Raw genomic sequence first — 114,992 nt, forward strand, 5'->3', positions numbered from 1 at the left:
TGCTTACCGCTCATATTGCGGTTTGTCTGCAACTTATGACCACGTAGCTATTAAGCACAAAGACGGCAATTACATCACTTTAGGTGACGACCATACAAATACTATAGAGGGGTTTTGGTCATTGCTTAAACGCGGTATAATAGGCATCTATCACCAAGTAAGTCCAACCCATCTACACAGGTATTGCCATGAGTTCGGCTATCGCTACAATACCCGTATGATAACAGACCCTAACCGTTTTGTAAATACTTTCAAAAAAGCTGATAATATTCGTTTAACTTACAAACAATTAATAGCAAAATAATGGCAAAGGAAAAAGAGGAACAAATACCCAAACCTCGTGCTGAAAAGTACGAGGAAAAAGTAAAATTCGAGGGTAGCTTAGAGGATATGATTAAGATTGCCGTTAAACCTATTCATAAGAAAACTACTGCCAAGTAGATTATAGCAATTATACGGTGTTCCACCACTGTATAATAACCCTTATTGATTGAGTTTACCTACTCAAAGGTAAATAATTATGCTCAAAAAAACAATGCTTTATTTCGTGAAAAACCAGTATATGCCAATTAAACTGGCTATGAACCCTATGATAACAAAAACCCATTCTAAAACGGATTTTTTGGTTTTAGTGGTTTCGGTTTTGTTGTTTATTATTTGCTTGTCACGGCTCATATCCATGCTTAAATCAGATCCGTGAACATCGCCGCTTATATCATGCCCTATCCTTATGGAAATAGGTCTATTATCGCTATTTAAAAAGTTCTTCAATGACAGTCCGCTGTCATTAAATCGCCGCCCATTTGACGTTAGAACTCTATAATATGGTGTGCTTCCAATCTCTATTATTCCATCTTGGGTCAACTCTGATTTAGCCATATTCATTGTATCGCCAGAGCCATCTAATTGCTTCTCACCATTTTTAAGTTGATTTATAATGTTGATTTTCCAATCATATACGTTTAATGGTACCGGATTGAAAAAATATGCATTATGTATAAAATCCTTTCCGTTGCTGTTGGTTATTGCAGTTCCTATTGGGCCAGAGATAGACATCAAATCCTTTTTTAAAAGGTAATCTTTCATGTACAGTTCTTCTTCTGTACTTGATTTTGATATGGCAATAAAATCTTGTTTTAAGTATTTTACAATCAGGTCTTGAGTAACTTCCATTACATACGGTTTAGGATTAAAGATATACTATTTTTTTCTTTGTCCCATCTAATATATAGTTACCAAAAAAATAATTCCTGCGTCCGTTGCTGTTAAGCTGCCTGTCGTTCATATTGCCCCGCAGGTTATTAATATCCGTCAGCGCACTTTGACGGTCTTCGGCCGATAGTGATTTAATATTCTTACCATTGATTGTGGTGTCACCGTTTTCAATTCGTATCTCCATATCTTTCTGCGTTTTGTTTTGCGCAATCAATACAGGCGGCAGGGCAAGTATTGCCACTAAAGCCATCGAAAAAACAAATTCGAAGCCGGGTTTTTTTAAAAGATTTTTCATTGTTGGGGTATGTTTATTTAAGTTAATTAACTTTAATGAGGATTTAAATATTATTTAACCTGCATTAATGTTACAGAGGCAAGGGTAATTACCTATCAAAGGTAACAAACAACTATATTTCAAGGCGTTAAAAGAGGGTTATTATTTGTTAAATTTTGTTAAAAGCAAAATTGGTGAGTTTATTTAAAATATTTTTGTTTTTACAATGAAGAAAAGGAGTATCGCATTTATTATTGGCTTAATGAGCTTCGCGCTTTTGGGCGTAATAGTTATGCAACTTTATTTTCTGCGGCAATCGTACCAGTTACAGTCCGAATTGTTCGACCGTAACGTAAACGAGGCCCTCAATAATGTTGTAGCCAAAGTTACCCGGCACGATGCATTAAATTTCCTGAACGCCAGGGCCCGGCTTCGTCAAAAAGAACAAAATGCGCTGAAAAATAAGTATTTTAACGACAATGGCAATCTCGCCGACCTGGGCAAGGTAAACACAAAAAAGAAACTAACCAGCCGCGAAAAAAAACTTGCCATTTTACGCGATAGCCTTGGCAAACTGATACTCAGTAAAAAAATGGACGAGGAGTTCACCCGCCTTACCCAGGGAGGAAAGTTCGACCTTCAGTTCCGCTTTGAAGAGTTTACCGATGAGTTGGGCGTTACCCACCAGCGAATAACACCCGAATTTGTAAAGGTACCGTCAACCGGCCTTGTAAAAAGGAAACTGCATAAATATGATACCGTACGATACATCTACAGCGATCCGCAATTTGGCAAGCAGGTAATATCTGTACCCCATATTAATGCAGACTGGGCACGCGAGCAGGACAGGAAATTGAAGGAAAAGCAGCTGACTGAGGTAAGAAAACTCCTGGAGAATGACTCGTTGGAAAACACACCCCAGAATAATACAAAAACAACCGTAATTGCAAACCTGGCAGAAGAGTATGGCAAATATGGCGAACCTCTGAAATTTCGTCTCGACCCTTTTTGGATTGATACCTTACTTCGGTTCGAATTACACAACAAAGGGATTAACCTGCCGTTCAGCTACGAAGTTAGCCTCGCAAATAAAGATTCGCTTATTTTTTCGAAGGCCAACGATATATCCGGTGCCAAGCCATCGTTTGATGACGCGAATACTTACCAGACCCCCATATTCAGCAAGGACGTAATAAACGACCCTGGCTTGATAAAACTGGTGTTTCCGCAGCGGAATGTGCTTTTGGTAAACAAGATGACGGCTTCGCTGGCAACTACCGGTGGCCTTTTATTGGTGTTGGTGCTATGTTTCGGCTATACCATTTTCAGCATACTTAAACAAAAAAAGGTATCTGAAATGAAAACCGATTTTATCAACAACATGACCCACGAATTTAAAACCCCGGTATCAACTATAATGATTGCCAGCGAGGCTTTAAAGGACAATGAAATTGCGCAGGACAGAAGCCGGGTAGCACGCCTTGCAAATATTATTTACGAGGAAAATGAACGCCTGGGAAGCCATATTGAACGCGTTTTAAATATTGCCCGGATTGAGAAAAACGACTTTAAGTTGGAGAAAAAACCAATTGATGTTAATGAGATGATTGCTGTGGTGGTTGATAGCATGGAACTTAAGCTGCAAAAAGCCAACGCTGTTACACACCTGCAATTGGATGCCGAAAGTGCCGTTATAAGCGCTGATGAACTGCATTTTTCGAACGTGATATATAATCTGATAGACAACGCTATAAAGTACAGCGTGGACAGCCCCGACATTACCATAAGCACCCTCAATAAAAATGGGCAGGTAGTTATTAAAGTGGCCGATAAGGGCGTTGGCATGAGCCGCGACCAGCAAACAAAAATATTTGAGCAGTTTTATCGCATACCAACAGGCAACCTGCACGATGTTAAAGGTTTTGGCCTTGGCTTAAGCTACGTTAATACGGTGGTAAAACGTTTGAATGGCATTATCAGCGTTAAATCGGAAAAAGAAAAAGGTTCGGAATTTGAATTGAAATTCCACGCGGCGTAGGGTAATGTCCGAAAAGTCGGTAACGACCAGAAAAAAGTCCGGAAGAAGCTGCAACCGGCATTAAAGAGCAGTTATTAGTAACCTAAAAACAATCTTTCGGACTTTCGGTCTTCCCGGACTTTCCGACTAAAATAATCTTCGGACTTTTCGGACTTTACCGACTTTCCGGACTACATAACATGAAAAAAATACTACTTGTTGAGGATGACCCGAATTTAGGCCTGCTGTTGCAGGATTACCTGCAGTTAAAAGGCAAGTTTGATGTTGTTTTATGTAAAGACGGCGAAGAAGGTTTGCGAACTTTTACCAAACACACCTTCGACCTGCTGATACTTGATGTGATGATGCCCAAAAAGGATGGTTTTACGTTGGGCAAGGACATCCGGAAAATTAATGCCCATGTGCCTATAATTTTTGCTACTGCAAAAGGCATGATTGAAGACAAAACCATGGCCTTCAACTTAGGCGGCGACGACTACATCACCAAGCCCTTCCGTATTGAAGAATTGTTGCTGCGCATAAACGCATTACTAAAACGCACCAGCAATTCCGAAAAACATGAAGAGGAAAAACAAACCACCTTTAAGCTTGGCCGCTATACTTTTGACTACACTTCGCAACTAATATCCATTGGCGATACCCAGCAAAAACTATCCACCAAAGAAGCCGAGTTGTTGCGCCTCTTGTGCATCCGCAAAAACGAAGTACTTACCCGCGAAGAAGCATTGTTAAACATCTGGCACGACGACAACTATTTTAACGGCCGCAGTATGGATGTTTTTTTAAGTAAGATTAGGAAATATCTACGCGACGACCCATCGGTTGAGATAATTAACGTGCATGGGCGGGGGTATAAGTTACTGATAAATTAAAAGGTAGATACAAGAAATCAAGACACAAGAGTCAAGAAAAACGGTTCGTTAATCTTGGCTACATTGCTTTACTTTGGCGTCTTCCTCTGCGTTAATTTCAGCCTGGTTTCCCGCTCTAAAAGTTGTCCTGTCCAATCTGGGAGGGTTGTTTTCCGGATAATTATATGCTATGCTATTCAGATAATTTGCGATACGTAATCTTTCCTACCATGTTAATGATCTGGAATATTCAGCCTGCCTTTTAACGGCTTCGTCCGCAGTTTGTGCTTTAAACGCAGTCCGGTCCAAACAATACTCACTCATACGTCAAATATACTCCCAATTAATTACCACTTGTAACAACTTTGTTAACAGGCATTTTGAGTTTTGCAATTTTTAATAAATAAGTTTGTTTGCAACTGACAACATTATTAACTGAACAATTGGGGCACGCAAACAACGCGCGCCCCAATTGGAAAACTATTAACTCTGTATGAAAATAAATTTACTTTACACCTGCCTGCTTGTGGCAGCTACTGCGGGCACTGCATTTGCCCAGGACACGCCCGATCCGGCGATGGTTCAAAAAATCCGGGAAGAAGGCCTCAATCATTCAAAAGTGATGGATATTGCTTTCCATTTAACCGACGTTTCAGGTCCGCGTTTATCAGGGTCCCCCGGCTTAAAACGTGCGCAGGATTGGGCCGTAAATGAATTAAAAACCTGGGGCATGGCAAACGCCAAACGCGAAGCCTGGGGTAAATTCGGCAAAGGCTGGGAAGTGCAAAAAAACTATGTAGCCATGACAGTTCCGTACTATCATGCGCTGATAGCAATCCCCAAAGCATGGACGCCGAGTACAAATGGCCTTATTAAAGGCGATGTGGTTTTGGTAAAAGCCGACACCACTACCGACCTTGACAAATACAAAGGCACGCTGAAAGGTAAAATTGTAATATTTGACACCAAACCAGGTGTTGAGCGTACTTACAAAGCCGATGGAGTTCGGTATACCGACGAAGACCTTGACAAAATGGCCACTGCCAAACCACAGGCCCCTGGTCAGCGCCGCGGCGGACCAAATGCAAACGCTGCTGCGTTTCAAAAAGCTCGCGCAATGCGTGCCGCCATTAACACATTTTTAATGGACGAAAATGTTGGCTTAATTTTAACCCAGGCCCGCGGCGCCGATGGCACAGTATTCACCACCAACGGAGCATCATACGCCGATACAGCTAAGAAGGTATCGCCTGAACTTGAAACAAGCGGCGAAGATTTTCAGCGTATTTTACGACTGGTTAAGACCGGTATAAAAGTCAGCGTTGAGGCCGACATAAAAACCCAGTTTTTTACCGATGACTTGCAGGGCTATGACGTAGTTGGCGAAATACCAGGCACCGATCCTAAATTAAAAGAACAACTTGTTATGGTTGGCGGCCACCTCGACTCGTGGCATGCTGCAACCGGCGGTACTGATAACGCAGCCGGCAGCGCTGTGATGATGGAAGTGATGCGCATATTAAAAGCAGTTGAATTCAAACCACGCCGCACCATCCGCATAGCTTTGTGGAGCTCGGAAGAGCAGGGCTTATTCGGTTCGCGCGGGTATGTGCTTAACCATTTCGGCGATCCTAAAACTATGGAGCTAAAACCTGAGCAGGCAAAAGTTTCGGCTTACTATAACCTTGATAATGGCAGCGGTAAAATACGCGGTATTTATTTACAGGGCGATTCGGTAGCGGGGCCAATATTTAAGGCATGGCTGGCTCCGTTTAAAGATCTTGGCGCTACAACCGTTACCATCAGCAATACAGGCAGCACCGACCACGTTTCATTTGACGCGGTAGGCATCCCCGGCTTTCAGTTTATACAAGACGCTTTGGATTATGGCTCGCGTACACACCACAGCAACCAGGATACTTATGATAAGTTAAGCGAAGATGATTTAAAACAAGCAGCCACTATTGTAGCGTCTTTCGTCTACAATACCTCGCAGCGCGATGAAATGATTCCGCGCAAAGAGTTGCCAAAACCGCAGCCTGCCAGGAATTAATTTTAATACGAATTTTAAAGGGCCTGATGAAGTAACAATCTTCATCAGGCCCTTTTTTATGCCTTTATCCTGCTATCAAATACAAAAGGCTGTCGATTAAAAATCTTTATCTCCCCGAAATCTTTATGTTTCGGGTTCAGCAGGTAGTTTACTTCTTCGCTTACTATTGATGAGGGCACTTGCAATACCGCGGTATTATTTTCGCTTATCCATTTTTCTCCAATTCGCTGGGTAAGGCCTTTACCGCTGCGGTGAACCACATTTTCCAGACAAGCCAGTGAGCGCGATGATGCAGTATAAATCATTTCCACATCATTAGGATTCCAGCGTGCTGCCCGGCCTGATGCTATTAGCTTATCTGCGTATTTAGCAAGTATGATGCGGTATACCAGCATACCCTGTTTAGGCTAAATCACCAAACTCAATGCGGATGAGTTCTTCTTCGATGAGCTGTATGCCGGTAATGGTATCCATCAGGGTAAATGGCAACTGGTTACCAAGCCCATAGGCAGGCGTATGCAGCCATTGATGAAAGCTATCCTCAGTGCCAAAAACCTCGGCTCCTTTATCAAAAAGTGCGAATGATTTTAAAAGCTTTTCGCTAAGGGCGGCATCGAGCGTTAGCTCACGCGTTACGTGGTTTTGTATGGTTTTAACCGTAGTTTTAAATGTTTCCTGGAACTCATCCTGGGTAAAGCCCGAAAGTGACAGAAAATCAAGGGCCGCTTTAGCATTCAGCCCTTTTTTTGACTGGGCAAGCAAGTTGATATCATCAGTATAAGCATGCGGCCTTGTAATTACATAGGGTATTTCAAACTCGGCTACACTAAGGGTTTTGAGTGGCTCCGTTGGATACATTTTTGGCTTGTTGTTTTTTACTTTAGCTGCCATAATATTTGCTATCTACACAAATATAGAAATTTTTCCTAAATAAAAAGAAATTTTTCCAGTTTATTTAAATTTCTATTTTCTGATGTTGATATGGTATCTCAACAGACGGAAACCCTTTAGCTAAAATCTTTTGTCCAAAATGCTGTTGCACCTCGTATTCGCCATGTACAAGGAATATTTGTTTTACTTTTTCAGGGTCCTGGCAACTTATGAAATGGAGCAGATCTTCATAATCGCCGTGGGCGCTCATTGATTTTATAGCTTGTACTTCCGCCTTTACTTCGTATTTCTCGCCAAAAATAAATACCTCACGGTCGTGGCGTAAAAGATGGCCGCCGAGTGAATTTGGCTCACAGTAGCCCACCATTAAAATGGTATTTTTTTCGCTATTAATATTGTTTTTAATATGATGTTTCACCCGGCCGGCCTCGGCCATTCCCGATGATGAAATAATAACACATGGTGTTGGGTTGTCATTTAACGCCTTCGACTCTTCGGTTGATTGAATAAAACTCATCCCCTTAAATCCGAACGGGTTCGCATCGACCTTTAAAACATCGGTTACATCTTTATTATAAACCTCGGGATGGTCCATTAATACATGTGTAGCTTTTTCTGAAAGCGGGCTATCCACATAATAATGTAAATCGGGCAAAATACCTTTTAATTCAAGCGCATTTAAGGCATATAAAAGCTCTTGCGTGCGACCAACACTAAAAGCGGGGATTATGAGCTTCCCTTTCTTTACCTCACAGGTATACTTAATAACTTCAAGCAATGCATCTTCAATTGCGCCAACATCTTTGTGTAGGGAGTCGCCATAGGTTGATTCAAGTAAAATATAGTCGGCCTGCCTGAACGGTTGCGGGCTTTTCAACAACATGTCACCGTAGCGGCCAACATCGCCGCTAAAAGTAATATTTGTTTGTTTTCCGTTCTCGTTTACAGTTAAATGTACCGCGGCACTGCCTACCAAGTGCCCCGCATCAGTAAAGCTGAATTTTACTGAAGGTGTAATTTCATATTCTTCGCCATACTCAACTATCTTAAACAGCCGCAACGATTCCATAGCCTGTTCTTCGCTGTACAATGCATTGAGAAGCGGGAGGCCATTTTTTTTCCTGTGTTTGTTACTGTATTCAGTATCCTGTTCTTGTATTCTCGCCGAATCCATCATCAGTATCTTGGCCAAATCCATCGTAGGCGGGGTACAAAATATTTGCCCGTTAAAGCCTTCGGCAACCAGACGCGGAATAAGGCCGCAATGATCGATATGCGCGTGCGACAATATCAAATAATCAACTTTCACAGGGTTAAACCCAAAATGCTCATTGAGATCTTCAGTGTGGTCTCCCATTCCCTGGAACATGCCGCAATCTAATAAAATGGATGTTCCATCATCTAACCGGAGTAAGTGTTTGCTGCCTGTTACTGTGCGGGCAGCACCATGAAAGGTTATGTTCATTTAGTGTATAATATGCTTTAGGTATATCGCGAATAAATTTTCAATAAAACTTGCGAAACTAATATTTTAGTTGCAATTTAGTTATTCGCAATAATTATTTAAGGTAATAATATTAATCACATTATTGTTTTATCCTTTAGGTTAAAATACTATTCAACAACCGGATAAATTAAACCCGGTATATTTTTAGGCGAAAATTACGCCAGGTTAAGCAGATTAAATAAAAAGTGTATGGAAATTAAAGAATTAACACGGGCCGAGGAGCAGATAATGCAGGTGTTGTGGCAATTGCAAAAAGGATTTGTAAAAGATGTGATTGATGTACTGCCCGAACCCAAACCGGCGTACAACACGGTATCAACCATTATAAGGATTTTGGAAGCCAAAGGATTTGTAGGCCACAATGCATTCGGTAAAAGTCATGAATATCACCCCGTAATCAGCAAAGACCAGTACCAGAATTTTGCCACCGACAAGCTCATGAACGGTTACTTCGATAATTCGGTGAAGCGCATGTTTTCGTACTTCGTGAAAAAGGAGAAGATCGACCTTAAGGAAGCTGATGAGATTATGAAACTAATTGAAAAACTTAAAGAAAAGTAACCATGACGGGGTGGAACTATTTACTGCTGGTAAACATTTACCTGGTATTGTTTTACGGATTTTATGTTTTGCTGCTGCGAAAGGAAACCTTTTTTCAGCTTAACAGGATTTACCTGGTATCGGCATCGCTGCTTTCGTTTTTCATCCCCATGATACAATCAAACTGGGTAAAAAACCTGTTTATAACTAAAGAAGTTCAGCTTACTATATACAACAGCCCATTAATAGTTTACCAATTTAAAGCTACGCAGCATTCACAGGTAAATATCGGGCAGGTGCTCGCAATTGTTTACCTGGCCGGGATGGCAGTTTTAATTGGCCGGTTTATCTGGCAAATGGTTATATTGAATAAAATCATAAACCAGCCTGAAGCAGCGGTGCCATTTTCTTTCTTCAAAAAAATAAAGCTGGGGCCAAAGCACGAACACAACCATATAATAGCAGCCCACGAACATGTGCACGCTCGCCAATGGCATAGTGCCGATGTTTTATTAATTGAAGCTGTAATGATAATAAATTGGTTTAACCCGGTTGTTTATCTTTATCGTTTTGCCATAAAGCACATACACGAATATATTGCCGACAGGCAGGCCCTGAAAGCCGGCACCAATAAAAGTGACTATGCCTTATTGCTACTGAGCCAAACTTTTGATACCCCCGCACATCAGTTTGTTAACCCGTTTTATAACCACAGCTTATTAAAGCAACGCATTAAAATGTTGCAAAAAAACAAGTCGCACAGTATGGCGCTTGTTAAATATGGCTTGTCAGTTCCTCTGTTTATTTTGATGCTTGTTTTATCATCGGCAACAGTAACCAATAGCGAAACAGTTGATTTTGTAAACAAAAAGGTTGAGCAGGTTTTGCTGGCCCCTGCTACACTGCCCGACATCAGGCTCGATAGCACCACAATGGTTCATGAGCCGGTTGGGCAAACCAAAGCCCAGGCTGAAAAAACAAGCGATTCTATTGCAGAAACACCACCTAAAGTTGAACGGGTGGCAGCCAGGGAAGCTAATACTAACCCTATTTTCACATCGGTTGAACAGGTTCCCCAGTTCCAGGGGGGCATGGAAGGATTTTCGATGTTCCTGGCCAGAAACACCAGGTACCCGGCCAACATGCGCGAAAATGGCATACAAGGCAGGGTCATAATAAGCTTTGTGGTTGAAACAGATGGTTCATTGTCCGACGTTCATGTTACCCGAGGCGTCGCCGACGAGCTGGATAGAGAGGCTTTGAGGGTTATTTCTTCGTCGCCAAAGTGGAAACCGGGGGTGCAAAATGGTCGCCTCGTACGGGTAGCTTATTCTGTACCGATTAATTTTGCGCTTTCAACCGATGACGATGAGCCGGTGATTCGCAACACGTCATCAAATGAAAACGGCGCCATCAACAAACCGGACACTATAAAAAAACTCTCCGATTTAGGCATCGCCTTTATGGCCGGTAACCCAATTTATGTTGTGAACGGTAAAGAAGTGAATGATATTAAAAATTTAAACCCCAACAATATTGAAAGCGTTAGCGTACTAAAGGAGGGAACCGGTTTAGCCTTATACGGAAAAAGAGGTCGTGGAGGCGTAATTATGGTTAAAACAAAGCAAGCCGCTTTTAAGGCGCCGTCATTTTTAACGCCATCTAAAGAAACTGAAACAAAACATTAATCTCTAAGATATTAACCTAAAGCTTGTTCTGGCAGCCGGGCGTTCCCGGTTGCCATTTTTTATTGCTTTGTTTTGTTTAAGCCTATTTTTTATATTTATATCAAAAAATCTTTCACAATGAACTGGAAACTTATATTTCAACTGTCGCTTTTTGGGTTGATAATGGCCTTCGGCACTGTATCATTAATACCCCAGGATGTTGAACCTGTATTTTGGGTGGTTATATTTATTTTTTGTTCCGCTGTAATTGCGCGGGTTTGCGCAGCCAAGTATTTTTTATATGGATTTTTTACCGGGCTGGTTAACTGCGTGTGGATAACGGTTGTGCATGTCCTTTTTTACGCAAAATACATTACAGGCCATAAACAAATGGATGTTATGGCGGGCAAAATGCCTGAATCGTTTGCAGCACATCCCCGTGTGGCAATGGCAATTGCCGGCCTGGGTTTAGGCATCACATCGGCAATAGTGTTCGGCCTGATTGCCTTTATAGCCTCAAAAATTGTAAAAAAGAGGCAATAACAGCAGTTCATAGTAAAATTTGCAGTATTGCACAAGAATTATAAGGAAATAGGTTTCAGATAAATTCAAAATTTATACCTTTGGCATCAATTACAGCAATTGAGTGGCTGTAAAATAAAAAACTCAAATCGTATAAAATAAAAAATATGAAACCGTTTATTTCAACAGCAGTTTATGGCGTTTTAAATTATATAATTGCGCTTACACTTATTGCTTCGCCCTGGTTATTTGATTTGCGCAGTATTTCGAGCGCAGCATTCTTTTTACCTATATACATCGGGTGGTTGCAATTGATAATGGCCATATTTACCAATAACGAAACCGGTTTTATCAAACAATTCCCGGTGCGCATACACTATACGCTCGATGTGGTGATGGGCTTTATATTATTGATGTCGCCGTTTATTTATGGCTTCGCTTTTGATTCAGTTCGCGCAGCCGGTGTGTTTAAAGGCGTGTTTTTACCGGAAGTATTATTAGGTGGCCTTTTATTCATTATGGGCTTGTTCACCAAAAAATCACCCTTTACATTAGGATTACCAAAAACACATGCTGAAGGATTAATCGGCTCGACAGATTCGATATAATTATAACGGGGAACCGTAAAAATATAAAAAGGCGCATAATCACTTATGCGCCTTTTGCTTTAAATACAATTTCAGCCGGGCAAAAAAAACTTAATTTCCCAAACCCTTTTCGGGAACCCAAACCTGGCTTTTGATGAGCCATTTGCCATTTATCTGCCGCAGTACCATTCCGAAGGCCCCTCTCGCAGTAAAACGTGCATGCCCCGGCAACTCTCCGCTGTAGGATACCGGCACAATTACATAAACATTATCATCTGTTTGCTGGTAAACGGTCACCTGGTCAATCACACCTTTAAATTTTGAAATGTGGTTATCCTTTACTGCCTTCTCAACGGCATTTACCCATTGTATGCCTGCCGTAGGACCATTCCAGGAATAGGGTGGCTCATCGTCGGCAACAACAGCATTCGGCGTATATAAATTGGCAACAGCCTGGTCATTAAAATTATTAGCTGCATAAATAGCTATACGTACAACTTCCATTACATCGGCATGGGGGATAGTATCAGCTTTGGGAAAGCGTATTTTTCCCGTAGTAATTTTTTTAAGGGGCAATTTAGTATAACCTTGAGATGCGGAGCAGTTTAATGCAACCAGGCCAAAAACGGAAACAAGCAGTATCCTTTTTATCATGATATTTAAATTGACGCTACCCTGTCTTTAATTCACAGGATAAACCAGCAGGAAGTTAATAGTTATTAGTTCCCGAATATAAAAAAAGGATTTGATGGATAAAAACATAAAATAAAGCAGCCCGCAGGTACCACAATTGTTTGGCGGTTTATACCTTTGCGCTATGGAAACTATCACCTGGCACGACTTTGAAAAAGTAGAACTACATGCCGGTACAATTTTAGAAGTAGCCGATTTTCCTGAAGCCCACAAACCGGCCTATAAAATCAAGGTTGATTTCGGCCCGTTTGGCGTGAAATGGTCGAGCGCACAAATCACTATGCATTACACAAAAGAGGAGCTGCCTGGACGGCAGGTAGTAGGCATAATTAACTTTCCCAAAAAACAAATAGCGAACTTTATGTCGGAGTTTTTGGTTACAGGCTTTGCCGACGAAAACGGCGACATAGTTTTGGCTGCAATTGATAAGCCCGTACCAAACGGCAGTAAACTTATATAAATGAGGTATATTAATTTCGGCGACGAGCCAACCATATCGCCCGACGACTTTTTTATGGGCGAGGCTTTAAAAGAGGCCCAGGCTGCGCTTGCCGCCGACGAGATACCCATAGGCGCCGTTGTAGTTTGGAACGGCCGCATAATTGGCCGCGGCCATAACCTAACCGAGCGGCTGAACGATGTGTCGGCCCACGCCGAAATGCAGGCATTAACTGCCGCCGCCAATTCAACCGGTGGCAAGTATTTACGCGATTGCACCTTGTATGTAACCATGGAGCCTTGCGTAATGTGCGCAGGCGCCTGCTATTGGTTCCAGCTTAGCCGCGTGGTTTTTGGAGCTTATGATGTTAAACTGGGCTTTGGCCGCTTAAACCAAAAAATAACACATCCCAAAACCATTATCACCGGAGGGATTCGTGAAAATGAATGCGCCGAGTTGGTGCGGGGATTTTTTAAATCGAAAAGGAAATAGTCCATAGTCCATAGTCGATGGTCCATAGGCCATAGCAAATTTTCGGACTGCTAAAACATAAGTTCTCCGGCTATGGACTATCGTCTATGGTCCATGGACTAAAAAACAAATGACATTTATAAGAACAAATATCACTTTGAACGCTTTATATTTGTTACATACTATCGTTAAACTTTAAACTAATTCATTATGGCTTTTACACTACCGGCGTTGTCTTACGCTACCGATGCCCTTGAACCGCACATTGATAAGCTGACCATGGAAATTCACCATGGCAAACATCACCAGGCTTATGTAACTAACTTAAACAAAGCCCTTGAAGGCAAGCCTGAAGCTGATGGCAACATTGATGACATTATAAAAAACATTTCGAAATTTCCGCCTGCTGTGCGCAATAACGGCGGTGGTCACTACAACCACAGCTTGTTCTGGACATTGCTTTCGCCAAGCGGCGGTGGTGAGCCTACAGGCGCTTTGGCTGCTGCAATTACCAGCACCTTCGGTTCGTTTGCTGATTTCAAGACCAAAGTACAGGAAGCTGGTGCAACCCGTTTCGGCTCAGGCTGGGCATGGCTTATCGTTACGGCTGATAAAAAATTAGCGGTAACATCAACCCCTAACCAGGACAACCCATTAATGGATATTGCCGAGGTAAAAGGCACTCCAATTTTAGGTATCGACGTTTGGGAACATGCTTACTACTTAAAATACCAAAATCGCCGCCCCGATTATTTAGCGGCAATATGGAACGTTATTAACTGGAACCACGTAGCTGAACTTTACAGCAAAGCGTAGGTTCAAGATCACATCCTTCACTCGTCATTGCGAGGAACGAAGCAAACTCTGCGTAGGACAATCAATTTACCTGATGTTTGTGTTATACGAAATGCCGCGCGCTTTTTGGCCAACACAAGCTTCATTGGTTCATGATTTGCATGTGAAGAGGTTGCTTCGTTCCTCGCAATGACGCTTTTATATAATCCCATCTATGAAAGCAATAGTTCTCGAAGCAGCAGACAAGGCAGTTATCTATAAAGAAGTTGATAAGCCAACCCTTGCACCCGGCGAGGCGCTGGTACAAATAAAGGCCGCGGCATTAAACCGCCGCGATTACTGGATAACCATCGGTAAATACGCAGGGATTAAGTACCCAACCATATTAGGTTCTGACGGAGCAGGTATTGTTGCCGAAGTTGGCGGCGATGCTGATAAGCATTTAATCGGCCAGGAAGTAATTATCAACCCGGGCTATGGCTGGGGCGACGACCCAAACTTTCAATCAGATAATTTTAGAATCCTCGGCCTGCCTGACGATGGCACACTGGCTGAATATGTAAAAGTGCAGGCAAAATATCTTCATGCCAAACCGTCCCATTTAACCTGGGAGCAGGCTGCAGCATTACCGTTGGCCGGAGTAACCGTTTACAGGGGATTGTTTACCAAGGGCAAGCTGCAAAAAGGGCAAAAGGTATTGATTACCGGTGTAGGTGGCGGCACGGGTACTACGGCTTTACAATTTGCGCATGCAGCGGGTTGCCAGGTTTTTGTAACATCGGGTTCGGGTGAAAAAATTGAACGTGCTAAACAGTTGGGCGCTGCAGCCGGCGTAAACTACAAGGCTCAGGACTGGGCTGAACAACTGCAACTACTTTCAGGCGGATTTGATGTGATAATTGACAGCGCCCTGGGCGATGGCTTTGCCAAACTACCGGATTTGTGCAGGCCCGGCGGCCGCATCGTTGTTTTTGGTGGCACCGCAGGTAATTTTCCGCCATTAAATGGCCGCAAAATATTTTGGCGCCAATTGCAAATAATCGGCACCATGATGGGTAACGAGGATGATTTTAAAGCAATGGTCGATTTTGTAAATAAGCATAAAATTATACCTGCTGTTGACGAAATCTATCCGCTAAGCAACGCGGCCGAAGCGATAGCCAAAATGGAAAAATCGACCCAGTTTGGTAAAATAGTGATAACTGTTTAATAGCTATGCTTCAGTTAAAAGTTGAAGCCGTAAAATGGGAATTGCAGGATACGGCCACCTTCTTTTTGAGGGAAGTATCCGGTAGTAAAATCCATTACAAAGCCGGGCAGTTTATAACATTGGTGTTTACCCATCACGCCGACGAGATACGGCGATCCTATTCTTTAAGCTCGTCGCCAGATGATGAATTGCTTTCTATTACCGTAAAACGCATAGCCAATGGCGAGATATCGCGCTTTATGCTGACCAAAATAAAGCCGGGCGATATACTAAATGCTGTTGAACCAGCAGGCCGGTTTGTGATAAGTATTTTTAATGAAGAGAAAGATATCTTTCTTTTTGCCGCGGGCAGCGGCATTGTGCCAATATTCTCTCAATTAAAATATGTGCTGCCCCGGTCTGGTAAAAGCAGGCTTACGCTTATTTACAGTAACATTAACCGGCAATCAATCCTCTTTAACACAGAGCTTGAATTGCTGGCAAACCTGTACGCGGACAGGTTCAGGATAATCCACCAATTAAGCAGCGATGCAAACAGGCTGAATAACCAGGTAGTTGAGCGACTGGTGCGCGGTGAAATTAAGAATCAACCATCGCAGGCAGAAATCTACATCTGCGGGCCATTTGCCTATATGCGGATGATCAGGTTAACACTGCTTTATATGGGTTTTGAAACCAGCCAAATCCGTAAGGAAAACTTTGTACTTGAAACTATCCCGGTTTCGGCAACTTCAATAAACTATCCGCCACGCAACATCAAAATTTACTTTAAAAATGAAATGCACGACCTGCTAGTAGGCGAAAACCAATCCATATTACAGGCTGCGTTGCAAAACAACATCCCACTCCCCTATAGTTGCCGCGTTGGCGATTGCTCAACCTGCGCCGCCAAATGCAAAACCGGAAAAGTTGAAATGGCAAAAAACGACGTACTCACCGATGCTGACCTCGCCGGTGGCTGGATATTAACCTGCAACGGGCATCCACTTAGTGACGATGTGATTATAGAATTTCAATCTGACACCCAAATGCTACGCTGCGAAAACTAATCTCTAATCAACTAACCTCTAACCTCCAACACTTGTTTCTTTCCCTATAACTCCCTAAGTTTGCGCCTCAATTATATTTTTATGTCAAAAGCATCCGAAATAAAAAATGGCAACATACTCCGTTTTAACGGCGAGTTGCTGCAGGTTGAAGAATTTTTGCACCGTACACCCGGTAACTTACGTGCATTTTACCAGGCACGTATGCGCAACGTAAAATCAGGAAAGTTGGTTGAATATCGTTTCCGTACGGATGAGGATGTAACCATCGCGCGTGTTGAAACCAACAATTACCAATACTTATACGAAGACGGCGACCAGCTGGTGATAATGGATAACTCCACTTACGACCAGCACAACGTGCCCAAAGCCTTGTTTGGCCCGGCTGTTAAATTCCTGAAAGAAGGAATGAATGTAATTGTAGCTTTTGAAAGCGAAGAACCAATTATGGGTTCAGTACCAACCTCAGCCGAGCTTGAAGTAACTTATACCGAACCAGCTGTAAAAGGCGATACCTCAACCGGGGCACTTAAAAACGCAACCCTTGAAACCGGGGCTGAAATAAAGGTGCCGTTGTTTATTAATATTGGCGACAAGGTGAGGGTTGATACTACAACGGGTTCTTATGTCGAAAGAGTGAAAGCGTAGAGCCCTCTAGCCCCCTAAAGGGGGAACTTTTGGTTAAGATATTCGAGCCTCCAAATTTGGGGGCTTTATTTTTTTGGTAATGTTTTTAGTCGCCACCCGGAAAATGGCTTTACTGTTGCGCAGGTAGGCGCGCCATTTTTTGCTGTGCCCTGCACGTACGTTTCGAGGCCTGCATTAGCTTGGTCAATCATGTCCCAGGTAATGCCTCTTAAAGGTATTTTAAGCCGCCAGCCAGAATGTAATTGCTGCCCGGCATAAGTGCCAATATTTACATATAGAAATTTTTCCGGAGGTGCACCCTGCACAAACGGACCGCCAAAGCCGGGCGCACTTTCTTTTTGCTTGTCGCCTTTTACATCTATAACCCAGTCAAAATGTAAATCCTGCCCGGTTGAATGTTGGATTTGCTCAATTTCAAATTTACCACCGTGGCCTTTCTGCAAGCCATAAACCAGGCCGACCGGCGGAGTTTGGATGGTGATGTGGAGCGCAAGTGTCATAGTGTTAAAAAGCCAAAGTTATGCATCTAAAATTGCAACTCCAATAACACCGGACAGTGATCCGAATGCCTTGCTTCGGGCAATATAGCCGCCCGTTTAATATTCTCTTCGAGTGCCCGGGTTGCCATATTATAATCGATACGCCAGCCTAAGTTTTTTGCACGCGAGTTAGCGCGGAAGCTCCACCAAGTATAATTATGCGGTTCTTTATTTAAGTGCCGGAATGTATCGATATAACCCGACTCCAAAAAGTTCTCCATCCATTCCCGCTCTTCGGGTAAAAAACCGGACGAGTTAGCGTTTGATTTTGGGTTGTGGATATCAATCGGCCGGTGACAAATATTATAATCGCCCGACACAACCAGCTTTGGACATTGCGATTGCAGCAGTTCAAGATAGCGGCCAAACTCATCTAAAAAACGGTATTTAAAAGCCTGCCTGTCGTCGCCGCTTGAGCCAGACGGAAAATAAACACTCATTACCGAAACATCATCAAAATCAACTCGGATGTTGCGGCCCTCGCGGTCGTAATCGCTGATGCCGCAGCCATATTCAACATGCTTTGGTGTTTGCTTGGTAAAGATGGCGGTACCGCTGTAGCCCTTCTTTTCGGCAGGATACCAGTAATGTTCATAGCCTAAATCTTCAACTAATTTCAGGTCGGTTAATACGTTTGGAGTAGCTTTGATTTCCTGAAGGCAAACCACATCGGCATCGGTAGCCTGCAACCATGCCAGCCAGTTTTTGTTGATTGCCGAGCGGATGCCGTTAACGTTATAAGTGATTATCTTCATTTCGGAATTCGGATTTTCGATTTCGGATTTTAATTAGGACGGTTAATTAGCGGGTTCCAGTCCCAAAAGCCTATCCAATTGTTCACATTCTTTTTTGCTCAACAACTCCATCGTCATGGGCACATCTTTGTCCGGCCGGTCGCGTTGATCTTTTTTAACGGCTGCAATCAGGTCAACGATATCAATCCCGGTTACAACTTCGCCATAGACCGTGTAATTGTGGTCGAGCTGAGGGGTACCGCCAACGGTTTTGTAAATTTCGCGCTGCCAGGCGGGTATTTTAAAACCTTTTAAGCGGGTTGTTTCAAGCGTGTCCATTTTGCCATCGGTGTAACGTTTGCCCTCTACAATATAAAACTGGCACCCACTCGACGCCTTAGCCGGGTTGTCATCCCGCGCAGCAGCCAGCACACCTCTTTTATGAAAAAGACTGTCCCTAAACTCAGCCGGAACGGTATAACCAACATCGCCATTGCCTAACTCAACACCGGGCTTTGCTTTTGTGGTATCTTTCGAATCCGGATCGCCGCCCTGTATCATAAAGTTTTGTATCACCCTGTGGAATAAAGTGCCGTTATAAAAACCCTGCTTTACCAGTTTTATAAAATTATCGCGGTGTTTGGGGGTTTCGTTATACAGGCGGATGATGCAATCGCCATAACTTGTGTGGATACGTACATACTGGTTTTTAGGGCCTTTAGCAAAAGCAGTGGTAATGGCCAATAAGATGAGGGCTGTAGTAAAAAGTTTTTTCATATCTATATATAAAATTATTGCAGCTTCTTTCGGTCTTTCAGACTCATTCAATAAACCCAAGTTCCTGGAAATAATCAATTATCAACGATTTCAACACCATCTCCTGCTCAAGTAATGTGTAATTCGGGATTACACCCACCCGTTTCCAGTGTGGCCAGCCGTCCTGGTCGAGGCCTTCCAACTCATAAAAGCCCATCATGCTGAACAGTTTACAATTGGCAATATGCATCAGTTCTTCCTTTTGGCGCTTGCTGAACTTGCGCGGGCCCTGCCCCAACTCCTGCACACCTATAAGGAACAACATTACCTTTATATCGGGTTTTTCGTTATCAAATTCTTCCGCAACCTTCTGTTGCAACGCACTCCACTTTAAATTAATTTCCGCTGGTTTCACAGCAACAAATATATGCTATTGGATGGTAGTAGAATATAGGTAACCGCGCTTATAGGCTATATTTTTGATATACATTATACAACACATTCAAATCAAGCTGCGTTAGTTGAGGACTAATGTCGGTTTGTATAAAATGGCGTTTAAAAGCAACTATTGCGGCATTAATATCTGATGTGTCATAGCCTATCAGTTTGAGCGCAATAGTGTAATCAAAATTATCCGGTGGCAATTCTAACAGGTCGTCGCTCCAAAAACCAAAGCCATGCTGCGCCAGCGTTTTCCATGGGAAAAGCGGTCCCGGGTCGGGTTTGCGTTTGGGGGCAAAATCCTGGTGGCCGATGAAATTTGCCTGCGGGATATTATAAGATTTCTTTAGCTGGGCGAGTAACACCAGCAAGCTTTTTACCTGTGCGTTAGTAAACGGTTCGTGGCTGTTGTTATCAATTTCGATGCCTATTGAGCAACTGTTCATGTCGGTAACGCTGCCCCATTTGCCCAGGCCTGCATGATTGGCGCGCAGGTAGTCGTTCACCATATGGAACACCTTGCCGTTTTTGGCGATAACATAGTGGGCACTGGTCTGGGTTTGGGTAACAGTGAAGGTCTTGAGCGTTTGCTGTACCGAATCCTGCGCGGTAAAATGAATAATTACATAATTAGGCTTGCGGATACCGAAGTTCACTGTGCCTACAAATTCCGAAGGTATAAGTGCACCGGCGCTATCGGCAAGTGTGGCGGGTAATTCCTGTTTTATGGTTTCTGCAAAGCCGGTTGTTTTGTCTTTATAAACTTTATTGGTAATGGCGTAAGGGCCTTTGGGGGAGCAGCCGCTTATAATCAGTAGAAAAAAAAGAGTATAAAAATAAATTAGCTTCATAGGATGATGAAGCTAATTTAAGTATTTATTGTTTTAAATTATAATGTACTGTTCCGCGGAACACATGGAACGGGTGGAACAGTTGGAACACTTATTCTATTGACCCAATATCCACGCAAATATTAACGGAGCAACTATAGTCGCATCGCTCTCTACGATAAACTTAGGCGTATGGATATCCAGCTTGCCCCAGGTAATTTTTTCGTTTGGAACCGCACCCGAGTATGAACCGTATGAGGTGGTTGAATCAGATATCTGGCAGAAATAGCTCCAGAACGGGATCTCAGGCATTTCCATATCCTGGTAAAGCATCGGCACCACGCATATCGGGAAATCGCCGGCAATACCGCCACCAATCTGGAAGAAGCCTATTCCCTTGCCTGCCGAGTTTTTCACGTACCAATCGGCCAACCAGGCCATATATTCAATACCACTTTTCATGGTGGTTGGTTTTATTTCACCTTTTATAACGTACGACGCAAATATGTTGCCCATGGTGCTGTCTTCCCAGCCTGGTACAACTATCGGCAGGTTCTTTTCCGCCGCGGCCAGCATCCACGAATTTTTCGGGTCTATTTCATAATATTGCTCCAGCTCGCCGCTATTCAGAATCTTATACATAAACTCATGCGGAAAAAAGCGGTCACCATTGGTGTCGGCGTCTTTCCAAATTTTATGGATATGTTTTTGTAAGCGACGAAAAGCTTCTTCTTCGGGTATACAAGTATCTGTTACACGGTTGTAATGATTCTCCAGCAAATCCCATTCGTCCTGCGGACTAAGGTCGCGGTAGTTAGGCACCCTTTTGTAGTGTGAGTGTGCCACCAGGTTCATAATGTCCTCTTCAAGGTTGGCGCCTGTGCACGATATAATGTCGATTTTACCTTCCCTTATCATTTCTGCAAGCGAAATGCCCAATTCAGCGGTGCTCATGGCGCCGGCAAGGGTAACCATCATTTTGCCGCCTTCAAGCAAATGTGTTTCGTATCCTTTGGCCGCATCAACTAATGCTGCAGCGTTAAAATGCAGGTAATTTCTTTCAATAAACTGCGATATAGGGCCTCTTGTAGTGCTCATATTTCCGGGTGAATAATTTTGGTGCAAAAGTAGGTATTTTGATGAATTATAGCGATTTGTTTTTAAAACGCTGATTTTAACAATCGGAAATTTATGCCGTAAACTTACATTACTTCAGCACAGCAGGGTTTATATTGCCCTCAAAATGCCCTATCTTCGCAGCGCCTGCTACATGAAAAAACTTTTAATCTTCTGTATATTCCTGCTTAGCTTCCAGAGCGTTTTCGCACAGTTAAACTTTTTGCCAAAATTTATCAGGCAGATGTATTTTAGAAAAGACACCAGCCGCAAGCCAGGTTTTGTGCTGCTACCCGCTCTTAGTTCCGCGCCAGAAACAGGCGTTGAATTTGGCGGCGCAGCATTGTTTTCATTTTATACCGACACGCTCGACCGCGGCACCCGCGTCTCCAGCTTGTTTGGTTACTCAACCCTCACCACAAAGGGGCAGGTTAAACTTAGCCTTAATGCTAACTATTGGACACCACAAAATAAATTACACTATACAGGTGTAATCAGCTTTTACAATTATCCGTTTAATTTTTACGGCGTAGGCAATAACACAAAGACAGCCGACGAAAAACATACGGGCGAAAAACGGTATAAACTGGGCTTCGCCGGCGAGAAACGCCTGGGCGATAACTTTTACGTGGGCGTTGTAGCAGGCGTAATAAAATACTTTTACCCCTACAGTTACGATTATTCCAGTATTCTGTACTCTCCTGCGGTACAAGACAGGCACGGCGGCGCCAGCGCCTATATCGGCCCGAGCTTTACATTCGATACCCGGAATAACAATACCTATACCACAAAGGGTATGATTATCAGCAGCTATTACAATATAATGCATGGCACCTACGGAAATAACGGCTACAGGGGCGGCTTTTTTAATATCGAATATTCGCAATTCTTCCTGTTAGCCAAACAACTGGTGCTGGGGCTCGATATACAGGAGCAAAGCCTCACTGGCGGCCGGTCGCCGTTTTACCTGCTGCCGCAAATGGGCAGCGACGAAATGATGCGCGGCTACTACCAGGGCCGCTACCGCGACCGTAACTATATTGCCGGGCAAACCGAATTGCGGTACCGCATTGATAAACGCTTTGGTATAGTCGGTTTTGTTGGCACCGGTGAGGTATTTCATTCAGCCTTCAGCACCGACCAGCTAAAGCCAAATTATGGTGGCGGCGTACGTTACTTTTTTGATATAGAAAAGGGACTCGCTATCCGCATGGATTACGGCGTTGGCCAAAAACCGGCGGGCGAGAAACGGGAAAGCGGCTTGTATGTAGCTCTGGGACAAAGCTTTTGATGTGCGGATGTGCAGATACGAAAACCGCTTTGAAGATTACTCCGTTGTCAGAACAACATGAGCAGTTTGCTTCAATTTTTTCAAAAAGTCACTTTCAAAAATCCCTAAAAGTAATTTTACCTTAGGCGATTCACCTGTATAACCACCATAGGTGGTATTTTTAAAAGCGGCAACAAGTTTTATATGCGCAGTACTGTCTTCTGGATCGCACACTAAATCATACCTAATTGTATCGCTGCCGTGCTTTATATTGACGACCATATCGCGATCACCATTATCTTCTTGTTGCGTGCTATCTCTTCGGGATATCTTATAGGTGAAATTAGCGTCGCTGAGCGACAATGTGTGTAGCGCCTCGCCAAATTGTTCTACCGTTCCTTCAAATTTATATTCTTTTATAGGTGGATAGGTACAGCTAATGCAAGCAACCATATAAAAGCACCGGCCGACTAATCCAATCAATGCTAACCCTATTATAATAGCTGTGATTTTTATCGTTTTTTGCATCGCCTAAAATCGGTGAAATCTTTTCAAAATCGGTGAAATCAAAACTTAATTAAGAAATCCTCCTTCGCTTGTCCCGGTTTAAAAAACACGAGCCCTATCCAAAATAAATCGGTAGTTACTGTAACCTGCGGATGTGCTTTTATCTGCGCCCAGGCTTCTTTCATGCCCTGGCTCCAGTAAATGTCGTCAAAAATAAGCATGGTATTTTCGTGTACTTTGGGCAGGCACCATTCAAAATATTTAAGAGTGGCATCTTTTTGATGATTGCCGTCCACAAACACAAAATCAAGCTGGGGCAGATTATCAATGATGCCAGACAAGGTATCGTCAAAGTTGCCGACGGTAGGTTCAACGGCATCAATGCCGCCATTTTTAAATGTTTCTTTCGCTATGCGGGCAGTTTCGGGACAGCCCTCCAGGGTGTAAACTTTTGCATCCGGTGCGGCATTTTGCAGGTAAAGGGTGGTTGTGCCGAGGCAGGTACCCAGTTCAATAATATTGCGGGGCTTTAAATCGGCTACCAGGCGGTGCAGCAACTGGGCCAGTTTAGGTGGTTTTAGGGCGTTTCGGGCAATGTCGCTTATCTTTTTCTGGCGATTATTATTTACATGCGAACCTGCGCCAAGGTCGGTTACGGTTATAATCCGCGTGTCATTTATTAGCCCGTTGCGGATGTTCTCAACCTCGGTGTATACTTTTTTGGCGCGAAAATCGTAAATTACATCATCTATAAGCCGGTAGACAAATGGCGAGTGTACACCGTGCCTGTTTTTGGCTTTCAGCTTGTGCAGCACATAATCTGTAGCGAACCTAAAATTAAACATGGCTGTAAAAATATAGAAACGTTTAGTATTTTAGCGTGATAGCATGATAAATCCAACAGAAGTAAATTCACTGATACGTTTATTGGACGACCCGGATAGCGAGATATTTGAACACGTTCATGATAAGTTACTATCCTACGGCCCCGAAGTTATTGAATACCTTGAAGGCGCGTGGGAGCAGGCATTCGGCCCCTTGCAACAGGAACGCCTCGCCAACCTGGTGCACGAAATCCAGTTCAGCATAGTAAAAAACGACCTGCAGCTCTGGCACCAAAGCGGCGCGTTTGATTTACTGCAGGGCATACTGATAATAAACCGTTACCAATACCCCGATCTTGACGAGCAAAAGGTCATCAACCAAATTGAAGCCATTAAGCGCGACATCTGGATACAGATGATGAACGAGGCCAGCCCTGCCGAACAGGTGAAACTGATCAACCACGTTTTTTATAATATCTACGGCTTTAGCGGCAACACCGCCAACCACCTCGACCCACAAAACAGTTATATAAGCCAGGTGCTGGAAACAAAAAAAGGCAACCAGATTTCGCTGGCCATCATTTATTCCATCATCGCCCAAAAGCTGGATATACCAGTGTATGGCGTTAACCTGCCGCAGCATTTTATTTTAGCCTATTTAGATGAAAGCCTGCAAAGCGAATTCGAGGGTGGCATTTTATTTTACATTAACGCCTTTAACAAGGGCTTTATCTTCGGCCGCCGTGATGTTGACATGTTTTTAAAACAGCTGAACTTAAAATTTGATAAGCAATTTTACGAACCCTGCTCCAATACTGACATCATCAAACGGGTGCTGCGCAACCTGGTGAGCGCATACGAACATTTGGGGGCGAAGGATAAGGTGGCTGAGTTGAATGAATTGCTAAGCATGATCGATAGCCCAAGCCCCCTAACCCCCTAAAGGGGGAACTTTTGATTTGCAAAGCGATAATTTTTTGTTCCCCTTTAGGGTTTTTGGGGCTTGCCTCCCCCTTTAGGGGGCTGGGGGGCTTACGAATTTATTCTCCACCAACCACTCCTTCGCCCAATCCATCCATTTGCCTTTGTTTTTCGAATTGTTCATGCCAAAACCATGGCCGCCTTCTTCAAACAGGTGCATTTCAGCTTTAACTTTCGCTGCCAGCAGGGCCTCGTAAAACATCAGGCTGTTTTGAACGGGCACAACGTCGTCATCTTCCGCATGCACCAAAAATGTTGGCGGAGTGTTGGCGGTTACCTGTTTTTCGTTGCTGTATAAGTTTATCAAATCGGCACCGGGCGTTTTACCTACCAGGTTTTCGCGCGAGCCAACATGCGCCTGCGGACCAAAACTTATTACAGGGTATATCAGCATCATAAAATCAGGCCGGGCGCTTATATTGTCTTTGTCATCCACCAGCACCTTGTCGAAATGGGTGCCCTCAGTTGATGCCAGGTGTCCACCCGCCGAGAACCCAATTATGCCGATCTTATCAGGTTTGATGCCCCATTTTGCAGCATTGCGGCGCACCAAAATAACGCCCTGTTGTGCATCCTGCAGCGGACCGATGGTTTTATCAACCATAATACTATCGCTGGGCAGACGGTATTTTACCACAAATGCGGTTACGCCAAAGCTGGCAAAGGCCCTGGCAATATCACGCCCTTCGTGCCATGATGCAAGCCCGGCATAGGCGCCGCCCGGGTAAATTACCACAGCGGTTCCGTTGGCCGTTCCGGCAGTCGGTAAGTATGGCGTAATAGTAGGTACGCTTACTTTGGTGATCCAATCCTTATTGATGTTCTCAACATAGGTTTTGGGGGTTGGCTTTGCGTTGGGTATTCCGTTTGGATACAATGGCATTGGTTGTTCCTGGGCGCGCGCTGCACATACCGCACCAATGAGCATTAAGGAGCACAAAATTGTTTTCATAAATGGTTATTTCAGCTTAATTGATATAGTTAACGTTAGGCACAACGTTTAGTTAAAATACTTTTGATATTCGGCGGGTATCCCGTCAATCTTTTTTATCATGATATCCTTATAATACACTTCGGCAGCTTCACTTTGTATTTGTATTTTGCCTTTTACCAGTGGTTTGACTTCACCGTTAACCATGTAGCGGCTGTTTTGTAGCGCCATTACCACCTGCCCGTTTACTATTCGGATGCTTTTGTCGCCATAGGTTATCAATTCAAGCGTATTCCAGCCGTTTTTGTTTTCGGCATCAACGCCGGCATGGCAGAAACCGCCATTGCCTGTGCCGCCACCAAATGCGGTCAAGGGGCCATTGTTATCAAAAAAATAATCCTTGCCGTCTTTGCGGGCCTTAACATCGGCCCTTGAACTGGCTTGCGACCAAAAATCGCCCATCCCTTTTTCGGTTACCTGGAACTCCTGGCTCAGCATCCAGGTGCGCCAGTATTCAACCCCGCAAGGCCCTTGAGAGTGGTATAAAATGCCGGAATCCTTATCCTCAGTTAAACGCGGCGCCCACTTTTTATCGCCCCATTTTACTTTTAGCTTCAGGTGATAATTATCAAATTCCTGTTTGGTAAAAACGCAGCCATATATGTCGCCATAAATTTTTAATACCGGTTGGCCGTCTTCCATAATAACCGAAAAAACGTTGTCCTGGTTTTTGTTATAGCCAATTGGTTTTACATCGGTACCATCGGCGTTTTTCGGAGCTTCGCCTTTATAGCCGTTAGGAAAACGGAAACTTTGATATATTTCCCATTGGGATAGCTTTTTATCAAGCAATGGCGTCCATTCATCTTTTGGTTTAAAAGAGGTGGAACATAAAAGCACGGTCAAAAAGCAAAACCACAGGAGCAAGTTTTTCATAATGCTAATGTCATGAAATAAATTGGTTTTTGCGAATGGACGGTGCACCCTGCATTTGCATTTAGCGCAGGCCTGCGACCTGCGCTGAAGAATGCCGGTCCTTTGGGGCTGGGTGTTTTGCATTCGTTACCGATATCATTAAGAAAAAGAAAATTTCAAAGCTCCAACGGAGCGCAATTCATCAGCACAGGTCGCAGGCCTGTGGTATAATGAAGTTTTATTCTTCCTTCTTCAAATTAACCATCTCCGTAAAACTCTTAGCCGCATTGGTAAAATCAGACGGCACCAAAACTATCGTGGTGGTGTTGTTATCGATACCTATTTCGGATAGCATTTGCATACGGCGCAGTTCGAGGGCTATCGGGCTGCCTTCCATTTGCTTGGCACCCTGCGTAAGTTTGATGGATGCTTCCAGCTCGGCTTCAGCCTTGATAATACGGGCGCGTTTTTCGCGGATGGCTTCGGCTTCGCGGGCCATTGCACGTTGCATCGATTCAGGGATTTCTACATCCTTCATCTCTACCATTTCAATTTTAATGCCCCAGTTTTCGGTGGCAGCATCAACAATTTTTTGCAGGGTGCGGTTAATTTCCTCCCGTTCGCGCAAAACTTCGTCCAAATGGTGCTGACCAATAATGTTACGCAAGGCAGTTACCGAAAACTGGTAAACCGCGCGCTGGTAGCTAGCCACTTTAATAATAGCGTCTTCGGGATTGGTTACCTTAAACCATAGTACAGCATTAACCTTTATCGTTACACTGTCTTTAGTGATGGTTTCCTGCTGCTCAAGATCGACCGTGTTGGTGCGGATATCGACAGTTACCTGCCGGTCGACAAACGGGATGATGAGATAAATGCCCGGACCCTTGGTTTTATGATAGCGGCCCAAACGAAAAACAACGGCGCGCTGGTACTCCTGCGCAATGCGGACGCCCATTATTATTAAAATAAGGGCGATAAAAGCTGGAATTAATAAATACATGATTTTGGTTTTGTTTAAATCGCCTGCCTTGTTAAATCCGGGAGAATATTGACATCGGGGAAAGTATCACCGGTACGCGATTGTTGAGTAAATGTATATACATTCCTGGCGATAGTGAAATGTTTTGAAGGAATATTTTTAAGTGGAATTTCCTTCTACATAAACACATCAATAAATTACCACACTAAAATTTGTATTTGCGTTTTGAGTTACGTCTATCGAAGGGGCATCAACAATATCCGACGCATTGATAACACCATCGCCATTGGTATCTCTAAACCTCACCCCGCCAATTATACCCGGGGGCGATTGCGCCGGACTGTAATCTATCTCAGTTTGAGAACCGAAAATACCGACAGGAATATAGCCGTTGTAGTAATTGGCGGCGCTGCTGTTTTTTACAATAATATAGTATTTTGCCTGGTACGCTACCGTAAAGGTTGTTTTGCCTGATGCATCGGTAACCTGCGAATATTTGGGCGAACCGCTTGTTGCTGCGGCAGCAGTTTCATAAAGGTTAACAGTTGCCCCATTTGATTCGGCACCCGATGGACCCTTGGATACAGCAACCGAAATTGTCGTGGCGTTGGTTGTACTGTTGGTTTTTTTACAGGAAAATGCTAATGCTGCAATTGCCAAAAGCATTAACAGGGGTAATTTCTTCATTTATTGTAAATAGAGGGGTAAAAGCTCAATCACTATAATAACGTGAAAAAACCTTTCTATTTCACTCGTTTATAAATATCTCTCAAATTCCGGCCCATTTCTTTGTAGTCGAGGCCATAGCCAACTACAAATTCATTCTCAATTTCAAACCCTACGTACTTCAATTCGTCAATTGGTTTTAGCAAGGCCGACGGTTTTAGTAGCAGCGAACAAAGTTTTATTGACGCAGGCTGTTTTGCGCGCAATTTATCCAGTAAATAGCTGGCCGTGTTACCAGTGTCGACAATATCTTCAATAACTACTACGTCGCGGCCTTTAATATCAACGCTAAAGTCGATATCGTCGCGTATTTTCAGCGTGCTTTTTGTGCCGCCGTAGTACGATGCCAGCTTGGTGAACGTTATTTCGCAAGGGATATCAATTTGCTTAATAATGTCGGCAATGAACAAAAAGCTGCCATTTAAAACCCCTACGAACACGGGGATGGTGTGTTGGTAGTCGGCATTTAGCTGCTTTCCAATTGTTTTAATACGCTCTTCTATAGCGGCCGATTTTATGAGGGGCTCAAATTTAATGTCGGCTATTTGTAGTTCCATTGGGCCAAGATAAATAATTGTGCTGATACTGAACTTAAAAATATTATTTCAGCCCTAATCGCAGTCTACTTAATATAATAATCAAATTTTATTGTTTGCCCGCCAGCTGCCGCGGCGCTTGCCGGTAGCCCGTTAGCTAAATATTGGTAGGTATAGGTACTAGGCATCGAGCTTGTTTTAATTACGTTATTAGCGCTGCCCAATGTCGCATCGTTTACCATAAACAACGCGAACAGGTTATTAACCCCCACATCGGCAAGCGGCGACTTTTTATCATCATACTGGATATCAACCGAACTGGTTATTCCAGCGCTGTGGCCGGTAATGTTGGTTGCGTTTCCCTTACTGTCGCGTTGGTAGTCAATCACATAATCATTCTCTCCAAGGTAGCGTATAACCTGGTTGTTGCTAAGCACAAAAGCATATTTTAAATAGGGCGTAACGCCGTCGGCGGCGTATTGCTGCACCACAACTGAGTCGGCATTGTATCTGAACTTTTCGATAAATGTTAAAGTACCATTGTTTACAATTGATACAGTAGCCAACGTATTGTTAGCGTTATAACTGTAATTACATGTTTCAATCGAGTTGGTAGAATGACTTGATACGATGCGGTTTTGGTCGTCATAAGTAAAATTATCGCTCCAGGTAACACCGGCCAAAGTGTAGGTTGCCGATTTTAACAGGTAAGTGCCATTAACATTCTTGTTGCCATCAATTATTACGCTGTCTTTTTTACAACCGGCAAACAGCAACACGGCAAGCAGCATGGGTAGTAACAAAGTCTTCATGGTTTTCGAAATTGGCAGTATAAATTTACGACTATTTTTCAATAAACAAATGATTGTGAATGATTTGCGAAATCACTTTAAAAAAGCAAAACGTGGCTTTTCCCAAAGCGATGGTTTTTAAACCCATCGCGATAATGAAATTTCCCGCCGGGCCTTTATGCCCTTTTCTTTTCTTCTTTCGGACTTCCGGACTTTTCCGACTTTACTAACTTTACCACTAAAACCCTATCTTTGCGCCTCAAACAAATGACGGATTACCAGCTCCACACGTTACCTAACGGCATCAGGATACTTTACAAGCATGCAGCGTCGACCATAACGCATTGCTGTTTTATTGTTAACGCAGGTTCGCGCGATGAAACTGAACGCCAAACCGGCCTGGCGCATTTTATAGAGCACCTGTTATTTAAGGAAACCGAACGCCGCAACACCAACCAGATACTAAACAGGCTTGAACTGGTGGGCGCTGATTTAAACGCCTACACCACCAAAGAATATACCTGCATCCACGCCTCGTTGCTGAACCAACACCTCGAACGCACCATTGATCTTTTTGAGGATATCTTGTTCCATTCCACTTTCCCTGAAGACGAGCAGGAAAAGGAGCGCGGCGTTATACTTGATGAAATTTCATCATACCTCGATCAACCGGAGGAAGCCATACAGGATGATTTTGAGGAGCTTTTGTTTAAGGGCCACCCGCTGGGCAACAACATTTTAGGCACACCCGAAACTGTTGCCAGGTTAAACAGTGCGGATATCAACGAATTTATAGCTGCTAACTACAACACTTCGGAAATGGTTTTTGCGGTTTTTGGCGATTATAATTTAAAAAAGGTTATTCGCCTGTCCGAAAAATACTTTGGCACTATACCTGCCAGTTCCGCAAAAAAGAACCGCATCGCCCCTGCCCTGATAGCGCCATCAAAAACAATCATCACTAAGCCCATATCGCAAACGCATTGTATTATCGGCAGCAGGGCCTACCCGGCATCGCATCAGCATAAAAACGGCTTATTGCTGTTGAATAATTTACTGGGCGGTATGGGCATGAGCAGCCGCCTGAACCTGGAGATAAGGGAGAAACATGGCATTGCCTATACCGTTGAATCGAATTATACAACATTAAGCGATACCGGCATTTTCTCCATTTATTTTGGCACTGATAGCGAAAAGGCTGAAAAAGCGACGAAACTCATCCACAAAGAATTAAAAAAACTGCGCGATAATAAGCTCGGCACCTTGCAGCTGCACCAGGCTAAAGAAAAGTTTATCGGCCAAATAGCCCTTGCCGAAGAAAACCGCATGAGCCTGATTATCTCGATGGCCAAAAGCCTGCTCGATTTTAATTGCATCGATACCCTGCAGCAACTGTTTGATAAAATTAATGCCGTTACCGCCGAAGATTTGTTAGCTATAAGTAATGAAATCTTTGATAGCAACAAGATGATTACCTTACTATTTGAGCCTAAGGAATAATCCCGTATTTTTGCACCCATGAAGTTTCCAATAATAGCATACGGCGACCCTGTTTTACGACGCAAAGCAACAGCAATTGAACCTGACGAATATCCTCATATAAAAGAACTGGTTGAAAACATGTTCGAGACCATGTACGGTGCCCACGGCGTCGGACTGGCAGCCCCACAGGTCGGCCTGAGCATGCGCTTATTTGTTATTGATGCTTCAACCTTTGGCGATGACGATCCTTCATTAAAAGATTTTAAGAAAGCTTTTATCAATGCCAATATTTTAGATGAAACCGGTGACGAGTGGGCCTTTAATGAAGGCTGCCTGAGTATACCCGAGATAAGGGAAGACGTTTACCGCAAACCAGTCGTAACGCTATCCTACTACGACGAAGACTGGAAACACCACGAAGAAACTTTTAAAGGTATGGCCGCCCGCGTTATCCAGCACGAGTACGACCATATTGAAGGCAAACTGTTTACTGATAAGCTTAACCCTTTGCGCAAGCGTATGATTGAAAAAAAGCTGAACGATATTTCGAAAGGCATTGTGGATGTTGATTATAAAATGAAATTCCCGGCAGCAAAAAAGGGAAGGTAGTTTGGCCCCCAGCCCCTGAAGGGGAGCAGCTTCACCAGTCTTAAAAGCCTGGGCTATAGTTCCTCCCCTCTGTAGAAACGCCTTATTTCACGCTAAACGCCAGCTCATTTTCCCAAATAACCTTTCTGTCCAGCTGTGCTTTGAAATTGGCCATGGCAAATTATTCATCAGGTGATATGACCTTTGAAAATATCCGCATTCCATTTACATAAATGTTTACCTTTTGTTTATAATCAACCGCCTATAATTTCGTCGGTAAAAGCAGTAGCAAAAAAATAGCTTTTCTCATGTTCAGGCTTTTTTAGGGTATTTGGCTTGCAGGTATTTTATTATCTCCGGGAAAAAATCAGCGAAGTTTTTGTATTTGGCCGAGTTGATATAATTATCGTAAATAAACGGTGCAAGTTCATCTACATAAATAAAATCGCTTGCTGTTTGGCGGGCAACCTGGCGTTTATATGCCCGTTCGGTACGGTATTTTTTGTAAAGTGCCGCAGTAATGGAACGCACCATATTTTCATCGAAACAATAGGGCCAGTTGTTGATTTGGTTGCGTTTCATGCCCTCGTCGTCTTTGTTATACAGGTATGATAATTCATCAATTTCCTTCTGGTATTTTTTGAGCAAGGTGCTGATGTACACGTGACTTCCCTCGTGCCAAACCAGGTTTTCAAAATCCCTGAATTCAAAAACGGGATCTGCGTCTTTCGCCCCACCCTCTTTAAAATAGCCCGTATTATAAACCAGCCAGTCTGAAAATTGCGGGTTAAGTGTTTTGGTCATAATGGCGTGCGAGCCCCAGCTGTTGAGCGGATCTATACAAATATCCCAGTTGATGGCCGCATCGTACCTGTAAAAATCCTGCAGCTTCTTTATCAGCTTACCCGAGTCGACATTGGCTTTTAAATCGTCGCCCCATTTTGTATACCGCGCCTGGTGTTGCTGGAAGAAGGCCCAAAACTGTGTATCGTTAAAAAAGTCTCTGCACAGCTTTATGTATTCCAGCACATTTTCTTTGCCGTACATTTTGTACCAGCTTAATTCAGCAGGTTCATAAATTTTTATGTTGGGAAAATCGCTCATGCACCAACCGAGCTCAACCAGGTCGGTATAGGTTTTATCAAACGATATTACCTTTTTTACTGCCGGATGGTCTTTATACTTACCGAAGTAGTTCATTACCTCTTTGCTGTAGGCTGAGGGATTGGGCTGCGGGTATTTATCGCCCAAAATTTGAATGATGGTAAACAGTTCGACGCCGGGGTGTACGTTTACTTTCAATTCGCCCTGGCAAATGCCTGCAACAGGCAGCAATGCAATTAAAAAGAGGATAATAAGTTTTTTCATTTCAATAAAAATTAGGTAACGCAAACATGCGATGCCGAACCGGCTATTGAAATTGTAATTGATGAAGGGGCTTTTTTTGCTGATGAACAGGTTGGGACGGAATAACGGCTCGGTGCAATTCTTTGTAGCACAGGCCTGCGACCTGCGCTGATGAATAGCGCTCCGTTGGAGCTTGAAGTACGTCTTCAATTTTAAAGAGGTCGGAACGTACTTTGATTCGAAGTTAATCATGGTGATACACAATACCCCCAGCCCCAAAGGGGCGTCACTCATCAGCGCAGGTCGCAGGACTGTGCTAAAACAGCGATTTAAACAATTACATCGCCCTTATATTTACATTCCTTACCTTAGCGCTTTGAAATATGAGCGCGTTAAAAATAGTTTCATTAATCCCTTCAGCAACCGAAATTGTTTGTCTATTGGGCCTCGAAGAAAACCTGGTTGGGCGGTCGCATGAGTGCGATTTCCCGGCATCGGTTAAGCAATTGCCGGTATGCTCCGAAGCCAATTTCCCGGATAATTTAAGAAGTGCGGCCATTGATGTTAAGGTTAAAGAAATTTTGGCTGATGCCTTATCGGTTTATACGGTAAAGCGTGATGTGGTAAAAGAACTGGCGCCCGATGTGGTGATCACCCAGGCGCAATGCGAAGTTTGTGCTGTTTCATTAACAGAAGTTGAAGAAGCCCTGGCAAATTATTTGGATAAGGAGGGCCGCATTGTTTCCTTACAACCCAATAGTTTGGATGATATTTTTAATGATATAAAAACAGTTGCAAAAGCATTGAACGTGCCCGCCGAAGGCGAAAGAGTGGTTGAAGACCTGCAGGAACGTGTCGATATCATCCGTCATAAATTAAAATTCAGCGACAGCAGACCGACGGTCGCATGCATTGAATGGTTGGAGCCAATGATGCTGTCAGGCAATTGGATACCCGAGCTGGTAAGCATTGCCGGCGGCACCAATATTTTAACCGAGGCGGGCAAACATTCGCCTTATGTGCAATGGGACGACATCCGCCTGCAAAACCCGGAGATAATTTTGATTATGCCCTGCGGATTTTCCATCGAACGGACTTTAAAAGAGGTGGATATTATATTGCAATTGCCGGGCTTTAACGAAATGAAGGCGGTAAAAAACAACCGGGTTTACATTGCCGACGGCAACCAGTATTTTAACCGCCCGGGCCCGCGGATAGTGGATTCAATTGAAATTTTAGCAGAAATTATCAACCCAAAACAATTTGCTTTTGGATATGAAGGGGATGGATGGATAAGATTTGGCGTATAAAACCCGCAGATTGCCGATTTAGATAACATGCCCCTACGCACTCTCGCGTTAAATATGTAATTTGTGCCGATATAAGAATGTCGCCGTTTAAGCGTTTCGTCTTTCGGACTTTACTGACTTTTCCGACTTTCGGACTTCTTACAAATGAATCCATACCAACAAAAAAAACGCTGGAAATATTCGTTACTTACCTTTGCGGTGGTTATAGCCAGCGGGTCGTTGCTCTACACCAGTTATTTGGCGCGTAACATTGCCCGCTCCGAGCGTACACGCGCCGAAGTGTGGGCGCTAAGCATGAAACATTTGCTGATAGCCGATGATGATGATTTTTTGAGTTACGTAGTTTCTGTTCGCGATAGTTTGAGTGTGCCGGCCATTGTTACCAATAAAAAAGGTGATGTGCAGTTTACGCGCGGACTCGACCCCACCAAAACTTACATAAAGCTGGAAGCTGAAAACAGCAAAACGAAAAAATACGACCCGGAGTATTTTAAGCAGGAGCTTGCTTACATGCAGGGTCAGCACTCCCCAATAAAGTATAAAGTTTATGGCGAGGAATGGCTTGTTTATTATAAAGACAGTCCTCTGCTTACGCAATTGAAATTTTTCCCTTACATACAGCTTTCGGTAATTGCCATTTTTTTATTGGTGGCCTATACTGCGTTTAGTTCTTCGCGCAAATCGGAGCAAAACCAGGTTTGGGTGGGATTGGCGAAGGAAACAGCACACCAGCTGGGTACACCCATATCCTCGTTAATGGCTTGGATTGAGCTGATGAAGGAGAAATTTAATGCCGAAGACGACCCCCTGATTGCCGAGATGGAAAACGATGTAAAGCGGCTGGAAATAGTTGCCGACCGTTTTTCGAAAATAGGCTCTACACCAAAATTGGAGGAGCACCGCGTTTATGAAGTAGTAAAGGATTTTGTGGACTATTTTAAAGTTCGCGTAAGTAAAAACATCACCTTCCAATTAACCGGCAACCCGCATTTGCAGGCGGGCGTAAATATCCCCCTGTTTGATTGGGTGCTGGAGAACCTCCTCAAGAACGCAGTAAATGCGATAGAGGGCAAGGGTTCGATACATGTAGATATATCGGGCAACAAAATAAAAAAACAGGTATTTATTGATGTAACTGATACAGGCAAGGGTATACCGCGTTCAAAGTTCGATACGGTGTTTCAGCCTGGGTACACTACCCGGAAACGGGGCTGGGGGCTGGGCCTGTCGCTAACCAAGCGGATGATAGAAAACTATCATAACGGGCATATATTTGTGAAGGATTCGGAGCTTGGGAAAGGCACAACTTTTAGAATCATATTAAAAAATGTACGACATGATAAGCAGACCAAACACTGACGAGTACTCAGAATTTGCCGCGCTTTACGTAAACCTTGTAGGCAGCGATCCGATACTTGATATCCTGGAGCGCCAAAAGAATGAAAGCTATGAACTCTTTAGCAGCCTTACCGACAAAGCGATGTATGCCTACGCCGAAGGCAAGTGGACCATTAAACAAATTGTAGGCCACATGGCCGATACAGAAAGGATTTTTGCTTACCGGGCACTGGTGTTTTCGCACGAGTCGGTTACCCTGCCGGGCTTTGACCAGGATGTTTACATGAAGCAGGCGACCTTTAACTGCCGCCCGCTTGAAGACCTCGCAAATGAGTTGAAGACAGTACGCGAATGCAGTTTATTCCTGTTCCGCAATATGACCGATGCACAATCCAAACAAACCGGGATCGCCAGCGGCAGCCCTTTTTCGCCAAGGGCCTATGCCTATATGATTGCAGGGCACGAACAGCATCACTGGAATATTTTGAAGGAAAGGTATTTATAAAAAGAATCAAGAGCCAAGAGCCAAGAATCAAGATGGACGATTTGCATTCCTGTCTTGATTCCTGGCTCTTGATTCCTGGCTCTTTCCTTTACTCCTCCAACTTATCCTTACTGTTTTTATCAGTTTCTTTCTTCTCCATCAAAAAAGAAACAAATAGGCCGCCACCGCCAAATATGGCAATCAGCGCGAAGTATATGGCCACATTGGGATTGTCATTAAATTCACCCCTCATTTTGCTAAATACAGTATTGTCTAACAGGAAGGCGAGAAATAAGCCGACACCGGCGCCAATTAGTAATAAACCCCATTTTAAAGTTTGAAAAGGTGCCGATTGTGGTTTGTAGCGGCGTGGGTCCATTCCGCGTTCAATCATTGCCATTCTTTCGCGCTTGGCCAGGTAAACTACGCCAAAAATCATTGCAAAAAGGGCGAGAGGTATTATAATGCCTGCCATTACTCCCAGTTGTGCTGTCTTATCCATGATATTTTATTTTTTAAAAGTTAATAAATGTGCTTGTTTTAAACACCCCGATGGTGTATTTGTAAGCTATGACCACATGGTTTTGAAGGAGGTTACACTCGGGTGAAAAAAAGTTTGCAGTGGGCAGTTTTGAGTTTGCAGTTTTAAAAGTAGCTGAAGTCAGTAGCAAGGGTAAGTAGCAGTTCAGACGAATTTGCTCAAAAAGCACTTACGCCGTATATCCATTTATATAATAAAACTACAACTGCTACTTATTACTGCTACTTATACCTAATTTTACAAAGCAGTGTAACCTTAAACAAAAACACGTAGTCAGAGAGCTATAACAGATGCAGAGCAAGCTTTCAGATATCGAGTTAATTGACCAGGTGCTGGCGGGTAACCAGGCGGCGTATGCCGATTTGGTTAAACGGCACCAGCGTTTTGTGTTTACACTTGCCATGCGCTTTGCAAAAGGAAGAGAAGATGCCGAAGAGATTGCTCAGGATTGCTTTATAAAAGCCTACCGTTCCCTGGGTTCGTTTCAGCGGCAATCAAAATTCAGCACATGGCTGTACAGTATTGTATATACCACCGCCATGACTTTCTTACGAAAAAGACGGGTGGATACTGATTCGATTGATGATGAAGACACTTATATACAGGTAGAAAACCAATCGTCGGCTTATGATGTTAACGATGCGGAGAACAAATCGCGGTCGTTTTATCTTAACCAGGCTATTGAACAGCTTTTACCGGATGATGCAACCATCATCACCATGTTTTACAAAGGCGAGCAATCGCTCGAGGAAATTGCACAGGCCATGGGGATGGAAGCAAATACGATAAAAGTAAAATTATTCAGGGCGCGCCAGCGTTTAAAAGAAAAGCTGGAGCGTAATTTAAAACATGAAGCTAAAGAACTGATATGAATAACATAGAAGAAAAACTTTGGAACTATATTGATGGCACCTGCACAGCAGATGAGCAAAGCGCGATTAATAAGCTTATTGCAAGCGATGAGGCGGTTCGGCTTAAATACAAAGAACTGCTGGCCCTTAACAGGGAATTTGCAACAATGGAGCTCGATGAACCGTCAATGGCCTTTACTTATAATGTAATTGAGGCTATCCGTACCGAGCAGGCACTGGTGCCGCTTAAAGCCGCTATTAATAAACGTATTGTAATGGGTATTGCCTTGTTTTTTGTGATAACGCTAACGGGCTTCCTGGTATTTGCGTTTACAAAAATGAATTTTGCATCGATGGGCACAGCCGATATTTTACCCAAGGTGCCTGCAAATTTTAAAATGCCCGAAGTAAGCATGCATTTTTCGAAGCCACTGGTTGAAGGCTTTATGTTTTTTGATGTGGTATTAGGCTTGTTCTTATTCGACGCTTACCTGCGCCGTAAAAAACAGGCACATACGGACTAATTGGTGTACAAAAAAAACAACAAAGTATTTACTGTTGTATACACCAATTCAGGGGTTTGCAATAAAAAATATCATGTAAATAATTTTTGGTACAGTAATTGATAAATGATATGCGGACTGGCTCTCACCAGTTCAATTGTGATAAGGTTTAGGTTGAAAGTCCCCCGCAGCAAGTGTGGGGGGCTTTTATTTTTTAAGAAAAAATATTTTCCTAATACACTTTACCTTTGCAATATTTTCCAGTCTGATACTGTTATAATAATCAAACTACAATTAATAACTTAGCGGTAATAAGAACCCGGAAGCAAGAGTCAGGAATCAACAAGAAAAGGAATACAGGCGCTGTGATACTTTTTATAAAGATTTGTCGGCTTACCCCCATTTTCCCGGCTCTTGGATCTTGTATTTTGACTCTTGTTTATAACTCAAAAACTAAATATGAAAAAGTGTTACCTATATGTACTGGCTATTTTTTTAGCAGGAATATGTTTTAAAAGCAATGCACAGCAGGTGCCGCGCATACCCGAAGCCAGCCCAACGCAAACTATTATACAGGATTTTGGACTTGGCAAAGTTACCATAACTTATTCACGTCCAAGCGTTAAGGACCGCGTGATATTTGGCGGCATAAACCCTTACGGCGAAGTTTGGCGTACCGGTGCCAACGCAGCCACAACCATCAGCTTTACCGAAAATGTGATTTTTGAGGGCCACAGCGTACCCGCCGGCACGTATTCGTTGTTCACTATTCCCGACAAAACTGAATGGACCATTATACTGAATAAAACAGCTAAACAATGGGGCGCTTATAGCTACAAAGAAAAAGACGACCTGCTGCGCGTTAAAGTTAAGTCCACATACCGCGCCGAAAAACGGGAGAGCTTTACCATACAATTTGCCGATGTAACCACCCATTCGGCTGATTTGCACCTGGTTTGGGACCACACCTCGGTATACATTAAGTTAAATACTGATGATGATGCCAAAATTACAGCCAATATTGACAAATTGATGCAGGGAGACCGTAAGCCGTATTACTTTAATGCGATACAATATTATTACGAAAACAATAAAGACATGAAAAAAGCCCTTGGCTGGGCGCTGGAGGCCCAAAAGGTTGAACCGAAGGGTCCATGGTATAAATTATGGGAAGCTCGTATCCGCTTAAAAATGGGCGACAAAACGGCAGCTATCAAAGCAGCCCAGGAAGGCGTTGCACTGGCAAAGGCATCAAACGACGAAGAGTATGTGCGCCTGAACCAGGCGGTGATTGATAAGGCTAAGAGTTAATGGTTTTTGGAAGAAAATTCCATTTTTAGGAATTAAATGGCATGCCAATAAAAAAGGGCAAAAAATATTTTATTTTTTGCCCTTTTTTATTTTAATCGCCGCGGCGGTAACTTTCTTTAACTGCTCATTCTTGCCATCTGGAAGCACTCATAGGCCATTTTTCTGTTATACTCAGCAGCAAGCGACTTATGGTTTATCAGGTCGACAATTGAGCCGATAAAGCAAAGACCAATTGTAAAGAAATATAACAAGCCCATGCCTATCTGGCCAACGATAAACCGCTGCAGGCCGGGCACTAAAAACAAGCCCACCAGGCAGAAGATCAGCAAATCCTGCTCAGATTTCCTTTTGCCTGAATACGCCATATAAAAATATTTTTTCTGGTTTTCAGTAAGTTCAGCGGTGCCTTGTTGTAAAAAACCCATTTCCTCTGGAGTTATCCCCGGAAACGCCATATAAGGATTTTGATACATGTCCATTTTCTTAATTTTTTTAGGTGATTATTCTTAATTGCGACATAAAACTAAGGTAGAATTAAAATTTGGCCTACGCAAAGTTGGCTAACAGAATAAAGTTATCGGTGAGGACGGGGAATAAAGCGGTGAAATAATGTCGGATTTGCGCCACCGCTAAAGCTAAGGCGGCACGCGGTCGGATGTTCGATTTCGGATTTATCGAATTGCTGGTGGTGCGCTGTATCTATAATCCGCGAAATCAACGCAACGGCGCAGCCCTCTTGAGTGCCTTAAAAGAAATAAACAATTGCGAAAAATCATAATAATCAGCGGTCTAATTATCGGTAGATGGATCGATTTCAGGCGGCAGCACGATATCCCTGGTAAAATTAATTACCTCGGTAGTAAATTGCCCTTCAGTAATGTTTTTACTACCATGGCTGTTTCGGCCCCTGAATTCGAATGTTCCGCTAATGCGCTTGCCATCAAATGAGCTGATAACCAGTTTTCCTGAGTCACTTACAAATCCACCTGGCTGGTATGAGCCAATTGCGTTATCGCCTCTGCGTTGAAAATAAAAATTCTCGACTTTGGTATTGGTATAAATGTAAAGCGATATTTCCGGACTGGCACCTCCGCCGCCAGAAATCAATAATGAATTGTCGGCAAAGTAAGACGCATCCGGGTTAAAAGTTTTCACAATACCGTCAACTTTGTACGATATAACATTTGCCGGTTTTACAGTTTCTTTTTTGCACGAACCCAGGATAGCAACCAGGCTGCCTGCAAGCAGTAGTTTTTTTATAAGGCGCATAGGGTAAAAGTTAAGGTTTACCCCGGTTAGACGTCAGCCGGAACGAAAGGTTTAAAATAATGGGGCAATTTTATTGGCGTTGGTGGAACTTACGCTAAACTCAGTGGTGAGGGCCGCGTTAAGGAATCATGGTAATCAATAAATCCTCAAAATCATGGTTCAGACAACCTCATATTTTCTTCCATCCTCAGCCTCGCTAAAGCATAAACCCTGTATAAGATCATACCCAGCGCCGGTATCCCCAACCAGTGTGAATGAAAGGAGCTTTTAATATCGCCGTGAAACAGAAACGAAATGGAATGCCCCAGGCCGCAGCCGGGGCACCAGGTTATGCCCATCAGTTTTAACGGGCATAACGAAAAGTGTGATTGGTCGGTTGGATTAGCAATGGCTAAAGCTATAAGCGCCACCACCCAAAACGCAAGTTCAAAGTATTTATGGAAAACTGTTTTAATCAACCTTATTGGGTTTGCTGGTGAAAAGTACCGACACGCCCAGTGAAAATAAAATGCCAACTAACAGGGCGCCAAATATCCTGCCCGAAAAATTCATCAGGCTGGCCTCTTTTGCAAATTCATCGATGAAAATTATAGCGGCGACAACCGTTACTATGCCCCCCACAATTAATATTTTAAAGCTTTGCATCAGGGCCTCTAAAAAACCCATCTTGCCACCGCATTCGTTGGTGCGATAACTGCGCACGCCCAGGTATAAAATTATTAACGGAATAATTACGGATACATATTCAATCGGTTCAACGCCGCTTTGTTGCGGAGAATAGCCCAGTGCGTGCATAATAAACATCCAGGCTCCGCTTAAAACGCCTATCAACAGGCCAAAAATAATTGCATTCTTCATAGTATAGGTTGGTTTATAATTGACTAGAGGTTAGAGATCAGAGATTAATCAGAAGGCAGGAACTAATCTCTAACCTCCGATCTCTAATCTCTATTACACTAATTTACTACTTAAAAGTAATTATAGCGCAATATTGTTTGCAATAATTTTTCAAGTGCCAGCCGTCATTTATTCAAGCGCCTTTTTTGCGTATATTTGCGGCAGTTTTGAATATCCGTGATATATTAGATAGATATAAGGCTGATGACCGGGTAAAAACGTTGGCGGAAGCGCTCAATAGTTCAAAAAATCCAAGGGTACAGCTGCGAGGTTTAGTCGGATCAAGTGATGCGGCCATTGCGGTAGCATTGTATTTTTTGCAGCATAAGCACATGATTTTTGTGCTGCCCGAACGCGAAGAGGCCGGCTACTTCCAGGCCGATTTAGAAAACCTTACCGGTAAGGAAGTATTGCTTTTCCCTTCATCGTACCGCAAACCATTTGAATTTACCCAACCCGACAGCAGCAATGTTTTGGCCCGCGCCGAAGTGTTGAATGAACTGAACCACTCGTCGGAGTTTGGCCAACTGATAGTTACTTACCCCGAAGCCCTCGCCGAAAAGGTGATTGACCGCGCATCGCTCGAAAAAAACACGTTAGAAATTTCGGTAAACAACAAGCTTGGGATTGATTTTATCAACGAGTTTTTGGTGGAATATGATTTCGACCGGGTTGATTTTGTTTACGAGCCGGGGCAATTTTCTATCCGCGGCGGCATTGTGGATATATTTTCCTTTTCGCACGAGTTGCCTTACCGCGTCGAGTTTTTTGGCGATTTAATTGAGTCCATCCGTACCTTCGAGATCGAGAGCCAGCTATCTGTTGAGCAGGTGAAAAGCATTACGATAGTACCTAACGTACAATCGAAATTTTTAACGGAAAGCAATATATCCCTGCTGGAATATGTAGATGCCGGTACCCAGGTTTGGATAAAAGATGTACAGTTTACGCTGGATATTATCCAAAGCGGGTTTAAAAAAGCCAACACACTGTGGAAAGCCTTGTCTGCTGATGAAAAAAATCAAAACCAGGATTGGATAGACCCTAAATTTTCTTTTACCGACGAAAAACTAATAGCCGACCAGCTGCATGATTTTCCGCTGGTTGAGTTTGGCAAACAGTTTTTTTACAACGATGCCAAAGCGGTAAATTTCGATATGCGTCCGCAGCCATCTTTCAATAAAGATTTTACGCTGCTGATACATAATTTTAAGAATAACGAAACGGATAAGATTGAAAATTTTATCCTTACCGATTCGGCCAGGCAGGTGGAGCGGCTTTATGCCATATTGGACGATCTGGATAAGACGGTGAAGTTTACACCCATAAGTATTTCCATCCGGGAGGGCTTTGTGGACAGGGAACAAAAACTGGCTTGGTACACTGATCACCAGATTTTCGACCGTTACTATAAATATAAGCTTAAGAAGGGCTACCAGCGCTCGCAGGCCATCACCCTGAAAGAGCTGCGTGAGCTAAAGGCCGGCGATTACGTTACCCACATTGACCATGGCATAGGCAAATACGCCGGGCTGGAGAAAGTGGAGGTAAACGGCAAAATGCAGGAGATGATTCGCCTGGTATATGCCGATAATGATTTGCTGTATGTAAACATCAATTCGTTAAACCGCATCAGCAAATACAGCGGCAAAGAAGGGCACATGCCCAAAATGAACAAGCTTGGTACTGATACCTGGGAACGGCTGAAGAAAACAACAAAAAAAAAAGTTAAAGACATAGCGCGCGACCTGATTAAGCTTTACGCTATCCGTAAAACACAGGTGGGCAACGCATTCAGTCGCGACAGTTACTTACAAACCGAACTGGAAGCCTCATTTATTTACGAGGATACCCCTGACCAGGAAAAAGCCACTGCCGACCTTAAGAAGGACATGGAATCGCCGCACCCTATGGACCGCCTGATTTGCGGCGATGTGGGTTTTGGCAAAACCGAAGTTGCTATCCGTGCAGCGTTTAAAGCGGTTGCCGACAGCAAGCAGGTTGCCATTTTGGTGCCTACGACTATCCTGGCTGCACAACACTACAAAACATTTACCGACAGGTTAAAGGGTTTCCCCGCAAACATCGATTACGTAAACCGCTTTAAAAGCAGCAAGCAGATAAAGGAAACTTTAGAGAAGCTGAAAGACGGCAAGGTCGACATCATCATCGGCACGCACCGACTGGTGAGCAAGGATGTAAAGTTTAAGGATTTGGGGCTGATGATCATCGATGAGGAGCAAAAATTCGGGGTGGGCACTAAGGAAAAGCTGAAACAAATGCGTGCCAATGTGGATACGCTTACGTTAACAGCAACTCCGATCCCGCGTACGCTGCATTTTTCGCTGATGGGCGCGAGGGATTTATCCATTATATCAACCCCGCCGCCAAACCGGCAGCCTGTTGTTACCGAATTGCATGTATTTAACGATACGCTGATAAAGGAAGCTGTTGATCACGAAATTGACCGGGGTGGACAGGTGTTTTTTATCCATAACCGCGTTGCCGATTTACCACAACTTGGCGGCATGATACACAAGTTGGTACCAAAAGCGCGCATTGGTATAGCCCACGGTCAGCTGGAAGGCGATGCGCTGGAAGATGTGATGCTGAAGTTTGTAAACGGCGAATATGATGTGCTGGTAGCAACTACCATCATCGAGGCCGGGCTGGATATTCCTAACGCTAATACCATCATCATCAATTATGCCCACATGTTTGGGCTGAGTGATTTACACCAGATGCGGGGTCGCGTTGGGCGGAGCAATAAGAAGGCATATTGCTATTTGCTGAGTCCGCCGTTATCAACGCTTACCAGCGAGGCCCGGAAACGTTTGAGCGCAATCGAGGAGTTCAGCGATTTGGGCAGCGGCTTTAACGTGGCCATGCGCGATTTGGACATCCGCGGCAGCGGCAACCTGCTGGGTGCCGAGCAAAGTGGTTTTATTGCCGAAATCGGTTTCGAGATGTACCATAAGATATTGGACGAGGCCATACAGGAACTGAAGGAAGATGAATTTAAAGGCGTATTCCCGGATGATAAGCCGCGGCCGTTCATTGCCTTTACCCAGATTGATACCGACCAGGAAATACTCATCCCCGATGAATATGTAACCAGCATAGCCGAGCGCTATAACCTGTATACTGAACTATCAAAACTGGAAAACGAAACCGAACTGGTTGCTTTCCAGCAGCAATTGCACGACCGCTTTGGCCCTATCCCGCCACAAGTAAACGACCTGCTGAACACCATGCGCTTGCAATGGCTAGGCAAATCAATCGGCTTCGAGAAAATATCCCTCAAAAAGAATGTGTTGCGTGGCTATTTCATCACCGACCAGCAATCGCCCTATTTTGAAACGGAGGCATTCCGTAATGTATTGCGCTTTGTGCAAGCCAACCCAAGGCGCACCAACTTAAAAGAGGTTAAGAACACACTACGCCTGAGTATTGAAGGCGTGAATAGTATTGACCAGGCGGTTGTTTTGTTGAGTGATGTTGGTGAAGTTGTAGGGGTGTAGCTGTTCCTCTGGATCTTGCCTCATTAATCTTATTTTTTTCGTCTCTCACCTTGCTTATTCCTTTATGTGTTATTGCAACAATCAAAAAAAGCAGGTACATTAGTTTCTCCCAATTATAAACCACTTTCTATACCTGGATATGAAAATTATCAAACACCTATTTCGCGCGGGCTGTATTACTGTTCTTTTATTTTCGGCTGCGGGCACTAAAGCGCAAGACAAAAACGGCTGGCGGCAACTGTTCAACGGCAAGGATTTAAACAACGGCTGGAAACACGTTGGCCCCGGCAGTCGCTACGTTAAGGATGGCTTAACCGGCAGCCATGGCGGCATGGGTTTGGAGTACTGGAGCAAAGAAAAGTTCAGCAATTGCGTAATACGCGTGGTATATAAAATGGAAAAGTTTAACAGTAACTCCGGCGTGTTTATACGCATACCTATTGAGCCGCGCGAAGAATGGATGCCGGTATTTTATGGCTACGAAGTTCAAATCGACAACCATCCCGAAACATCAAAAGAAGACGAATACCACGTAACCGGCACCTTGTACTCACTTACTAAACCACTGGCCAAACCCGGCAAGCCGGGCCCTGAGTGGAATACCATGGAAATTACCCTCGACGGCCTGCGTACCATTGTTACCGTTAACGGCCAAAAGGTTACCGACTATACCGAAGGCCAGCCAACCCCGAAGCGCAAGTTTGACTTTGAACCATGGCGTGGTCCGCGGCCACTGGAGGGTTACATAGGTCTGCAAAATCATGGCAATGATGATGTGGTATTTTTTAAGGAAGTTTCTGTAAAACCTTTGCATAAATAAAATCGCTATGGAAAAGAAAGAAGAAACCACTCCCTCCGCCATTACCCGCGGCGACTTTATTAAAAAAGCGGCAGTTGCCGCTGCAGGCTTTTACATTGTACCCCGTTACGTGCTGGGCGGCACCGGCTACACCGCCCCCAGCGACAAGCTTTACATTGCTGCTGTTGGCACCGGAGGCGAGGCCGAAAACGACATTCACCATTATGCGACCGCGCCGAAAAAGAATGCCGAAATAGCTTTTTTATGCGATGTGGATGAGCGCCCCGCAACCGCACGCCGCAAAGAGTTCCCGAAGGCGAAGTTTTACCACGACTGGCGCGAGATGTTTGACAAGGAGCACAAAAACTTTGACGCGGTTACCGTTGCCATCCCCGACCATAACCACGCCATTGTTGGTTTAAGTGCTATGCAACTGAAGAAGCATTTGTACCTGCAAAAACCGCTAACACATGACATTTACGAGGCTCGCATATTAACCGAGGCAAGCAAAAAATACCAGGTGGTTACCCAAATGGGCGACCAGGGCGCCAGCTGCGACGGCATGCGTACCCTGCGCGAATGGATAGAAGCAGGTCTGCTTGGCGATATTGAAAAAGTTTATTGCTGGACCGACCGCCCGGTTTGGCCGCAGGGTATCAGCTGGCCAAAATCAGGGCCACAGGTGCCGAAGGAACTGAAGTGGGATTTGTGGCTGGGTACCGCTAAAGAAACTAATTATATAGATAACCTGGTGCCTTTTAACTGGCGCGGCTGGTGGGAGTTTGGCACCGGTGCCCTTGGCGATATGGGTTGCCATATAATGGGGCCGCCATTTAAGTTGCTGGGCCTGGGCTATCCTACCGAGGTATCGGGCAGCGCAAGTACGGTGTACAGCGGCATATTTAAAGAAGGTATTTATCCCGAAAGCGGGCCGGTATCAAGCAGTATTAAATTTAAGTTTACCCAGCAAAACGGCAAAACGCTTGATTTATACTGGATGGATGGCGGCATTACGCCGGAGCGGCTGGGCGAGCTTGACCCAAGCCTCAACCAAAATGAGGCCCTGGGCGATATACCAGCCGAAAATGATTTTGAGGGCTGCACACTTTTTATTGGTTCTAAGGGTAAGGCCAGTTGCGGTTGGGGTGGCAGTCACCCGCGATTATTGCCATTGAGTTTGAATAAGGATATCCATGTCCCCGAAAAATATCCACGTATTGAAGGCGGTATGGATGGCCATTGGTGGCAATGGGTTGATGCCAGTATTGCCGGGTATGGCAAAATGGAGGTCGACTCGCCGTTTGTGGGTTATGCCGGACCGCTTACCGAAACCGTGCTGATGGGCAACCTGCTGCTGCGCACCTTTAACATACAGGAGAAAATAAAACGCAACGACCCCGTTTACGGTAATATGGAAGGCTACAAATTCAGTGGCCGCTATACTGCCCTTAAATGGGATGGCGAAAACATGCGCATCACCAACTTTGAACCGGCAAACCAATATATTAAACGGGAATACCGGAAGGGATGGGGTGAGATTAAGTTGTAGTGAAGTGGTTGATTAGGTTCATTAAGTTGGATTGAGCTCTCTCCTTCCCGTGTCATTTCGACAACGAACGAGGAGAAAATTTGTCGGCAAGTAACGTGACGCGCCCGGACGAATTACTCGTTTAAAATAATAATACTTTAATTGTAATTACTTTGTGCTAACTTTATACTATGGAAACCAAGCTTATTAAAATCGGCAACTCCTATGGTATACGACTACCAAAGTCGCTTATACAACAATATGAGCTTTCAAATAATATAGAAATTAATCCTACTGAAAAAGGCATTCTTATTAAATCAAAACGCCAATCGCGCGAAGGCTGGGAGGAGCAGTTAGCTACAGCTATTAAAGCCGGCCATCAACCTGATGACGAATTATTGGAAGGTTTTAATGATGATCTGACAGAACAGGAGTGGCAATGGTAATTAAGCGTTTTGAGATTTGGCTGGTTGATCTAAATCCGGTAGTAGGTAGCGAAATCAGCAAAACCAGACCTTGTATTATTATTTCGCCCGATGAAGTGAATAAATTACTGGCAACGGTTACCGTTGCCGCAATGACATCGGCCATCAAGCCATATCCGCAACGGGTAAACTGTACTTTCCAAAATAAAACCGGGCAAATAGCATTGGACCATATCCGTTCCGTTTCGAAGCTAAGGCTGATAAAAAAGCTTGGGGAAATGGATGAACCAACAAACCGAATGGTCTGTCAAAAATTGGCTGATTTTTTTAGTTACGAATAATTTCATCTCGCTTAATCACTTTGCTCCCGGGTTAGCTCACCGGCTTATCATCCGCACGTGATGATTGCTGAAAAGCATTGCTATTATTAACAGGCTCCCGGTAATCAAATCCGCTAAACTGCTTGGGCGGTTTTGGACTTTCGCCGTACTCGTTATATACTCTGCTCCCTTCCTGGAACATCAGCCATAAAACATAAAAGGGGATTAGTTGCCACCAGCCGCTATTGCCAAGGTCGTGGCATCTTTTGGCGCTTTGGGTAAGTCTGAACCATATAAGCGGTATGAGCCCCAGCAATACAATTTTTTCGCCGTCGAAACCTTCCGAAAAATACAATATTATGAAATATCCAGTCCACCACATGAGCAAGCTGAGGCAAAACTCGGTGCGCCTGATGCGGCCATAGAAAGAAAAGATATTTTTGAACATAATAGCGCGAAAGGTTAGTCTAAGATAGATAATTCCAGCCGAAGTTCAAGTATTTTCATCAAAAGGGCTCTCAACGACCACCCATATGCCGCATCCAGGTCACCATAGAAATAAGGATTCGTGACTGTCCTTTGTAGAGATGGCTTTCCCGAATAACTCAGGACAGGCTGTTCCTCGCCATGACCGACCGTGTTTTTACTTCGTTCCACCTTTAGGCGTAAAAGTAACCTGGTACATCTTCGGCCACTTTTTACCCGTTATAAAAATCCGTTTAGTGGCAGCATCATAGGCAATGCCGTTTAATACATCGGCGCCGACCCTGCGGGTCTTTTCCGGGTACAGGTTGGTCAGATCAATTTTTCCTATTACTTCGCCTGTTTTTGGGTCGATAATGATAATATTATTTGTAGTCCAGATATTAGCATAAATCTTACCCTCAATGTACTCCAGTTCGTTTATTTTAGTAACTGCGCCTTTATCGTCATACACATCAATTGAGCCTGTTTGGCGGTAATTATCCTTGTCTAAAAACCAGATACGGTTGGTGCTGTCGTCCATATACAGCCTCTTGCCGTCGAAACATAGGCCCCAACCTTCAACGCCCACGTTGTTGGGGAAAGTTTTTAGCAGTGCGAAAGAGTCTTTGTTGTATTCATAACCAATTTTTGATTTCCAGGTTAACTGGATCAGCTTATCACCTACAATCGATATCCCTTCGGCAAATATGCTGGTATCGTTCATTACTTTTTTCAGGATTTTGCCGGTGGTCAAATCAACTTTCCGCAAACTCGACTGGCCATTACCATCTGCGGGCGTACCGCCACCGCTCTCGTAAATAACGCCATCCTGGTATATCAGTCCTTCGGTATAGCAGCTGGTATCATGCGGGAAGGTTTTCTCCACTTTAAAGGTATACTCAACCGGTGCTTTGGCGGGCATCAGCACAATATTGGTTGATGACTCCTGCGGTTTTCCTCCTGAGTAAACCCGGGCGGTTATTACGCGCGGACCAACCGGCATACTGTCGGTTTTTAACGCAAAAGCGCCGGAGTCTTTCTTTGCCCCAACCCGTGCGGAGTCAACCAAAAACACAATAGAATCGGCTTTCACATTTGCGGCGTAATGCGCTTTCACCTGTACCACATCGCCGGTTTTGTATGATGTGCCTGCTTCAGGACTTACGGTAATATTGGTGTCGTCCGTACTTTTGTTTTTGCAACTGTCACAGCCAAAAGCCAATAGAATGGCTGCTGCAAATAGTATGTTGTATTTTAATTTCATGATGATGTTACATGGCTGTTGGCCAAAACGCGTCTTCTATATGTTTTAGTGTGTAATTGTTATTTTTGTCAAATAAAACCGATATAATATCAAACCGCACTTCGCCCTGGTGGTTCATCAGGTAAAGGTACTCATCGGCGGCATCAACCAGCAGGCGTTGTTTGCGGGCATCCACAAAGTCCTCGGGCTCGCCAAACCAGTTGCCTGTACGGGTTTTTACTTCGGTAAATATAATCACCTTATTTTTATACGCAATAAGGTCAACCTCCAAACGCCCGTGCGTCCAGTTTTCGTCTAAAATTTCGTAGCCTGTTTTCTCCAGGTGCTCTTTTGCCAGGCTTTCGCCCCGGCGACCAAGGTCGAGGTGTTTTGCCATTATTTAGAAAAATTGAACGCTACCCATATAAAAAAACCAACCACTAAAAAAACTCCAATTGAGCCGGCACCTATCATACCCCAACCCAAGTCTTTTATAAATTTACTTTGGCTGTTGTTTACTGCGATTAAAAGGGCACCTGCTATTAAAATTAAAGTAAATATCGGGACTAAATACGTAGCGCTATCTAACAGTACAAGAAGTTTAAATAAAAGAAACTCACAAAACAAAACTGCCAAGAGATATAGGTACCGCATGTATATTATTTCAAAATTACTGAGCCCAAATAATCCGAAATGGTTTTCTCCACCTTTTTCATGTGCATATACTGGTTTAGCAGTATTTCCTGGTCGGCCTCAACGCTGGTTGTTTGCAGTTCCTTGCGCAGTCCTTCCAGTATTTTCCCAATCTTATGCTTTTTGAGGTGAAAAATAGCGCCAAGTATGGTGGCCTTCATATTGGCCTGTTCATCGGGCACCAAAATTTTGTGCATCTCGTACCAGTTTTCGCTCAGGGTGTACTTGGTGGCTATCTGGGTTACCGTTAAGTCAACAATTTCTTTATCGGCATAATGGATAAAATACTGCTCATCAGGCAACACCCCGTTTTCCACTTCGCGGCGGTATATTTCAGTGAACTTTTTGGCGGCCGGGTAATCAAAATCTACATCGCTCAGTTCAGCAATCATAAAGGGGCCAATATAAGTATTGGCGATGCCGTCCCAGTCGATAACTTTGTTACCATATAAAAGCAGCAGGCGGATGATCTCTTTCTCCTGTGTTGCATCTTCCCGTTCAACGCGTTCCTGCGGCTCATCAAAAAAATGGGGTTCATCAACCGGTGCTGGCCTTGCATTCTGCTGTTGCTGCGAGTCCTTGCGGGCTTTGGCAGTACGCATTTTGTTGAGCTCAGACAACAGCGCGCGCTCATCAATCTGCAGCTGGTAACTACACTCCTTGATAAACACCGATGCCTTTATCGAATCTGGTATTTTGGCAATACTTTCAACAATCTCGCGTATAACTTCTGCTTTTTTTATAGGATCGTTGCCTACTTCTTTTAGCAGTATATCTGTTTTAAAAAGGATGAAATCCTTCTTGTTATCGGCTATGTGTTTTTTAAACCCGTTGGTGCCAAAGTTGCGTACGAATGAATCCGGGTCGTGGCCATCGGGGAAGAGCACAACTTTTACGTTCAGCCCTTCTTCCAGAATCATATCCAGCCCGCGCAATGATGCTTTTATGCCCGCGGCATCCCCATCGTATAAAATGGTGATATTTTTGGTGAAGCGGCTGATCAGGCGTATCTGCTCAACGGTTAATGATGTGCCTGACGAGGCCACAACATTTTCAATACCAGCCTGGTGTACTGATAGCACGTCTGCATAACCCTCCACCAAATAACAGTTATCCTCCTCGCGGATAGCTTTCTTGGCAAAGTAAAGCCCGTATAATACGTTCGATTTATGATAAATCTCCGATTCCGGCGAGTTTACATATTTGGGGACGTTCTTGTCGTTTTTTAGCGTGCGGCCACCAAAGGCAATTACCCTGCCGGTGAAGCTATGGATAGGGAACATTACCCTGCCGCGGTAACGGTCGTACAGCGAGCCATTGTCGCGCTTAACCGAAAGGCCGGTCTCCACCATAAAATCTTCCTGGTAGCCGTCTTTCAGTGCCTGGCCGGTAAAGGCTTCCCACTGGTCGGGCGAGTAGCCAAGTTCAAATTTCTTTATGGTATCGTTTGTAAAACCGCGCTCTTTAAAATAGCTCAGTCCGATGCTTTTGCCTTCTTCGGTCTCCAGTAAGCTTTCATGAAAAAATTTGGCAGCATACCCGCTTACGATCATCAGGCTTTCGCGGCGGTTTTCTTCTTCGCGGTTTTCCGTCGATTCTACCGTTTCCTCAACCTCGATGCCGTATTTTTTTGCAAGCCATTTCAGGGCTTCAGGATAGCTGAATTTCTCCAGTTCCATTAAGAACGTAACGGCCGAACCACCTTTGCCCGACGAAAAGTCTTTAAAAATACCTTTGGCCGGCGATACCGTGAAAGATGGCGTACGTTCATTGGCAAACGGCGAAAGCCCCACATAATTGGCGCCACGTTTTTTTAATTGCACAAATTCGCCTATCACCTCCACAATATCTGTGGCTTCCATAATACGGTCGATAGTCGATTTGATAATCATTAATAAATACGGTGTTTTTGTGTTACACAAAAATAGCTTTTTTAGCGTTTGTTAACCCGGTTAATTTTAAACCTGTAGCATTTTGCTAACTTTACCGTATTGTTTAAAAATGCTATCCTGTAAACATGAAAAAATTATTATCCGTAGTTTGTTGTGCTGTTTGTGTAATTATCTCATCGTGCCATAAGGACACTAAGGTAATACGCCAGGATTTTTATTTTAACTCCAGCAAAAACGGCGTCGACTGGGGTGCCCAGGGTTCCGCCGCTAAAATTCTCGGGGACAGTTTAAGGATAACAGCATTCAGACCCACTGGCGAAGAACAACTTTATATCGATATCAAATTTAATGGCGCCGGCACCTATCCTTTGACACTCGGTCAGGCCAAATTTTTTACTACCATAGGCATGGATGCGCTAACCAGCGATTACCGCCTCGACACAACTCAACACAGCAAATTGGTTATTAGCAGCTACGATGCCAAAAACAATATCATATCGGGCAGCGGCGATTTTTACATGCTGAAAAATTCAATCACCGAATATGTCCAGCTTACGTTTGGCGGCAGTAGCTTTCGTGTAAAACTCCCCGAATAATATTAGCGCCATTGCTTTTAAAGCAGAACCCGGAATCTTTTGACCTGGTTAATGCGTCCACGTTTAAAAATTTATAGTCTCCTGTATCGCAACGCGTTAATTCTACGTAATTAACTTAAATAGTACCTGGTTAATTATTTGTGATATGAAAAAGCTATTACTTGCCGTACCCTTTATTTGTTGCCTGATATTTACAGGGTGCAAAAAAGACAACCAAAATGTGGTAACCGATCTTTTTATGGGCGCCTTTAAAAATGGCCAGGCCTGGGTGGGCCGGCCTTTTGCAGGCTACCTTGCCGGTAAAGACTCGGTGCAGGTAGGCGGCTTTAAGGCAACCGGCGAAGAAACCCTGTATTTTAATTTAAAAGCGCTGTCAAAAGGCACCTATACTATTAAACCGGGCCAGGCAGTTTACTTTACCACCATAGGTATGGACGCGGTTACCGGCAATTATAAAATTGACGCCACTTTAACCAACACCGTTACCATACGCGATTTTAACGTGGCTACCAATATTGTTAACGGCACTTTCCTGTTAAACTTTGTGAAAGTAAGCGGTGCCGGGCCTGATAAATTAAGCTTTACCGAAGGGAAATTTTACGCCGTGATGCCGCAGTAATTAAGATACGGCCACCTGTTTCTTTGGTCTCAAAAATGTAACTGCTATACCTGCCAAAACAATTGCGCTGCCAATTATTTCATTTAATTCCAGTGTTTCATTCAGTAAAAATATAGCTAAAAAACCTGCGATTACAGTTTGGCTCAATAAGGCGATGGACACTTTGGTCGATTCCAAAAACCGCAGCGAGTGGTTGATGGTTAACCATCCGGCCAGTTGGCAAAGTACACCCATGCCTAAAAAGCAAAGCCAGGTTGACAGGGAAAAATCGACCATTTGATTATGCAGGAACAGGTTGATCAAAAATAGAAACACGCTGCCCGCCAGCATATTGTAAAACATAAATGTTACGGTACTTATATTTTGGAGGATGCCACGGGTTATCACAATATAAATGGCATAAAACAGGCTGGCCAGCAATGCAAGTAATATACCAGCATTAAGTTCGAGGGCAAATAAGTGTTGGTAGCCCACCAAAATAACCATACCGGTAATAGCTACGCAAGTGCCTATCCAAAACAGGCGGCCGGTGGCCTTTTTAAATATAAAATAGGTCATCAACCCAACCCAAACAGGGGCCAGGTTGGCAATAAGGGTTGATACGGTTGCAGATATTTTGGTAAGCGACAGGTTCCAAACCGCAATATCAAGGGCGAATACTATGCCGCCAAGAAGGGCCACCATTAAATCTTTACGGGCAATTTTAAGATTTCCTTTTACCAGGCAATACGGCAGCAGGCAAAACCAGGCAATAAATATGCGGTAAAACCCTGATGTAATTGGCGAGCCGCCGGCGAGCTTTACAAATATTGGCGAAAACGAAATACAGAGGATGCCGACAATAAGGCTTGCTTTTGGATTCATGGTGAAACAAACTTAAACAATAGTCTGAATCAGAATTTATAGAATTGAAAGATTTTCAGAATGGATTTTCAATCAACATTTTAAGCATCATCCCGCTAATTCTCTAATTCTGAAAATTCTGATTCAGACAACCCCCAAATAATCGTATTTTTGCCCCTCAAATATTTTAATATGAGCCAGCGGATAAAGATCAAAGCATTATTAGAAAGCGAACAAACAGGTATCGATATAAAAATTAACGGTTGGGTACGCGCCTTCCGTCAAAATCGTTTTATTGCTTTAAATGATGGCTCAACTAATAACAACATTCAAATTGTTGTTGATTTTGAAAACACCGACCCAAACCTGCTGAAACGCATTACCGTTGGCGCTGCTATCAGCGTTACCGGCGAATTGATTGCAAGTTTGGGCAAGGGCCAAAAAGTAGAAATTGTTGCAAAAGACATTGAAATACTGGGCGACTGCGACCCGGAGAAATATCCCCTGCAATTAAAAAACCGCCCCAGCCTGGAGTTTTTGCGCGAGATCGCTCACCTGCGTTTCCGCACCAATACATTCGGCGCTATCTTCCGGGTGCGTAATAGCCTGGCTTTTGCAGTACACCAGTTTTTCCAGGAGCGCGGGTTTATTTACCTGCATACGCCCATTATTACCGCATCGGATGCAGAGGGTGCAGGGGAGACTTTCCACGTTACCAACTTTGATTTAGCTAACCCGCCAAAAACCGAAAGCGGTGAAGTTGACTTTTCGCAGGACTTTTTTGCCAAGGCTACCAACCTCACGGTTTCCGGTCAGCTGGAAGGCGAGCTGGGTGCTATGGCCTTGAGCGATATTTATACTTTCGGTCCAACATTCCGCGCCGAGAACTCAAACACCACCCGCCACCTGGCCGAGTTTTGGATGATTGAGCCCGAGGTTGCCTTTAACGATCTGAACGATAACATGGACCTCGCCGAGGACATGCTGAAATATGTTATAAAATACGCGCTCGACAAAAACGCTGAAGACATTGAGTTTTTAACCCAACGCCTGGCGGAAGAGGAAAAGCAGAAACCGCAAAACGAACGTTCAGAAATGAGCCTGCTCGAAAAGCTGCAGTTTTGTTTGGATAACGATTTTGAGCGCCTTACTTATACCGAGGCCATTGATATTTTAAAAGAATCGACCCCGAACAAGAAGAAGAAATTCCAATACCCGGTTGAAGGTTGGGGAACGGATTTGCAATCGGAGCACGAACGTTATTTGGTAGAGAAGCACTTTAAAAAGCCGGTAATATTAACCGATTACCCTAAAGAAATAAAGGCCTTTTACATGCGCCAGAACGAGCCTGATGCAAACGGCCGCGAGACTGTTCGCGCTATGGATATCCTGTTCCCCGGCATTGGCGAAATTGTGGGCGGCTCACAGCGTGAGGAGCGTTTGGAGAAACTGGAACAACGCATGGACGAGATGGGCATCCCTAAAGACGAGCTTTGGTGGTATTTGGACACCCGCAGGTTTGGCGCTTGTCCGCATGCTGGTTTTGGGCTGGGCTTTGAACGTTTGGTGCTGTTTGTAACTGGTATGGGTAATATCAGGGATGTTATTCCTTTTCCAAGATATCCGAAGAATGCGGAATTTTAACCGCTGATTGTTTTGATTTCGCTGATTTCGTTGATTCCTTATTGAATTAAATAATAAACTATGTCATTGCGAGGAGGAACGACGAAGCAACCCCGTCGCCATGTATATCCGTCAAACACTGTTCGTTTTAAATTGCGACGCGGTTACCGCTATGCGCTGGCGGTATCAAAGGGGCTTTTTACTCCGGGAAATGTAACGCAGATAGAGTTATCAACCCCAATCAATGCCCCCATCGGGCGGTGTTTTGATTTGTCGCGCAGCATTGATTTGCACATTGAATCGACTAAGCAAACCGGCGAGCAGGCTATTGCCGGGCGCACCAGCGGGCTGATCGAGTTGGGCGAAACGGTAACCTGGCGGGCAAAGCATTTCGGCATCTGGCAAAATCTCACCTCAAAAATTACTGAATTTGAATATCCCAGCCATTTTACCGACGAGATGGTTAGCGGCGCATTCAAAGGCTTCAGGCACGAACATTTGTTTTTTGCAGTGAATAACCAGACGGTGATGAAGGATATTTTTGCGTTTGAATCCCCTTACGGGAGATTGGGAAGGCTGGTGAATTTTCTTTTTTTAGGGCGATATATGCAGAAGCTGTTGCTGGAGAGAAATAGGGTAATAAAAGAGTCTGCCGAAACCGCTGATTGAGTTGATTTCGCTAATTACGTTTCACGAGTATGAACATAACCTTTCCCATGGATACCTATTGGCAGTATAAGATTCTTCGCTGCGTTCAGAATGACAAAGGGGATTTTTGTTTTAATTTTGATAACGGTTAGTAAATCAGTGTAATCATATTTTAATCCGTGTAATCATGTTGAATAACCAAACTATCAAAGCCTTTGTGCCCACCACAAAGCCTTCCGAAGCAAAAATATTTTATCGCGATGTATTGGGTTTAACCCTATTGTCCGAAGATGCCTACGCGCTTGAATTTAACTCGAACGGAACTTTGTTAAGGGTAATCACCGTCCCTGAATTAACGCCGCACCTGTTTACTGCTGTTGGCTGGAACGTTGATGATATTGCTGCCACCATCCGGGCGCTTAATGCAAAAGGAGTTTATTGCGAAACGTATGGCTTTATGGAACAGGACGACCTCGGTATATGGACTTCGCCAGGCGGTGCTAAAGTAGCCTGGTTTAAGGATGTGGATGGTAATGTTTTATCGTTAACGGAAGGATGATTAAACTGTTTTTACAGATTAAAAACGCACGTTCGAAACGAGTACGCGGCAACTGCTCAATAATGTCCGGGATCAACTGTGAACTCCCCAAACTCAATTTCCCAACTGCTTAACCGCCAGATAAGCCATTAAGCCGGTGCTTAACTCCAATGCAGTTTCTTCCACGTCGAAAGTTGGGGTATGTACCGATGAGGTGATACCGCGGCTTTCGTTGCGGGTACCCAGGCGGTAAAAGCATGAATCGGCTACCTGCGAGTAGTAGGCAAAGTCTTCGGCAGCCATCCAGATGTCAAGGTCGAGCACGTTTTCTTTGCCCAGGTAATCTTCGGCGTGACCGCGGGTGCTGGCGGTTAGTTTTTCTTCGTTGATGAGGAAAGGATAGCCGCGCACAATATTGAATTCGCAGGTTGCACCCATGCTTTCGCAAAGGCCCTCAGCCAGTTTTTTCATTTTTATGTGGGCCTCATTGCGCCATTTTTCGTCCATGGTGCGGAAGGTGCCTTCCAGGTATACTTCGTTGGGTATAACGTTGGTTGCGCCATTGGCTATTACCTTACCGAACGAAAGCACTGAGGGGCTTTTAGGGTCGGCAAAGCGGCTTATTATTTGCTGCAATGCGGTGAGCATGTGTGCAGTTATAATAACAGGATCGATGTTTTGTTGTGGCTGTGCGCCGTGGCCGCCTTTGCCGCGTACAGTAACATAAAGCTCATCGGTCGATGCCATGTATTTGCCCGCGCGGAAACCCACTTTGCCCGCTTCAATCAGCGGCATTACGTGCTGACCTATTACAGCCTGTGGCTTCGGATTTTCCAGCACACCTTCTTTTATCATCAGGCTGGCGCCACCGGGAAGTTTTTCTTCAGCAGGCTGAAAAATAAGCTTTACGGTGCCCCCAAACTGGCTTTTTAATTCGGTTAATATTTTAGCCGTCCCCAGTAATGAAGACGTGTGCGCATCGTGGCCGCAGGCGTGCATTACACCTACGTTTTGCGATTTATAACTCACATCGTTAGCCTCAGTAATAGGCAGCGCGTCCATATCGGCACGCAGGGCCACTACCTGGTCTGATGGTTTATCACCCTTTATTAAAGCCACAAGCCCATTGTCCGCCATGCGCTGGTAGGTAAGGCCTAAAGCTTCCAGCTTACCTGCAACAAATGCCGATGTTTCCACCTCTTGAAAAGAAAGCTCGGGGTGCGAATGCAGGTGGCGGCGGTTGGCCACGGTATCATCAAAAATATTTTTAGACAGTTGCTGAATCTGCTCTTTAATCATTGGGCTGGTCGGTTTTGGGGAGATTTATTCTATCGGAGATAATAAAAATACTGGTAAACATGGAACGTACTTCACCAGCTAGTTTTTGCGCTTCCAACCGGGTACGGAAATCGCCGGCGCGAACTTTAAAGTTTGGTTCGGTATAGCTAACATAGGTACGGTATTCGGGGTATTCCTCGTTAAATTTTGCCTGTGCGTCATAAGCCGCCTGCCTGCTCGATCCAAAAAATATCTGCACACGGTAACCGCTGCCTGTTTCAACGCCGGGTATGCCCTTAATTGCGCCAAGCGATGCACGGCGCGCCATCAACGTATCAATCAAAGGGTCTTTGATTACTTCAACCTTGCCACGAGTTTGGGCGAAGGCCATGGCCGGTAAAAAAATCGCCATAAAAAAAATGCAGCACCTTATATGGCTAAGTATAGCTTTTTTATAAGATAGTGCATTTTTCATAGTTATATAACAATTCCCGTCATTGCGAGGAACGATCCGCCAACTGGCGGACTGCAAATCATGTACCTTTAACTACATAGTGGCCAAACAGCTTGTGGCGGTATTGTTCACCCTGAGCATCCCGGTTCTTGATTGTCCTGTGCAGAGATTGCTTCGTTCCTCGCAATGACGCTTTAATATTTGCTTCAGTCCTTATGCCTGCCCAACACCGTGGCAGTTTTTAAACTTTTTACCGCTACCGCATGGGCAAGGGTCGTTTCTGCCAATTTTTTGCTCCACACGTACAGGCGTTGCCTTTTGTGTTTCACGCATATCCATCATAGGTACGCCATTGGCTTCGCCTACCAGTTCGGGTTTCGAGGTACGCATTTTTTTCAAATCCAGCTTTGGCTGTGGTTTTGCTTCGCGTATTTCGTCGGGCTCCTGCTGGGTTGGTATACCCCCCCTGAACAGGAAGCTCACCAAATCTTTATTCACGCTTGCAAGCATGCCGCGGAACAGGTTAAACGCCTCGAACTTATAAACCAACAACGGGTCTTTTTGTTCGTAAACAGCATTTTGTACCGATTGTTTCAGCTCGTCCATCTCGCGCAGGTGCTCTTTCCAAGCATCGTCAATCAGGTACAGGGTAACGTTTTTCTCGAATGATTTAAACACTTCCTGGCCCTTGTTGGCAATGGCTTTTTTAAGCGGAACCGAAACCTGTATGCCGTTGATGCCATCAGTAAATGGTACCACGATATTTTCTACATAATCGCCGCGGGTATCATAAACATCTTTTAATACTGGGTAAGCCTGCTGCGCAATGGCATCGTGCTTGCGTTTATAAAATTCATTTACTTCGGCAAAAGCTATGTCGACTATGCCGTTGATATTTTTAGCTGTAAAATCATCGTGTGATATTTCCACATCAACAGAAAATAAACGGATCATTTCCAGCGTAAAGCCTTCATAATTGTTGCTTTCCTTGTATTCGGTTACTACATCTTCAACCACATCAAAAATGGTGTTGTTAATATCAACCTCCAGGCGTTCGCCAAACAGTGCGTTTTTACGTTTAGCGTAAATAACGGTACGCTGTGAGTTCATCACATCGTCATACTCCAGCAAGCGTTTACGTATACCAAAGTTGTTTTCTTCCACTTTCTTCTGCGCGCGCTCAATCGAGTTTGATATCATGGAGTGCTGAATTACTTCACCTTCCTCAATACCCATTTTCACCATCAGGTTGCTGATCCTTTCAGAACCAAACAAACGCATCAGGTTATCCTCCAACGACACAAAGAATTGTGACGAACCTGGGTCGCCCTGGCGGCCTGCACGACCACGCAGCTGCCTGTCAACACGGCGCGACTCATGGCGCTCCGTACCAACAATTGCCAAACCTCCGGCATCTTTAACGCCAGGGCCTAATTTTATATCCGTACCACGACCAGCCATGTTGGTAGCTATGGTAACGGTGCTCGTTTGACCTGCTTCCGCCACAATATCCGCCTCCTTTTGGTGAAGCTTGGCGTTCAATACGTTGTGCTTAATACCGCGCAGCTTAAGCATACGGCTCAATAATTCCGAAATTTCTACCGATGTGGTACCCACCAATACCGGGCGACCTGCCTTTGTAAGGGCAGCTATCTCTTCGGCAACGGCGTTATATTTTTCACGCACGGTGCGGTAAACCAAATCCTGCCTGTCGTCGCGGCTGATGTTGGTGTTAGTTGGTATTTCAACTACATCCAGCTTGTATATTTCCCAAAACTCACCTGCTTCGGTAACAGCAGTACCCGTCATACCGCAAAGCTTGTGGTACATACGGAAGTAGTTTTGCAGGGTAATGGTAGCAAAAGTTTGCGTTGCATCCTCAACCTTCACATTTTCCTTCGCCTCAATAGCCTGGTGCAAACCATCGGAATAGCGGCGGCCATCAAGCACACGGCCTGTTTGCTCGTCAACTATTTTTACTTTGCCTTCGTCAAGAATGTATTCTGTATCTTTTTCAAACAGAGTATAAGCCTTTAGCAACTGGTTAACCGAGTGTATACGTTCGGATTTGATGGAGAAGTCGCGCATCAGCTCATCTTTACGGGAAACTTTCTCTTCAGACGGCAGGGTTGACTTTTCGATATCCGAAATTTCGGTACCAACATCAGGCATCACAAAGAAGTTTGGATCCTCACCCGATGCAGTAATTAACTCGATACCTTTTTCAGCAAGTTCAACCTGGTTGTTTTTTTCGTCGATAACAAAAAATAGTTCGGCATCAACCTTGTGCATTTCCTTGCTTTGGTCCTGCATGTAATGGTTTTCCGACTTCAACAACAGCTGCCTGTTGCCGCCTTCGCTCAAATATTTTATCAGCGCCTTGCTTTTTGGCAAACCCCTGAAAGCACGCAATAAAGCTAAGCCGCCTTCTTCAGGACCACTTTTGCCTTCTGCAATTAACTTTTTGGCTTCGTTCAGGGCGCCATTTACATAGGCTTTTTGTGCATTAACCAAACGCTCTATACGTGGTTTCAGCTCATAAAACTCGTGCTCATCGCCACGTGGGATAGGGCCTGATATAATTAATGGTGTACGGGCATCGTCAATTAACACTGAGTCAACCTCATCCACCATGGCATAGTGTAATTTTCTTTGTACCAGTTCTTCGGGGCTACGTGTCATATTGTCACGCAGGTAATCAAAACCAAACTCGTTATTGGTACCAAATATAATGTCAGACATATAAGCCTGGCGGCGCTCGTCTGAATTTGGCTCATGTTTATCAATACAATCAACCGATAAACCGTGGAATTCATAAAGCGGGCCCATCCATTCAGAGTCACGACGTGCCAAATAGTCGTTAACTGTTACAATGTGTACCCCCTGGCCTGATAGCGCGTTAAGGTAAGCAGGCAGCGTAGCTACCAATGTTTTACCTTCGCCCGTAGCCATTTCCGATATTTTACCCTGGTGTAATACTATACCGCCTATCAATTGTACATCATAGTGTACCATATCCCAGGTAACTTCGTTGCCGGCAGCTAACCATGTATTGTGGTGGATGGCTTTATCGCCCTTAATAATTACGTTTGATTTGCGTGCAGCCAGGTCACGGTCGAACTGTGTGGCTGTAACCTCGATGGTTTTGTTGGCTTTAAACCTGGCTGCGGTTTCTTTAACCACGGCAAAACCTTCGGGCAAAATGCGCATTAATATCACTTCAAGCTCTTTATCGCGGTCTTTTTGCAGTTTATCAAGCTGGGTATATAGTTCAACCTTTTCGTTTACGTCGAGGTCGGGATTATCGTCGGTTCGTTCTTTAATTGCAGCTATTTCGCTGTCAATATGGGCGAGGACTTCGGCAATGGTTTCTTTAAAACCAATGGTTTTGGCCCGGAGCTCGTCGTTGGTCAAATCGCCAATTTTGGCAAATTCAGCCTTTACCTTTTCAACTATGGGCATTATGCCTTTAACGTCTCTAACTGATTTGCTTCCGAAAAGCTTACTTATAAAATCTAACATGCTATTTTTATATCTGTTGCAACAAACTCAACAATTGCGCCACGGCAAATTTTGAGTCATTATGACAGGCAAAGCTACGATTTTGATTTGGCTTTGAGACGATTTTGGAACGATTTCACCGATTATCAACGGCTGGTTTTGGCTGATTACGGTGATTGTAAAATAAAAAATCCTCTAACCTGCTTAACAGGTTAAAGGATTATATCAAACTATTTTAATTTAAAAATATCTAATCTGAAAATCACCGCTTTAAAAACGGTGCAATTATCTACTTGTCCTGTGCAGCCATTATACTGCCCACAATTTTGCCATAAGCCAATACGGGCAGTGCTCCAAAGGATATTTTTTTCTTCCAGTTAACATAGCGGTCGCGGATAAAGTTATCCCAGTTGTAACCGTTTAACTGTGCGCGACCCAATGAGATACAAGGCTCGGTTATACGGGTAGTATGCCACCAGCCCGACGGAAACAATATGGTTTCCCCTTCTTCAACGGTAACTTCTATAGGCGTTGCTTTTCTGTATAGCGGGAACTTTTCATAATCAGGATTATCAAAATTTACCTGCGAAAATTTCGGGTTATCAGGGTAAGGGTACATGTACGGGATCTGGTCCGGCGGGTACATGATAAATATTTTAGAGCCGTATATCTGCGTAATCTGTGTATGCATAAACAAGGCATCAAAATGCAAAAACGGAAAACTGCTGCCATTGCCGCCTAAAAATATTTCGTAAACGGTGGTGCCCTGTAATAATTTCTTCGGCATGAGCGGGTGGTTGATCCGGTCGAGGCTGCCATAAATTATCTCGGGTAAAAAGTCGGCCATCAGCTCGGGGAATACCTTCTGCACATCAAAGTTATACGGGTAAGGCGCCTTATTATCGGCGTTGGCAACCAACATATGGTCGATAAAGTCGTCCATACGGTAGGTAACGCCGTTAATGGTTTTGGTAACAGCCGGGTAGTTCTTCTTAAAAAACTCGGGCGTAAATTTGCCCATAGCTTTCCAATCCTTTGCGGCATCGGTTAATATTACCGGGCGCGATTTACTCACATATTCGCTAATAAATTCCTCGTGCGACAGGTTAGTACGCTTGTCTATTGACATGCCACCGTTATTTTTGGCTTTAGATTTCGCTTGCTCAGCAACCATAACTGTTTAATTTATCGTTCAGTATTACGCTTTATACGGATGGGGAGGCGAGAGTGTTTCCTTTTTGTCCATAGACAATAGACCATGGACCATAGCGGAAGATCGCACAAAACAAATGATAATATTACCATGGTCTATCGTCCATGGACTATGGTCTGATTTCGTCATCTTCCCCGGTTTCCTCATCATCCCCAATATCTTCATCCTCATCAAAATCGTTAAAAAAACGGTCCTCGTCAAACATCAGTTCTTCCAGTTTTTCCTGCTCGGGTGTACTGCAATCAAAGCGAATGGCCCAGTTGTCGGGGATGTCGTAGGTTTTGTCAAACCCGCGTACCCAATCATTAAAAACCAGGCGAAACTCGTCAATTTTATCGCGCATCAGGTCTACATAATCTTCCTCGTTGATCTCCACCATCGAGGCAAAGGATATGGCATTAAACATATCCTGTGTAGCCAGTTTTATCAAAACTGCATTTTGCATACGCAGGGTGTAAAGTCCGCCGCCTTCGGCGCCCGCTATTTTAGCCTGGATGAGCGCGGCATTGGTAAACATCTGCACAGCCAGGTGCTCCTTCATCTCGTCCTCTTTAAGAGCTTCGGCAATTATCTCAGCAAGGTCGAACAGTTCCTGTGCTTTTTGGTACACAGGCAGTTTTTCGTATTTATCTAATCGGCGGGACATGGGAATCAGAGGCTAGAGGTTAGAGACCAGAGATTAGTTATAAAAGCACGAATATAACGAAATATAGTCGCTGTAAATTTCATTGATATCGTATGATTTTTCCTCCTGCTAAAAATAACTAATCTCCGGTCTCTAACCTCTAATCACTAAACGTTATCTTTGCCCCCATGAACATCCTGCTCCTTGGTTCGGGCGGAAGGGAAAGCGCCTTCGCCTGGAAAATTGCTCAAAGTAATAAATGCTCAAAGCTTTTTATAGCTCCGGGCAATGCAGGTACCGGCCAGTACGGTACTAATATTGACGTTAAGGTTAATGACTTTGAAGGCATTAAACAAGTAGTTTTAGCAAATAGCATAAACATGGTGCTGGTTGGTCCCGAAGAACCGCTGGTTAAAGGCATCCATGATTTTTTCCTGGCGGATGAGCAATTACGCAACGTGCCGGTTATCGGCCCGCAGCGCGAAGGGGCACAACTTGAAGGCAGTAAGGATTTCTCGAAACAGTTTATGGTCCGCCATAATATCCCTGCAGCAGCTTCACGCACATTTACACGCGATACTATGCAGGAAGGATTTGATTACCTGCCAACCATTGGCTTGCCTATTGTTTTAAAGGCTGATGGCCTTGCAGCGGGCAAAGGCGTTTTAATTTGCCTTACCGTGCAGGAAGCGCAGCAGGAACTTATTGAAATGCTTACCGAAGCCAAATTTGGCGAAGCCAGCTCGAAAGTAGTTGTTGAGCAGTTTTTACAAGGGATTGAACTATCAGTATTTGTGCTTAGCGACGGCAATAACTATAAAGTACTGCCGTCTGCCAAAGATTATAAGCGTATTGGCGAGGGCGATACCGGTTTAAATACTGGTGGTATGGGCTCCGTTTCGCCGGTGCCGTTTGCAAGTGATGAGTTTTTGCAGAAGGTGGAGCAACGCGTTATTATACCTACTATTGAAGGGCTTAAGCAGGAAGGCATACCCTATAAAGGCTTTATTTTTATAGGCCTGATGAACTGCGACGGCGACCCATACATGATTGAATATAACTGCCGCATGGGCGACCCCGAAACCGAAAGCGTATTGATGCGCCTTGAAAGTGATCTTGTCGACTTGCTGCAAGGCGTTGCCGAGGGTAACCTTGACGAGCGTGAACTGAAAATATCAGATAAAGTTGCCGCTACCGTAGTAATGGTAGCCGGTGGTTATCCCGGCGAGTACCTGAAAAACAAAACCATAACCGGCATTGAAAATGTGCGCGGTTCGCAGGTATTTCATGCCGGTACCTATATGGATGGCGACGATATTAAAACCTCAGGCGGACGGGTGCTGGCCATAACATCGCTACAGGATAACATGTTTAACGCCCTGCAGCAAGCCACAGCAGATGCCAGTCGTATTTATTACGACGGTATGTATTTCCGCAAGGATATTGGGTTTGATTTGTTGTAGTCCGAAAGTCGGAAAAGTCCGGAAAGACCGAAAGAAGCTACAAGTTTGACTGGTAGCTTTTTTCGGTTTAATATGCAGCTTTTCATGAAGTTTCTATCGCTCCCGGCGGGAAAACCAGCTTAAATGTGCTGCCCTGTCCTTTTTGAGATGTCACCACAATTTTTATGTTGTGGAAAGCGGCTATCGATTTTACGATTGGCAGCCCCAGCCCAAAACTATCCTGCTGTAAGGATTGACGAATTTTCTTAAACCGGTTAAAAATATAGGGCAGGTCTTCTTCAGCAATACCGATGCCTGTATCGGTTATGCTAACCGTAAACGTGTTATTTTCCCTGGCCGCAATTACTATTATTGCGCCATCGGGCTTATTGTATTTTATGGCGTTGTTAATCAGGTTAAAAAACAGGTTAAACAGCAGGAATTTATTAACGTGTACCAGGCGCCAGTTCTCAGGCACCTCGGCTTCGTAGCTAATGTTTTTGTCCTGCAGGCGAATAGATATTTCGTCGTAAAGTTCCTGCAGCATTTCTGATAAAGAAACATTATCGGCCTTTAAAAACTGTTCGTTTTCAATTTGCGATATCAGCAGCAGGGTCTTGGTAATACTTTTCAGCCGGTTCAATATTTTCTGCATTTCAAGCAGGCGAGCCTTTGTTTCGTCCACAATATCCTCGCGCTCAAACATGTTCTCGATTTTCGATTGCAGGATCGATATGGGTGTCATCAGCTCGTGCGAAGCATTTGAAATAAACTCCCGCTCTTTCTGAAATGTGCCCTCAATGGTCTCAATCATTTTATGGATACTGAGGTCAAGGTGCTGAAAATCGGAGGTGCTTGTTTTTACCTGCTCATAAGAGCCAAAATTGGGAAATTTTTGGCCAACAAGTTTGGTTTTTATGATTTGCCCCAAAGGCTTAAGCACATAATTTGAGTACAGCTGATCAGCCATAATCGTCAACAATATCATAGCTACCAAAACCTGGAAGGCGATATTTTGTATGGGCCGGGTAGTTTCAGTTATGGTGTCAACGCTTATGGCAATCTCAAGCAGGTATTTCTTATTGTCGGCCCTGAAATTATGGCTCAAAATCCGGTATTCAATGGTATCGCCCTGAAGTATGCGTTTTTCATTTTTAATGGTATCCAAATTAAAAAACGAAGAGTCGATATTCAGGCTCACATAATCTTCTTTGAGCGGGGTATAAAAGCCGACCGCATTCTCGTCGCTTTGGATGTAGCTTTTTATCCCCTGGTTTTTTACAATCTGCATCATACGGTCACGTTGTTTGAGCAGCTTGCTATCGGTATAGGTTTGGTTTATACGCGTTATTAAACGCGGCAGCAATAACACAAAAATGGTTGCAATCACCAGTTTTGATATCGTATTAAACAGCGTAAGTTTAGTTTTTAACTTCATTGGCGGAAGAGCCAAGAGTCAAGAATCAAGAGTCAAGAGAAAAAAAAAGAAAGGAAAAAGACCGGCTTCCTATCTTGATTCTTGGCGCTTGATTCTTGACTCTCTTCCTCTTAACTGTTTATTTTTATTTTATATCCCAAACCACGTACCGTTTCCAACCAATCGGGCGAAGCGTATACATTTAATTTTTTGCGGATGTTTTTTATGTGGGCATCAATATAATTGGAATCGTAGTCGTCATTAATAATGCTTCCCCAAATATGCTCGCTTAACTGCGACCGGGTAAGCGTGCGATTTTTATGCAAAATTAAGTACGCTATCAGGTCGAACTCCTTTTTGGTGATGGTATTTACTTCGATGTTTTGATAGTTGATGATGCGCTCGGTTAAGTTAATAACGAAGCCGCCCAAATCAACCAGGTTTTGGTTCAAGCCAAACCTGCGGCGGGTTATGGCCTGCATACGGCTCTGCAGTTCAAGCAAACTAAATGGCTTGGGCAGATAATCGTCGGCGCCAAGGTCGAGGCCCTTTATGCGGTCAAACACTTCTGCCCGTGCAGTTAGGATAATGCAGATTGCCTCGGGGTTGTTTTTTTTGGCTTCCTTTAGCAGGTCGAGGCCATCGTAGTCAGGCAAACCAAGGTCGATCAAAATGAAATCGTAAAGGTTTACAGCAATTTTTTCCGAGCCTGAAATACCGTCGTAACATACCTCGCACATGTAATTGTAATTGGTCAGAAAAATCTCCAGTTCCTCGGCAAGGGCTTTTTCGTCTTCAATTATCAAAACATTCATATGCGTTTAAAAAAATAAGTAGTAAAATGTCATATTAAAAAACACCTCGTGCCGGTTTTTCAGTTCGCCCTCCACATTTACCGGTATCGAGTATTTCCATGATGCCTCCAGTGTGTAATGCGGGCGGTTGTAGGCAATAGGCAGTTTCAGGCTGTAATTTAGGGCATTAAATTTACCATTGTTATACGGGCGCTCGGGTGATCCTTCAAGAGGTTCAGCTATGCTGTATAGCGCAAACTTATTGATATGGTCCCTTGAGTACTTGCCCACAAAATTCTGAGTGCCAAAAATGGCAGTGATTGTTGGATTGAATGATACGTAATCCTGGTCATCAAAAATACTCCAGGTCGGCTCAATATATTTTGACGTGCTGAATGTCAGGAAGAAATCGCTCGATTTGCCAAACAAATAATCTGCCGTAACACTCGTTTTGGCAATTTTCCAGTCGAAGCTGTTTTTAAAATTGATATCGTTTGATGAGGCCGACTTTATAACATCGGCTGCTGCTTTCATAAACAAAAACCTTGTGTAGCTAATAGTGCCGGTAACCTTTTTATTGTATTTATAAAAATAACCGGTTCCCAAATCCACTTCGTCAACCAACGGATCGTACCCTATTACCTTTACTGCCGAGCCATATACAAAGAAGCCGGTTTTGGTATTGTAAATTACATCGGTACTTAAAAAGGGGTAATTAATAGGCCCGGTGCGCCCAAAAAATTGTACGTCGCTACCATAATTAACCCCAACAGAAATCGATCGCTTCCTGAAAACGGTATCGGTATCGGCAACAGCACGCTTTTCTGCGTACTTGTAAAGCATCGGCTCAAGGTTCGCAGCATTTGCTGCGGTCCCCGTTATAATTAAAAGCAATACCAGGTAGTATTTCATTTACGCTCAGCAATAAGTTGGTTAATTGTTAATTGCCATTGTGCCTTGGTATTTCAGGCGGCCTTTCCAAACCTTCCGGTCTCCGCTGTCTTTTTGGTTTTGGCTTGGGCGTTACCTCAACCGGTTTCTCGGGCTTGGGTTGCTTTTTGGCTTTAGCTACCTCTTTAATTTTCTTTTTGTCCTCCTGCTCTTGTTTCTTTGTTTTGGCGGTATCCGTTAACATTTTATTAACAGACAAACTTATCCGCAAATTATTACAAACAAAACTAAAATGGGTATTTTTTATTTTGGCAGATGATAAACATGGTGCAAACAATAACAACAGGACAATATACGAAAACCACTTTATCATTACAGAGTAGAAAATGTTAAAATTCTTTTCAAATAGTATTCAATTAAACTTGGCCATTTAATTAGCTGAACCACGGGCGGCATTCAATAACAATGCGCCAGGCAATTAAATCTAAAACTGATCGGAATAATATAATTGAGGTTTATTTCAATAGCATTTATAGTGTGTTTTATACACCAGAACGGATTAAAATTAGCTTTTATTTAATCAACTCGAAATGAAAAATAAAATTTAATTGATGTTTATATTTTTTGAGGTATAAACGCGACTGTGGTCGTCAATAATAACAGCGGCCATTTGGTTTAGCTGGTTTATTAAATACAGGCCCGCATTTATGCCTATTGCCATTATTGGGGTAGCCATAGCATCGGCCAGTTCGGCGGTGGTGCTGATTATGCTTACGCTTTTTATTTTACTTACAGGGAAACCCTTTTTTGGAGTAAATGAGCCTAACAATTTCTTATCAACTATAGTGGCATATTTTTCGGTATATACCGAACTTGCTATAGCCATATTACTGATGGCGACATTGGCAAACACCGCTTTTTCCTGCGATGGGTCGGCAACAGCAACGGTCCATGGCTCGTTGTCGGGCTGGTTACCCCAGGTTAGTAAATCGCCGCCTGCGTTTATTACGCCGCTGCTTACACCTTGTAGTTGCAGTATATATTTTGCCCTGTCAGCAGCGTAGCCTTTGCTATTTGCAGCAAAGCCAATGCGCATGCCCGGCTCTTTTAAAAATACAGTTTGTTCCGTCGCGTTAAGTACTACGTTTTTATAGTTAGCATTGCTAACCATGGTTTTTGCAGCTGTGCGGCCATTTAAGTTTTCAAGGTCAGTATCGTCATTACCGCCCGAATTGTAAGTAATATCGAATGCACCGTGAGTCAGTTCCGATATTTGCAGGGAACGGTCAATCAGCCTGAAAATTTCGGCATTTGCCTTTACAGGTTTTACGCCTGCGTTCCGGTTAATGGCATTAATGCAGCTGTCATCGCTAAAAGCGCTTAGCAATTTTTCAACCCTGGTTATTTCAGCAACGGCTGCATTAAAACATCCTTCGGCCCACGCCGGGTTATCACCAACTACACTTATCTCAAACTGATCGCCCATCAGGCGTAATGAACGTCTGAAAATTACAGAATTGCTATTAGGGGAAATGGTTTTTACAGCCAACATACGCTAAACAATTTAAAAGGCTTTATAACATCGCCTTTATTTTGAACCGGCAATACGCTGCATTTTATTAACGTTAATACAGTATACCGCTAAACTTTATAACGAAAGTAGCATTGCTTTATGAAAATGAGATGAAATGGGGTCGGTGAGAATGGTAATACGGTCAGGCCTATGTCAAAACTGCAACAAAAAGACATTAACGCAAAAACGCCCCGATGTATCAGGGCGTCTTTATTTAAGCAATTAGTAAAACTATTTTATGCCACTGTGCCTTCTTTCAATTTCTCAGCATTTTCCGCAAACTGAAGCGCCTCCATAATATCCTGCAAATCGCCGTTCATTACGCCGGTAAGGTTATAAATGGTTAAGCCTATGCGGTGTTCAGTTAAGCGGCCCTGCGGGTAGTTATAAGTACGAACTTTTGCAGAGCGGTCGCCGGTTGATACCATGGTTTTACGTTTTTTCGAAGTTATTTCCAGGTGTTTTTGCAGCTCCATTTCGTAAACGCGTGAGCGCAACACCTGTAATGCTTTGTCGTAGTTTTTTAATTGCGATTTCTGATCCTGGCACTGTGCCACAATACCTGATGGTATGTGTGTTAACCTAACTGCCGAATAGGTGGTATTTACTGACTGCCCGCCTGGTCCTGATGCGCAGAATAAATCCTTGCGGATATCGCTCACCTGCAAATCAATATCAAACTCATCCACTTCTGGTAGTACTACTACAGTAGCGGCAGATGTATGCACACGGCCCTGGGTTTCGGTATCAGGCACACGCTGTACGCGGTGCACACCCGATTCGTATTTTAAATTGCCGTAAGCGTCTTCGGCATTTACATTAAACACAATTTCTTTGTATCCGCCAGATGTGCCTTCGGTATAGTCAACCAGTTCTGTTTTCCAGCCGCGGCGTTCGCAATAGCGCATGTACATGCGGTAAAGATCACCGGCAAAAAGGGCAGCCTCGTCGCCACCGGTACCGCCACGGATTTCAATAATCGCATTTTTCGAATCTTCAGGATCCTTAGGTATCAGCATCAAACGGATAGCTTCTTCCATTTCGTCCTGTTTGGTAAGCAACTCATCCAGTTCTCCTTTGGCCATTTCGCGAAACTCTTCGTCTTTCTCGGTAGCTAATATCTCCTTATTGCTGTCGATATTGCTCATTATATTTTTGTAAATGTTGTACTGGTCAACAACCTTTGCCAAATCTTTGTATTCTTTATTCAACTGGGCAAAACGCTTCATATCAGCCATGGCATCAGGGCTGCTCAGTTCAGCTTCTACATCTTTCCAGCGTTGAAATATCGCCTCTAATTTCTCTAACATAACAAACTATGATTTTTAGGATTGATAGGCTTTAGGATTGTCTTGTAAAAGACAGTCCCTTGTTCCTGTTATCCCCGGCTTTAATTAAAGCGCACAAAGGTACGTAATTACGCGCAATATTAATTCATGCAGATGTAAAGAGAACCACTGACTGGGGTGATTGTGTTGATTTCGCCGATTATTTAATGGGCGAATTTGGCCTTATTTAATCTTGAGACAACCATCGACGCTATTTCTTGTTAATATTGCGCAGTCTATTTGCTCAACATATACATGCAAACGATATGATAAGGAAAACAACTCTGGGGTTAATTATTTGTTTTACAATTGGTTTGTGCCATGCCCAAACTAAAATCGACCCAAAAACTATTGCCGACAAAATGCATTGGTTTGAAGATGCCAAGCTGGGTATTTTTATACATGCGGGTATTTATTCGGTAAATGGCATCGATGAATCGTGGAGTTTTCACAATAAAAAAATAAGCTATGCCGACTATATGAAGCAGCTGAAGGGTTTCACCCTAAGCAAATACGACCCGGCCACCTGGGCCGATTTGATTAAGGAAAGCGGCGCCCGTTATGCGGTTATTACAACCAAGCACCACGACGGTGTAGCTATGTATGACACTAAACAAAGCGATTTAAACATTGTAAAAAAGACTCCGGCCAACCGCGACATGGTGAAACCTTTTTTTGATGAATTACGCAAGCGCGATATCAAATGCGGTGTTTATTTTTCACTTATCGACTGGTCGAATAAGTTTTATCCCGGGTTTTTAAAGGATAGCTCGCGCTATGAGGTGCAGAACGATTACGACCGGTGGAGCACTTTTCGCATGTTTTTCCAGGGGCAGATTACCGAGATCGCCAATACCTTAAAGCCCGATCTGTGGTGGTTTGACGGAGATTGGGAACACAGCGCCGAGGAATGGGAAGCCGAAAAGGTGAGACATATCATTCTATCCAGGAATAAGAGTGCAATTATAAACGGCCGCCTGCAGGGCTATGGCGATTATACCACACCCGAGCAGAACTTCCCGGTTACGCGCCCGCCGTTTAACTGGTGGGAACTTTGCATGACCATTAACGACAACTGGGGCTTCCAGCCGCAGGACCAAAACTGGAAAACCCCGTACGAAATCATCACTATTTTTGTTGATGCTGTGGCCAATGGCGGCAACCTGCTGCTCGACATTGGCCCCAAAGAAGACGGCACCATCCCTGATCAGGAAGTTAATGTTTTAAAGGAACTGGGTGCCTGGAACAAAAAGAATGGCGAGGCTATCTTCGGCGCTAAGGCGGGACTGCCTGCCGGGCATTTTTATGGAGCAAGCACCATGTCGAAAGACTCAACCACCTTATACCTTTTTGTGCCCGCCAAAACCGTTGGGACGTTGATGATAAAAGGGCTTGACAATAAAATTGAAGATATAACTGTAGTTGGAAATGGCGCAAAGCTTACCCCGAAAGTAGTTGGGAAAATATCATGGAGCAAAGTACCGGGCCTGGTTTACATTGATTTACCCGAAAATGTGCAGGATAAATATATGACGGTATTGAAGGTAAAGTTGGATAAGCCGGTGAAATTGTATCGCGGCGAGGGAGGGCTGTAATGATAAGATACTAATTTTCACGAATTAAATCGAATTACACGAATTATAAAACCAGATTAATTCGAAAAAATCGCGGCCGTTCTAATTCGTGAAAATTCGCTTAATTCGTGAAATTCGAGTTTATTTTATTTCTTTTCGCTCACCTCAAAGCTCGCCAATAATTTAACATTCGGGTCAGCCTTAATATCAACAGGTTTTGCGGGCACCTTAAACTGTACGGTTGTGGTTTTATCTTTTAAATGTACAGTATCGACCTGTTTGCCTATCTGCAAGTCGAGCAATACGTCGTATAACACATCCTGTTTTTGGGTAATGGTTATGTCGACAGCGCCTTTTGCAGCATTGTATTTCCAGGTGATAGCCAAATCCGGGTGACCGGGCGTGTATAGCCATTGGTTAAAAAACTGTTTCAAATCCTTGCCGCTGGCCTGTTCCATTATTTTTTGCAGACCACTTGTATAGGCATTGCCACCGTTGTATTTAGCATAATAATTCCTAAGGCCTGTCCAAAATGCCTGGTCGCCAATTTTGTGGCGCAGCATGTGCAACACCCAGCCACCTTTTTGATAGCTGTTGGCATTAAGCAGTTGCATGTAGTTATCTTTTACCAGCGTATCAACCACTGGAGTATGCCTTCTTTTCTCGAAGCCAAAAACCACTTTCCTGTCGTCGGCCTCGCGTTTCTTTAGCGTATCGGGGCCGTATTTATTTTCAAGGTAGAGATTGGTAACATAAGTGGCAAACCCTTCGCTCAGCCAAACGTGACCAAAATTTTTCTCGCTGGCAGCATCGCCGAAGTACTGGTGGGCAATTTCATGTGCCATTAATTCTTCAATACCTTTTGTAGTTGGCGATTCTTCAAAATAGAAAATCGACCCCGCGTTTTCCATACCGCCAAATATGGTTTTTGACTGCACATTGGCCAGCTTTTTATACGGGAACGGGCTAATGCTTTTTTGGTAATACCTTACAATTTCGGGTGCCACCGCATAGCTTTTAAAGCCGGCATCCTTACTTTCAGGGAATACGTAGGTGTAAATTGGCACATTACCGGCGTCGCCGGGGTGGTCAATGGCAAAATCTGCTGCGCCTATAACCATAACCTTTGTTGGTAATTGTGCAGTCTCTTTCCAGTGTGTCAGCTTAAAATTAAAGGGCAAAGCGGTTTCTTCAATTTTCAATCCATTTGATACTACACTGTAATGACCGGGTGCGGTAACAAAAAAATCGACCTGGGCTTTGTCGCCGGGGTAATCGGCGCAGGACAGCCAGTTATGTGCGCGGTTGGGCCAGTTGTCGCCAAAAAAAGTGCGGTGCCCTGCTTTGTTTTTTGATATAATGAGCCCGTCCGCAGGTATCCCGGCGTAGTTTACAGTGTAGCTATGCTCGCTGCCGGCGGCGGCAGTTGCGTTAATGTTGAGCTTTTCGGCTTCCTGCGTAAATGCTATGTTCTTGCCGTCTTCAGTTACAGACGATACCAGCATCCCCTTGCCTGCGGTGCTTACAGTTTTATTGTTGCGCACGTGCGTACTGCCCGAATTACTGGCGGTATCTCCGGCGGCTTGTTGTTTAACCAGATCGAGTTGGAAAGCACTTATATTCTTCAGAAATTTAATCCTGATTTTGGCCTGCCCTTTTAAGGTGTCGTTACTATCATTAATTTGTATCGCAAAACGGTAGTGCTGCACATCAAAGGTCGGCGCCTGGGCTTGCACTTTCGAGAGCATACAACCCAACATCGCCAAAGCAAAAAATGAAAAGGCTTTATTCATGGTCAGTTAGTTATGAATTATGTGTAAACATCCTAAAAAAATCCGATATCACGATAGGCGAAAATCACCCCCGGATTTGCATTCGCCGGTTACGCACCTACGGAGCGCAAATCATATTATGTTTATTGCTACCAATATTTCGCCCCTAAAGGAGCGGTTATTCATTTCGTAATTCCGCAGTCGGCATTGTGACGTCTGCTTCAAAACTTTCTTCTTTCAGACCTCCGACTTCGGACTTTCGACTTCCGACTCCCCCTCACTTCCACGTAAAGCTCTTTATCATCAAGTCAACATCCTTTTTTACAAACGTAAGCACGGGTTGTATCGAATCCAGCCTGGGTTCGTTGTTAAAATATAGCGCTCCGCGGATATAGTTTTTTGTACTATCGGTTAAATAGAACTGAACGGACGATGCTGCATTGCCTTCAATACTATAGTAAATGCCGTAAACCTTCCGGTCCGGGTAGTTGATTATACCCTGGTCGATAGACGTTGCTTTAATGGTGTGCTTAAAACTCAGCTTATGTGCATCTTCAGCAAGTTGGTTAAATTCTTTTTTTGAGTTGATGTGCTCATAGCTCAAATGTAGCGTGCCATTAAATTGCTTAAACTGCATATTTAGCCAGTAAGGCTTTGCATTGGCATTTTTGTCGGGCTCAATAACCGCGTAGGTGGGGTATTGAAAGGTAAAAGGCGCAGCGGCCTGGTATGGCTGATAGGCCTTTTCAGGGAAAACAATACGATAATACCCCCGCGGCTTTGGCGAATAATCGTGGTTGCCGCTGCACGCAGCAAAAAGCAGGATGATAATTACCGGTAATATTAGTTTCCTCATGGATGTTTTTGTGCTTCTGTCCATATTTCCCAGCTCTTTTCGGCCTGCAGTATTAACATTTCGTAGCCGTTTTTTATTGTGGCACCCTGCTCTTCGCCCTTTTGCAAAAACAGTGTTTTTTCGGGGTTATATACCAAATCGTAAAGTAAATGATCCTCGGTCAGGGCTTGGTAAGGGATATCCGGGCATTCGTCAACATTTGGCGATGTGCCCAGTGGTGTAGTGTTAATAATGATGAGGTGTTTGGTAATATGGTGTGGCTTTAAATCCTTGAATAGTAAATTATCTCCAAAAGGTTTGCGTGTTACACTTTTAAAACCAATACCGAGGTTATTCAGCACACATTTCACAGCTTTAGCAGCCCCGCCATCGCCCAAAACCAGCGCCTGGTCATGATAATCACGCAGCAGCGGCATTAAACTCATCTCGAAGCCGTAAATATCCGTGTTAAATCCTTCTAGCCTGAAATCGTGCCCTTTTATACCCACTTCGCCCGAGAAAGCTGCCATCACAGGGCTTTCGGCACTTATACGGATACAGTTTACTGCACCCGCTCCTTTTGCATCAGGCTCAATCCAGTCCAGGTATTTAAGTATAGATAATTTATGGGGAATGGTAACATTAAGCCCGCACAGTTCAGGGTTTTTAGCAAGTAAAGCCGGCAAATCGTAGATATGCTCCAACGGAAAAGTATGGTACACCGCATCGGTAATATGTTCCCGCTCAAACTTTTCGGTAAAATACTTTTTCGAGAACGAATGTGTAAGCGGGTAGCCAATAAGCCCGTAATGTTTCATTTTTGTTAGATCTGAGACGTGAGTATTGAGATTTAAGACATTGCGGTTAGCCTGTTTAAAATCCTGGTTTTTTTAAAATGTAATATTAGTAAGAAATCGGGCAATTGTTATGATTGATTTGTAATATTGCTAACCAGCACCTGTTAAATGAAAAAATACTTTGCGCTTATCCTCATCCTGTTCACTTTAACCAAAGCCCACGCTCAGGCCCAACCGGCTATTACCATAAAACCACCCGATTACATGCTCGGCTCCTTTGAAGACGACTACCAGATACGCTACAAAATAACCGACACCCTCTGGCTGCAGCTATCCAATACCCGTTTCCACATCATTAAATGGAATTTGGAGAAGAAATACATCATCGCAAAAAACGATGCAAAAAACCCCGGCGAGGGCGGCCTTTATACCCGTATAGATTATATGACTTTCGATAACATGGCGCCCTGGAAATGGGGTTATTGCCTTACGGCCTATAACGCTCCAACCGATGCAGCAGCCGAAGCAACGGCAGCTGCCGACAGGGCGAACCCGATGAAGGGGTGCGGAGGATACCCGTTTTCGAGGATGAAGCGGGTGAAGTAGTGAATGGCGGATACATGCTGTTTAATTAAGCAACGCCTGAACCTCCCCAACCCCGGTGTCTAAGTTATCTGCGGACCTGGATTGTGTAATCAGTTGTTATAATTACGGCAAAAAATGTTCCTGTTCACAGTGGAACACAATGAACAGGGTGGAACAGCAAAGGGTCTGTGTATTTTAGTAAAAAATGCGTTCCCGGGGCTCAATGGCTGTTTTTTACTTAAAAGCCGCCGAAAAAAATGCAAAAATTACTGACAAAACAGTGTCAGCAATTTATCACTATGTAATACCGAAATTTGCGGCGCGAAAAAAACCGGCGCAGCCTTTAACTGCGCCGGTACCCTAACAAACAGCTGCTTAAAACTTGTAAGCGCTGATTTCGCTGCCACCAGACACATAGTAAACCATGTTGCCAACGGGATCAAGCTCGTAAACGGGCTTTTTGTTGTTTAGCACAATAGCGGCTTCTTCTTTGCCATTGTCTTTATTTATGCGTACAATACCCACGCCTTTTTCTTCGCCATCGCTGGTTTTAGTGAGGATGGATTGGTAATCCTCAGTCGACTTTGATGCTTTAAAGCGCTTGCTGATTTCTTTGAGCGATGCTGCCGCTATCCCGCTCCAGGCATTTGCCGATTTTTGATAATCATCGGCCACACTGGTAGCGCCTACGCCACGGGCATAACCACTGGTGTACGATTGGCTGGCCGAAGTTGCCATGGCCGTAGCGGCCAGCGCCCCATTCATAATTTTTCCAAACGTGCTTATGCCTGGTGCCGGTTTGTAAACCTTGTAGATCTGGCTGCCATTAAAATCAACCAGTGTTAAATTTTGGCTCGATGTTAATAACAAGCCATTGCTGCGCAGCTCGAAACTTCCGGGTGCTTCTTTGCCATCAAATTTGTACATGTTGGCGAAGGTTTTGTAAGTGCCGGTTGCGTTATCCATTACATAAATGGCACCATCAGCATTAAAGTAGGTAAGGCCGTCCTTATCCACACCCAGCCCACCATCTTTATATTTTATCGATTTTGGCCAAACGTCTTTACCAGTGTTCAGGTCGAGTACATTAGTTTCTTCGGTGGTGCGGTATAGCAGTCCTTGCGGAAGCATCCGTACATCCACAATAGTGCCGTCAACTTTTAATTGTTTTGGGATAGCAGGTTTACCAGCATCAAGATCAATAACGTTAACTGCATTCTGCCCTTTGCTTTTTTCGGTAGCTACGCAAAGCTTATTACCTGCGTACGAGTAAAATACCACAGAGCCGGCAAGGTCAAGTGCGCCACCGCTCCATTTTGAGGCGCCGGTTTCCGAGTCGTAAAGGTTAATGAAAGCTTTTCCACTACCGCCGCCGTTTGTGAGTTTACCTATAAGTCCGTGCGATTTTTTCACGTGGCCTTCTGCGTCGGTTTTTGGGGCGCGACTGTCGTCTGTACAAAGTAAAATGCCGCGATCGTCAAATATGATCTGCGCCACCGGCGACTCCAATTCCGCACGTTTCCAAACTTCTTTGCCGGTTTCAATATCAAAAGCCGTCATCACCGTATGGCTGGCGAAATATATCAGGTTGGGGTTTTTATATTTTAAAAACTGTGCCGATGTTGAGGTAGCGTTGCCGTTTGCCAAGGCATTACCCTTGCCGCCAAATGCGCCAAAGCCTTCTGCTTCCTGCAATGCAGGCGGCTGGGTTTTCATTTCCTGTTTCCACATTACCTCGCCAGTTTTGCCGTTAAGCTTGTAAATCTCCTTGGTGGTCGATATTACAAAGGCTTCGTCGCTAACAGCGTATGGGGCGGCGGTTATAATTTCGCTGTTGCTTTCAAACAGTTTTTCCTGTTTCCACAATACGCTGCCGGTTTCGGCATTAACCAGTATCATTTGCCCTTTATTTGATTTGTTAAAGCCATAAAACAGGATGCCGCCCAGGCGCGGTATTTCAAAACGTTTTTGTACGCGCTGAAATTCCATATCCTTGGTTTTGCAAATAACACGACCGGTAGCCACGTCAATAATAACATGCTCGGGGAACATGCCGCGCTTTACGATAGCCACATATGGCGAATTTTCAATAGGGTCGTAATTTTCTTCTTTCAGATCGGTTAAAAAGTCAATTTTCCATTTAACCTGGCCTGTGGCATTATCAATACCATAAAAGCCATCGTTGGCGCTAACCACCAGTAAGCCGAGTGGCGTAACTTTTTGCCAGTTCACGGTGGAGGTGAATTTGGCTTTCCATACCGGGTCGCCTGCCAGCAGCCTTGCGCACAGCAGCATTCCCATAAAAAGGGTGAATAATTTTTTCATGATTTGTTGGGTTTTTGTTTGTTAGTGTTTGTTGCAGAACACCGTTTGTAACGGTGATATGCCGGCTTTTTACACCGGCATTTTGGTTGAGGTAGTATTAATGCGAATTGATTTTACCGGAGAATTTACCCTGCTCGGCAAAGCCTGCTTTACCTGCGGAGTTGTAGCCGGTAAAGTAAAAGGTGCCTTCGGCTTCGGTTGATGTAAATTTGGTTATTACCACTTTACCGCCGCCTTTAACGCCATGTAAATCGTCATTGTCGGTGCTGTAGCTTAGGGTGTTATCGGTTGGTTTGGTGTAATCTTTGGTTATTAATGCCCCATTGCCTGCGGTATTGCCCTGGTCAAGGCTGTAAGTACCGGTTGTGGTAGCGCCTATCAATACAATTGACATTGATTGCGTGGTGCCATCCTTTATGGCCGAAACGGTAAATGTACCGGCCGCAACCACAATGCCCGCCTGTGTGCTTTTAAATGCTGCCCCGCCGCCGCCGTCAAAGCCATAATTATCGGCAGTTAAAGATGCCGCTACGCCTGCTTTTGGTGTAGTACTGTCCTTTTTGCACGATGTAAGCCCGGCAACAACTATTGCAAACAGGATAATTGAAGATTTTAAAGTTTTCATGATGGATTTTATTTTGCTGTTTTAGATGTTGTAAATTTCTGATTATTAACAGCTTATATAAATACCGTGATGGGGGCATATTAATATACCGGGTAACCGCAGGGCGGGATGATCCGGCGCTACAATATGGGCCGGGCCGATGGCTCTTTGAAAACAGGTTTGTTAAAAAGGAAATGGGATATGAATGGAAATCGCAGGGGCGAATCGAATTCCCTCCGCCATGTTTTGCTATTTTATTTGGCAACAATGCAAAATCCGGGAGTATACCAGGTATAGAGCGTACGCAATACGCCGCTACAATGGGAAAACAGAAATCATATATGGTTTTACGTTATCAGTGCTACGGGAACTTATACACCACGCCAAGCGCTAACCCTTCTGTCCCCTGCACCTTCGATGAAGTGTTTTTGTCGTAAAGGAACGTACCGTTCATAGTAAAGGCAATCAAACGGCTAACTTTTGAGGTAAAAACAGCGTCGACACGGTGGCTGGTATAGCTGAGGCCCTGCTGGTAGGGCACGAACAGGGCATAACGGGCATTTAAGTGTGTACTTTTTGAAAGGTCCTTGTCAAACACGGCAACTGCCTGGAACGCCAGTTCATTTAGCATCCGTTTGCCTATGGGCACGCCGTAGTTGGAAGGTTGATTATGGTAAATGGTGGTATCCAACACAAAGGTTTGGCGGGCGGTACCGGTACCCAGGCGCAAATCAAAAAACTTGCTGGGCTTAAACTCAAAACCAACCGACTCGGTTAAATAACCGGGCGACATGAAATTTGAGATCAACTGCGAAACACTGCGCCCCACCGAATCGGTAGTGTAATTAAAGCCCTTGTCAAACTGCGACTCGAACGTTAGCGACCCGAAAAAGAACCAGTGTTTTGATAGTTGTGACGCTATTTTGTTGTCCCAGAAAATACGGTCGTTGGTTTTGCGCGAGCCCTGGCCCTTGTTTTTAGAGATGCCGTAAAGCAGCGCCAGTTCTGATGTAAAATCAAGCGGGGCCTTATTATATTCAATCTTATAGTCAAAGTTTCCACCCAGCGCAATAGCACTTATACCCCCTGCGCTATAGTTGCTGCTAAAGGCCGATTGGCTGAAGTTTAACCCAAACAATATTGATTTATGCCAGTAGCTTACCCGGTAATCCAGCATCGTAACGGGTACTTCATGGCGGTGTATCTGCACTTCGCGAAACCGGAAGGGCAGCGCATTTTTAACCGGCTCAATACGATATTTATTTAACTGGTTGGTATCAACTTTTAGCGAGTCGGTTTTTTGTGCGCTGGCCGATAAAGCGGCGCCTAACAGTATGAGAAATAGTAACCCGGGGGTGGTTTTAAACATAGTGGCAGATTTTTAAACAAAAGCTTTAATGGCAACAGCACAAAGCAATTTCATCTAAGCGTTAACAGTTAAAACGGCAAATTTATTATAATATAATAAAAATGTGGCATTTGAGGGGGATAAAAATGAAGTATAGACAGAAAGTTAGCTTCTGAGGAGCCCTATGGACCGACCACAAAGCCGCGCCGGCGCGGTTGCTGAAAAATCAAGTGAAGCTGCCGGGGATTATATGCACTCAAGCGTTCCATTTTTCCACGCGGAACACCTGGAACGCCGTGAAACATGCTCATTATCAATGACGTATGGTCTTGAAAAAAGTTTACACTTTTTAATGAATAATCCTGGTTTGAGTTTATAGTTGGTTATTACACGCAGTAGGCAGAAATTGAAATCTGCTCCTGTTAAAATTTATTTCCTTGTGATTCATAAGCCAGGATTTCCCCAAATAATTTTCAATGGCGCCAAAACCAAGTATTAATTTGTTGTTTTTCTTTAATAAGGCAATCGGGTTCCTGTAAACTGTTGTTTTGGTACCATCGGTAAATATATAGTCGGCGAATAGAGTATCCTTTTTGAATTGCCCTATAATTTCGCCGTGATAAAAGTCTTTTTCCAGGGCATCGGGTTCAGGTTCTGCATATTTTATAACTAACCTGCCCTTGATTTTACCATTCGGCAAAGTTTTAAATTTCAAAAAAGCGCTGTCTTTTTGATAAATGGCTGTGAAACATTGTTCACGGTTTTCAATCCGTTTATAGTTGTCACCATTACGCTGTGCAGACTTATTTTGGCCATGGTTACAACCAAACAAAAGCATCGAACAAAAGAAAAGTAACCTATAAATTTCATTTTTCATCTTTAAATTGATTTTAGCTGTAAATATCTTGTTGCACTACTCCACTATGTCATTTCGAACGAGGTACGAGGAGAAATCTTGTACATGCGCTAAGCATGCGGACAGGCAAGGCGGACAAGATTTCTCACTATCGTTCGAAATGACAAAGCGGGAAAGCTATAAACTTCCCTTTTTACCAATGACATAATGACCCAATAACTAATGACCAATCCCCATCCTCCCCCCTTCCGAGTGTGAATTAAACTCCGGCGCGTACATGCTTTGTATGCTGGTTATCCCGGTTGAAAAATTGCCGGGTTGCGCTACCCGCAGCTGGTATTCAAACACGTAGTTACCTTTGTTCAAATAACTTATAAAAAAGTTGGTGGCTACATCTTTAGTTACCTGGTAATAATAGAGACCGTCCTGGTATTTATATGTTGATAGCGCTTCAACAGGTTCGGTACCGGCGGGGCGTAAATCCTTTAGCTGCACGTATTCAAAATCACGGTCGGCTTTCAGGTTGATGACTACTTTCAGCAAGTCGCCTGTTTTGGGCTGATGCGTGGCGTCGACAGCAACCAATACCGGACCGGTATCGCCTTGTTTCTGGATGTAGTATTTGCGTACCAACTGTATATTGGTTTGAGCCGAGGCTATCTTATCCAAATTTTCCAGGTATTGCCAGTGCATGGCGCCCCAGGTGGTGTTGGTGCTTGCGTTTTGTATTTCTATTTTGCCAAGCGAAGGCTTCACCTGTTCATCGGCCCAGCTGGTTTTCAAATAACCGTTGCCCGCATCGGCCTTAACACCCGGTTTCAGTTCTTCCAGCAGTTTTCCGTTTAGTTTTATGGTTGATGTGCCGGTGGTGGCTAAAATATCATCGCCTTTTAACAGCAATGCGTAGCAGGCGGCGGCTGTTGCAGTAGTAGTTTTCCAGTTATTGGTTTGCTTATTGCGCAGCAGCCATATCTTCATTTCGTCCACCGCTTTGGTGTTGTTGCCGGCCTCGGTAAACAGCTCGATCAGTAAACTCTGCGTTTCGATGGGTGCTTCGTACCAAAAATAGTCGCGCTGGTTTTTGGCCCAATACATGCCCATTTCCTCGCTTTGCTGCGCAGTTTCCAACAGCGATTTTTCTATCTGCTGGGTTACCGCCGGTTTTTTATAGCGCTGCATCGTTAAGGCGATCATACCCTGTTCATAAACATTTTGTGTTGTCCATTGGGTGCTGGCGCGATTCAGGTAATCGGTCAATAATTTTTGTACCGGCGCATCTATCGTATTATTTAAGAAATAGCTGCGCGTAAACCAGGCCTGTATCTCCATATCATTTATCGGCCTGTTGGCGTAATCTTTATCTTTCTTTAACAGCTTATCATCTGCGATCAATTGCCTGTCCATGTAGTTTAATGCGTTCGTTGTCATCGGTTCAAGGCCCGCATCGTTACCAATATTCAGATGGTGCAACTCTCCAATGCCCTGCAAAATGTGCTGGGTTATAAACCTGTCGGCCCTGTCGCCCCCAAACCACGGGAAACCGCCATCAGGCAATTGCTTCTTTTGCAGCTTATCCAAATTCATACGCAGCTCGTCGCTCATTTTGTTTAAATCAAACAGCAGGGCAATGCGTTTCTTTTGATCGGTTTCGCTCACGGCATCCTGCAGCCATGGCGTTTCTTCAATTAAAGTAGCTTTCAACTCCTGGTCTTTTTCGAGGTTTGATAATAACGCTGTGCTACTACCCGCCTTCCATTGGTCGAACACCTGCTTAATAGCCGGCATCTTATTCACCAAATTAGTGGCCAGGCTGTTGGCATAGTAACGACTAAAAGTTTGCTCGGCGCACTCGTACGGAAACTCCATCATATACGGCAGGGCCTGTACTGCGTACCATGCCGGATTTTGGGTGTACTCCAGTGTTAGCGTTTTGTTTTGCAGGGTTTTGCTGCTTTGCTTTACCAGCTTATCAAATGTAAAGCTGCGGGTTTGCCCGGCGCGCACCATCATCGGCATCGATTCGGTTACCAGCGTGCGGTTAGGCAGCACCGGCAGGGTATTTTCTTCGCCATCGGTAAACTGACCGGCATCGGCAGTAAGGCGGTAGGTTAATGCATCCAGTCCGGCCGGAATGACAAGGATAAAGGTAACGGCCTTATTGGTATTGGCGACCACTTCAAAAGTTTGCTCGCCATCGGCCTTATTTGCGAAGAGGTTTACCGGCTGCATGTTCAGCGCATTAAACAACTGCATTTTTACTGTGCCTTTTAAGGTTTTGTCTGTTAAGTTAGCCAGCCTTGCCGATACCGACACGGTATCGCCCTCGCGCAAAAAGCGCGGCATATTGGCGCTGATGCTCAATTGTTTTTGGGTGATGACTTCATTCTCCACATACCCGGTTTGCAGATCCTTATTATGCGCAAAGCCGCGGAACTTCCAGCGGGTAAGCGCCTCTGGTATGGTGAAATCAATCAATATCTGTCCTTTTTCGTCGGTATGCAGCTGGGGGTAAAAGAAGGCTGTCTCGTTAAAGTTTTTGCGGGGGATGATGGGAACAGGCATACCCAAAGGAGCGGCGCTTTGACTCCTTACCTGTACACCGGCTACTTTACCCGCAAGTGCCTTGTTAATATTTGGCTCCCTAACTTCCATGTCAGAAGCAGGGCTGGCATTGCCAAAGGAAGCAGTACGGACTTTACTTGCCGAAACCATTGCCCTTAAATTGGGGTCATATAACTCGTCATACATCATAGCAACTCCACCTTTACTTTTCTGTCCCGGGTCGGCAACTTTTAATTCTTCTATAACAGGCCCGTTGTTGCCTCTGCCCATCTGTACAGTTAGTTGACTCGCGGCTTTGGTTTTAATTTCTTTTTTTGGGAAAGGCGGCGAACTAAAAACAAGTATACCGTTAACAGGCACTTTAATTTTAAAATACCCTTTTGAGTTTGAGCGTGTGCTTATGCCGATGTTTTTTATGCTGATTTTAACGCCCGGCAAAGTATGCCGGTTAAACATCGTTTTGCCACTTACATCGTACCCGCTCTTAACTAAAGCTGCGTTTTTAAAATATTCCGCAGCAAGGGTTTTGTCGGCCTTAAGATTTGCAAGGTTTTCCTTCACTTGCTCAAGATAGGAGTTGTAGCCACCGTTATCCCCGCCGAAGTAGTCGTAGCCAAATAAATTCAACCGCTCGTAGTTAATGTCAAGCGAATACCCCGGTGTATCTTCGTCTCTGTCTATCCATTCGGCGGTGGTTTCTTCGGCAAGTTGCGTCCGTATCCAAATAAAATAATCCCTGGTATATGGAAGATAATAACCGTAATCAGTTTGCCAATATTGGGCAGGCGCTATATCATCCAGCGATGCATCATATAAAGCGCCCAGCATTTCGGCTGCATTTTTTTCATCGGTGCCGGCAATTTGCAGCTTCCATCGCTCTTTTTCGCCCGGCTGCAGTTTATTGCGGAAAGTAATAAAGCGTATGGGCAGCTTTTTAACGGTGTCCCTCACTTTTATTTGGTTGTAAAAAATGTGCATCCGGTTATCGCTCATCGTTAAAAACTGTACGCCAAAGCTGTTTTGATTAGTAGTTGGCACAGGCACTTTTATAGTTTGCTGGTAGGGGCCGCTCAATGTAATCCATTCAGAAGAGAGCAATCTTGCCCCGTCGAATTTTTCCATCAATACATGCGAGGGCTTATCGGTGCCTATTAAATACTCCAGGCTTTCGCCGGGTTTCACCGTTGTGAATAACTGCCAGTCCTCGGTATCGCACACCGGGGTGGGCCCGTTAACTACTTTCACAAATTTGGTCATCGATGTAATATCGCCGTTATCACTGCGGGCATTTATTACAATTTTATATACGCCATTAGCTTGTTTTTTAAGTACGCCCAAATCTAACATGCCCATCGTGCTGTCGGCGGTAATATTTACTTCGCTTAGTTTATTCAAAACTTCCAGGCCCGCAGGGTCGGTCTCCTGCTTCCAGGGATATGCGGGGAAAGTTTTTTTAAACTCATCCCTGGTCAGCATAAACTGGTCGGGGTATTGCCAAACGCGGTCTTTAGTAAATTGCTGTGGTTGTTTCAGCGCGAATACTTTAATAGTTACAGTTCCTTTTTGAGGCTGGCCATTTGCATTATTTAGCCTCACAGGTATCAAAGCCGAATCTTTGGCCGACCATTTTGCTGGTACAGTAACATCAATATCCAGCACTTTACTGCTTATTATAATTGAGGTGGCTGCGGTTTGCGTTTCTCCCGATGCATCGGTAACATCGGCATTAACCATATAAATATCCGAATAATCAAACGCGCGCGCAGCAACCGTTACCGTATCGCCTAATGCTTTAAACCGGGTTTCAAATTCGCCTTTATCATTTGTTTGGATGGTATCGGCAGCAACTTCACCGTTTCTCGACCAAACTGACCCAATATTGCGGCTTTTTGTAAAGCGCTCATCGTATACTGGCATTACCCTGCTGGTAACGTGATAAGCTACTTTGGCATTTGATATGCCATAGCCGGAAAAAGCCATCACCCTGCCCTTTATTTTTACTGAATCGCCAGGTCGGTACAATGCGTTAACCGGCGAAAAAGTAACCTGGAAGGTCGGCCGCTTGTATTCTTCAACCCGAACAAATGCCCTGCCATTTACAGCAACAATTGATACCTGCCCGTTGGCAATATTTTGCGGGATAACAAACGAGCCCTGAACCGACCCAAATTCGTTGCTTTTTAAAGTAAGCTCCGTCAAAATCTTGTTATTCATATCCTGCAGGCTTACCTTCACGTCTTCGCCCGGCACTATCGCGTTTTTACCATCTGTTGTTGTTATATGCAAGCCTTTAAAGTAAATAGTTTGCCCGGGCCTGTACAATTGCCGGTCGGTAAATAAAATTGTGCTTATTACCGGCTTACTACTGGTTTCGATAGTTTCTGAATTATAAAAATCTCGCTCCTCCTCAACATAATTGTCGTTTTTGTAGCTGAGGATGAAGTTATATTGTTCCCCATTTTTACCTTTAAAAAGGTATCGTCCATTAATATCTGACAGCCCGGAAAACGCAACATTTTTAACGTTTTTATTTTTAACATAGTCCGACCGGTAAATCACAACTTTTACGCCCTGCAAAGGCGCACCACTATCACGGTTTACAATCCTCAGTTCGGTTTGGCCGCCTGGCAGGGCACGCGCCACGTACGATAAACTGGTTATTCTAAAGTTAGTTGATTGGGATAGATACCTGCTTTTTGATTGCACATTGCTGATAACCGTAACATAGCGCCCAACCGGCAAACTGTCTATCTTAAACTCCGCGCTGTGCTTGCGGTAGTCGTTTATGCCGGGCAACAAAAGGCGCCGCTCCTGTACCGGTCGCAGGGGCTTTAAAAATTTAATAATTTTATCAGCAGCCCCAAGATAAAACTGATCAATCAACGAACTTTTGCCGGTTAACTGCTGTATTTGGGCCGGCGATAGATAATAGATAGAAACCTTAGCCTCCTTAACGTTGCTATAGCTCACCAACCCCAACAAAGGTTTGCCCGGCACGTTAACGTTTTCGACTGATACCGACAGGGTAGGCTGCCGGATGTTAATTATTGAAGCGGCGGCAGTTTCACCACCACGGCTTTTGGGATACATGGTAACCGCTTTTTTAAAATAGCTATAGGCGGTAGTTAGGCTGTCCTGGTCTTTATAGTAAGTTCCAATCAATACCAATGCATCTGCATTGATAGGACTAGTCGATAAATTATCAGCAACCCGCCGCAAGGCTTTTATGTAAAGCGAATCTTTACCCGCCACACTGCTTTGCCTAAACAACACGCCAAGCCGTTTTATATCGATATCCGCCAATGCTTCGCGGTTGTTTTTTTCGAGATGGAACAGTGTTGCCTGTTGCAAATATTTGATCCCTTTGTAAAGAGTTGAGGCTGTGTCGGTAGTTTTAATGTCCAAACCGGCAAAGGCCCGGCTGTCGCTAAAAAAGCGCGGGTCATTCAGAGTAAAAGGCAGCCGGGGTTTGTTTATGGACGCCTCGTCCGAAAGGTAAAAATCAAAAGCGCGGTGCACCAACAAATCGTACAAAGTTGGCCGCAGGTAGCGGGTTTCTTTATCGCCTTCCAAAACGCCATCAAGCACGCCTACCGAAGTGTTTTGTTCCTTCACCACATCCTGCAGCGAAAGGGCGTACATGCGGCTGGTTTCATTAATTACGGTTTGGGTGTCCCAGTTGCGGAAATCTACATCTTGTTTTTCAAGTTTGGTGCGCTGACCAAAGCGGTAGCGATTTTCCTTGTAATACTCCCAGTACATTTGCGCCAGCAGCGATTGCAGCACCGGCTTAACCGGGAATTCAGCTTTGTCGATATCTGCCTTTAAACGTGTAATAATGGCAACCAGCGCATCCTCTTCGAGGTATGATTGGAAAGTCATGCGGTATATTACCGCCCTTACCTGCTGCGCAATGTTGTTATCTGCGCGCGCCAGGGCATCCAGCTTATCAACTTCTTTTAAGGCTGATTTTGGCAGGCCGATGTTTGCCAGCGAATCGATCCGCAAGCTGAGCTTTGCATATTTATCTTGTGCATAGCTTATTGTAAAGCACAGCAGCAGGCTTGCAGCGAGCAGGCACCTAACGATTTTTGTAATGGATAAGGACATTGGCCAAAGGTTTATTTGGTGAATTTAAGCAATAAACGGAATAGATGCAATATTGTTGCATAATATATTGTTTTTATTTATTATATGATGCAGGATGGGGGAAATTTCCATAAATTAATTGATAATACGTCATCATCACCTGTATATTTATTCAATGAACCATACCCTAAAATGGATACTTATTACCGCCGCAATCCTCGTGTTTTGTAATTTTCTCATCCCTGTAAATATATATAGCTCAATGCTGTATTTAATTGTGCTTGCGGGCGCAGTGGCTATTACAGTAGGTGTGGTAAAGGTATTGTCGGGGCTGTTGTTAAAAGACCTTAATGCCGCAGTTGCAAATCCCGAATTATCCGAAGAGGAACGCAAAGCCGCAATTGCGAATACCTACAATCCATCCGGCTGTGTTATATTACCGGTAATGCTGGTGATATTTTTCGCAGCCGCCTCATTGCTGATATGGCGGGAAATAGACATGGAAAAAACCGAGCTTGAAACTTATGGCCGGATTGCCGAAGCAACGGTAAAAAACGGAAGTTCGTTTTCAAGCCGAAAGTTTGATTTTTCGAACCTGGTGCTTGGCTTTAAAACCGCCGCTGGCGATTCGGTATTTACTAAATATTCTGTTTCGGCAAAGCAATTCAGCAATTATTATAAAAACCAAACGCTTCCCGTAATTTACTCGTCGCGCTACCCGTCTATTTTAAAAGTAGCAACAACGCAGGAAGAAATAGATAAGTATAACAGGCGCCATTGAACAAAGCACACACTATTTTCCCGCCATTGCCTCCAGCTTCCTTATACTCTTATAACAAATATAAAGCGGCATAATCCCAAATACGCCAAAGCAACAGTCAATCACGCTCCAGTAAACGGGAATATGGCGGATTGGCCCGGCAATAAATGCCAGCGGCAAAACCATTACGCAGGCTATCATACCGAATTGTATTACCCAGATATTTTTTACCGGGTCGCGCAGGGGGCCGATGAAAGTGGTGGCAATAACTATGTGGCCAAATGCCAGCCAGTCGGTGCCATAGGCCAGCCAGGGGTAACGGATGTTGGTATCGTGTACAGCGCTATAAATAGTTGCAATCCAATGCGCCATAAAATCCGGGAAGATCGATGAATGGTTGACCATAATAGCCAGCTCGGTTTCTATCGGGAAGGCGGTAACGCCGCTCAATACCAGGCCGACGATAAATATCCAAACCCAAATGCGGATGCGTTTTCGTAATTGCTGCTCGTTCATGGCTATAAAGCTACGCAAGTTTCAACTTTTTTAGCCATGCCGCATTTGCCGCAGCGCTTTGCAGCGGCGTTTCATGGAAAAAGCGGGATTGCTCCACAAAAAAATATTCCATGCCATTGTCCAGCCCGGTTTTAAGCAGGTGCAGGTAATTGATAATACCCGTGCCCAAATCGCAAGCCGATTCTTCTTCGCTGCCTTTGGGCAAACGCACTTTCAGCACATCGCGCATGTGGCAAAGGCGGAAACGTGGCGCATGTTTTTTGATATAAGCCTCCGGGTTTTGTCCTTCAGTAACGGTATAATAAAAATCCATCTGGAAGTCAACGAGCTCTTTATCCGTACCTGCAAGCAGCACATCAATTGGCAACTGCCCGTCCACCGGTTTGTAAGGATAATCGTGCGGATGATAGGCAAATCTTAAACCATTCTTTTTACAGATGGTGCCGTAGTGGTTAAACTCCTCTGCTATGCGTTTAAAGTCATCGATGCTTTTTTGCGGGCCCTTCCATGGGTAAATTAAATATTTCATGCCGATTTCAGCAGCTTCGGCGGCCAGCTTTTCGTACCCTTTGCTGTCGCCAGCGTAGTGGGTGGATACAAGTGTTAAACCGTTATCCTTAGCCAGTTTGCTGAAATCTCTATTGCCTATTCCCCAAAATACGCCCTTATTGCCGCCGTAGCTTTCAATTTGGGTGTAGCCCATTTTGCCGAGTTGCGCTAAAGTACCGGGGGTATCTTTCTCCATATCCTCCTTAACCATGTACAGCTGTATGCCCATGCCCGGCAGCTTGCGGGCAAAGGGCGCGGCAAATAATTCACTTTTCAGCAGTGGTGCTGATAGGGCTAAAAGGCTGGCGTTTTTTAAGAAGGTTCGTCTGGTGGTCATGGATATTCTGATTAAATATAAAAGTATGTTATTTCGAACGACAGTGAGAACTATCTTTTGAGCGAAGCGAAAAAATCTTTTGCGCCTTGCTTTTCCGCCCGCTTAACGCTTGTACAAGTTTTCTCACTGTCGTTCGATGACATCGTGGGGTACGCCCCAGGTTAAACCTTTACAATCACTCAACACCCCCTTAGCTACCTTTGTGTTTTACAATTACCATGAACACAAAAAATATCCGCCTTAGCGTGCTGGACCAATCGCCGGTTCGCAAGGGCGTTACTGCTGAGCAGGCGGTTAAAGAAACCATCGAGCTTGCAAAATATACCGACCAGCTTGGCTATACCCGCTTTTGGGTATCTGAGCACCATAATACCGGCAGCCTGGCAGGCTCAACTCCCGAGGTACTGATGGCTTACCTGGCGTCGCAAACCACCAATATCCGCATAGGGTCGGGCGGGGTGATGATGCCAAACCACAGCGCGCTAAAAGTTGCCGAAAACTTCAGGATGCTGGAGGCGCTTGCCCCCGGTCGCATTGATTTGGGGATGGGTCGGGCACCGGGTACCGACAGGCTAACGGCATCGGTATTAAACCCATCAAACCAGTTTCGCGAGCAGGATTTTATTGAGCAGTTGTACGACTTACGCAACTTTTTCCATGATACCGGCGAGCTTGGAACGCCTGTGGGCCGCATCCGTGCTATCCCGCAGGTACAAACCGTGCCCGATATGTGGTTGTTGAGTTCGAGCGGACAAAGCGGTTTGTTTGCTGCGCATTTTGGCATGGGCCTTTCGTTCGCGCATTTTATAAACCCCTTTGGCGGTCCCGAAGCAGTTAAGCTTTATCGCGAGCGTTTTGAACCATCCGAAGACATGGCAGTGCAGCAGGCCAACGTGGCCATATTTGTATTTTGCTCGGAAGATGAAGAGAAAATACGCCGGCACCAGGCGCTGATGGATTACCGTTTTAACCAGTTTGAAAAAGGCGCAGGCCTTAGTCCGGTAAATTACGACGACATCAAAGATGTTGAATACTCGCAAGGCGAACTCGACCGTATTAACTACAACCGTGCCCGCGTAATAACCGGCACCCCCACCGAAATAAAACTAAAGCTAAACTGGCTGGCCGAAGATTACAAAGTGGACGAAATCATCGCCGTTACCATTACCGAATCGTTTGAAGACAGGCTGGAAAGCTACAGGTTGCTGGCCGAGCAGTTTGGGTTAGGCAAATAAAAATCCGTTTTGTCATTCTGAACGCAGTGAAGAACTATTTCTTGAGCGCAGCGAAAAATCTTATACAGTCGACAGGTTGCCGCCATACCTGTCCGGCGTTTATATCGCGCGTAGAAGATTCTTCACTGCGTTCAGAATGACAAAGTTTTTTTGAGTTTAAAAATACTACGCCAACTCCTCTTCATAATTCTTTATCGCTCTTTCTCTGTCCAAAGTATTATACAACCTTTCCGGTATTTCGGCGAGGGTTGATGGATGGACATTGTCGCCCAGGCTGTAAAACTGCTGAAAGCTCATGATGAGCGGTTTCCATTTGTCGGGGTCAACGCGGTTTTCGTGGCCGTCCATTAGTATGGATTCTTCGAGGTAAACCTTTTGTATCCGCAGCTCGAAGGTCACTATTTTTCCGCGCTGATCGGGGTCGCCTTCGGCAAGTCCGTGTACGGCTTCAACAACGGCTTCCATTTGCACGGGGCATTCTTGTATGCGGGGTGCATCTACCGTGTCGCCCCTCTGCTTGGTAAGGCCGGCTATGCCAAATTTATCTTCTTCAAAACGATATCCTTTTAACAGTTTGCCTTCGGGAACAGGGTTTGTGCCGGTTGTTTTGGCCAAACGGTTTACGGCTGCAACTTCGTTTACCGATGGCAGGTTTAACACGCACTGGCGGTTGCGCATCAAATTATGTGTTGTTTTTGAAGCGGCGGCCAGCCCGATAACACACCGCCAGCCTAGCCAGAAGATAGACGACATTGGCGCAAGGTTATCGGTTCCGTTTTCGTTTTTTGTGGCGATAAGTACCACCGGGGTACCAAAGTAAAGGATTGATGGTTGGCTTGTAATATGCATGGCGAAATAATTTGTTTGTTATAATTACATAACAAAAGTACCAGCGGTGCATGGGCCGGGAAACCCGATTCTTGCTCACATTGCAAGGAAGGAGAAGGCTATTTTTTAATGGTGAGTTTTTTAACCGTATACCCCAGGTTACCGTTCATATCCGTCCCCTCAACAATCATGGTATAGGTTGACGCACTACCGGCCGAATAAAACGACACGCTTGCTTCGCCGTTGCTATCGGTAACTATGTTGGGCTCCCAGTTAATTGTCGAGCGTAAATCGGGTATTTTTCCGATGGCATCCTTTACCAGGTATTTGGGTTTGTAAAATTGCTTTGGCCAGCTTATGGGCAAAGGTTTATACAGGTAAACACCGGGCGTATTGTCTATTATTGGCCCATGGCCCGAGCGGGTGGTTATTTCGATAAATGCTACGCTACCTAATTGGCATTCTGGACAAAAACGACGGTAATAACTCAATGCATTTTTTGATGTGGTCATCACTTCAATCCCTTTTATATCTTCCGCAGTGTGGTTTTTAAGATAGGCTATCACATCGTCAGTAGTATCCGGATGAATCACTGTCCTTAAATCATACCCATCTATTATAAACCAGGATGCAAGCCCATCAACCGCGTAATACGGGACCCCCTTCTTATATTTCAACCGGAATCCATTTACTTTTTCGAGCAGCACATCCAGGAATGTTTTCTTTCCCTGCTTTTCTACTTCTTTTTCGTCAAGCACTATATCGGCATTGCCCGGCCCGTTTAAATTTTGCGAATCTTTCACAATTTTTTTTGCGGTGATTTTTACTTCTTTTAAAATATGGCCGCCATCCGGCGCGTATTCTTGCTGTTTGGCCACTTTGTTTGTTTTGGTATAATTAAGCAAAGTGGTATCGCTGTTAACATACCAGGGCGCCAAAGGCGGAAATTCTGATTTTGCATAGTCCGGCGGTTTTACTTCATCAATGTTGACAATTACATTAAAGCTTTTACCCCGTTTGTTAACGGCCTGCACAATAAACACCGGCGTATCAACGCGGGGGAAACGGGTAAATGAGAACCGGCCATCGGGGCCGGTAAGCGTATCTTTAATAATCTGCGGACTTTTGGAAAGGAGCAGCACCTGGGTGCCTTTTAAATTTTTGTTGAATACATTGGTAATACGACCGCTAACTTTCAATTCCGGTTCGGCTTCAAATTTTGGCGGTTGTTTTAAGTCGTAACTAACCCAGCCTTGTGTAAGCAGCAGGTTATCCAAATCGTTCCAAACAGCCGGCTTATTTGCCGAAAAATAATAGCCTGGCTGTTCGATATATCCTCTTATATCCGAAGTAAGCAAAAAGCGCGACAGGATATTTTCGCTATTCAAACTATCTGCTTTTACCTGCGCATCATCAGTAACAGCCATTGAGAAACTGCCTGTAACCGGCTTTCCACTCGCATCAGTTATTTTTAATTTTATGCCGATACTGTCGCGGGTATCATAAACAGTTTTACCGGTATTTAGGCTGATGCTGAGGTTATCATCGTGGTTAATAAAAACAAGGCGCTCGTTTAAAGGCGCTTCTTTCGTTGTCATCAACACAAAATGGGCAATACCCGACGGGAACAAGCTTTTGGCAATTTTTTTAGTTAGATACCTGCCGTCATGAAAACCCACAACCGCCGCATAGCAGACGATACCCCTTGCTTTACCTATTAAAAAATAACTGTTGCCGGCGGCGGCGATATCGGCCGTTGCGCCTATCACCACGTCAAGCGAATCGCTTTCGCCGGTATTGGTTACATGTAAAACGGTACCCGAACTTTTTACAGCCGGCAGCTGAACGGTTTTAACTATACCGCCCGGAAAAATGATCTTAGCGGTATAAGTTTCGCCAGGCACTACATCTAAGTTGAAACTGCCCATACCGTTGTGGGTAGTCGTAAGCCGTGAGACCGGCACTTGATTTTGATTAAATATGCCGCCGGATATGTCGATACCCCTGCCATCTTCGTCAATTGCTTTAAACCCGATTTTGGATACTGTACCAGCGACCAGGTTGCCCCCCTCGGGCATAAATTGAATATCTGCATTTTCTGCCCGGTTTAATGGGATGGGGATAATGGCCTTTTTGTCTTTTGTGTCGCTGGTGGCCACAATTGCTAAGTTGGATGCTTTTTCGGGTATACTGAAGTTAACATCCAATGCGCCATCAACCCCCGTTTGCAGCTTTTGGTTATACAAGCGTTTGCTGCCTGCTATAACCTGCAATTGCAGCGGCTTAACTGCATAAGCCGTTTTATTAATATCGCTAAACAGCAGCTTAACATTTGCCGTGCTTACGCCATTTGCAGTTGTTTCCCCTATAGTTGAATTTACCAGTAAGCTGCTTTCGCCCGCATTGCTGATGTAAAACTGTTTGGTAAAAAAGCCGTCGTCGCCATAATTGCGCATCCAGGTGGTATAGGCCTTTAGGGTATAGGTGCCCGCCGTAAATTCTTTATCGCTTAAGCCAATGTTGCCCCAGGTTAAGCCTTCGCCAACCGGGAAACGGTATTGTTTGACCACTTTGCTGCTATCGTTCAAAATATCAGCATAAATAAACCCGCTTTTTACCGACGGCACCAGGTAGCTGGCATTCAAAAGGTAGGCCTTAAACCATAGCGTATCGTTGAGGGCGTAATAAGGCTTATCAAATTGCAGGTAAAGTTTTTCGATGCCTGCTTTTTTATTCAGACTATCGGATGTGGCGGCGATTTTTAACAGGATAGTGTTTAAGTTGAGCCTTTTGTCACCGGTTAACGTGCCGGACATTGAATTGGGGCTGGCATTAAATTGCGCGACACAAATAGCCGGCAAAACAACCAAAAGCAAAGCAGTTAAAATGCAATGCCTGGTTTTATACATTACAGGTACACTTTTATTATCCAATTTAAAAGCAGTTTAAGGGTTATGCGGTATAAGGCCGGGCCGGTTTATAATTAGTACTAATCTAGGCAATTTCCGTTTGATTGTGGCCCGCGTCTGTAAGTTCCGCATCAAAACATTTATGTTAAGCAACTAAAGCGCATATTTTGTACGTATATCATACAGCTATACAATAATTTAGGCTGAACGGCATTAATTAGGCTTAATATTTTTACTTTTAGGTTCTGCAAAACATAAAGCAGTAAATTTTTCGTTATCCAATTTAATATTCACAAGGTATACAAATAACACATGGGGAAAGTGTACGCAGGATGTCGCCCGCTGATTGTTGGGGGATTGATTTTAACATTGATGATCGCATCCTGTAAAAAGGATAACAAAGTTACACCGGTTGTGCCCAAGGCAGTACCTATTGCTACGCTCGGACTGTACGAGGTACAAAGCACCATATACCGCCGGGTATTTATAGGCGTATCGGTAGGTACAGTAGCAAAAGTATATTATACCGTATTTGATACCGGCTCATCAGCCATGACGATGGATGCCGATGGCCTTATACCGGCCAACTTGATTACTACCAATGGCTTCACCATAGCCGGCGACTCACTGCTGGTGAACGGCATTACGGTGACCAAAAAAACCGCCACCCTAACTTATGGCGATGCTACGGCAGGGATTAAAGAATACGGAAACCTTGCCTATGCTACATTGACCATTGGCGACGAAAATGGCTCAACAATCACCAAGCGCATTCCGTTTTTCCTGTATTATAAAGCGGTCGACACACAAACAGGCACAAACCTGGGCACGCACGAAAATGATGTTTTTGGCGTAGGCCCCAATACCCGTTTCAGCAATTTAAGTATTGCCAGCCCGATAAGCTATTTCGATATGAAGGATGGGCTAACACAAGGGTTTAAACTATCGAAGTTTGACGTAAATAAATACACCTCAACCGGGACCTTTGTTAAAGATTTGCTGACCATAGGTTTAGTGCCCGATGATATCAGTTCTTCTTCAGGTTTTGTGATGCACAATCTTACGCAGACGACGGCGGGATATTCTCCCAATATACCGGCATCAATTACATTTAATGGTAAAACGATTCAGGGAACGCTCCTGTTTGATACCGGTACACCGGCGTTTGCCAACATTGAAGACCCCGGTGCCACGGCAAACCAAACGCAACTGCCTGCCAACTCCGTGGTGAAAATAACCACCGGCTCTGGTTTTAGCTATACATACACCACCACCAGCGACTATAACTTAACGCAGGTTGATAACCCCAACTTTACCAAAGACCCGCGCACTATATTCAGCATCGACTTTTTTAACGATAACGAGTTTTTGCTGGATTATACCAACCATAAAATTGGATTGAAGAATTAATCTATCAACACTTTGATCTGGCGAAGAAGAATGTCTTTGGGAACGATCAGGTCATATAGCCCCGAAAACGCACTGAATTGTGTTTGTTGTCGAGCTAACATCTAAAAGGCTTCAGATTACCCTTTTACGATACAAAAAAGGAGTAGAAAAACGATGCTTTCTGCTCCTTTTCTCATCCATCAATACTAACAGACTTTTTCAGTACCCTTCGTAAAAACGGGTCACCTTTTTTATTGCCGTAATAAAATGGTACAATAGTATTAGTCGCCAATTGATGGATTGTTTAATTTAGGGTGTTTATATTTTTTTGGATATGATAAAACGGCTAAGCTGCCTTGCGCTAATAATATTGGTTTATAAATTTTCATTGGCTTCAACCAAAGGCGATGCACTCAAATTTTATAGTGCCGATAATTCCAATATCCGTTACGTGGGCCGCGTCGATTTTTCAAACAAGCTGAAGCCGCGTATTTGGGCGCCGGGCGTTTACATACAGGCAAACTTTAAAGGTACCCAGTGCGAAATTATTTTGACCGATGAAGCGCTTGGCGGAAATAATCTCAATTACCTGGAAATTGTTATTGACGGCAACAAACCGTATCGCATACAAACCACCGGTAAAGAAAATGTAATAAAGGTACCAGGAGGATTACCTGACGGTGAGCACACTATTTTGATTTGTAAAGACACAGAATCGAATATTGGTTATATCGATTTCGTAGGGTTTAAGTGCGAAAAGCTGTTGCCCTTGCCGGCCAGGCCCAGGCGAAAAATAGAATACTTTGGCGACTCGATTACCAGCGGCACAGGTATGGATCAATCGGCACTCCCCTGCGGCAAAGGCCAATGGTACGACCAGCACAACGCCTACATGAGCTATGGCCCGCGCACCGCCCGCAACCTCGATGCCGACTGGCAGCTTACCGCCCTGGCGGGTATTGGCCTGGTGCACAGCTGCTGTAATTTAAAAGTGGTGCTGCCCCAAATAGTTGATAAGACTTTTATAGTGGCCGATTCTATCACCTGGAATTTTAAAAATTACCAGCCCGATGTGGTGACCATTTGTATAGGGCAGAATGACGGGCCGCAACAGGATTCGACCTTTTATTGCAGTACTTATGTAAAGATGCTAACTGCCATGCGGCAGCATTATCCCAGGGCTGATATTGTTTGCCTGAGCAGCCCCATGGCGGATGCAACCTTAACTGCAGTATTACAGCGTTACCTAACCGGCATTGTGGCGTATATGAATGCTAATGCTGATAAAAAAGTGTCGAAATACTTTTTCTCCCGCCAATACCATAACGGTTGCGGCGGACACCCGGATATTGATGACCATAAACTGATTGCCGATGAATTAACGGCGTATATTAAGCAGTTGAAGAATTGGTAGAGACACAATACGTTGTGTCTCCCTCTAATCATATATAGTTCGGAGACGTAAAGCATTGCGTCTCTACGGGTTAATCCTTCTTTATAAAATTGCCGTTTTCGTCAAAAATCAGGTCTTTGCCTTTTATTTCGGCTTCATACATGGTTTTGCCTGCGGCATCGGTTACTTTGCCTGCCTCCTTAATTTTTGCCCCGTTATAATGGGCCTTAATGTAGGGTGCAATGCTTTTTGGTAAGTCGCTTACCGGAATCGCCTTTACAATTTCAATAAATGCACCCGTTGGCGTAAACATTACCGAATTATCCTCACCCGATTTACCCCCCCAGTTGGCTTCGTAATTGCCTTTTTCTTTTTCCCAGCTAACTTTTGCAGCAGCGGGATATTTCTTCATTAAGGCCTCTTTTACCACTGCAGGTACGTCCTTAGTTTTTAGATCCTGCGCTTTAAGATTGCTCGCTACGGCCAAAATAATGGCGGCTAATACTAATGCTTTTTTCATGATTAATTGGTTTATTTTATCAATAGTAGCCAGTTAATCTGTAGAAAGGTTGGTTGTTCTTTGTAGAAAAATTGGATTAACCTCTTCTTCAAAGACGCAAAGTATTGCGTCTCTACGATAAAAATGGTCAAACACGGGTTATTATCGTTATCTTTATCAAAATCACCGTGCTCATGATCCTGTTCTCCAGAAGAAACTTACATTACACCGACTATAAATGGACTGCGTACGCGCAAAACGATCCGCATGTTAACGGCAAGCCGGATGATACACTTTTTAACAAGGAAGAAGGCAACGAGGTTGTTTACCTGATAAACAAACTAATGATTTTTTGGGATTACCGCTTTGCCAATACCGGCAATAAGATGGAAAAACTCATCCACGATAAACTCCCCCCGGAATTAACCAAACAAGAAGAAGTGCAGGTTTGGCTGAAGGAAAATTTAAAATTCTAACCGGGATTCAGCGGATTTAACAGATTATTCCGCGATAAAGAAAGGAGCTGTGCAAGCACAGCCCCCTCCGTATTAAGACTTCATAATCTTTCAATAAAAATCCATCTAATCCTGTAAATCCCGGTTACCATTTATCGCCCCAGGGATCTTTTATATTATATTGTTTCAGTACCTCCGCCGGTACGCCATCCCATTTGCCAGGGGCATTGCCAGCGTAGCCCAGGTCGTCGATGCCTATTTTGCTGGTATAAAAGCCTGAGGCAGTTAAATCGCGCATGCGATTGAAAAATGATACACCTTGTGCCATTTCGGGTTTTGCCTTTTTGGGGTAGGCAATTTCGGTAACCATTTCAATTTGCTGGCTGCTGCTTGCATCAACAAAAGTTTTACCATAACGGTTTAAACATTGCAGATCAAGCCAGCGGAGTCCGCCGCGCACAGGTGTTTGGTGATCGGGCATATCTTTTACGATAAACTCGATAAACGCCGGCACCTTAGCGTCAGATGCGCTACCTGAGCGGGCGTCTTTGGGGATAATAATATCGCCCAAAACGGTTATAGTAGCCATCTCGTGATCGGTAAAAAACTTGTCGGCATTAAGTTTTTTATCCCGCTCAATTTCAAATGGCTGGCGCCCGGCGTTGTCGGCAGCGGCGCCGGTATCCTTATTGTCTTCGGCTAACTTATTGTTATTGGGCTTACAGGCTTCCAGCAGCACCCCTGCCGATAATGTGCCTATACCTAAAGCCTTTAATGATTCGCGTCTGTTCATGTTGTTATAACTGATTAAACGTTAGTTTTTTTACGTTGAGATAAAATGTATTCGGCGGTACGCATGCTCAGGGCCAAAATTGTCCAGGTGGCATTTTTATCGCCCTGCTGTACAAAAGGCGCGGCGTCAACCACAAAAAGGTTTTTGCAATCATGCGCCTGGCTGTATTTGTTCAGTGCCGATTTCTTCGGATCGTCGCCCATACGCACGGTGCCCACCTCGTGTATAATCATACCCGGGGCCTCCAGACCGTAGCTGGTTTCTTTACCTGCCGGCGGGCCATAAATAGCGCCGCCCATATTATGCATTATCTCCTGGAAGGTATCCTGCATGTGTTTGGCCTGGTTTATTTCGTAATCGCTCCACTTGTAGTGAAAACGCAACACCGGGATGCCGAATTTATCAACCACGTTAGGGTCAATTTCGCAATAGTTATCATAACGGGCAATAGCTGTACCACGCCCAGCCATTCCGAAGCCTGTTCCGTAAAAACGGCGATAGTCATTCTTTAAGTCGGCACCAAAGCCACCGGCCTCTTTCATTTTACCATCTTTGCCTGGCACTACACCATTCATGTTTTGTATGCCGCCGCTAAAGCCGTAACCGGGCATATGGAGGCCTCCGCCAAACTCAATATGGTAGCCGCGCGGGAAGTTCAGTTTTTTATTGTCATAAACCCAGGGGCCATAAATATGTACGCTGCCCACGCCGTCTTCGTTATAGCGTTTGCGGTCCATCAATTCGGGCAGCCATCCGCCTGCGCTCGATCCGGTAGAATCGTGCAGGTAACGGCCTACTACGCCGCTGCTGTTTGCCAGTCCGTTAGGGTGCCTTGATGATTTTGAGTTGAGCAACAACCTGGCCGACTCGCCGGCGCTTGCGCCTAAAATCACCATGCCGCCTTTTACCTGGTATTCCTGCATATCATCTTTACTGATGTATGATACGCCTGTTGCAAGGCCGTCAGCATCGGTAAGCACCTCGCGCACCATGGCGTTTGGTATTACCTTTAAATTACCTGTCTTTATTGCCGGGATAACCAGGCACGATGATGACGAAAAATCGCCATAAATTTTACAGCTGCGCCCGCATTGCCCGCAGAAGAAACAAGCGCCGCGGTCTTTATTACCAGGCAATGCTTCAGTAAGTACTGAGCCACGACCAGCAATTACTTTTACGCCGGCCTTTGCCGCTCCTTTTTTAATATAAAGCTCATTAAGTCTTGGTTTCGGTGGCGGAAGGAAAATACCATCTGGTTCGTTCGGCAGGTTTTCAACCGTACCGTATACGCCAATCAAACGGTCGACTTTATCATAAAATGGTTTTACGTCTTCGTAGCTGATTGGCCAGTCGTCGGTTAAGCCGTCGATGTGATGACCTTTAAAATCATCCGGGCCCATCCGTAGTGATATGCGGCCCCAATGGTTGGTGCGGCCACCCAGCATACGCGAGCGGAACCAGTGAAATTCGGTGTTATCTTTTGTGGTATATGGCTCTCCTTCAATTTCCCAGCCGCCGTAGGCAGCGTCAAAATCGCCAAAGTAGCGGGTAGTGCCTGCACCGCGGCGGGCAGATTCGTACGGCCATTTAAGCTGCATGGAATCTTTCGCCGGGTCGAAAAACGGCCCCGCCTCCAACATTAAAACTTTTAAACCGGCATGGGCCAACACATACCCCGCCATACCGCCGCCTGCACCGGAGCCTACAATAATGGCATCATATACGGTTGACGACTTTTTTATTTGTATATCGTTCATTCTGATTAGTCTTAAGTCTTGAGTCGAAAGTCCTAAGTCGAAAGCACTCCTGACTTAAGACTTTCGACTCGAGACTAATTTTTCAAAGTTCTTTAATGGAAATATCTTTATATGAAACTACTGCGCCGTGGTCCTGCAGGGCTATATGTCCTTTAGGATAAGCAGCAAAACCTTTCCAGGTTTTAAATTTGCTACCATTCAACAACTCTTGCCACTCGGGGCTGCCAATTTTTACATCGATGGTTTTGGTGCCGTTCATCCAGAAGGTTAACTGACCCTTGTCTTTACGGATTTTTATTTTGTTCCATTCGCCGGCTGGTTTTGCAGCAGCGGATGCGGCTTTCATATCATATAACGCTCCCGCAAGGTGGTTGGCTTTTTTATTGTCTTCAGCGCCTTTATCATCTAAAACCTGCATCTCGATGCCCGTTAGATAAGTTGCCCCGAAAGATGGATCTTCGTGTATACCGAAAATAACCCCGCTGTTGCCGCCCTCGGCAATTTTCCATGTTAAGGTCAGCTCGTAGTTTTCGTATTCTTTATCGGTAACCAGGTCGCCCTGGTCAGGAGCCTTTGGGTCAAGCTGTAAGGCACCGTCAACAACTTTCCATGCCCCCGGGCCGGCTTTTAAATAGCTGTGCCAACCGGTTGTGGTTGTGCCATCGAACAATTTTGTGGTTTGCGCCATAAGCGAGCCGCTTATAACCGTGAATACCAGGGTACTTAACAGGATTTTTTTCATTTTTGGTTAATTTGTTTAATTAGATTGATGCGGCTGTATTAGCGTGTTCGTTTTTAAAACAAACGTATTATGATACGGGGCTATTACAACGGGTAGTAAAAATAGAATAAATTTCTGTTTGAGTGAAAAAGAGTGGGAAGATTGTTACAAGAGGGAGTCCGAAAGTCGGGAAAGTCCGAAAGACGAAGTCAAAGCGGCGATGAATCGATAATAACAGAAATAATCAGGCGGCAGTTGCAGCAAATAAAGCGTAAGAGCCAGCATAGTAAAGCGTCATGTCTACTAACTTTCTTCTTTCGGATTTTCCGGACTTAAGAAATTACACCTTGTGATAATCCTTCAACTGCTCCCTGGTTAACAGCCGGTATCGGTCTTTTAAACATTTGGCACAAAAATATCTCCTGACAGGGAGAAAAAACAACAAGTTACGCCCAACCCAATTCCGGGTTTTTTCAAAGTGATAAGGCGCATTACATTTAGAACATCTAAGTATCTTCTTCGGCATTTATATTGGTCTACTAACAAGCGGAGGGAGGCAAAATTAATCTTTTATAAGTGAATGTCCAATCAGTAATATTAATTTTACAATTCCCTATTGTGCAGGCGGTTAACAACCCAATAATTTGTTTTTATTTTTCAAGCATCAGTGCCAATAATTAACTTATTTTAATGCATGTAGTTAAATATCATTTTGTTATATTTGGTTAGCCCAATTCCACACCCTGTAACCAAACTATTATGAAAAAAGTATCAAACATCCTTGCCCGCAAGGGCAGTAATGTGATTGCCATTGATGGCGGCACAACAGTTTTGGACGCCTTAAAACTGATGGCCGATAAAAACATTGGCTCGGTAGTTATTACTGAAGATGGTGCCTATGCCGGCCTGCTTACTGAGCGTGATTATGCCCGCAAGGTGATATTGCAGGGGAAATCATCGCTGGAGACACAAGTTAGAGAAATTATGAGCACTGAGTTTCCGCGAATGATACCTGAGAATTCGGTTGAAACCTGCATGCACGTAATGAGCGAAAACAACCTGCGCTACCTCCCTATTTTTAGGGATAATAACATGTGCGGCATTATTTCCATCAGCGATGTGGTTACGGAAACCATCCTGTCCCACGAGGAGACTATTGAGCATTTGAAGAGTTATATACAGTCTTGAGAGAGTCAAGAAATCAAGAACCAAGAGTCAAGACCGAAAAGTCAAGAATTAAGACAAGCCTTACCCATTTTAAATCTTGATTCCTGACTCTTGGTTCTTGATTTCCTGACTCTCATCTCAACATAAACATACGCCCCTATATGCCTGAAACCAATGGCTGATAAAAGCCCCGAAAAGCCCAAAAACCGCTTTTATTATATCGACTTTTTGAGAGCGCTGGCAATTTTTGCCGTAATTATCCTCCACAACTCGGCAGATGCAGCCGGGCAATATGGTAAAATACCTGAGACTGACTGGCTTTCGGCAGCTTTTTATAATGGGCTAACCCGTTGCTGCGTGCCCATGTTTGTCCTGCTGAGCGGCGCCCTGCTGTTAAAACCCGACAGGGATGTAACAATTAAAGAACTTTTTCGCAAGCGACTGCCAAAGCTGGTGATACCACTGGTAGTTTGGAGTATTATTTACGAGGCATTTCAATTTTATACCGATAAAGGGTATGGCACATTTAACCTGCTTTCTGCATTAAAAACCTTTTACCAGGGGCCACTGGTTTTCCATTTTTGGTTTTTGTATATGATGATCGGGATATACTTGGTATACCCTATTATAAATACATTTATACGCGCGGCAACAAAAAGCCAGGTGCAGTATTTTATCGCAGTGTGGTTTATAACCAATTGCGTTTGCGGCATTATAGGTATAGCCACGGGCTTAAGCATCGCCGTTGAGTTAAACTTTTTTACGGGTTATATCGGGTATTTTGTGTTGGGTTATTATTTAAACAGCACCACGTTTTCTAAAAATCACTTAAGACTTATTTACAAGCTGTGCGTAGTTGCGTTTGGGATATCAATAGTGGGTATCATATCATTACAAACAGACCATATAAAAGGCTTTAATGACGTTATTGAAAGCGACTTTACGCCCGACATTCCTTTTGCATTAGCCGGTATTTTTCTGTTGATAAAAAATTACACCTTTAATTTTACCTCCACCTGGTGGCAAAGATTAGTTACTGAAATAAGCGCTGAAAGCTATGGGATTTATATTGTGCATGTGCTGTTTTTGCGGCTGTTGTTCGATAAAATATATCTAAACTTAGCCTTTAAAAACCAAAGCCTGCTTTGGATAGTGCCTGTTAAGTCGGTCGCAGTGCTGGGATTGTCATACGGTTTAACCAAATTGATACGGCTGGTGCCGTGGCTGAGGATGACTGTATGACTAAATGATTTAGCAGTATATCAGTGCTCCGCCTTTAAATCTGCGATATTGATCTCATAAATAAACCGCATACCGTTTTTGGTGGAGTGCAGCAGCTTATCAAATGCTTCGGCGGTTACTTTACCGCCGGGATACACGGGCCTTTCAGCATGTTCCCGGTTCGAGAGAAAGTACAGCGTTTTATCATCGCGCGATAGGCCCGGCGCGCCATCAGCGCCTGCGGTATTTACTTTGGGGCCGAGGTTTTGGGGTTCGGTCCACGTGGTGTCTTTTTTAAAGGAAACCCATAAATGGCGATTTGAGTCAGCAGGATAAATGGGAGAAGGAATACCAGCGCTTTCATTTGGGATTAATATTTTGAGCAAATAAAGGAATTAAGAGGATGGCTGTGTAACTTCTTCAACCATTAGGGTGCCTTTTTTAACGTTTAACGCCATAACACAACATTTTTTGCTACCTTGCATACCTCATCACCTATAAAAGTATAGTGACATTCAAGGATTTTAATTTTAACGGGGAGTTATTTGAAGGCATCGAAAGCATGGGTTTTATTACCCCCACCCCTATTCAGGAAATGGCTATCCCCATCATTTCCGCCGGTCGCGACATAATTGCCTGCGCACAAACGGGTACGGGTAAAACCGGCGCCTACCTTTTGCCCATATTGGACAAGATCGGTAGCACCAACCGGCACCATACCAGCACGCTTATTTTAGCGCCAACGCGCGAGCTTGCCCAACAAATTGATCAACAAGTTGAGGGCCTTGCCTATTTTACAGGCATCAGCTCGATAGCAGTTTTTGGCGGCGGCGATGGCAGCGCTTACGAACAGCAGCGCCGCGGTATACAAGCCAATGTAAATATCATTATTGCCACGCCCGGCAGGCTTATTGCGCACCTTACATCGGGCGTATTAAAGCTTAACCATTGCACTAACTTAATTTTGGACGAAGCCGACCGCATGCTCGACATGGGTTTTTCGGACGATATTATGCGCATCATCAGCTACCTGCCCAAAGAACGGCAGACACTGTTGTTTTCGGCAACTATGCCGGGGCGCATACGTACGCTGGCTAAAAAGATATTGAACAACCCTGAGCAGGTAAACATTGCACTGTCGCAACCGGCAGTGGGGATCGACCAGCAGATATACCGCGTGCACGATGCGCAGAAAACACCTTTGCTGCAATTGCTGCTTAAAAATGGGTCGTACGCCAGTACCATTATTTTTTGCTCGAGGAAAGAGATCGTAAAGTCGCTAACCCGCGAGTTGAAGCAGGCTAAGCTCAACGCCAGCGCCTTTCACTCTGATTTGGAGCAGAAGGAACGCGAGGAAATTTTATTAGCCTTTAAAAACAAACAATTGCCGGTTATCATAGGTACCGACGCCCTTTCGCGCGGTATTGATGTGGAGGGGATTGACCTGGTTATCAACTACGATGTACCTGGCGACCCGGAGGATTATATCCACCGCATTGGTCGTACGGCCCGCGCCGAAACAACCGGCACCGCCATCACCTTCGTAAACCACCGCGACGAACGCAAACTGAAAAACATTGAACAACTGATAGAAAAACCTATCCGCCTAATCGATGTGCCGGATGAGCTGAAGTCGATAGAGCAGGCTAAACAACCGGAACATGGCCCTAATAAACGCCCGCAGCAAAGGCGCTGGGGTAATAAGGGTAAGCCGAGGGGTAAGAGTTAAGAAATGCAGCTCACCCTCTTTGCGCTTGCGCAGAGAGGGTCGACGAGCGATCCGCTGGCTAGCGGACGGGGTGAGTCTACACCGCCGTGCATTCGCGCCAATGCATTGACGTGAACATCGCGCGCATATCGACTCACCCGGTCGTTGCTTCGCTCGGCCTGCCCTCTCTGCTTCGCGGCAGCCGGCAAAAAATAAAAAGATACTTTTTATGACAACACCCAAAAAACTCCTTCTTATCCTGCTGTTAACCCAATGCGGCATCGCGGCAGCACAAAAAAAAGAAACATCAGGCAACCCGATTGCCCAAGGCTGGTACGCCGACCCGGAAGCTAAAATTTTTGATAAAACTTATTGGGTTTACCCTACCTACTCGGCAAAATACGATGAGCAGGTTTTTATGGACGCTTTCTCCTCAACCGATCTGGTGCACTGGACCAAGCACCCCCATATTGTAGACAGCAGTTCGGTTAAATGGGTAAAACGCGCACTTTGGGCGCCGGCGGTAACTAAAAAAGACGACAAGTATTACCTGTTTTTTGGCGCCAATGATATTCATGATGACCAAAAGGAAATCGGTGGCATCGGCGTTGCCGTGTCAGACAATCCCGGCGGGCCGTTTAAAGATTACCTGGGCAAGCCGCTGATCGGTAAAATTTACAACAAGGCCCAGCCTATCGACCAATTTGTTTATAAGGATGACGATGGCCAGTACTATATTATATATGGTGGCTGGGGGCAGTGCAATATCGCGAAGCTCAATAAGGATTTTACCGGCTTTTTGCCCTTTGCAGATGGCGAAACCTTTAAGCGCATTACCCCGAAGGATTATGTTGAGGGCCCGGTGATGTTTAAGCGCAAAGGCAAATACTACTTAATGTGGAGCGAAGGCGGCTGGACAGGTCCTGACTATCGCGTAGCTTATGCAATTGGCAATACGCCGCTGGGGCCGTTTAAACGTATTGCTACTATATTAAAGCAGGATGTTAAAATTGCTACCGGCGCGGGGCACCACTCGGTGTTGAATGTGCCTGGTACTAATGAATGGTATATTGTTTACCATCGCCGCCCCCTTGGTGAAACCGATGGCAACCACCGAGTGACTTGTATCGACAAAATGTACTTTGATAAAAACGGGATGATATTGCCGGTAAAGATTACCAATGAGGGAGTTGCAGCGAGGGTGATAAAATAATAACTACATACCGGCGAAACAGCAGGATAAGCTGGTTTTTACCAAAAGTGCTGACACTAATTTGTCAGTACTTTTTGCGTTTTTAGGGGTAGCAGGCAGGGTAAAAAGTGCATTATTACTACAGAAACAAGCTTTTTAGCACTTTGCGGGGAACTGTTCCTGTTCCACCCTGTTCCTTATGTTCCACTGTGAACAGGAACGCAAAATCTATACCCAATGACGAACCTTACTCCTCCAATTCCCCCGCGGCAAAGGTATTTCCCTGTTTAATATCGCCGGTATCAAACCCCTTTTTAAACCAATAGGCGCGCTGGGCCGATGTGCCGTGGGTAAAGCTGTCAGGTTCTACATGGCCCTGGTATTGCTGCTGCAGGCGGTCATCGCCAATGGCATGGGCTGCGGTTAGTGCCGAGTCGATGTCCGGGCGGTTGATGACAATACCGCTTTGATTTTTTGCTTCATAATGCGCCCAAATGCCGGCATAAAAATCGGCCTGCAGTTCGAGTTTTACGGATAGCTTGTTATATTCCTTTTTGCTCATGCTTTGCCGTGCCTGCTCCATTTTTTGCGATACACCCAGCAGGTTTTGTACGTGGTGACCAACCTCGTGGGCAATTACATAAGCCGCAGCAAACTCGCCGGGGGCATGGAAGCGCCGCTGCATCTCGGTAAAAAATGAAGTGTCGAGGTAAACTTTACGGTCGGCGGGGCAATAAAAGGGGCCTGTTGCCGAACTGGCGAAACCGCAGCCCTGGGCATCAACGCCTTCGCTGTAAAGGTGGAGGGTTGGCTTAGTGTAAGTTCGACCCATGCTGCTGAAAATCTCCGTCCAAATATCTTCGGTACCGGCCAGGATTACCCGCGAAAATTTTTTCTGCATCCCCTCAGGTCCGTTGGTAACACGGGTATTTTGCTGTTGAGTGCTGTCGCCGCTGCTTCCACCGTTTAAGAGCTGGGCGGGGTTAACGCCTGTAAACAGGTAGATCAGCAGGCCTATAAAGCCGATGATGCCGCCTCCAAAAAACAATCCGCGACCTCCACCACCACTGCTGCTACCTTCTTCAACATTATCGCTTTCGCGTCCGCCAAACCATTGCATAACTATTTGATTTTATGTTAAGGGTTAACAGGGATTTGGGGAGATTGTTTACGGGGGATCTGAATCGGGATTAAATAGATTTTGCGATTAACGGCATGTTTGCATACCGGCATGAATAAGACGATTATCAACGGCCGCACCCTGATATAGACCGACGATACGTGGTCGCCAAAATCGCGGGCATCCTAAAATCTGTTTAATCCCGGTTCAGACAATTTATCCAAAAAGCTCACTGCTCAAATACCTGTCGCCCCTATCGCAGCAAATAAATACGATGGTGCCTTCGGTAAGTTCTTGTGCTACTTTTGCAGCTGCCGCCATTGCGCCGCCGCTGCTCATGCCTGCAAATAGCCCTTCTTCCCTGGCAAGGCGGCGTGCCATTTGGATGGATTCAGCTTCTGATATATCCAGCACCCTGTCGACACGCTCTGGTTCAAATATTTTTGGTAGGTATTCAACCGGCCAGCGGCGTATGCCGGGGATTGACGAGCCTTCGGTTGGCTGACAACCTACAATTTGAATGGCCGGGTTTATCTCTTTAAAATACCGCGAGTTTCCCATTATCGTACCCGTAGTACCCATGGCGCTTACAAAATGGGTGATCTGCCCTTCGGTGTCGCGCCAGATTTCGGGGCCGGTGGTTTTGTAGTGGGCTAGATAATTATCGGGATTGGCAAACTGGTTGAGTAAAAAGTAGCCATCGGTAGCGCCTTTTTCTTCCGCATAATCGCGGCAGATTTCAATACCTTCCAACAGTGTTACCTTGGCCCCGAATGCTTCCATAGTTAGTGTGCGCTCGCGGGTGGAGTTTGAGGGCATTACCAGCTCAATTTCCAGTCCGTACATGCTGGCGATCATGGCGAGGGCAATACCTGTGTTGCCGCTGGTGGCTTCAACCAGTTTGGTGCCTTTTTTAATGTCACCGCGCTCCAGGGCGCTGCGTATCATATTAAGTGCCGCCCGGTCCTTCACGCTACCGCCGGGGTTGTTCCCTTCCAGCTTGGCAAAAATGCGTACATTGGGGTTAGGGTTTAGTCTTTTTATTTCGGCCATTGGCGTGTTGCCAATTAAATCTATTATTCCAGCCATGGTATTTAAGTTTTATTTAGAGGTTCGCGCCTGCATAGTTTGTTACCTGTCGCCGTCTTGACTCACCCCGTCCGCTAGCTAGCGGATCGCTGGTCGACCCTCTCTGCGCAAGCGCAAATAGGGTGAGCTGCAATTTTTAATCTTTATTTTTATTCAGCACAACAAGCGCCGGTTTATGATAAACTGTCGAGTTTGGCTCCACACTTTTAGTCAGCCAAACGTTGCCGCCAATAGTGCTGTGGTGCCCTATTGAGGTTTCGCCGCCAAGTATAGTAGCACCGGAGTATATCACAACGTAATCTTCAACCGTTGGGTGGCGCTTTGTAAAAGCCATATTTTTGGATACGCTTAAGGCGCCAAGGGTAACGCCCTGGTACAACTTAACGTGCTTGCCAATAACGCAGCTTTCGCCAATTACAATGCCGGTGCCATGATCGATGTGAAAATATTCATCAATCTGCGCCGCGGGATGAATGTCGATGCCTGTTTTTGAGTGGGCGTATTCGGTCAATATCCGTGGCAACAGTGGTACATCATGCTGATATAATACATGCGCCAACCTGTAAAACGATATGGCAAAAAAGCCGGGATAAGTGCGAATCACTTCAAACTCAGTCCGAGCGGCCGGGTCGCCTTCAAAAATTTCTTGTATATCGGTATTCAGCAGGCGGTATACCTCGGGCAGCTGTTCAAAAACCGATTTTGACAGTTGGTCGCTATCGCAGTTTTCACAGGCTTTGGTGGCACTCATCACCAGGCAAAGCTCGTTACGCAGCCTTTTGAACTCATCCTTTAATTCGGCTATGGTGTGAAACTCCTGTTTGGATTGCTCCGGAAACAGCAACCGGATTACCTGCAGCGCCCAGGCAGCAATTTCCCTGTTTGATGCTACGGCCTCGGTTTTGTCGTGTTTATCAAACAATTGCCGGTAAAAATCTTCATTGGTCATTGGTTATTAATAATTGGTTGCATTCAAAATTTACTACGGGTGGCTTTAAAGGTAAAATAAATCTTTCCCTAAAACTATAGACTTAATAGTATATTTGAAATTACAAGTTTATATAAAATATTGTTGTTGGTTTGTAATTTTAGCGGTTAGAGACTGGTTATTAGAGATTAGTTGCGCAGCGACAACCTTTATTGCGGGAGACGTGATGCATCACTCCACAATTAAACCTTTTTTCAAATCTAATCTCTAACCTCAAATCACTAATCAACTTTTTTTTCAAATGTGTCAAACTTACACTATATTTACCATCACCAATTATTAAACCAATGAGTACCAGGAGATCGTTTCTTAAAACTTCGGCTGTGCTATCTGCCGGGTTATTAGTAGCCCCACAACTGTTTGCCTACGACAAAAAGTATATCGGCCTGCAATTATACACCGTTAGGGATGCTATGGGCGCCGACCCTGTTGCCGCGTTAGCCAAGGTTGCACAAATAGGCTATACTTCTGTTGAAGGCGCTACCTACACGGGCAGCGAAAAATTCTACGGGATGGATTCGGCCAAATTTGCTGCGCTTTTAAAATCCAATGGCTTAATAATGCCCAGCAGTCACTACCGTTTAGGTGAGGACAGCAAGGACATGAAGGGCACCATATTAAACGATTGGCAAAAAGCTGTTGACGATGCTGCCACCGTTGGCGTAAAATACATGGTTTGCGCATGGCTGTCGCCGGTAGAACGTGGTAAAATTGAACACTATAAAAAAATTGGCGGTGACTTAAATACCGCGGGCGAGATCTGCAAAAAAGCAGGTATACAGCTTTGCTACCATAACCACGATTTTGAATTTATACAGGAAGACGGCAAATATCCCTATGAGGCGTTATTGGCTGCAACTGATAAAGACCTGGTAAAAATGGAGATGGACCTTTATTGGGTAACCAAGGCCAACCAGGATCCGATAAAGCTGATCAATGAGCATCCGGGCCGTTTCCCGCTATGGCATGTTAAGGACATGGATAAAACCGAAAAACGCAATTTCACCGAGGTGGGCAATGGCGTTATCGACTTTAAAAACATATTCAAGCACGCTAAGAAGGCCGGTTTAAAATATTTCTTTGTTGAGCAGGATTCATGCCCGGGCAGTCCTTACGACAGCATTACCACCAGCATCAACTACATTAAGAGCAACTTGGTTTAAGATCTTTACAATCAATCAACTCAGGCCGGGTAGTTTAATTACGCCCGGCTTTTTTAATTAGCACGAATTTTTACGAATAAGTCGAATTTCACGAATTTTAAAATAGCGTGAATTCGATATAAGAACTCAATCCATTGAACTGCGGTTGAAACCAAAATAGTCAGCCATCGCCTCACCCTGCCCTCTCCAAAGGAGAGGGTTCTGAAAAGGAAATTTCGAGGAGCGAAGCTTCAGTCCTCTCCTTTGGAGAGGATTATTACATGAGGGCTTCGCCGTTTAGGTGAGGCGAAACGCGAACCCGTAGGTAAGCGCCACGGATTTGATAGTATGAATTCTTATATCTAACTCACGTTCAATTATTGCGAATTTGTATTCTTCTTATTGTGTAAAAACTTCGATGGTGTTAAGGTCGTTACCACCGCCACGGTTGGGCGCGCCTACGGCTATGTATATTTTGTTTTTGTAGACTATGGCCTGCATATCATGCCGGCCGGCTGCCAGGTGAGGGAGTTTTGTCCATAGACCCGTTTTGGTGTCAAAGGCTTCTGCCTCGTTGTGCGATGGTACCTGTGTACTGCTTTCGCCGCCCATAACAACCACCTGTTTTTTAAAGGCGACCGCCGTACCGCCACCCCTTAGCGTTGGCAGGTTTTGGGTTGAGAGCAGTGTTGTCCATTGGTTGGTTTTAAAATCAAAAACGTCAACTTCGGGGATGGTAAGTTTTAAAAGTTCGTTTGTTTTAACCGATGTGCGCCTGCCCGCTGCAAAATACAATTTACTGCCAATCACTACTGCATGTGCATGGTCGCGGCCGCGCGGGGCATCGGGCATGGTGCGCCAGGCGCCGGTTTCGGGGTCGAATTCATCCATCCAGGTCACGGTGCCATCATAGTGTCCGTCCTGTATACCGCCGACTAAGTAAAATTTATTTTTATAAATAACCGTGCCGCCGCCGCCGCGAAGTCGGCCGGCAGACATGGCGGGGCCTTTTTGCCATTCGTCGGTTTGGGGGTTGTAGATGTAAATATTCGCCAGCGGCGTTTCATGCGGGTAGCCGCCGGTCATGCCGCCTATTACATAAATCTTATTTTTATAGGCCACCGCCTGGAAGTGGTGCATCTCGAAAGGGGTGTTGCCCTTATGCGTCCAAACGTTTATCGCCGGGTCGAACACATCAACCGTTTTAATGCCGCGGCCACCAAGCAGGTAAAAATGATCGTTCACCTCCACAAAGCCGCAGTCTTCACGGTTAGCGGGTGTTCCCTGGGTAGTAATTATTTGCCAGCTGCCCGACGGGGTTTTGGTGGTATCCTGTGCAGGCAAGGTAAATGAGAACGCTG

Annotated in this window: 111 protein-coding genes (1 of these 111 running past the window's edge); 48 read left to right on the plus strand and 63 right to left on the minus strand. The window is 44.5% G+C overall.

Features of this window, described 5'->3' with window-relative positions:
- Together Q0R52_RS06710 and Q0R52_RS06715 are read left to right on the plus strand one after the other, a co-directional pair.
- On the plus strand, positions 1-304 hold a 304-nt coding region (locus tag Q0R52_RS06710), incomplete at its 5' end, for a transposase (RefSeq protein WP_295793302.1).
- Complete coding sequence (locus Q0R52_RS06715) at positions 304-441, plus strand: hypothetical protein (RefSeq protein WP_295793304.1); 138 nt, start codon at positions 304-306, stop codon at positions 439-441. The genes Q0R52_RS06710 and Q0R52_RS06715, both read left to right, overlap by 1 nt.
- 99 nt (positions 442-540) lie before the next feature.
- On the opposite strand, the gene Q0R52_RS06720 is transcribed toward Q0R52_RS06715, so the two are convergent.
- A complete protein-coding gene (locus Q0R52_RS06720; protein WP_295793306.1) occupies positions 541-1,173 on the minus strand; it encodes a hypothetical protein in 633 nt (210 codons plus the stop codon).
- A 16-nt stretch (positions 1,174-1,189) separates the two neighbouring features.
- The gene (locus tag Q0R52_RS06725; protein ID WP_295793307.1) at positions 1,190-1,510 is read right to left on the minus strand and encodes a hypothetical protein; all 321 of its coding nucleotides are present in this window, start codon (positions 1,508-1,510) and stop codon (positions 1,190-1,192) included.
- A gap of 205 nt (positions 1,511-1,715) precedes the next feature.
- On the opposite strand from Q0R52_RS06725, the gene Q0R52_RS06730 reads away from it, so the two are divergent.
- From Q0R52_RS06730 to Q0R52_RS06740, 3 genes are all read left to right on the plus strand, one after another.
- Positions 1,716-3,527: a HAMP domain-containing sensor histidine kinase gene (locus Q0R52_RS06730; RefSeq protein ID WP_295793309.1), complete on the plus strand. Its 1,812-nt coding sequence runs from the start codon at positions 1,716-1,718 to the stop codon at positions 3,525-3,527.
- A gap of 179 nt (positions 3,528-3,706) precedes the next feature.
- Entirely contained in the window at positions 3,707-4,399 is a 693-nt protein-coding gene (locus Q0R52_RS06735) for a response regulator transcription factor (protein WP_295793310.1), read from the plus strand.
- A gap of 472 nt (positions 4,400-4,871) precedes the next feature.
- Positions 4,872-6,431, plus strand: coding sequence for a M20/M25/M40 family metallo-hydrolase (locus Q0R52_RS06740; RefSeq protein ID WP_295793312.1), 1,560 nt, complete (start codon positions 4,872-4,874; stop codon positions 6,429-6,431).
- Between the two features lie 56 nt (positions 6,432-6,487).
- Here Q0R52_RS06740 and Q0R52_RS06745 read toward each other — a convergent pair whose 3' ends face one another.
- The 3 genes from Q0R52_RS06745 to Q0R52_RS06755 all read right to left on the minus strand — a co-directional run bounded on the left by Q0R52_RS06745 (position 6,488) and on the right by Q0R52_RS06755 (position 8,787).
- Positions 6,488-6,826 (minus strand): RES family NAD+ phosphorylase, encoded by a 339-nt coding sequence (locus Q0R52_RS06745; RefSeq protein WP_295793314.1) that lies wholly within the window; start codon positions 6,824-6,826, stop codon positions 6,488-6,490.
- A 7-nt stretch (positions 6,827-6,833) separates the two neighbouring features.
- Entirely contained in the window at positions 6,834-7,322 is a 489-nt protein-coding gene (locus Q0R52_RS06750) for an MbcA/ParS/Xre antitoxin family protein (RefSeq protein ID WP_295793316.1), read from the minus strand.
- 64 nt (positions 7,323-7,386) lie between these two features.
- A complete protein-coding gene (locus Q0R52_RS06755; RefSeq protein WP_295793317.1) occupies positions 7,387-8,787 on the minus strand; it encodes an MBL fold metallo-hydrolase in 1,401 nt (466 codons plus the stop codon).
- Between the two features lie 231 nt (positions 8,788-9,018).
- Between Q0R52_RS06755 and Q0R52_RS06760 the strand changes: the two genes are divergently transcribed.
- From Q0R52_RS06760 to Q0R52_RS06775, 4 genes are all read left to right on the plus strand, one after another.
- Positions 9,019-9,390, plus strand: coding sequence for a BlaI/MecI/CopY family transcriptional regulator (locus tag Q0R52_RS06760; RefSeq protein WP_252790089.1), 372 nt, complete (start codon positions 9,019-9,021; stop codon positions 9,388-9,390).
- Between the two features lie 2 nt (positions 9,391-9,392).
- Entirely contained in the window at positions 9,393-11,057 is a 1,665-nt protein-coding gene (locus tag Q0R52_RS06765; protein ID WP_295793319.1) for a M56 family metallopeptidase, read from the plus strand.
- A gap of 117 nt (positions 11,058-11,174) precedes the next feature.
- On the plus strand, positions 11,175-11,579 hold the full coding sequence (locus Q0R52_RS06770) for a hypothetical protein (protein WP_295793321.1): 405 nt from the start codon (positions 11,175-11,177) through the stop codon (positions 11,577-11,579).
- A 146-nt stretch (positions 11,580-11,725) separates the two neighbouring features.
- Complete coding sequence (locus tag Q0R52_RS06775) at positions 11,726-12,166, plus strand: hypothetical protein (protein WP_295793323.1); 441 nt, start codon at positions 11,726-11,728, stop codon at positions 12,164-12,166.
- Positions 12,167-12,256: 90 nt separating this feature from the next.
- Here the strand turns inward: Q0R52_RS06775 and Q0R52_RS06780 are convergent, their stop codons facing one another.
- On the minus strand, positions 12,257-12,799 hold the full coding sequence (locus Q0R52_RS06780) for a hypothetical protein (protein WP_295793324.1): 543 nt from the start codon (positions 12,797-12,799) through the stop codon (positions 12,257-12,259).
- Between the two features lie 163 nt (positions 12,800-12,962).
- Here Q0R52_RS06780 and Q0R52_RS06785 point away from each other — a divergent pair, with 163 nt between their 5' ends.
- The 6 genes from Q0R52_RS06785 to efp all read left to right on the plus strand — a co-directional run bounded on the left by Q0R52_RS06785 (position 12,963) and on the right by efp (position 17,447).
- Positions 12,963-13,298 carry a tRNA-binding protein gene (locus Q0R52_RS06785; protein WP_295793326.1) on the plus strand — a complete coding sequence of 112 codons (336 nt, stop codon included), beginning with the start codon at positions 12,963-12,965 and terminating at the stop codon, positions 13,296-13,298.
- A complete protein-coding gene (locus Q0R52_RS06790; RefSeq protein ID WP_295793327.1) occupies positions 13,299-13,769 on the plus strand; it encodes a nucleoside deaminase in 471 nt (156 codons plus the stop codon). It begins immediately after the preceding gene.
- Positions 13,770-13,958: 189 nt separating this feature from the next.
- Positions 13,959-14,564: a superoxide dismutase gene (locus tag Q0R52_RS06795; RefSeq protein WP_295793328.1), complete on the plus strand. Its 606-nt coding sequence runs from the start codon at positions 13,959-13,961 to the stop codon at positions 14,562-14,564.
- Between the two features lie 193 nt (positions 14,565-14,757).
- Positions 14,758-15,753, plus strand: a complete 996-nt coding sequence (locus Q0R52_RS06800; RefSeq protein ID WP_295793329.1) for a zinc-binding dehydrogenase — start codon at positions 14,758-14,760, stop codon at positions 15,751-15,753.
- 5 nt (positions 15,754-15,758) lie between these two features.
- The gene (locus Q0R52_RS06805) at positions 15,759-16,802 is read left to right on the plus strand and encodes a ferredoxin--NADP reductase (protein ID WP_295793330.1); all 1,044 of its coding nucleotides are present in this window, start codon (positions 15,759-15,761) and stop codon (positions 16,800-16,802) included.
- An 81-nt stretch (positions 16,803-16,883) separates the two neighbouring features.
- Complete coding sequence (gene efp / locus Q0R52_RS06810; protein ID WP_252790100.1) at positions 16,884-17,447, plus strand: elongation factor P; 564 nt, start codon at positions 16,884-16,886, stop codon at positions 17,445-17,447.
- Between the two features lie 65 nt (positions 17,448-17,512).
- Here the strand turns inward: efp and Q0R52_RS06815 are convergent, their stop codons facing one another.
- From Q0R52_RS06815 to Q0R52_RS06840, 6 genes are all read right to left on the minus strand, one after another.
- Positions 17,513-17,947, minus strand: coding sequence for a DUF5990 family protein (locus Q0R52_RS06815; protein WP_295793332.1), 435 nt, complete (start codon positions 17,945-17,947; stop codon positions 17,513-17,515).
- 26 nt (positions 17,948-17,973) lie between these two features.
- A complete protein-coding gene (locus Q0R52_RS06820; RefSeq protein WP_295793333.1) occupies positions 17,974-18,741 on the minus strand; it encodes an exodeoxyribonuclease III in 768 nt (255 codons plus the stop codon).
- Positions 18,742-18,783: 42 nt separating this feature from the next.
- Positions 18,784-19,497 (minus strand): peptidylprolyl isomerase, encoded by a 714-nt coding sequence (locus Q0R52_RS06825; RefSeq protein ID WP_295793336.1) that lies wholly within the window; start codon positions 19,495-19,497, stop codon positions 18,784-18,786.
- 43 nt (positions 19,498-19,540) lie between these two features.
- Complete coding sequence (locus tag Q0R52_RS06830) at positions 19,541-19,891, minus strand: hypothetical protein (protein ID WP_252790104.1); 351 nt, start codon at positions 19,889-19,891, stop codon at positions 19,541-19,543.
- A 49-nt stretch (positions 19,892-19,940) separates the two neighbouring features.
- The gene (locus tag Q0R52_RS06835; protein ID WP_295793340.1) at positions 19,941-20,768 is read right to left on the minus strand and encodes an N-acetylmuramoyl-L-alanine amidase; all 828 of its coding nucleotides are present in this window, start codon (positions 20,766-20,768) and stop codon (positions 19,941-19,943) included.
- Between the two features lie 96 nt (positions 20,769-20,864).
- Positions 20,865-21,845, minus strand: coding sequence for a deoxyhypusine synthase family protein (locus tag Q0R52_RS06840; protein WP_295793342.1), 981 nt, complete (start codon positions 21,843-21,845; stop codon positions 20,865-20,867).
- 172 nt (positions 21,846-22,017) lie between these two features.
- Here Q0R52_RS06840 and Q0R52_RS06845 point away from each other — a divergent pair, with 172 nt between their 5' ends.
- Complete coding sequence (locus Q0R52_RS06845; RefSeq protein ID WP_295793344.1) at positions 22,018-23,154, plus strand: polymerase; 1,137 nt, start codon at positions 22,018-22,020, stop codon at positions 23,152-23,154.
- A 36-nt stretch (positions 23,155-23,190) separates the two neighbouring features.
- On the opposite strand, the gene Q0R52_RS06850 is transcribed toward Q0R52_RS06845, so the two are convergent.
- Positions 23,191-23,661, minus strand: a complete 471-nt coding sequence (locus Q0R52_RS06850) for a hypothetical protein (RefSeq protein WP_295793345.1) — start codon at positions 23,659-23,661, stop codon at positions 23,191-23,193.
- A 38-nt stretch (positions 23,662-23,699) separates the two neighbouring features.
- Positions 23,700-24,485, minus strand: a complete 786-nt coding sequence (locus Q0R52_RS06855) for a class I SAM-dependent methyltransferase (RefSeq protein WP_295793347.1) — start codon at positions 24,483-24,485, stop codon at positions 23,700-23,702.
- Positions 24,486-24,528: 43 nt separating this feature from the next.
- Here Q0R52_RS06855 and Q0R52_RS06860 point away from each other — a divergent pair, with 43 nt between their 5' ends.
- On the plus strand, positions 24,529-25,407 hold the full coding sequence (locus tag Q0R52_RS06860) for a transglutaminase-like domain-containing protein (protein ID WP_252790109.1): 879 nt from the start codon (positions 24,529-24,531) through the stop codon (positions 25,405-25,407).
- 72 nt (positions 25,408-25,479) lie between these two features.
- Here Q0R52_RS06860 and Q0R52_RS06865 read toward each other — a convergent pair whose 3' ends face one another.
- The 6 genes from Q0R52_RS06865 to Q0R52_RS06890 form a co-directional block, all read right to left on the minus strand.
- Positions 25,480-26,397, minus strand: coding sequence for an alpha/beta hydrolase (locus Q0R52_RS06865; protein ID WP_295793350.1), 918 nt, complete (start codon positions 26,395-26,397; stop codon positions 25,480-25,482).
- Positions 26,398-26,445: 48 nt separating this feature from the next.
- Entirely contained in the window at positions 26,446-27,312 is an 867-nt protein-coding gene (locus Q0R52_RS06870; RefSeq protein ID WP_295793352.1) for a DUF1080 domain-containing protein, read from the minus strand.
- Between the two features lie 217 nt (positions 27,313-27,529).
- Positions 27,530-28,294 carry a slipin family protein gene (locus tag Q0R52_RS06875; protein ID WP_295793353.1) on the minus strand — a complete coding sequence of 255 codons (765 nt, stop codon included), beginning with the start codon at positions 28,292-28,294 and terminating at the stop codon, positions 27,530-27,532.
- Between the two features lie 168 nt (positions 28,295-28,462).
- Positions 28,463-28,960 carry a hypothetical protein gene (locus tag Q0R52_RS06880; protein WP_295793356.1) on the minus strand — a complete coding sequence of 166 codons (498 nt, stop codon included), beginning with the start codon at positions 28,958-28,960 and terminating at the stop codon, positions 28,463-28,465.
- 56 nt (positions 28,961-29,016) lie between these two features.
- Entirely contained in the window at positions 29,017-29,556 is a 540-nt protein-coding gene (hpt, locus tag Q0R52_RS06885) for a hypoxanthine phosphoribosyltransferase (protein WP_252790114.1), read from the minus strand.
- 65 nt (positions 29,557-29,621) lie between these two features.
- On the minus strand, positions 29,622-30,347 hold the full coding sequence (locus tag Q0R52_RS06890; protein ID WP_295793360.1) for a hypothetical protein: 726 nt from the start codon (positions 30,345-30,347) through the stop codon (positions 29,622-29,624).
- 246 nt (positions 30,348-30,593) lie between these two features.
- On the opposite strand from Q0R52_RS06890, the gene Q0R52_RS06895 reads away from it, so the two are divergent.
- A complete protein-coding gene (locus Q0R52_RS06895; protein ID WP_295793362.1) occupies positions 30,594-31,826 on the plus strand; it encodes a pitrilysin family protein in 1,233 nt (410 codons plus the stop codon).
- An 18-nt stretch (positions 31,827-31,844) separates the two neighbouring features.
- On the plus strand, positions 31,845-32,417 hold the full coding sequence (gene def, locus Q0R52_RS06900) for a peptide deformylase (RefSeq protein ID WP_295793364.1): 573 nt from the start codon (positions 31,845-31,847) through the stop codon (positions 32,415-32,417).
- Between the two features lie 291 nt (positions 32,418-32,708).
- Here the strand turns inward: def and Q0R52_RS06905 are convergent, their stop codons facing one another.
- Positions 32,709-33,764: a DUF4932 domain-containing protein gene (locus Q0R52_RS06905; RefSeq protein WP_295793366.1), complete on the minus strand. Its 1,056-nt coding sequence runs from the start codon at positions 33,762-33,764 to the stop codon at positions 32,709-32,711.
- A gap of 362 nt (positions 33,765-34,126) precedes the next feature.
- Here Q0R52_RS06905 and Q0R52_RS06910 point away from each other — a divergent pair, with 362 nt between their 5' ends.
- The 3 genes from Q0R52_RS06910 (at position 34,127) to Q0R52_RS06920 (ending at position 36,896) form a co-directional block, all read left to right on the plus strand.
- Positions 34,127-35,053 carry a cobalamin-binding protein gene (locus Q0R52_RS06910; RefSeq protein WP_295793369.1) on the plus strand — a complete coding sequence of 309 codons (927 nt, stop codon included), beginning with the start codon at positions 34,127-34,129 and terminating at the stop codon, positions 35,051-35,053.
- A 144-nt stretch (positions 35,054-35,197) separates the two neighbouring features.
- Complete coding sequence (locus Q0R52_RS06915) at positions 35,198-36,412, plus strand: HAMP domain-containing sensor histidine kinase (RefSeq protein ID WP_295793370.1); 1,215 nt, start codon at positions 35,198-35,200, stop codon at positions 36,410-36,412.
- A complete protein-coding gene (locus Q0R52_RS06920; protein ID WP_295793371.1) occupies positions 36,390-36,896 on the plus strand; it encodes a DinB family protein in 507 nt (168 codons plus the stop codon). Before Q0R52_RS06915 ends, Q0R52_RS06920 begins: the two co-directional genes overlap by 23 nt.
- An 88-nt stretch (positions 36,897-36,984) precedes the next feature.
- Here Q0R52_RS06920 and Q0R52_RS06925 read toward each other — a convergent pair whose 3' ends face one another.
- A complete protein-coding gene (locus Q0R52_RS06925; RefSeq protein ID WP_295793373.1) occupies positions 36,985-37,377 on the minus strand; it encodes a DUF6249 domain-containing protein in 393 nt (130 codons plus the stop codon).
- A gap of 329 nt (positions 37,378-37,706) precedes the next feature.
- Here Q0R52_RS06925 and Q0R52_RS06930 point away from each other — a divergent pair, with 329 nt between their 5' ends.
- The 3 genes from Q0R52_RS06930 to Q0R52_RS06940 all read left to right on the plus strand — a co-directional run bounded on the left by Q0R52_RS06930 (position 37,707) and on the right by Q0R52_RS06940 (position 40,081).
- Positions 37,707-38,288, plus strand: a complete 582-nt coding sequence (locus tag Q0R52_RS06930; RefSeq protein WP_252790124.1) for a sigma-70 family RNA polymerase sigma factor — start codon at positions 37,707-37,709, stop codon at positions 38,286-38,288.
- Positions 38,285-38,791, plus strand: a complete 507-nt coding sequence (locus Q0R52_RS06935; protein ID WP_295793376.1) for a hypothetical protein — start codon at positions 38,285-38,287, stop codon at positions 38,789-38,791. Before Q0R52_RS06930 ends, Q0R52_RS06935 begins: the two co-directional genes overlap by 4 nt.
- A 438-nt stretch (positions 38,792-39,229) precedes the next feature.
- Positions 39,230-40,081: a DUF2911 domain-containing protein gene (locus tag Q0R52_RS06940; protein WP_295793378.1), complete on the plus strand. Its 852-nt coding sequence runs from the start codon at positions 39,230-39,232 to the stop codon at positions 40,079-40,081.
- 116 nt (positions 40,082-40,197) lie between these two features.
- Here Q0R52_RS06940 and Q0R52_RS06945 read toward each other — a convergent pair whose 3' ends face one another.
- The 4 genes from Q0R52_RS06945 to Q0R52_RS06960 form a co-directional block, all read right to left on the minus strand.
- A complete protein-coding gene (locus Q0R52_RS06945) occupies positions 40,198-40,560 on the minus strand; it encodes an NINE protein (protein WP_295793381.1) in 363 nt (120 codons plus the stop codon).
- Positions 40,561-40,870: 310 nt separating this feature from the next.
- On the minus strand, positions 40,871-41,350 hold the full coding sequence (locus Q0R52_RS06950) for a hypothetical protein (RefSeq protein WP_295793383.1): 480 nt from the start codon (positions 41,348-41,350) through the stop codon (positions 40,871-40,873).
- A gap of 152 nt (positions 41,351-41,502) precedes the next feature.
- On the minus strand, positions 41,503-41,808 hold the full coding sequence (locus Q0R52_RS06955) for a DUF2752 domain-containing protein (protein WP_295793384.1): 306 nt from the start codon (positions 41,806-41,808) through the stop codon (positions 41,503-41,505).
- A complete protein-coding gene (locus Q0R52_RS06960) occupies positions 41,801-42,208 on the minus strand; it encodes a DUF4199 domain-containing protein (RefSeq protein WP_252790130.1) in 408 nt (135 codons plus the stop codon). The genes Q0R52_RS06955 and Q0R52_RS06960 overlap by 8 nt, the downstream gene beginning before the upstream one ends.
- Positions 42,209-42,414: 206 nt before the next feature.
- Here Q0R52_RS06960 and mfd point away from each other — a divergent pair, with 206 nt between their 5' ends.
- From mfd to Q0R52_RS06985, 5 genes are all read left to right on the plus strand, one after another.
- Positions 42,415-45,768, plus strand: a complete 3,354-nt coding sequence (gene mfd / locus Q0R52_RS06965) for a transcription-repair coupling factor (protein ID WP_295793388.1) — start codon at positions 42,415-42,417, stop codon at positions 45,766-45,768.
- A gap of 139 nt (positions 45,769-45,907) precedes the next feature.
- On the plus strand, positions 45,908-46,588 hold the full coding sequence (locus Q0R52_RS06970) for a DUF1080 domain-containing protein (RefSeq protein ID WP_295793390.1): 681 nt from the start codon (positions 45,908-45,910) through the stop codon (positions 46,586-46,588).
- Positions 46,589-46,595: 7 nt separating this feature from the next.
- On the plus strand, positions 46,596-48,116 hold the full coding sequence (locus tag Q0R52_RS06975; protein ID WP_295793392.1) for a Gfo/Idh/MocA family oxidoreductase: 1,521 nt from the start codon (positions 46,596-46,598) through the stop codon (positions 48,114-48,116).
- A gap of 170 nt (positions 48,117-48,286) precedes the next feature.
- Complete coding sequence (locus Q0R52_RS06980; RefSeq protein WP_252790133.1) at positions 48,287-48,541, plus strand: AbrB/MazE/SpoVT family DNA-binding domain-containing protein; 255 nt, start codon at positions 48,287-48,289, stop codon at positions 48,539-48,541.
- The gene (locus tag Q0R52_RS06985; protein WP_295793394.1) at positions 48,535-48,861 is read left to right on the plus strand and encodes a type II toxin-antitoxin system PemK/MazF family toxin; all 327 of its coding nucleotides are present in this window, start codon (positions 48,535-48,537) and stop codon (positions 48,859-48,861) included. The genes Q0R52_RS06980 and Q0R52_RS06985 overlap by 7 nt, the downstream gene beginning before the upstream one ends.
- 31 nt (positions 48,862-48,892) lie before the next feature.
- Here Q0R52_RS06985 and Q0R52_RS06990 read toward each other — a convergent pair whose 3' ends face one another.
- The 4 genes from Q0R52_RS06990 to dnaG all read right to left on the minus strand — a co-directional run bounded on the left by Q0R52_RS06990 (position 48,893) and on the right by dnaG (position 53,133).
- On the minus strand, positions 48,893-49,288 hold the full coding sequence (locus Q0R52_RS06990; protein ID WP_295793397.1) for a DUF805 domain-containing protein: 396 nt from the start codon (positions 49,286-49,288) through the stop codon (positions 48,893-48,895).
- 195 nt (positions 49,289-49,483) lie between these two features.
- Entirely contained in the window at positions 49,484-50,569 is a 1,086-nt protein-coding gene (locus Q0R52_RS06995; protein ID WP_295793399.1) for a glutaminyl-peptide cyclotransferase, read from the minus strand.
- A 7-nt stretch (positions 50,570-50,576) separates the two neighbouring features.
- Positions 50,577-50,945: a YraN family protein gene (locus Q0R52_RS07000; protein ID WP_252790137.1), complete on the minus strand. Its 369-nt coding sequence runs from the start codon at positions 50,943-50,945 to the stop codon at positions 50,577-50,579.
- Between the two features lie 262 nt (positions 50,946-51,207).
- On the minus strand, positions 51,208-53,133 hold the full coding sequence (gene dnaG / locus Q0R52_RS07005) for a DNA primase (protein ID WP_295793402.1): 1,926 nt from the start codon (positions 53,131-53,133) through the stop codon (positions 51,208-51,210).
- 125 nt (positions 53,134-53,258) lie between these two features.
- On the opposite strand from dnaG, the gene Q0R52_RS07010 reads away from it, so the two are divergent.
- A complete protein-coding gene (locus Q0R52_RS07010; protein ID WP_295793405.1) occupies positions 53,259-53,729 on the plus strand; it encodes a DUF6252 family protein in 471 nt (156 codons plus the stop codon).
- 145 nt (positions 53,730-53,874) lie between these two features.
- Complete coding sequence (locus Q0R52_RS07015) at positions 53,875-54,348, plus strand: DUF6252 family protein (RefSeq protein WP_295793406.1); 474 nt, start codon at positions 53,875-53,877, stop codon at positions 54,346-54,348.
- Here the strand turns inward: Q0R52_RS07015 and Q0R52_RS07020 are convergent, their stop codons facing one another.
- Complete coding sequence (locus Q0R52_RS07020; RefSeq protein WP_295793408.1) at positions 54,349-55,212, minus strand: DMT family transporter; 864 nt, start codon at positions 55,210-55,212, stop codon at positions 54,349-54,351.
- A gap of 171 nt (positions 55,213-55,383) precedes the next feature.
- Between Q0R52_RS07020 and asnS the strand changes: the two genes are divergently transcribed.
- The 3 genes from asnS (at position 55,384) to Q0R52_RS07035 (ending at position 58,021) form a co-directional block, all read left to right on the plus strand.
- Entirely contained in the window at positions 55,384-56,835 is a 1,452-nt protein-coding gene (gene asnS, locus Q0R52_RS07025) for an asparagine--tRNA ligase (RefSeq protein WP_295793410.1), read from the plus strand.
- Positions 56,836-56,895: 60 nt separating this feature from the next.
- Positions 56,896-57,483: an SRPBCC family protein gene (locus tag Q0R52_RS07030; RefSeq protein ID WP_295793412.1), complete on the plus strand. Its 588-nt coding sequence runs from the start codon at positions 56,896-56,898 to the stop codon at positions 57,481-57,483.
- A gap of 166 nt (positions 57,484-57,649) precedes the next feature.
- Positions 57,650-58,021: a VOC family protein gene (locus tag Q0R52_RS07035; RefSeq protein WP_295793413.1), complete on the plus strand. Its 372-nt coding sequence runs from the start codon at positions 57,650-57,652 to the stop codon at positions 58,019-58,021.
- A gap of 93 nt (positions 58,022-58,114) precedes the next feature.
- Here Q0R52_RS07035 and Q0R52_RS07040 read toward each other — a convergent pair whose 3' ends face one another.
- The 5 genes from Q0R52_RS07040 to Q0R52_RS07060 form a co-directional block, all read right to left on the minus strand.
- Positions 58,115-59,299 carry a M20 family metallopeptidase gene (locus Q0R52_RS07040; protein WP_295793415.1) on the minus strand — a complete coding sequence of 395 codons (1,185 nt, stop codon included), beginning with the start codon at positions 59,297-59,299 and terminating at the stop codon, positions 58,115-58,117.
- Complete coding sequence (locus Q0R52_RS07045) at positions 59,292-59,753, minus strand: SPOR domain-containing protein (protein ID WP_295793417.1); 462 nt, start codon at positions 59,751-59,753, stop codon at positions 59,292-59,294. The genes Q0R52_RS07040 and Q0R52_RS07045 overlap by 8 nt, the downstream gene beginning before the upstream one ends.
- A gap of 192 nt (positions 59,754-59,945) precedes the next feature.
- Positions 59,946-63,254 (minus strand): preprotein translocase subunit SecA, encoded by a 3,309-nt coding sequence (secA, locus tag Q0R52_RS07050; protein ID WP_295793419.1) that lies wholly within the window; start codon positions 63,252-63,254, stop codon positions 59,946-59,948.
- Between the two features lie 268 nt (positions 63,255-63,522).
- Entirely contained in the window at positions 63,523-64,407 is an 885-nt protein-coding gene (locus tag Q0R52_RS07055) for a cupin-like domain-containing protein (RefSeq protein ID WP_295793421.1), read from the minus strand.
- Between the two features lie 148 nt (positions 64,408-64,555).
- Positions 64,556-65,092, minus strand: coding sequence for a hypothetical protein (locus Q0R52_RS07060; RefSeq protein WP_295793422.1), 537 nt, complete (start codon positions 65,090-65,092; stop codon positions 64,556-64,558).
- Between the two features lie 167 nt (positions 65,093-65,259).
- On the opposite strand from Q0R52_RS07060, the gene purD reads away from it, so the two are divergent.
- The gene (gene purD / locus Q0R52_RS07065) at positions 65,260-66,534 is read left to right on the plus strand and encodes a phosphoribosylamine--glycine ligase (protein WP_295793424.1); all 1,275 of its coding nucleotides are present in this window, start codon (positions 65,260-65,262) and stop codon (positions 66,532-66,534) included.
- Between the two features lie 82 nt (positions 66,535-66,616).
- Here the strand turns inward: purD and Q0R52_RS07070 are convergent, their stop codons facing one another.
- From Q0R52_RS07070 to prfA, 6 genes are all read right to left on the minus strand, one after another.
- Positions 66,617-67,951 carry a HAMP domain-containing sensor histidine kinase gene (locus tag Q0R52_RS07070; protein WP_295793426.1) on the minus strand — a complete coding sequence of 445 codons (1,335 nt, stop codon included), beginning with the start codon at positions 67,949-67,951 and terminating at the stop codon, positions 66,617-66,619.
- A 110-nt stretch (positions 67,952-68,061) separates the two neighbouring features.
- Positions 68,062-68,745 (minus strand): response regulator transcription factor, encoded by a 684-nt coding sequence (locus Q0R52_RS07075; protein ID WP_295793427.1) that lies wholly within the window; start codon positions 68,743-68,745, stop codon positions 68,062-68,064.
- Positions 68,746-68,751: 6 nt separating this feature from the next.
- Positions 68,752-69,636: a hypothetical protein gene (locus tag Q0R52_RS07080; protein WP_295793429.1), complete on the minus strand. Its 885-nt coding sequence runs from the start codon at positions 69,634-69,636 to the stop codon at positions 68,752-68,754.
- Positions 69,637-69,664: 28 nt separating this feature from the next.
- Entirely contained in the window at positions 69,665-69,859 is a 195-nt protein-coding gene (locus Q0R52_RS07085; protein ID WP_295793431.1) for a hypothetical protein, read from the minus strand.
- 360 nt (positions 69,860-70,219) lie between these two features.
- Complete coding sequence (locus Q0R52_RS07090; RefSeq protein WP_295793432.1) at positions 70,220-71,167, minus strand: FAD:protein FMN transferase; 948 nt, start codon at positions 71,165-71,167, stop codon at positions 70,220-70,222.
- Between the two features lie 257 nt (positions 71,168-71,424).
- On the minus strand, positions 71,425-72,498 hold the full coding sequence (gene prfA, locus Q0R52_RS07095) for a peptide chain release factor 1 (RefSeq protein ID WP_252790159.1): 1,074 nt from the start codon (positions 72,496-72,498) through the stop codon (positions 71,425-71,427).
- Positions 72,499-72,782: 284 nt separating this feature from the next.
- On the opposite strand from prfA, the gene Q0R52_RS07100 reads away from it, so the two are divergent.
- Positions 72,783-74,111: an alpha-L-fucosidase gene (locus Q0R52_RS07100; protein ID WP_295793435.1), complete on the plus strand. Its 1,329-nt coding sequence runs from the start codon at positions 72,783-72,785 to the stop codon at positions 74,109-74,111.
- Between the two features lie 125 nt (positions 74,112-74,236).
- Here the strand turns inward: Q0R52_RS07100 and Q0R52_RS07105 are convergent, their stop codons facing one another.
- The 3 genes from Q0R52_RS07105 to aroE all read right to left on the minus strand — a co-directional run bounded on the left by Q0R52_RS07105 (position 74,237) and on the right by aroE (position 77,515).
- Complete coding sequence (locus tag Q0R52_RS07105; RefSeq protein WP_295793437.1) at positions 74,237-75,883, minus strand: M1 family aminopeptidase; 1,647 nt, start codon at positions 75,881-75,883, stop codon at positions 74,237-74,239.
- 256 nt (positions 75,884-76,139) lie between these two features.
- Positions 76,140-76,718: a gliding motility lipoprotein GldD gene (locus Q0R52_RS07110; RefSeq protein ID WP_295793438.1), complete on the minus strand. Its 579-nt coding sequence runs from the start codon at positions 76,716-76,718 to the stop codon at positions 76,140-76,142.
- Positions 76,715-77,515, minus strand: a complete 801-nt coding sequence (aroE, locus tag Q0R52_RS07115; protein WP_295793440.1) for a shikimate dehydrogenase — start codon at positions 77,513-77,515, stop codon at positions 76,715-76,717. Before aroE ends, Q0R52_RS07110 begins: the two co-directional genes overlap by 4 nt.
- A gap of 147 nt (positions 77,516-77,662) precedes the next feature.
- Between aroE and Q0R52_RS07120 the strand changes: the two genes are divergently transcribed.
- Positions 77,663-78,100 (plus strand): hypothetical protein, encoded by a 438-nt coding sequence (locus Q0R52_RS07120; protein WP_295793441.1) that lies wholly within the window; start codon positions 77,663-77,665, stop codon positions 78,098-78,100.
- A gap of 354 nt (positions 78,101-78,454) precedes the next feature.
- Here Q0R52_RS07120 and Q0R52_RS07125 read toward each other — a convergent pair whose 3' ends face one another.
- The 5 genes from Q0R52_RS07125 to Q0R52_RS07145 all read right to left on the minus strand — a co-directional run bounded on the left by Q0R52_RS07125 (position 78,455) and on the right by Q0R52_RS07145 (position 89,884).
- Positions 78,455-80,404, minus strand: coding sequence for a PQQ-binding-like beta-propeller repeat protein (locus Q0R52_RS07125; protein ID WP_295793443.1), 1,950 nt, complete (start codon positions 80,402-80,404; stop codon positions 78,455-78,457).
- 97 nt (positions 80,405-80,501) lie between these two features.
- Complete coding sequence (locus tag Q0R52_RS07130) at positions 80,502-81,029, minus strand: hypothetical protein (protein WP_295793444.1); 528 nt, start codon at positions 81,027-81,029, stop codon at positions 80,502-80,504.
- Between the two features lie 340 nt (positions 81,030-81,369).
- On the minus strand, positions 81,370-82,377 hold the full coding sequence (locus tag Q0R52_RS07135; protein WP_295793448.1) for a DUF3078 domain-containing protein: 1,008 nt from the start codon (positions 82,375-82,377) through the stop codon (positions 81,370-81,372).
- 352 nt (positions 82,378-82,729) lie between these two features.
- A complete protein-coding gene (locus Q0R52_RS07140) occupies positions 82,730-83,233 on the minus strand; it encodes a hypothetical protein (RefSeq protein ID WP_295793450.1) in 504 nt (167 codons plus the stop codon).
- 198 nt (positions 83,234-83,431) lie between these two features.
- Entirely contained in the window at positions 83,432-89,884 is a 6,453-nt protein-coding gene (locus Q0R52_RS07145; RefSeq protein ID WP_295793452.1) for an alpha-2-macroglobulin family protein, read from the minus strand.
- Positions 89,885-90,038: 154 nt separating this feature from the next.
- Between Q0R52_RS07145 and Q0R52_RS07150 the strand changes: the two genes are divergently transcribed.
- Positions 90,039-90,644, plus strand: coding sequence for a hypothetical protein (locus Q0R52_RS07150; protein WP_295793454.1), 606 nt, complete (start codon positions 90,039-90,041; stop codon positions 90,642-90,644).
- 12 nt (positions 90,645-90,656) lie between these two features.
- On the opposite strand, the gene Q0R52_RS07155 is transcribed toward Q0R52_RS07150, so the two are convergent.
- Entirely contained in the window at positions 90,657-91,157 is a 501-nt protein-coding gene (locus Q0R52_RS07155; RefSeq protein WP_295793456.1) for a hypothetical protein, read from the minus strand.
- Positions 91,150-92,025: a sugar phosphate isomerase/epimerase gene (locus tag Q0R52_RS07160; protein WP_295793458.1), complete on the minus strand. Its 876-nt coding sequence runs from the start codon at positions 92,023-92,025 to the stop codon at positions 91,150-91,152. The genes Q0R52_RS07155 and Q0R52_RS07160 overlap by 8 nt, the downstream gene beginning before the upstream one ends.
- A gap of 218 nt (positions 92,026-92,243) precedes the next feature.
- Between Q0R52_RS07160 and Q0R52_RS07165 the strand changes: the two genes are divergently transcribed.
- Positions 92,244-93,260 carry an LLM class flavin-dependent oxidoreductase gene (locus Q0R52_RS07165; RefSeq protein WP_295793459.1) on the plus strand — a complete coding sequence of 339 codons (1,017 nt, stop codon included), beginning with the start codon at positions 92,244-92,246 and terminating at the stop codon, positions 93,258-93,260.
- A 165-nt stretch (positions 93,261-93,425) separates the two neighbouring features.
- Here the strand turns inward: Q0R52_RS07165 and Q0R52_RS07170 are convergent, their stop codons facing one another.
- Positions 93,426-94,109 carry a flavin reductase family protein gene (locus Q0R52_RS07170; protein WP_295793461.1) on the minus strand — a complete coding sequence of 228 codons (684 nt, stop codon included), beginning with the start codon at positions 94,107-94,109 and terminating at the stop codon, positions 93,426-93,428.
- A 98-nt stretch (positions 94,110-94,207) separates the two neighbouring features.
- Positions 94,208-97,021: a hypothetical protein gene (locus tag Q0R52_RS07175; protein ID WP_295793463.1), complete on the minus strand. Its 2,814-nt coding sequence runs from the start codon at positions 97,019-97,021 to the stop codon at positions 94,208-94,210.
- A gap of 288 nt (positions 97,022-97,309) precedes the next feature.
- Here Q0R52_RS07175 and Q0R52_RS07180 point away from each other — a divergent pair, with 288 nt between their 5' ends.
- Both Q0R52_RS07180 and Q0R52_RS07185 read left to right on the plus strand, forming a co-directional pair.
- On the plus strand, positions 97,310-98,407 hold the full coding sequence (locus tag Q0R52_RS07180; RefSeq protein ID WP_295793464.1) for a hypothetical protein: 1,098 nt from the start codon (positions 97,310-97,312) through the stop codon (positions 98,405-98,407).
- Positions 98,408-98,720: 313 nt separating this feature from the next.
- Positions 98,721-99,800 (plus strand): SGNH/GDSL hydrolase family protein, encoded by a 1,080-nt coding sequence (locus Q0R52_RS07185; RefSeq protein ID WP_295793466.1) that lies wholly within the window; start codon positions 98,721-98,723, stop codon positions 99,798-99,800.
- Between the two features lie 70 nt (positions 99,801-99,870).
- Here the strand turns inward: Q0R52_RS07185 and Q0R52_RS07190 are convergent, their stop codons facing one another.
- Positions 99,871-100,299, minus strand: coding sequence for a PepSY-like domain-containing protein (locus Q0R52_RS07190; protein WP_295793467.1), 429 nt, complete (start codon positions 100,297-100,299; stop codon positions 99,871-99,873).
- Positions 100,300-100,472: 173 nt separating this feature from the next.
- Here Q0R52_RS07190 and Q0R52_RS07195 point away from each other — a divergent pair, with 173 nt between their 5' ends.
- Entirely contained in the window at positions 100,473-100,754 is a 282-nt protein-coding gene (locus tag Q0R52_RS07195) for a hypothetical protein (protein WP_295793469.1), read from the plus strand.
- Positions 100,755-100,878: 124 nt separating this feature from the next.
- Here Q0R52_RS07195 and Q0R52_RS07200 read toward each other — a convergent pair whose 3' ends face one another.
- From Q0R52_RS07200 to Q0R52_RS07210, 3 genes are all read right to left on the minus strand, one after another.
- Positions 100,879-101,526: a gluconate 2-dehydrogenase subunit 3 family protein gene (locus Q0R52_RS07200; RefSeq protein WP_295793471.1), complete on the minus strand. Its 648-nt coding sequence runs from the start codon at positions 101,524-101,526 to the stop codon at positions 100,879-100,881.
- 14 nt (positions 101,527-101,540) lie between these two features.
- A complete protein-coding gene (locus Q0R52_RS07205) occupies positions 101,541-103,283 on the minus strand; it encodes a GMC family oxidoreductase (RefSeq protein ID WP_252790182.1) in 1,743 nt (580 codons plus the stop codon).
- A gap of 82 nt (positions 103,284-103,365) precedes the next feature.
- The gene (locus tag Q0R52_RS07210) at positions 103,366-104,025 is read right to left on the minus strand and encodes a DUF1080 domain-containing protein (RefSeq protein WP_295793480.1); all 660 of its coding nucleotides are present in this window, start codon (positions 104,023-104,025) and stop codon (positions 103,366-103,368) included.
- A gap of 738 nt (positions 104,026-104,763) precedes the next feature.
- On the opposite strand from Q0R52_RS07210, the gene Q0R52_RS07215 reads away from it, so the two are divergent.
- Both Q0R52_RS07215 and Q0R52_RS07220 read left to right on the plus strand, forming a co-directional pair.
- Positions 104,764-105,192, plus strand: coding sequence for a CBS domain-containing protein (locus tag Q0R52_RS07215; RefSeq protein ID WP_295793484.1), 429 nt, complete (start codon positions 104,764-104,766; stop codon positions 105,190-105,192).
- Between the two features lie 153 nt (positions 105,193-105,345).
- On the plus strand, positions 105,346-106,413 hold the full coding sequence (locus tag Q0R52_RS07220; RefSeq protein ID WP_295793486.1) for an acyltransferase family protein: 1,068 nt from the start codon (positions 105,346-105,348) through the stop codon (positions 106,411-106,413).
- 20 nt (positions 106,414-106,433) lie between these two features.
- Here Q0R52_RS07220 and Q0R52_RS07225 read toward each other — a convergent pair whose 3' ends face one another.
- The gene (locus Q0R52_RS07225; RefSeq protein ID WP_295793488.1) at positions 106,434-106,778 is read right to left on the minus strand and encodes a hypothetical protein; all 345 of its coding nucleotides are present in this window, start codon (positions 106,776-106,778) and stop codon (positions 106,434-106,436) included.
- A 122-nt stretch (positions 106,779-106,900) separates the two neighbouring features.
- Here Q0R52_RS07225 and Q0R52_RS07230 point away from each other — a divergent pair, with 122 nt between their 5' ends.
- Together Q0R52_RS07230 and Q0R52_RS07235 are read left to right on the plus strand one after the other, a co-directional pair.
- Complete coding sequence (locus Q0R52_RS07230; protein ID WP_295793489.1) at positions 106,901-108,121, plus strand: DEAD/DEAH box helicase; 1,221 nt, start codon at positions 106,901-106,903, stop codon at positions 108,119-108,121.
- Positions 108,122-108,329: 208 nt separating this feature from the next.
- Positions 108,330-109,313, plus strand: coding sequence for a glycoside hydrolase family 43 protein (locus Q0R52_RS07235; protein ID WP_295793492.1), 984 nt, complete (start codon positions 108,330-108,332; stop codon positions 109,311-109,313).
- Between the two features lie 226 nt (positions 109,314-109,539).
- On the opposite strand, the gene Q0R52_RS07240 is transcribed toward Q0R52_RS07235, so the two are convergent.
- From Q0R52_RS07240 to epsC, 3 genes are all read right to left on the minus strand, one after another.
- Positions 109,540-110,412, minus strand: a complete 873-nt coding sequence (locus Q0R52_RS07240) for a neutral zinc metallopeptidase (protein ID WP_295793494.1) — start codon at positions 110,410-110,412, stop codon at positions 109,540-109,542.
- 216 nt (positions 110,413-110,628) lie between these two features.
- Positions 110,629-111,501 carry a cysteine synthase CysM gene (cysM, locus tag Q0R52_RS07245; RefSeq protein WP_295793496.1) on the minus strand — a complete coding sequence of 291 codons (873 nt, stop codon included), beginning with the start codon at positions 111,499-111,501 and terminating at the stop codon, positions 110,629-110,631.
- Positions 111,502-111,637: 136 nt separating this feature from the next.
- Entirely contained in the window at positions 111,638-112,450 is an 813-nt protein-coding gene (epsC, locus tag Q0R52_RS07250) for a serine O-acetyltransferase EpsC (protein ID WP_295793498.1), read from the minus strand.
- Between the two features lie 326 nt (positions 112,451-112,776).
- Here epsC and Q0R52_RS07255 point away from each other — a divergent pair, with 326 nt between their 5' ends.
- Complete coding sequence (locus tag Q0R52_RS07255) at positions 112,777-113,652, plus strand: TIM barrel protein (RefSeq protein WP_295793500.1); 876 nt, start codon at positions 112,777-112,779, stop codon at positions 113,650-113,652.
- A gap of 378 nt (positions 113,653-114,030) precedes the next feature.
- On the opposite strand, the gene Q0R52_RS07260 is transcribed toward Q0R52_RS07255, so the two are convergent.
- Positions 114,031-114,992: the 3' portion of a kelch repeat-containing protein gene (locus tag Q0R52_RS07260; protein ID WP_295793501.1), read on the minus strand. The gene runs 34 nt beyond the window's last position; the window shows 962 of its 996 coding nt (coding positions 35-996); its start codon lies beyond the right edge, outside the window — the gene reads right to left on this strand; the stop codon is at positions 114,031-114,033.

Origin of the sequence: Mucilaginibacter sp., assembly GCF_025359345.1 — a bacterium.
GTDB lineage: Bacteria > Bacteroidota > Bacteroidia > Sphingobacteriales > Sphingobacteriaceae > Mucilaginibacter.

What these genes read in the sequence shown, in the direction of transcription:
- Q0R52_RS06905 (WP_295793366.1), bottom strand. Translation starts at nt 33,764, where the DNA reads ATGAAAAAACTTATTATCCTCTTTTTAATTGCATTGCTGCCTGTTGCA.
- Q0R52_RS06850 (WP_295793345.1), bottom strand. Translation starts at nt 23,661, where the DNA reads ATGCAAAAAACGATAAAAATCACAGCTATTATAATAGGGTTAGCATTG.
- Q0R52_RS07210 (WP_295793480.1), bottom strand. Translation starts at nt 104,025, where the DNA reads ATGAAAAAAATCCTGTTAAGTACCCTGGTATTCACGGTTATAAGCGGC.
- Q0R52_RS07190 (WP_295793467.1), bottom strand. Translation starts at nt 100,299, where the DNA reads ATGAAAAAAGCATTAGTATTAGCCGCCATTATTTTGGCCGTAGCGAGC.
- Q0R52_RS06865 (WP_295793350.1), bottom strand. Translation starts at nt 26,397, where the DNA reads ATGAAAACAATTTTGTGCTCCTTAATGCTCATTGGTGCGGTATGTGCA.
- Q0R52_RS07215 (WP_295793484.1), top strand. Translation starts at nt 104,764, where the DNA reads ATGAAAAAAGTATCAAACATCCTTGCCCGCAAGGGCAGTAATGTGATT.
- Q0R52_RS07000 (WP_252790137.1), bottom strand. Translation starts at nt 50,945, where the DNA reads ATGGCAAAACACCTCGACCTTGGTCGCCGGGGCGAAAGCCTGGCAAAA.
- Q0R52_RS06915 (WP_295793370.1), top strand. Translation starts at nt 35,198, where the DNA reads ATGAATCCATACCAACAAAAAAAACGCTGGAAATATTCGTTACTTACC.
- Q0R52_RS06795 (WP_295793328.1), top strand. Translation starts at nt 13,959, where the DNA reads ATGGCTTTTACACTACCGGCGTTGTCTTACGCTACCGATGCCCTTGAA.
- Q0R52_RS06765 (WP_295793319.1), top strand. Translation starts at nt 9,393, where the DNA reads ATGACGGGGTGGAACTATTTACTGCTGGTAAACATTTACCTGGTATTG.
- Q0R52_RS07075 (WP_295793427.1), bottom strand. Translation starts at nt 68,745, where the DNA reads ATGAATGTTTTGATAATTGAAGACGAAAAAGCCCTTGCCGAGGAACTG.
- efp (WP_252790100.1), top strand. Translation starts at nt 16,884, where the DNA reads ATGTCAAAAGCATCCGAAATAAAAAATGGCAACATACTCCGTTTTAAC.
- aroE (WP_295793440.1), bottom strand. Translation starts at nt 77,515, where the DNA reads ATGAAACATTACGGGCTTATTGGCTACCCGCTTACACATTCGTTCTCG.
- Q0R52_RS06755 (WP_295793317.1), bottom strand. Translation starts at nt 8,787, where the DNA reads ATGAACATAACCTTTCATGGTGCTGCCCGCACAGTAACAGGCAGCAAA.
- Q0R52_RS06770 (WP_295793321.1), top strand. Translation starts at nt 11,175, where the DNA reads ATGAACTGGAAACTTATATTTCAACTGTCGCTTTTTGGGTTGATAATG.
- Q0R52_RS06890 (WP_295793360.1), bottom strand. Translation starts at nt 30,347, where the DNA reads ATGAAGACTTTGTTACTACCCATGCTGCTTGCCGTGTTGCTGTTTGCC.
- asnS (WP_295793410.1), top strand. Translation starts at nt 55,384, where the DNA reads ATGAGCCAGCGGATAAAGATCAAAGCATTATTAGAAAGCGAACAAACA.
- Q0R52_RS07045 (WP_295793417.1), bottom strand. Translation starts at nt 59,753, where the DNA reads ATGAAAAATGCACTATCTTATAAAAAAGCTATACTTAGCCATATAAGG.
- Q0R52_RS06860 (WP_252790109.1), top strand. Translation starts at nt 24,529, where the DNA reads ATGATAAATCCAACAGAAGTAAATTCACTGATACGTTTATTGGACGAC.
- Q0R52_RS06945 (WP_295793381.1), bottom strand. Translation starts at nt 40,560, where the DNA reads ATGGACATGTATCAAAATCCTTATATGGCGTTTCCGGGGATAACTCCA.
- Q0R52_RS07240 (WP_295793494.1), bottom strand. Translation starts at nt 110,412, where the DNA reads ATGCAATGGTTTGGCGGACGCGAAAGCGATAATGTTGAAGAAGGTAGC.
- Q0R52_RS07160 (WP_295793458.1), bottom strand. Translation starts at nt 92,025, where the DNA reads ATGACCACCAGACGAACCTTCTTAAAAAACGCCAGCCTTTTAGCCCTA.
- hpt (WP_252790114.1), bottom strand. Translation starts at nt 29,556, where the DNA reads ATGGAACTACAAATAGCCGACATTAAATTTGAGCCCCTCATAAAATCG.
- Q0R52_RS06935 (WP_295793376.1), top strand. Translation starts at nt 38,285, where the DNA reads ATGAATAACATAGAAGAAAAACTTTGGAACTATATTGATGGCACCTGC.
- Q0R52_RS06725 (WP_295793307.1), bottom strand. Translation starts at nt 1,510, where the DNA reads ATGAAAAATCTTTTAAAAAAACCCGGCTTCGAATTTGTTTTTTCGATG.
- Q0R52_RS07165 (WP_295793459.1), top strand. Translation starts at nt 92,244, where the DNA reads ATGAACACAAAAAATATCCGCCTTAGCGTGCTGGACCAATCGCCGGTT.
- Q0R52_RS06730 (WP_295793309.1), top strand. Translation starts at nt 1,716, where the DNA reads ATGAAGAAAAGGAGTATCGCATTTATTATTGGCTTAATGAGCTTCGCG.
- Q0R52_RS07200 (WP_295793471.1), bottom strand. Translation starts at nt 101,526, where the DNA reads ATGAACAGACGCGAATCATTAAAGGCTTTAGGTATAGGCACATTATCG.
- Q0R52_RS06855 (WP_295793347.1), bottom strand. Translation starts at nt 24,485, where the DNA reads ATGTTTAATTTTAGGTTCGCTACAGATTATGTGCTGCACAAGCTGAAA.
- cysM (WP_295793496.1), bottom strand. Translation starts at nt 111,501, where the DNA reads ATGGCTGGAATAATAGATTTAATTGGCAACACGCCAATGGCCGAAATA.
- Q0R52_RS06775 (WP_295793323.1), top strand. Translation starts at nt 11,726, where the DNA reads ATGAAACCGTTTATTTCAACAGCAGTTTATGGCGTTTTAAATTATATA.
- Q0R52_RS06720 (WP_295793306.1), bottom strand. Translation starts at nt 1,173, where the DNA reads ATGGAAGTTACTCAAGACCTGATTGTAAAATACTTAAAACAAGATTTT.
- dnaG (WP_295793402.1), bottom strand. Translation starts at nt 53,133, where the DNA reads ATGATTATCAAATCGACTATCGACCGTATTATGGAAGCCACAGATATT.
- Q0R52_RS06715 (WP_295793304.1), top strand. Translation starts at nt 304, where the DNA reads ATGGCAAAGGAAAAAGAGGAACAAATACCCAAACCTCGTGCTGAAAAG.
- Q0R52_RS07040 (WP_295793415.1), bottom strand. Translation starts at nt 59,299, where the DNA reads ATGATTAAAGAGCAGATTCAGCAACTGTCTAAAAATATTTTTGATGAT.
- Q0R52_RS06845 (WP_295793344.1), top strand. Translation starts at nt 22,018, where the DNA reads ATGAAAAAACTTTTAATCTTCTGTATATTCCTGCTTAGCTTCCAGAGC.
- def (WP_295793364.1), top strand. Translation starts at nt 31,845, where the DNA reads ATGAAGTTTCCAATAATAGCATACGGCGACCCTGTTTTACGACGCAAA.
- Q0R52_RS07125 (WP_295793443.1), bottom strand. Translation starts at nt 80,404, where the DNA reads ATGAAAAAATTATTCACCCTTTTTATGGGAATGCTGCTGTGCGCAAGG.
- Q0R52_RS06880 (WP_295793356.1), bottom strand. Translation starts at nt 28,960, where the DNA reads ATGAAGAAATTACCCCTGTTAATGCTTTTGGCAATTGCAGCATTAGCA.
- Q0R52_RS07100 (WP_295793435.1), top strand. Translation starts at nt 72,783, where the DNA reads ATGATAAGGAAAACAACTCTGGGGTTAATTATTTGTTTTACAATTGGT.
- Q0R52_RS07195 (WP_295793469.1), top strand. Translation starts at nt 100,473, where the DNA reads ATGATCCTGTTCTCCAGAAGAAACTTACATTACACCGACTATAAATGG.
- Q0R52_RS06735 (WP_295793310.1), top strand. Translation starts at nt 3,707, where the DNA reads ATGAAAAAAATACTACTTGTTGAGGATGACCCGAATTTAGGCCTGCTG.
- epsC (WP_295793498.1), bottom strand. Translation starts at nt 112,450, where the DNA reads ATGACCAATGAAGATTTTTACCGGCAATTGTTTGATAAACACGACAAA.
- Q0R52_RS06875 (WP_295793353.1), bottom strand. Translation starts at nt 28,294, where the DNA reads ATGTATTTATTAATTCCAGCTTTTATCGCCCTTATTTTAATAATAATG.
- Q0R52_RS07180 (WP_295793464.1), top strand. Translation starts at nt 97,310, where the DNA reads ATGGGGAAAGTGTACGCAGGATGTCGCCCGCTGATTGTTGGGGGATTG.
- Q0R52_RS07205 (WP_252790182.1), bottom strand. Translation starts at nt 103,283, where the DNA reads ATGAACGATATACAAATAAAAAAGTCGTCAACCGTATATGATGCCATT.
- Q0R52_RS06950 (WP_295793383.1), bottom strand. Translation starts at nt 41,350, where the DNA reads ATGCGCCTTATAAAAAAACTACTGCTTGCAGGCAGCCTGGTTGCTATC.
- Q0R52_RS07085 (WP_295793431.1), bottom strand. Translation starts at nt 69,859, where the DNA reads ATGTTAACGGATACCGCCAAAACAAAGAAACAAGAGCAGGAGGACAAA.
- Q0R52_RS06805 (WP_295793330.1), top strand. Translation starts at nt 15,759, where the DNA reads ATGCTTCAGTTAAAAGTTGAAGCCGTAAAATGGGAATTGCAGGATACG.
- Q0R52_RS06800 (WP_295793329.1), top strand. Translation starts at nt 14,758, where the DNA reads ATGAAAGCAATAGTTCTCGAAGCAGCAGACAAGGCAGTTATCTATAAA.
- Q0R52_RS06895 (WP_295793362.1), top strand. Translation starts at nt 30,594, where the DNA reads ATGACGGATTACCAGCTCCACACGTTACCTAACGGCATCAGGATACTT.
- Q0R52_RS06925 (WP_295793373.1), bottom strand. Translation starts at nt 37,377, where the DNA reads ATGGATAAGACAGCACAACTGGGAGTAATGGCAGGCATTATAATACCT.
- Q0R52_RS07070 (WP_295793426.1), bottom strand. Translation starts at nt 67,951, where the DNA reads ATGAAGTTAAAAACTAAACTTACGCTGTTTAATACGATATCAAAACTG.
- Q0R52_RS07130 (WP_295793444.1), bottom strand. Translation starts at nt 81,029, where the DNA reads ATGAAAACTTTAAAATCTTCAATTATCCTGTTTGCAATAGTTGTTGCC.
- Q0R52_RS06910 (WP_295793369.1), top strand. Translation starts at nt 34,127, where the DNA reads ATGAGCGCGTTAAAAATAGTTTCATTAATCCCTTCAGCAACCGAAATT.
- Q0R52_RS06990 (WP_295793397.1), bottom strand. Translation starts at nt 49,288, where the DNA reads ATGTTCAAAAATATCTTTTCTTTCTATGGCCGCATCAGGCGCACCGAG.
- Q0R52_RS06975 (WP_295793392.1), top strand. Translation starts at nt 46,596, where the DNA reads ATGGAAAAGAAAGAAGAAACCACTCCCTCCGCCATTACCCGCGGCGAC.
- prfA (WP_252790159.1), bottom strand. Translation starts at nt 72,498, where the DNA reads ATGTTAGAGAAATTAGAGGCGATATTTCAACGCTGGAAAGATGTAGAA.
- Q0R52_RS07030 (WP_295793412.1), top strand. Translation starts at nt 56,896, where the DNA reads ATGTCATTGCGAGGAGGAACGACGAAGCAACCCCGTCGCCATGTATAT.
- Q0R52_RS06835 (WP_295793340.1), bottom strand. Translation starts at nt 20,768, where the DNA reads ATGAAGCTAATTTATTTTTATACTCTTTTTTTTCTACTGATTATAAGC.
- Q0R52_RS07170 (WP_295793461.1), bottom strand. Translation starts at nt 94,109, where the DNA reads ATGCATATTACAAGCCAACCATCAATCCTTTACTTTGGTACCCCGGTG.
- Q0R52_RS07010 (WP_295793405.1), top strand. Translation starts at nt 53,259, where the DNA reads ATGAAAAAATTATTATCCGTAGTTTGTTGTGCTGTTTGTGTAATTATC.
- Q0R52_RS06870 (WP_295793352.1), bottom strand. Translation starts at nt 27,312, where the DNA reads ATGAAAAACTTGCTCCTGTGGTTTTGCTTTTTGACCGTGCTTTTATGT.
- Q0R52_RS07145 (WP_295793452.1), bottom strand. Translation starts at nt 89,884, where the DNA reads ATGTCCTTATCCATTACAAAAATCGTTAGGTGCCTGCTCGCTGCAAGC.
- Q0R52_RS07060 (WP_295793422.1), bottom strand. Translation starts at nt 65,092, where the DNA reads ATGTCCCGCCGATTAGATAAATACGAAAAACTGCCTGTGTACCAAAAA.
- Q0R52_RS07015 (WP_295793406.1), top strand. Translation starts at nt 53,875, where the DNA reads ATGAAAAAGCTATTACTTGCCGTACCCTTTATTTGTTGCCTGATATTT.
- Q0R52_RS06995 (WP_295793399.1), bottom strand. Translation starts at nt 50,569, where the DNA reads ATGAAATTAAAATACAACATACTATTTGCAGCAGCCATTCTATTGGCT.
- Q0R52_RS07135 (WP_295793448.1), bottom strand. Translation starts at nt 82,377, where the DNA reads ATGTTTAAAACCACCCCCGGGTTACTATTTCTCATACTGTTAGGCGCC.
- Q0R52_RS07020 (WP_295793408.1), bottom strand. Translation starts at nt 55,212, where the DNA reads ATGAATCCAAAAGCAAGCCTTATTGTCGGCATCCTCTGTATTTCGTTT.
- Q0R52_RS07105 (WP_295793437.1), bottom strand. Translation starts at nt 75,883, where the DNA reads ATGAATAAAGCCTTTTCATTTTTTGCTTTGGCGATGTTGGGTTGTATG.
- Q0R52_RS07150 (WP_295793454.1), top strand. Translation starts at nt 90,039, where the DNA reads ATGAACCATACCCTAAAATGGATACTTATTACCGCCGCAATCCTCGTG.
- Q0R52_RS06760 (WP_252790089.1), top strand. Translation starts at nt 9,019, where the DNA reads ATGGAAATTAAAGAATTAACACGGGCCGAGGAGCAGATAATGCAGGTG.
- Q0R52_RS07140 (WP_295793450.1), bottom strand. Translation starts at nt 83,233, where the DNA reads ATGAAAAATGAAATTTATAGGTTACTTTTCTTTTGTTCGATGCTTTTG.
- Q0R52_RS06790 (WP_295793327.1), top strand. Translation starts at nt 13,299, where the DNA reads ATGAGGTATATTAATTTCGGCGACGAGCCAACCATATCGCCCGACGAC.
- Q0R52_RS07110 (WP_295793438.1), bottom strand. Translation starts at nt 76,718, where the DNA reads ATGAGGAAACTAATATTACCGGTAATTATCATCCTGCTTTTTGCTGCG.
- Q0R52_RS07120 (WP_295793441.1), top strand. Translation starts at nt 77,663, where the DNA reads ATGAAAAAATACTTTGCGCTTATCCTCATCCTGTTCACTTTAACCAAA.
- Q0R52_RS07235 (WP_295793492.1), top strand. Translation starts at nt 108,330, where the DNA reads ATGACAACACCCAAAAAACTCCTTCTTATCCTGCTGTTAACCCAATGC.
- Q0R52_RS07080 (WP_295793429.1), bottom strand. Translation starts at nt 69,636, where the DNA reads ATGAAATACTACCTGGTATTGCTTTTAATTATAACGGGGACCGCAGCA.
- Q0R52_RS07185 (WP_295793466.1), top strand. Translation starts at nt 98,721, where the DNA reads ATGATAAAACGGCTAAGCTGCCTTGCGCTAATAATATTGGTTTATAAA.
- Q0R52_RS06920 (WP_295793371.1), top strand. Translation starts at nt 36,390, where the DNA reads ATGATAAGCAGACCAAACACTGACGAGTACTCAGAATTTGCCGCGCTT.
- Q0R52_RS07090 (WP_295793432.1), bottom strand. Translation starts at nt 71,167, where the DNA reads ATGTTGGCTGTAAAAACCATTTCCCCTAATAGCAATTCTGTAATTTTC.
- Q0R52_RS06985 (WP_295793394.1), top strand. Translation starts at nt 48,535, where the DNA reads ATGGTAATTAAGCGTTTTGAGATTTGGCTGGTTGATCTAAATCCGGTA.
- Q0R52_RS07055 (WP_295793421.1), bottom strand. Translation starts at nt 64,407, where the DNA reads ATGGTTGCTGAGCAAGCGAAATCTAAAGCCAAAAATAACGGTGGCATG.
- Q0R52_RS06785 (WP_295793326.1), top strand. Translation starts at nt 12,963, where the DNA reads ATGGAAACTATCACCTGGCACGACTTTGAAAAAGTAGAACTACATGCC.
- Q0R52_RS06940 (WP_295793378.1), top strand. Translation starts at nt 39,230, where the DNA reads ATGAAAAAGTGTTACCTATATGTACTGGCTATTTTTTTAGCAGGAATA.
- Q0R52_RS06780 (WP_295793324.1), bottom strand. Translation starts at nt 12,799, where the DNA reads ATGATAAAAAGGATACTGCTTGTTTCCGTTTTTGGCCTGGTTGCATTA.
- Q0R52_RS06930 (WP_252790124.1), top strand. Translation starts at nt 37,707, where the DNA reads ATGCAGAGCAAGCTTTCAGATATCGAGTTAATTGACCAGGTGCTGGCG.
- Q0R52_RS06815 (WP_295793332.1), bottom strand. Translation starts at nt 17,947, where the DNA reads ATGACACTTGCGCTCCACATCACCATCCAAACTCCGCCGGTCGGCCTG.
- Q0R52_RS06960 (WP_252790130.1), bottom strand. Translation starts at nt 42,208, where the DNA reads ATGAAGAATGCAATTATTTTTGGCCTGTTGATAGGCGTTTTAAGCGGA.
- purD (WP_295793424.1), top strand. Translation starts at nt 65,260, where the DNA reads ATGAACATCCTGCTCCTTGGTTCGGGCGGAAGGGAAAGCGCCTTCGCC.
- Q0R52_RS07220 (WP_295793486.1), top strand. Translation starts at nt 105,346, where the DNA reads ATGGCTGATAAAAGCCCCGAAAAGCCCAAAAACCGCTTTTATTATATC.
- Q0R52_RS06745 (WP_295793314.1), bottom strand. Translation starts at nt 6,826, where the DNA reads ATGCTGGTATACCGCATCATACTTGCTAAATACGCAGATAAGCTAATA.
- Q0R52_RS06840 (WP_295793342.1), bottom strand. Translation starts at nt 21,845, where the DNA reads ATGAGCACTACAAGAGGCCCTATATCGCAGTTTATTGAAAGAAATTAC.
- Q0R52_RS06970 (WP_295793390.1), top strand. Translation starts at nt 45,908, where the DNA reads ATGAAAATTATCAAACACCTATTTCGCGCGGGCTGTATTACTGTTCTT.
- Q0R52_RS07255 (WP_295793500.1), top strand. Translation starts at nt 112,777, where the DNA reads ATGAGTACCAGGAGATCGTTTCTTAAAACTTCGGCTGTGCTATCTGCC.
- Q0R52_RS06825 (WP_295793336.1), bottom strand. Translation starts at nt 19,497, where the DNA reads ATGAAAAAACTTTTTACTACAGCCCTCATCTTATTGGCCATTACCACT.
- Q0R52_RS06820 (WP_295793333.1), bottom strand. Translation starts at nt 18,741, where the DNA reads ATGAAGATAATCACTTATAACGTTAACGGCATCCGCTCGGCAATCAAC.
- secA (WP_295793419.1), bottom strand. Translation starts at nt 63,254, where the DNA reads ATGTTAGATTTTATAAGTAAGCTTTTCGGAAGCAAATCAGTTAGAGAC.
- Q0R52_RS06740 (WP_295793312.1), top strand. Translation starts at nt 4,872, where the DNA reads ATGAAAATAAATTTACTTTACACCTGCCTGCTTGTGGCAGCTACTGCG.
- Q0R52_RS06980 (WP_252790133.1), top strand. Translation starts at nt 48,287, where the DNA reads ATGGAAACCAAGCTTATTAAAATCGGCAACTCCTATGGTATACGACTA.
- Q0R52_RS07035 (WP_295793413.1), top strand. Translation starts at nt 57,650, where the DNA reads ATGTTGAATAACCAAACTATCAAAGCCTTTGTGCCCACCACAAAGCCT.
- Q0R52_RS06750 (WP_295793316.1), bottom strand. Translation starts at nt 7,322, where the DNA reads ATGGCAGCTAAAGTAAAAAACAACAAGCCAAAAATGTATCCAACGGAG.